Source organism: Frankia sp. EI5c (assembly GCF_001636565.1).
In the GTDB taxonomy this organism is placed as follows: Bacteria; Actinomycetota; Actinomycetes; order Frankiales; family Frankiaceae; genus Parafrankia.
The window spans coordinates 57,672-173,014 of record NZ_LRTK01000008.1 but is presented as its reverse complement, the minus strand read 5'-3'; the positions used below and the strand labels follow the sequence as shown (position 1 = coordinate 173,014).

Genomic DNA, 115,343 nt, shown 5'->3' with positions numbered 1-115,343 from the left:
TGGCACGGTGATCTGCAGCGCGTGGCTGTGTCCGCATCCTTTGCGATGGTTGCGTGTGCTGGCTGCGTCGAGCCTGGCGTCGAGGGTGTCGGCGCCAGGCTCGACCAGGCACACACGGTACGCATGATCGGGCCGGTAAGATCTCCCTTCGTCACGCTGTGGAACATCGCGGTCGCTTCGGCCGTTGTTTCCGGTGTTTGCCGGAGTAAGGGTGCGGGTCGGAATGCGGCTGCGGAGTCACGGTGGCGCTTCGGCCGCGAGGACCGGGATTGTGGGGGCATCGTGATCGTTGTCCAGGTGNGCTGGCCGCGCCGCTGCCGGGGTGCTGGCCTGGCGTGTCCGGCCAGCTGATTCCCGGCCAGCCGGGGGAACGGCCCGGGGGCGTTCTGGGTGGGGTTCGGGCCTACCGACTCGTCTCCGCGCCCCGGCCGGCCGACGACCCGCGGGTCCGCGATCCGGCCCCCGCGCAGCTTTTCGCGGCCGTGACCTCCATGCACGCCACGTTCCAGAGTCTGACCAGGCCGGGGGCGGACATCCTCGACGGCCTCGCCGGTGTCGACGAGGTCACCGGTGTCGACGACGTCACCGGCCTTGACGGCCTTGACGGCCTTGACGACCTCGGTGCCCTCGCCGGCACGCCCGGGGCGCGCAGCCCGTTGTTCTTCGCCGCCTGGTTACGCCTGCCTGCCCAGACCGCGGGCGCGCGGACGGGCGCGCCCGCCGGGCTCCGCCAGGAGCGGTTCGTCTTCCTGCTGGGAGGTCGGCCGTTCTTCCCGGGGGCGGCGCCCGGCCCGGCCCGGGCGGACGGCACCCGCGGGCTGCTCTTCCCGCCGGGGGCCAGCGGCGTCGAGGCCACCGGCGGCGAGGTCGACCGGCTGCTCGCCGAGTTCCGGGTGTGGCAGCTCTGCCTGGGGGCACCCGACGCCCTCTGGTCGCTGCCGAACGAGGAGGTCTGGCAGCAACGCCGCGGCTCGTTCGACGACCACGCCGCGCATCTCGCGCACCCGTTCGCCTGGATGGTGCTCGCCCAGCCGCGCCCCGCGCACCTGGTGCAGGCCGACAAGGACCGGCTCGAGATCGGCATCCCCATGCTGCGGGAGGCGGCGCGGGGCTCCCGGTGGGCCGAGCTGGAACGCGCCGAGGCCCGTTACCGCGAGCTCGCCCGCTACGGCGGTGCGGGCATGTGGGACGTCCGAGTGCTGGTCGGGTCGGTCACGCCCGCGGGCGCGGGTGCCGCCGCGTCGCTGTTGTGCGGGGCGGCGGAGCTCGGCGGTCTGCCGTACACCCTGGTGCCGTCGGACCGTCTCGGCAGCCTGGCCGACCTCGCCGCCGATCTCGCCGCCGGGCCGTCGCCCACCGACACGCAGGGCGGCTGGCAGGGCGGCTGGCAGGGCGGCCCGCCGGATCCGTTCGAGCTCGCGGACATCTTCGTGCCCACCGCACCGTTCGCCGGTTCCAGCGAACTGCTGGCCGCGCTCGCCCGGCCGCCGGCCCGTGAGCTGCCCGGCGTGCGCCTGCTCACGCCACACCGGTTCGATGTCACCCGCGACCGCATCGACGACGACGGTTTCCCGATCGGCACGGTGCTCGACCCGGCCTACACCGATGCCGGCGCGTTCGTGGTGACCCGTCCGACGCTGAACCGGCACGCGTTCCTCTGCGGCGCGACGGGCTCGGGCAAGTCCCAGACCGCCCGCACCCTGCTGACCGAGCTGTCCGCTCCGGCGCACCCCGATGACCGGGTGCCGTGGCTGGTCATCGAGCCGGCGAAGGCGGAGTACGCGCGCATGGCCGGCCGGATCCGCCCCGACGACCGGGTGACCGTCCTGCGCCCCGGGGTGCCGGACGACCCGCCCGGCTGCCTGAACCCGCTCGAACCCGAGCCCGGCTACCCGTTGCAGAGCCACGCCGACCTGGTTCGCGAGCTGTTCCTGGCCGCGTTCAACGCCGACAATCCGGTGCCGCAGATCCTCTCGATCGCCCTCGCCGAGGTGTACGCGAACGCCGGCTGGGACATGGTCACCGGCGAGCCGCGCCNGGTGCGGCGCCCGAAACTGTTCGTCGACGAGGAGCCCCGCGACGTCCGCAGCAGCTACCCGACGCTCGGTGAGCTGCGCATCGTCGCGCAGCGGGTCGTCGACGACATCGGCTACGGCCGGGAGGTGCGCGACAACGTCCGCGGCCTGGTCGACGTGCGCCTGCGCGGACTACGCGAAGGCACCCCGGGACGGTTCTTCGAGGGCGGGCATCCGCTGGACGTCGGCGCGCTGCTGCGCGGCAACGTCGTGCTGGAGCTGGACCGGGTCACCAGCGACCAGGACAAGGCGTTCCTCATGGGCGTCGTCCTGATCCGGATCGTCGAGCATCTGCGGACGAACCCGCCCGCGCCCGGCGACGACCGGCTACGGCACGTGCTGGTGATCGAGGAGGCCCACCGGCTGCTGCGCCGGGACGCCGACGGCCCGGCCGGCAACGCCGTCGAGCTCTTCGCCGGCCTGCTCGCCGAGATCCGCGCCTACGGCGAGGGCGTCGTCGTCGTCGAACAGATCCCATCGAAGATCATTCCGGACGTCCTGAAGAACACGGCGCTGAAGGTGATGCACCGGCTGCCCGCGGCCGACGACCGGGCCAGCGTCGGGGCGACCATGAACCTGGGTGTCGAACAGTCCGAGCACGTGGTCGCGCTGCCGCCGGGGCAGGCGGCGGTCGCGCTGGACGGTATGGACCGGCCGTTGCTGATCCAGATGCGCCACGGGGAGCGGCACGAGTCCACCGAACGAGCGGGCCACCTGCCACCACTGCGGGCCGCGCGCAGCGAGCTGTGCCCGCCGGACTGCCGCCCCGCCCCCTGCACACTGCGCGCGATGAACGAGGCCCGGCACGATTCGACGTCCCCGCTGCTCGTGCTGTGGGTGGAGGCGGTCGTCGCCGCGACGGTCGCGGGCGTGCACCCCGTCGACCCGGCCCCGGCGCTGTCCGACTGGCTGCTCCGGCTGCCGCCGCGCCAGCGTGCCTGCGCGTTGGCCCATGCGGTCGAGCGGGCGGTCGACGCCCGCCGCCCGCTGCTGCGCCGCTGGCTCGACCCGGCTGACCTCGCCGACCACATCCTCGCCGAGCTCACCGCCCGACTCGGGCTGCGGCCGCCGCCCACCGGCGACCAGCTGCGCTTCCAGGCCGGCCTCTACCGGTGGCACGACGTGCGCGCCGAGCTGACCGCCGCCATCGCCCGGCGCGGTCCCGGCGCCGCGCGGCGGCCGCATCCACACACCGAGCAGTGGGCCCGGCGCGGGCTGATTCTCGAGGGCGCGGATGTCGTGGATCAGATGCGCGCCTTCAGGGAGCATCCGGCGAACGCCTCCGGCAGCCACCGGGTGGCGATCGGCGATCCCGACGCGAGCGGGCTCACGGCGGCGCAGGTCGAGGTGACCGGCGGTGCCGGCGGGCTGCATCTGCGCCGAGCCTTCGCCCGCGCCTGCGCCGGCCGGCTCGACACGATCGTCCGGCTCTTCGAGCAGCCGCCGGTTGGACATCGGCCAGCGAATCCGCGGGCGGAGGCGGAAACATGATCGGTGACGGCCTCGGTGAGCTGGCTGATCTCGGTGGCTCGGCGGATCTCGCCGCGGACGGGTGGGCAGGCCCGGAGAATGATCTCGGCGTCGCCGAGAGTTCCGTCGGGCCGGAGGAGAGCGATTCGCAGGCGCTCGCCGACCTGCTCGCCGGGGAGTCCCGTGCGCTGGGTCCGCCACCGGAGGACATCGAATCCCCAGCCGCCGAAGCCGAGACGAGTGCCCCCGAGGCACGGCCCGGATCCGCGGAGGCACCGCCCGCCGAGAGCCAGGACGACGGCTCCGCCGTCATGAGTGACTCGGAAGCGCTGGCCGAGTCGATTGCCGGCGAGTCTCGCGCGCTCCGCGAACGCCCGGACGATTCGGCGGCCGACGGCCCGGTCGCGGACGGGCCGGTCGCGGACGGGCCGGTCGCGGCTGGGCCGCCGGTCGAGGACTCCGCCAACGGTGACGGTGACATCGGGGATGGGTCGACGTCCGAGGATGATGTGGTTGGCATCCCGGTGCCCGAGGCGACTCCGATCGAAGGACCCCTCGAAACACCCCCCGGCGAGTCCGTCGACAGTCAGGATGACGGCTCCGCCGGGATGAGCGACTCCGAGGCGCTGGCCGAGTCGATTGCCGGCGAGGCCCGCGCGTTCGTCGACAACCCGAACGATTCGTCGGCAGACGGCCTTCCGGTCGAGGACTCCGGCACCGACGACGGTGGTATGGGGGAGGGCCCGGCACCTGAGTATGAAGGCAGGGTCGACCCGCTGCGCGAGGCGACCCCGACCGATGGGCCAGCCGCAATACCAGCCGAAGTGCCGGCTGAAATGACACCCGAAACCCCGACCCCGCCTATATCAGATGAGGCACCGCCGGAGGTCGTGCCCGACGATGGGGGGTACGACGGCGGGTCGGTGCCGCAGCCCTCCGCCTTAGCTGAGGCGGACGAACCCTCCATGGTGCCGGAGACTTCCGACCCGCGTGTCGCCGAGGAGGCAAATCCCGCCACGGGGGAAGGGGAGATATCCGATTCGCCCACCGCTGATGTGGTGTCGGACGTCGCCCTGTCGGAGGTTCGGGAGGAGCCCGTTGCGCAAATTGTACCTGAAACGGCGACTGTCGCCGAGTCGGTGGAACCACCCGCAAACACCGAGAAGACGTCGGCACAGCTCGAACCCGCCACCGAGTCGGCCGGTGAATCGGATGCGACTGAGCTGGGATCAATAGGGCAGGCGGAGCAGGAGGAAAACACTCTCGCTCGCGAAGGTCCGGAAATGAAAGCGGCGGAAATCGATGCCGCTGCCTCGAGGGCGGAACGGGCCGACCTTCCCCCTGCTGAGTCGCCGCCCGTCCAGGCCGACAGTGTCGTGGGGGATGACATGCAGACCCCAGGCGAACAGCGTGAATCGAACGACGGGCCTATTGATCATGACGCTGTGTCGGTCAAGCCGGACGGTTCGCCGTGGCCCGAGTCTCCACTCTGCGCCACAGAGCCACTTCCCAGGCTGGACGAGGCTGCCATACAGCGAAGTGAGGAGGGGCTTATCGAATCGGTTGACGGGAAGTCTGTCCGTGACTACGTCAGTGGGCTCGCCACCGAACGTACCCANGGATATCTTGATGCGCGCCAGGATGGGACTGTAGCGAAGTCCGAAGTGGCGCCGGTCACCTCCGTACTCCTCGACACCCGCACCGGTCGCGTGTACGAGGCTGTCAACCAGGAGAGAGTGATTCCGACCGACCTTCATCCGATACTACAGGAACGTCTCGACAGTCTGGTGGCCGAGGCGGCGGAGAATCCGGAGGCATACCAGTATAGAAACGGTGACAAGGGGGGCTTCCCTCATTTTGATATCCCGGGTCGCCATGCTGAGGTTCTGAACACCAGTCGGGCCCTGTATGACCGGGAGGCGATGGGATACCAGGTGACCCCTGAATCGCTCAGCGAGATGATCGTGGACAACCGTTTCCCCTATCGACCGCCGGAGAAGACTGCTCCATGCTGCCCGAACTGCACTGCTATCCTAGAAGGCATTGATTCCATCCCCGGGATGATTCCGGCCGACGAGTGGAAAAGGGGCAATGAATGACCGAATCGGACTCTGTTCCGTCCGTTCATATTGACGATATAGATTACACGGACGATCTCTTCGTCACCTACCAGGGGGAATTCTTTACCGGGAGGGTGACTGATTACTACCGTGACGGACGGCCCCGCAAGGTCGAAACCTATGAAAACGGCCGACTGCGAGGGTTGGAGCGCACGTTCTACCCGGATGGTTCGGTCATGTCCGAGTACTGGAACGTCGACGACGGACGGCACGGGGTCGGTCGTTCCTGGTTTTCGAACGGTCAGCTGGAATCCGAGACACAGTATGATCGCGGAAAAGTTCTCCGCAGGAAGCGGTGGGCCGAGGACGGAACCGAACTGAGCTGACCCGCGGTGCGGCCCGGGGTGCGTCGGCTGGATTTCAACAAGTGAGGTGCGGCGGTGGGAGAGGTCGAGGGCGCCGAGGCGCTGCAGGATGAGCTGCGGCGGCTGGTGCGGCCTGATGTTCCCGGTCCGGAGCTGGTCACGACGGTGGCTGGTTTCGACGTCGCGTACGACGCAGACACGGATCTGGTCGCGGGAGCGGTGGTGGTTCTCGCCGCGCCGCGCTGGGACGTGATCGCGTCGGCCACGGCGGTGAGCCGGGTGTCGTTCCCCTACATTCCGGGGCTGCTGTCGTTTCGGGAGCTGCCGCCGCTGCTCGAGGCGTGGGAAGCCGTCCTGTCGCGGCTGGCCGCGCCGCCGGATCTGCTGGTGTGTGACGGGCATGGCGTTGCGCACCCGCGGCGGTTCGGCCTGGCCTGCCATCTCGGTGTCACCGTGGACCTGCCGACGATCGGCGTGGCGAAGACCCCGTTCGTGGGCGAGCACTCCACACCCGGGCCGCGGCGGGGTGAGCGGGCGCCGATCATCCTCGACGGCGAGGCGGTGGGCGCCGCGCTGCGGACGCGGGACGGTGTGCGGGAGGTGTACCTCTCGGTCGGCCACCGGACCAACCTCGACTCCGCCTGCCGGTGGGTGCTGGAGCTGTGCCCCCGTTACCGGCTGCCGGAGACGACCCGGTCGGCTGACCGGCTCAGCCGGTCGGCACTCGCCGAAGCCCGCCTCACGTCCTGATCGGCCCGCTCGCCCGGGTGTATGTAATTGGTGCCGCCGAGGAGGCCGCCGGTACGAGGACGAGGCCCTGGCCGGTGACACCTCTTTCCGGGGCGGGTGGTCACGCTCCTCCGTGGCAAGGGAAAGAAGATTGCTTGCCGTCAGTATTCGGTACGGGCGGGGAAGCACCCCACGGATTGATGGGGTGTGGCTGTGTCGAAGATAGTTCCCGGGATTTTTTCCCTTGCGCCCTCCAGATGGAAATGGTACGTACGATGCGGGCTGGAATTATTTCTGTCATCGGAGGTGGCACGTGACGGCGCTGGTTCCTGGCCAGGCCGGCGAACTCGCGGAGATGCGGCGGCGTGAGCTGGCGGGGCGGCTGCTGGCGCAGGGGGTGGACAGGTTCCAGTGGGGTTGGCAGTTCGTACCCGCGGAACGGCCGGTGCCGGACCTGCTCGGCCGGCCGGTGCTGCCGCCCGAGCAGTTCGGGGGCGCGGCCAGTGCGGCGGCCCTGGGCGCGACGGCCAAGGCCTGCACGATCGGCGGCGTCGTCCTGGGTGGCGCACTGGGCGCCCTCGGCGCGGCGACCGGGGCGTCGCTGGCCGTCCCGGCGCTGGCCACGGCCGGTGTGGCCGTCGCCGGGGGTGGGCTGACGTCGATGTACGCGCGCTGGCGCGAAGCTGTCGGGCGCGAGCGGGAAGGCGCGTGGATGGACGCGCACGACCAGCAGCGGCAGGGCAGCTCCGCCGCCGCTGAGTCCCAGGACGAGTGGCGCCCGGTACAGGGTCCTCCGGACGTGACCCGGGTGGATGTCGTCTGCGGCACGTGGGACGGCTGGGCGGCGATGATCGCGACCACCGCCGGTTCGTTGATGCGCTCCGACCGCAGCGTGGTCGTGCTCGATCTCACCAGCCACGAGGTCGCCGAGGATCTGATCCAGTTGGTGAGCAGCACGGGGCGGCCGGTGCCGTGCGGCCGGTTCCCTACGGATCTCAGCCTGGTCGACCTGTTCCACGACCTGAGCCCGGAGGCCGTGGGTCGGGTGATCGCCGATGCGTTCGCCGTGCTGCCGGGGCGCAGTGGCGCGGCGGAGATCCGTCGGCGAGACGAGGCGATCGTGCGGACCGTCGCCCGCCTCATCGACCCGCCCTGGACGTTCCGCCGGCTCGCCGCGGGCGTGCGGCTGCTGCAGCGGCTCAGCGAGACGAGCGCCGGAAGCGGCCAGGCCGGCGGTGTCCTGAGCCTGCGGGAGCAGCGGGCGCTCATGCAGGTGAGCCACGAGTTCGGCCGCACGCCACAGGAGAGCGCCGAGCTGACCTACCTCGTCGACTCCTTCGAGCGGCTGGCGGGCAACGACGATCGGCGGCATGCGGACCGCGCCGCACCTGACTACGTGTCACCTGACCATGCGCCGCCCGACTACGCGGCACCCGAGGACGCGGCACCCGAGGACGCGGCACCCGAGGACGCGGTGCCTGCGGGAGGCGCGCCGGGCGGCGCCGGCGAGCCGGTGGCGCGGCCGGGCAGCGGGCTGTGGAGGCCCGGCCTGACGGTGCTCGCCGCGCCCGTCTACAACAAGGATCACGGTGAGTCGGCGCGCATCCTGCTGTACCGCTTCATGGAGGATCTGCGCCACGGCGCGCCACACCGCAGCGATGACCTGATCGTCGTCGCCGGCGTCGACCGGCTGGGGCGGGACGTGCTGGACGAGTTCAGCCAGCATGCCCGCAACGCCCGGGTGCGGACGATGTTCCTGCACCAGCATGTGCCGGCCCGTGATGACGCGCAGCGGATGCTGAACACGGCGGGCAGCGTCACGCTGCTGATGCGTACCCACAACGCCCTCGAGGCGCAGGCCGCGGTGGAGCTGGTCGGTTCCGAGTACCGCTTCGTGCTCAGCCAGGAGACCCAGAGCACGAGCGAGTCCCTCGGCTGGAGCCGCGACGAGACGAAGGGCACCGGGACCAGCACCTCGGAGGACAGCCAGCGCGGTTGGAGCATCCAGGTCGGGATGCGGCGAGGTGAACGTCTGCCGGTCTTCAACCGCAGCAGGAGCGGGTCGCGGGGCACCGCGCGGACGGTCCAGTGGTCACGCTCGCGTGGCCGGTCGGGGTCGTCGGAGAAGGGCACGTCCGCGGCGATGAGCCGGGTGTTCGAGCCGGCGGTGGAACCGGTCGAGGTCGAGACCCTGCCGGAGACCGCGTTCATCGTCCTCAACAAGGTCCACTTCCGGCAGCCGGTGCTGGGTGACTGCGATCCGGGGCTCTGCCAGCATCCGCTGGCCACCGTCGCCCTGGGCAAGCCCCCCGGACAGGCACGGACCCCTGCTGGGCGGACCCCTGCTGGGCGGACCCCTGCGGGGCGGATCCTCAACGAAGGATGACGAGGCCCACCAGGCCGCAGGGGGCCGCGATCAGGAGGAGGACCGCCAGGACGTAGAGCCCCAGCAGCACACGGCGCTGCCGGCGCACATGCGGCGGCGTCGGGGGCTCGCCCGGCGGGCGGGAGGCGTGCGGGCGGGAGGCATGTGCCGCGCGGCGGGACGTCCTCATCGTTCGAGGCCGGATCGTTCGAGGGCGGCGTAGTGCGCCCGGTACGTCGTGGCGTGGGGCGCGCGGTGCCGGCTGGCCTCCCGCGCCTTCTGCTGCCGGGCGATCAGGCGCCGGAAGCCGCGTCCGCTCGCACCCAGCATCCACAGCACCGGTTCGGCGGCGGCGACACGTTCGGCCGGGTCCACGATCTCGCCTCGGCCGCGTATGCAGTCCGCGGCGCTCAGCGCCCAGTAGCGCGTGTCGGTGAACTCCGTCGACGGCTGCTGGCCGAGCTCCGGCAGCCGTGCGGGCCGGGTGAGCCAGTAGCGCACGAGGCCGTCCTGTTGCTCCGGGGTCAGGTCGGGCAGGCGAAGCACGGGTGGGAGCCCGCGCAGCCAGTCGGTCTTGCTGACCACCACGGCGAGCCGCAGGGCGAGGCGGCCGCCCCGCCGAGGCAGCGCTCCGTCCGCGTGCAGAACCCGGATCAGCCGCCGCATCGTGTCGTAGGTCGGCTCGGCGGCCGGGTGGGCCGCCTCGTAGGCCGCCTCCCGCTGGGTGGGGGTGAGCCGGCTGAGCAGTGCCGGCTGTGCCGACGGGTCGACGACGAGCAGGGCGTTGTGGGTCCGCTCCAGGTAGCGGTGGGTGGTGCGCAGCGTCTCCTGGTCGGTGTAGAGGTCCCCGTCCGGGTCGAAGAAGAACAGGATGCGCCGGGGGCCGCGGGGGATGCCGACCGTGACGACGAACGCCCGGGGGTTCGGGGTCACCGTCGACTCCAGCCACCCACCGTCCGCGACCACCTGCAGGCTGCGTCGGTACCACTCCTCGTCCGGCCGGAACGCGAAGGACACCGTGAGATCACGCTGGTAGGCGAGTTCCTTCAGGCCGGCCAGGACGGCGACCAGCAGGGTCGTCTTACCGGATGCCGGCGGGCCGATCAGTGCGATGTGCACGATAGGCAGGTGCCCGATCCCGTCGGGCAGCCGGCCGGAACAGGAGCCGCAGTAGCTGGCGAGCCGGCCGCGCCGGCCGGGCGCCCAGGTTCGCAGCCGGGTTCCGCACGCGCACACTCGGTACAGCAGACCGCCGCGGCCTGGCCGCAGGTCGTTGTGCCGGTGGTCGCAGTCCTCGTTGGGGCACTCGTAGAACGGCCGGCCCAGGGGGCGGGCACAGTCCGGATAAGGACAGTCGACCGCGAGCTCGCCGAGTCGGCGGAACGTCGCCAGGGTCGGCCTCGCCGGGCGTGCCTCGCGCAGCAGCCAACGCGCCGCCTCCGTCGCCCGCAGCACCGCGCCCGCGCACCGCGCCACCGCGATCGTGGTGACGACGAGTGCTGTGAACACGGCGAACGCCGCCCGGGCGAGCCCGCCGGCCACGGTGGCGCCGGTCGCCGTCCCCGCCCGCCACATCGTCCAGCAACGCCGTGCCGAGGAGGTGGACCCGAGAAACGCGCCGGGCCACCGGGTCGGGCCGGCCGCGGTGAGGGCCGGCCTGGCGGTGCGGAGTGCGTCGGCCAGGGCGTCCCCGATGGCGCCGAGGTCGACGAGCGCCTGGCCGGCCGGCGTGAAGTACCCGGGGTAGGCGGCCTCGCCGTCCGCCGGGCGCAGCACCGGCGGCCCCGCGGCCAGCGTGCGTGCCGGCAGCGCGAGCAGTCGTGCGCCGAGCCGACCGAAAGCGATCACCGCGCCGGCGCCGAACAGCGAAAGGCCGCGGGCATATCCGCCGATCGCCGATCCCGCGGGCCGGACACCGGATGACCACGCCGCCAGAACACCCGCTGGTAAGCGTTTCGACGTGCGGGGCCGCGCGGCCCTCGCCGCGTTCCCTCCCCATGGGCCGGCGCCCGCCGGCGGTGGTACCCGGACCGGGCCCGCTACCTCGGGCGGTGCGCTGCCGGGAGCCGGCGGGCCGGCCGGCTGATCCGGCGGCACGCCCGCGTCGGCGGCCGCGGCGGCGAGGCGTTCCGCGGCGTCGGGGTGGGTGAACGACGCGCTGGCCGCCGCCAGCACATCGACTCTCCCGGCTGCCCACACCCGCGCGGCCACCTCGCCCCAGGCCAGGTCCGCCGGCTGCCCGGCCGCCCGGCCGCCGTCGCTCGGAGCGGGATGACCGGTGCCCCCGGGCGCAGCGCCGACGCCGGCCGCGTCTCCGGCTCCGTCTCCGGCGCCGGTTCCGGAAACAGGCCCGCCATGCAGATGATGGGTAACAAACCGGACGCCGAACGGTACGGCGGCGGGATCGAGGTCGGCGCCCACCGGTACCCCCACCAGAACGTGGCGGGACTGCTCCGGGTGCCCCACGGGCACGCTGAAGGTCATCGCCAGCGCCAGCTCCCGCGGCAGGGAGCCGGTGACCAGCCGGATCGTCCGCATCGTGGTTGCCGTGCCCTGCTCCACCAGCACTATCCGCACGGCCCCGCCGCTGCGGGCCGCCCCGCGCGCACTCGCCAGCAGGGCAGCCAGCCGACCCTCGCCGTGCAGCTCCCACGCCCGGCCGACCGCCTCCCGCCAGGGCAGCGAGGAGTCGACCACGAGGCGCTCGACGGCGGGCAGCGTGCCGTCGGATGGCTGGTCGGCCCAGCCCGGCCACCACCGCAGGTCGGCGGGAAGCAGCCCGTGGAGATCACGCTCCGGCTCGGTGAGCAGCAGCGCGTGCTGGAAGACGTTGCCCGGGCGGCCGGCGAAATCGACGCCCGTGCCGACTGTCCGGCAGATCAGCGCGGCGCCGCTTTCCAAGAGCGAGTAGCTCAGGCTCAGACCGGCCGCCGGCCGCCGGGGGGACCTCCGGGAAACCGGCGCTGACCCCGACCCCGACCCGGAGCCCGGCCCGTACTCGGAGCCCTCGGCGTCGTGCCGCTGTGGCCCGGTGCGGCGCGCGTCGACGGCGAGTTCGGCCGCGAGGAGACCGACGATCTGCTGGCGCACCGCGTCGCCGAGCCCCGGCGTGTACGCCGTGACACGCCAGCCAGGCCGACCCGACGCCGACGCCGACGTGCGATGAAGCTGGTGGATGGTCATCGGACGTCCGCCTCCGCACCTCGTGGCTCCTTGCTCAGGATGGCAGAGCCCGATCCCCCTGGGGCGCGGCAGTTTCCGCGGAGTACATCGCGGACGAACCACCCGCTCCGACCGGCTCCCGGCATTCATGCAGGTGAGAAGGTGACCCGATCGGGTGAGCGCGGACGTGACCGGGAACGAGGCGGTGGATCTGTCGCGGAGGCGACACAGTGGGCCGACAGGCGCGCCGCGTGCTGACCACCGCGAGCCGCTCCACNTGCTGGCCGAGGGATCGGGATGGGGGCGTAGGCCGCCGGCGCGGGGTCACGTTTACGGCTCCGGCTTCTGAACAGACCTCGGTCAGATCCTGCGGAGCAGGGCTGGCCGGGTGACTCCTCGGCGGGCCGCGGTCATCACTCGGACGAGGAGCGCCGGCGCGTGACGGTCAGCTTGTCTGGTCCCGATGCCTGTCGAGAAGGATGAGTGGGGAATGCGCACAAAGCCGTTGGACGAGCAGGTCGTGGTGGTCGTCGGTGCGTCCAGCGGCATCGGTCGGGCGGCCGCGCTGGCCTTCGCCCGCCGCGGCGCGCGGGTGGTGTGTGCGGCCCGCGGCGCCACCGCGCTGCACGCCCTGACCGGCGAGATCGCCGCCGAGGTCGGTCCCGGGCGTGCGCTCGCCGTGCCGACGGACATCGCGGACCCGCAGGCCGCCCATGCGCTCGCCGCTAGCGCCGAGCGGGCCTTCGACCGCATCGACACCTGGGTGAACGCCGCCGCCGTCAGCGTCTGGGGCCGGGTCGAGGACATCACCGACGCCGAGTTCGAGCAGGTCCTGCGGATCAACGTGCTGGGGCAGATCTATGGGGCGAAGGCGGCGCTGCCCGCGCTGCGGCGGGCCGGCGGCGGCGTGCTGATCGGCATCTCCTCGGTCGAGGGCATCCGCGCGATGCCGCTGCACAGCGGCTACGCGGCCAGCAAGTGGGCGGTGCGCGGCTTCCATGACAGCCTGCGGGTGGAACTCGCCCAGGAAGGCGTCCCGATCGCGGTCACGACGGTGCTGCCCCCGTCCGTCGACACGCCCTTCTTCGCCCACGCCCGCAGCCGGATCGGTGGGCGTCCCAGCCCGCCGCCGCCGGTGTACGCGCCGGAGGTCGTCGCCGACGCGATCGTGCGGGCGGCCGTGCGGCCCAGGCGGGAGGTGCTCGTCGGCGGCGTGGCACTGGCCGCCTCACTCTGCGCCCGGCTGTCGCCGGCGCTCAGCGACGCCCTGCTCTCGGTGCGCCGCACCGGCGTCGAAACCCTGCGTGAAGAGCACCCGGCCGAGCCGTCCGACATCGTCGACGAACCCGAGCCCGGCGCAGGCCGGATCGACGGCGGCTACCCGGGCCGGGTACTGCGCCGCAGCCCGCTCACCTCGCTGTTCGGCGTGCCCCGCCGCCCCGTCGAGCTGCTGACGGCCGCCGTCGGCAGCCTTCACCGCAGATCGGCGTAGGCCGATCTACGTAGCGGGACTCCTTCTTGACGATATGCGAGCATCGCCCGCATACTCAGGCATCCTGAGAAGCGACCGCTGGTCGCATAATGGGTGGGGTTGTGGCCGCGGTCGGCGGGCCACCCGTCTGGGTGCCGGCTACCACCGCGCGGCCGGCACCCGACCGCCATGAAGGACGGAACACGATGAAAGAGCAGCGCCGGGGCCGCCGGATCGCCATGAGCCCGGCCGAGATCGATGCCTTCCTCGCCGAGGAGCGCACCTGCCGCGTGGCGACGTCCAGTCCGGACGGGCCGCACCTGACGCCGCTGTGGTTCGTCTGGGACGGCGCCGCGCTGTGGCTCAACTCGGTCGTGAAAAGCCAGCGCTGGGCGGACATCGCCCGCGATCCGCGGGTGGCCGTGCTCGTCGACGGTGGCCAGGCCTTCAACGAGCTGCACGGGGTCGAGCTCCGCGGGCGGCTCGAAAGCGTCGGCGAGGCTCCCCGCACCAGCACTCCGCACCCCGATCTCGACAACCCCGAGCGGCTTTTCGCCCAGAAGTACACCGGCCGCGACGAGATGCACCACGACGGCCGGCACGCCTGGCTGCGCCTCACCCCGGAGAAGATCACAACCTGGGATTTCCGGAAGATGTGAGAGCGCCCGCGGCGACCGATGCTCTCCCGCCACACAGCTCACCTGGGGGAACCCTTGCGGTACAGCAGGTTCGGGACGACCGGTGTCGAGGTCAGCACCCAGTGCCTGGGCACGATGAACTTCGGCCGGCTGGGTAATGTCGATCCCGACGAGAGCGTGCGGGTCGTCAACCGCGCGTTGGACGGCGGGATCAACTTCATCGACACCGCCGACGTCTACTCCGGCGGCCAGGCCGAGGAGATCGTCGGGCGGGCGGTGGGAGCGCGCCGGGACGAGGTGGTCCTCGCGACCAAGTGCTTCTTCCCCATGGGCGGCCGCCTCCAGCGGGGATCCTCCCGGCGATGGATCATGCAGGCCGTCGAGGGCAGCCTGCGTCGGCTCGGCACCGACCGCATCGACCTGTACCAGATCCACAAGCTCGACTGGACGACCGAACTGGAGGAGACCCTCGGCGCCCTCACCGACCTCGTCCGCCAGGGCAAGGTCCTCTACCTGGGTTCGTCGTCGTACCCGGCGGACTGGATCGTCGAGGCGCAGTGGGCCGCCGCCCGCCGGCACGGCGAGCGGTTCGTCTGCGAGCAGCCGCAGTACTCGATCTTCGCCCGGTCGGTCGAACGGGACGTCCTGCCCGCCTGCCGGCGCCNCCGGATGGCGGTCATCCCGTGGAGCCCGCTCGCCGGTGGCTGGCTTACCGGCAAGTACCAGCGCGGCCAGCAGCCGCCGGTCGGCTCGCGCTACGACCCGGACAGCCCGTTCATGCAGGGAACCGTCAGCTCGGCCGAGGAGCGCTCCTCGCCCGCCCGGTTCGACGCCGTGGACGCCCTGCGCGGCGTCGCCGACCAGGCGGGTATCACCCTGACCGAGCTGGCCATGGCGTTCGTCGCCAGCCATCCCGCCGTCACCTCGACGATCATCGGGCCGCGCACGATGAAACACCTCGAGGACGCGCTGGCGGCCGCCGACGTCGAGCTCGGAACCGACGCGCTCGACGCCATCGACAAGATCGTGCCCCCCNGCACCGACCTGCCCGGGGTCGACCACTTCACCCAGCACCCGTCCCTGCTGGCCGCCGCCCGCCGCCGCCCCTGAAGGCCACCCCTGAACGCCGCGCCCAGCCGAGTCAGCGGGATCGGGACGAGCGAGCCGCTCGGCCGCCGCTTCGTGAGGCCGACGTCGGCGACTCCACGGGAAGCGTCCAGACCAGATCGATCGACTCGTCCGGGGCCAGCACCTGCCAGGCCGCCCGCAGGACGTCCAGCCGCGCGGCCGCTCGTCCCGGCAGGTCCGCCGGGAAGGACGGGGCATCCGCCCGGAACAGCTGCCAGGCCGACGCGAGGTCGGCCGCACTCGGCGGCCGGCCGTGCTCGACCGCGCCGTGCACGGCACCGGCGACGATCTCCGCGAGTCTGATCTCGCGCTGGTTGGTCCGCATCAGGTCGTGGGAACGCTGGCGACTGTCGTGGCGGAGCCGGCCGGCCACCACGGTCATGCTGCCGAACATCGCCCCGGCGGCGATGCTGCCCCAGACCCCCCGGCTCAGCCGGAACTCGGACTCGGCCACGAAGTGCGCGAGATCGTGGGGCACGCTGAAGGTCCGGTCGTAGGAGCGCATCCGCAGCGACACGCCGTCCGGACGTTCGATGGTGGCGACGGACCCGCCGTCGCCACCCTTCGGGCCGTCGAGCCGGCGGAAACACACGCGCATACCGGCAGCCTGACCCGTCGCCGGCCAACTGGCGAACGGTTTTCCGCAATCTGCCGGGGCCGGGGCATGCCGGGGCCGGGGCATGCCGGGGCCGGGGCCGGTCCAAGCGCGGTGGCGCCGGGGCGGGGGCGGGGTGACCGGTGGCCGCCCTGATGATCTCCATCGGGCCAGCGACGTCACACTCGACTTCGTCGAGGAGCTCGCGGACTCCTTCGGTCACGCGCCCGTGCTCGCGGTCGTGGCCGCCAGGTCGGAACTCCTGCAACGGCGACCAGCCTGGCGCGGTGGCAAGCCGAACGCGACGACGCTGACACTCGACTGACGGCTCCTCCCACTCAGCCGGGGGTGACGGCGTTGCGTACCGCGTCGACGGCCTTCTCCGCCGCCTGGCCGATCTTCCGCACCGTCGGGTGTTTCGCCTGGGCGACAGTCATTTTCGTGAGCATGCCGGTGGCCCAGTCGGCGTGTTCCAGCGCCGTCCGCGAGAGGGTGTCCGCCGCGCTGGTCATGGCCTGCCTGGCGGCGCCGTCGTCGGCCTCCTCGGCGAGGGCGGCCAGCAGCGCGGCGTTGGCGGCGCACTGGTTCGCTCCGGTGAGGAAGGTCTGGAGACCGGCCTGTTCGAAGGTCATCGGGTCGGCGGAGCCGGACAGGAGCAGGGCCTCGACCAGCTTGTTGTCGAGACTTTCGGTGGCTCGGCCCGCGGGGCTCGCGTACTGCGGGTTGCCGCCGAGCTCACGGATCAGCTGTTCCCAGGTGGCGACGGCCTGCAAAGTCTCGCCTTCGAGCTTGGCGTAGCGGGAGCGCAGGGCCGGATTGTCGGTCCGGGCGTGCAGGGTGCGCAGCAGATTCAGGCTCATGCGCTCGTGGGCGATGAAGCCGGAGAGCTGGTCGGCCAGGAACGAGCCACCCAGCCCGCTGCCGGCGGCGACGTCGTCGAAATGCTGCTCCTCGACCAGGTGGTCGGGGGCGACTGTGACCATCGGACCTGCTTTTATCTCCGCTCCGGTTTCGGGGCGCACCGCGGTGGTCACCATGCCATCTCTCTTCCGGGTTGTGGGGTGGGGTGGGGTGGGGTGGGGTGCGGGCGTCAGCGCCGGCCGGCGAGGGCCTCTTCACGGAGGCGCTCGACGGGGTGCGGGCCGTCGGTCTCGAGCCGGTACTCGGCCCCGAAACGTTCCCGGTGGGTGTCGATGACCTGCTCGCTGGGGTTACCGCCGGCGTTGACCTTCTTGAGGTTGTCCTGGAACCGGTTGTGGGCGTCCATGACGTATCCGGTGCCGAGGCTCGTCAGGTCGAGCTGGGTGGCCAGTACCTCGCGTACGTACTGCTTGTTCGGTTCCAGCAGGACCGGTTCCGGCAGCGCCGCCGGCAGCACTTCGGCTGCTTCCCGGCCGTCGTAGCGCTTCATCAGGTCGGCGGCGATCCGCAGCTGCTCGATCTCCATGGCGAGGTGCAGCTCCCAGATCCGGGCGATCCGGGGGTCGGTCTCCTGGCCGGCGAACGAGTGGTACATGTAGCACTCGTTGTACTCGTGCAGCACGAGTTGTTCGAACCAGGTCTCCCCGGGATCGAGCATGGATTCGTACTGGGTGACGTGTTCCTCCTCCACCATCGCGATCTCGGCGTAGAGGGAGCGGGCGATCGGTTCCAGATATCGGTTTCCGATTGTCATGTAGAAGTTCATCGTCTGCTGCTCGGCCGCGGTGATCGTGAGGGCGTGCAGCCGGCTGAGCGGATCGACCGTGTGCTTGTCGTAGTGCCGGCGAATGTTGTCGGCGGGGTGGCGGTGCTCCACCTGGGTGGGCCTTCCGGGCATCACCTCGGTGAGTCGGTGGACGATCTGCTCCGCCTTTTTCCCCTCCAGCAGCTCGTAGAGATTCGCATATCGGTAGAGGTGGTCGAAGTCCTCCAGCAGGCCGAAGTCGTAGGTCTGCTTCAGATAGGGATCAGGCTCGCTGCGGGCCAGCCAGGCAGTGAGGTCGACGGCTTCCTGNTCGTAGCCGAGGGTCACCTCCAGCGTCGATTCCGCACCGGGGATCAGCCAGTTCACGACTTTCTGCTGCTGCTGCTCGATCCGGCGGATCTCCGCCAGGGCCGCTTTCACCTCGGGCACGTCGATGTGCCGGGCGAACTGGTGGCTGAACAGCACCGCCTCCACCTCGAGGCCGTTCATGGCGATCACCCGGCACCGGGTGTAGGGATCAACCAGACTCTTGTCGTAGGGCTCGACGTTGAGCTCGGACCAGTTGCGCACCTGATCGTCGAGAGGGATGCCCTTCTCGGTCAACGGATCAAAACTCACGGTACCTCCGGAGAACAGGACGGACTGGTGTCGGTCAGCCCTTACCCGGTGCTCGTGGGGTAAACCCGGGAGGCGTCGTGGAAACCCCGGAGGTGCCGTCGCCTCGATCAGGAAATCCGAGTGTTCGTGCCCGCCAGCCCGGCCTGAATGTCGACCATGAAGCGTGGATCAGGCAACGCCGTCATCCTCGACCGAATGTCAAGATAATCATCAATCCCAAAACGGCGGGCATATCCCGGTGGGTGGCGGGGCCCGCGCTTCCCCTCGGCCTTCCCCGCGACCGGGGTGCCTACGCCTCCGCCCGCGCCGACGGGGGTGCGAAGACGGTGGCGAGAGCAGCCAGTGCTTCGGGTACGGCGCGGTAGTAGGCCCAGACACCGCGTTTGTCGCGGGTGATCAGGCCGGCGTCGACGAGGACCTTGAGATGGTGGCTGATGGTCGGCTGGGTGAGGCCGAGAGGCTCGGTGAGCTCGCAGACACAGGCCTCGCCGCCGTCCCGCGCGTAGATCATCGACAGCAGGCGTAGCCGGGTGGGGACGGCGATGGCCTTGAGGACGGCGACGAGCCTGTCGGCCTCCTCCGCGGACAGTGGCGCGCGGGCCAGCGGGGTGCAGCAGACGGCGATCGGGCCTGCGGGGCCGGGCGGGCAGTCGCCCGAGGTGCTGGTGACACCCGTCATCTCGGTGACGGGGAGGGCCGCCGGTGGGGAGGTGGTCGCCATGCGTCCAGCATGCCTCAGCCATTGACAGTCGTCTATGTCTACGTTCATCCTCGGGCTGGCAGGGACATAGACGGGCATCGATGTGAAGGTGGCTGGGATGGCCAGGGTGCAGTTGGCGTTGAACGTGTCCGACGTGGACGCGGCAGTGGAGTTCTACTCGAAGCTGTTCGGAGTCGAGCCGGCGAAGCGTCGGCCGGGGTACGCGAACTTCGCCGTGGACGTGCCGCCGTTGAAACTGGTGCTGATCGAGAACCCGGACGCCCGCGGTGCCGGGGTGGCGGGGGCGCTGAACCACCTCGGCGTGGAGATCGACACCTCCGCGGAGGTGTCCGCCGCCGCGACCCGGCTACAGGACTCCGGGTTGGTGACGGCGGTGGAGGAGAACACCGCCTGCTGCTATGCGCTGCAGGACAAGGTGTGGGTCGACGACCCGGACGGGGCTCCGTGGGAGATCTACACGGTGCTCGCCGACCTCCCCGATGCCGCGGCGGACACCGGACGCCGGCCGCGAAGCGGCGAGCCGGCTGCCGCTCCCGGGTCGGCCTGTGACTGCGGTCCGGTGTGCGCACCCACGATGACGATCGATCCGGCGGCTGCCGGCGCGGCACACTGACCGCGGTGTCGGTGTCGGTGTCGGTGTCGGTGTCGGTGTCGGCGGTGGCGGTGGCGGGCGACGGGGGGAGGGGGTGCCAGCCGCCGCTGGCGCGACGGCTGGTCGCCGAGGCGGTCGGCAGCGGGCTGTTGGCCGCACTGGTCATCGGGTCGGGGATCGCGGCGCAGCAGCTCAGCCCGGACCAGACCGGGTTGCAGCTGGCCGAGAACGCCGCGGCGACCGCCGCCGGCCCCTACCCGGAAACAGCCCGGCCTGCCGCTCGGCCCCGGCCCGCTCCGCTCCGGCCCGGCCCGGCCATCGTGGCCCACGGCTGTGACCAGAGCTTGCCGGGACTCGTGATCCGCACGCGGGGCCGGGTTACGGTCGGTGCTCCCGTAGCTGGCTCCTTGCCTGTGTCACCGCGAGTTCGAGGTCTTCGGGCAGCAGGAACCGGTCGGCGACCAGGGCCCGGGCGGCTGCTCGTAGTGCCGCGTCGTCGGGCGGGCCCGCTTGTGTCCAGGCGGGCAGGCGGCTACCGATCAGCTCGTACAGGACGTCGGGCAGCCCGTCGACGTGGACGCGGGGATTCCAGCCGGTGTACGCGGCGACCGCCGTGGCCACGGCGGGCAGGCGGATGCCGGCCACCTCGTTGCCGCTCGCGTCGACCGCCGAGACCAGCGCCACCAGCGGTTGGCCGAGGTCGAGCGGCCAGGTGGTGCTGCCCGGGTCGATCTCCGGGGTCCACGGCAGGTGCTCGACGTCGGGCAGGGCCGCCCCGCGGGTGGAAGCGTCGCGGAAGGCGGCGAGGACCTTCTCGCGGGTCGTGGCAGTGCCGTCCGCCTGGCGTGGGATGCGGCTGGGTTCGGGGTCGATTCCCGCGCACACCCACTGTTCGAGCTGGACGAACAGCGCCCGCCGGACGGGTGCGGAATCCAGCGAGTGCACCGGGTTGGCCACCGGCGACAGTTCCTTCAACCCCGGGATCGCGCCNAGGTGGTCGGTGCCGGCCAGCAGATGGACGCGGGCGTCGGGATCCTCGGGGAGGTCCTCGCCGGTGTGGGCGTCCTGGTGGAGGAGTGCGCCGTCCCCACGCCAGTACTCCCACGAGCTGTTCGTGAACATGATTTTGGGCGTCCCGCCGAGCGCCCGCTGGCGGGCGAGCAGCGAGGAGGTGTCGTGCGGGGGGCCGTAGGCGGGTGTCAGCGGATGGAGCAGGCCGGGGCGCCCGTAGCGCTGGTTGAACTCGCCGCGCCGGGCACTGGCGATCTCCGCGAACACGCCGTCGAACACCTGCCGGCCGCTCTCGTCGACGTTGAGACCCTCGAAGAGGAAATGGCGGAGCAGGCGGCCGCACTGCGACGAGCCGGTGGCGAGGACCTGGTCGTGCCGCGCCTTCAGATGGGAGCCGAGGTCCCGCAGTGCCAACAGCCCGGCGCCGACCACGGGCGCGGTCGCCGAGCGGTACACCAGCTCGTAGTAGTGGAACGGCTGGAAACCGCCGTCGACCGTGAACCGGGTCGGGCTGGTGAAGCGCCAGCGGGCCCGGGGGACGTCCTGCCTCGGGCCCAGCGGCGAGGTGCGCACGGTGAGGGTGGCGTCTGGGTCGGCGACATCCACGGTGGGGTAGTCGTGGCACTCCACCATGAGCGTGGCATCGCTCAGCGCGTGGTCGGCTTCGAGNACGTCCGGTCGGAACTCCACCCGCATCCACCCGGGTTCGACGTCGGCGACGGGCGCGGTGAGGCCGAACCACCCCCGTTCGCGGGGAATGTCCCACTGCCAGCCGCACCAGGCGATCGTCCAGCCGCGGTCGAGCAGGAAGCCGTCGCCGCCGGGCGGGGCCTTCCGGGTGCCCGTCGGCATGGTCATCGACTCGCTCAGCGGGACACCGAGGACCATCCCCCGGTTGGGCACGGCGAGCAGGGCGCGCCCGTTTCCCCCGGCGGTGGGCCGCAGCAGGCAGACATCAGCCGTGAACCGGACGTTGCCGTCAGAGTCGCGCGGAGCCAGGTCCAGATCGACGATGCGGTCGTTGCCGGGGGCACCCGGATCGACGGCGAACGTGGCGACCGCGATCACCCATTCGTAGTCGCGGCTTTCGTAGGGGTGGGTGGACAGGACATCGAGGGATTCCAGCACTCCTGCACCTTCCCGCGTTCACCGTCCACGCCCCACAACACAACACAACACCACATCCAGCCAGTGGCAGCCGGGTTGTTCAGTGGGCTCGGTCGTTCAGCGGGTCAGTAGTGGATGGGGGGTCAGTAGTGGATGGGGCCGGGAGTGCCACCGCCGGCGGCGATGGACTCACCGGTCACCGCCACCGCGAGCGGGGACGCGAGAAAGGTGACGACCGCGGCCAGCTCGTCGGCGGTGACCACCTGGCGGATGGCCGTGCGCTCGGCCGCCGTCGCGAGGATCTCCGGCGCGAGGGTGAAACGGCCGTCGTAGCCATCCGTGCTGGTCAGGCCGGGATGGACGACGTTGACGGTGACACCGTGCGGACCGAGCTCGTCGGCGAGGGTCTTCGTGAGAGCGGCGACACCGATGTTGCGGATGGACGCGGAGACGCCGCCGACCTGGCGGGCGGAGAGCCCGCCGATGTTGACGATCCGGCCCCATCTCTGGGCGATGAAATGCGGCGCCACGGCCTGGGACGTACGCAGATACCCGAGAACCTTGACGTTGAAGTCCTCGGCGACCGCGGCCGTGGGGAGGCCGGCGGTACCGTCCGGGCTGGTGGCACCGCCGGGCCGGGCCGCGTTGTTGACGAGAATGTCGACCCCGCCCAGCTCGTCGACGGCGCGGGCGACGAGCGCCCGCACGGATTCGTCGCTGCCGGTGTCGGTGACCACGGGAATGACGGTCCCGTTGGTGCGTGCTGTCAGATCCGCCGCCGCGGACTTCAGTACCTCGGCGTCCCGGGCCGCGATGACGACGTGCACTCCTTCGGCGAGGAGCGCGTGGGCGATCGCGCGCCCGATACCCCTGCTGCCACCGGTGACGATGGCCCGCCGTCCCGCAAGCCGTAGATCCATCAGTACCTACTCTCCCATTTGTTCATCGATTAAGTAGATAATACGCGAGTCCGAGGACGCGGCCGCCGGCCCCGACACAACCGAGAGGACGGACTGACGATGCCGCATGCGCAATCCCGCGGAACGGTCGCCGAGGTGGGCATCGTCGGGGCGGGGGTGCACGGTGCGAGCGCCGCGTTCCACCTCGCCCGCCGTGGGCTTGACGTGGCCGTGTTCGAGCGGGGCCGGCCGGCGGGCGGGCCGACCGGCCGTTCCAGTGGCATCTGCCGGGCCTACTACACCCAGCCGTTCCTGGCCCGGGTCGCGCGGGACAGCATCGCGTTCCTGGCCGAGTTCGCCGAGCACACGGGCGGCGGGGACGCCGGCTTCGTCCGCACCGGCGGCCTGTACCTGCACGGCCCGGACGAGGTCGCCGCCGCGCGGCGCACCGCGGCCGCCCTGGTCGACGCGGGCGTGTCCGTCGAGACCCTCGACGGCGACGAGATAGTCCGCCGCTTCCCGGGGATCGACCTCGGTGGCGGAAGCGTCGCGATCGCCGTCCGGGAGGAGCAGGCCGGCTACGCCGATCCCCACCGGACGACCTGGGGCTTCATCACCGCGGCCCGGGAGCGTGGCGCGGTGGTCCACGCGAACACCCGCGTCGCCCGGATCACCGAGGCGCCGGGGGAGGTGGAGCTCACCACCGCGGACGGTCTCACCCACCGGGTCCGGCGGCTGCTGCTCGCCGCCGGGCCGTGGACGGCGCCCCTCGCCGCCCAGCTCGGAGTCGCGCTGCCGCTGCATGCCGAACGGCATGTGGTGGCCCTCCTCGGCCCCGCGACCGCCCCGGGTGCCACCGCAGCCACCAGTCCCGCGGCTGGCGCAGGTGGCGACGCCGGGGTGCTCATCGATGTGGCGGGCGGCTACTACGCGGCGCCGCAGCCCGACGGCGGCTGGATGCTCGGCGGCCTCGACCCGACCCCACCGGTCGATCCGGAGATCGCGCCCGCTCCGGTGGGCGACGCTGAGTTCGCCCGGCTCGCCGAGGCCGCCCTGCGCCGCCGTCCGGGGCCGCCGGCCCGCCCCGGCGAGCCGCGGAGCCGGGCCGGCTCCGGCGCCGATGCCGGTGCCCGGGCCCGCGCCGGCGGCTGGTCCTCGTTCTACGACGTCAGCCCGGACTGGCAGCCCGTGATCGGGCGGATCACGCAGCGGGTGTGGGTCGACGCCGGCACCAGCGGACACGGATTCAAACTCGCCCCGGTCCTCGGCGACCACGTCGCCGGCCTGCTCGTCGGGGAGGAGCCCGACCCCGGCCTGGCCGAGTTCGGCCCCGGCCGGTTCACCGCCGGCGAGCTGCTGGCGGCCGGCTTCGGCACCGCCCGCATCCTCGGCTGAGCCGCTCGCACCCGCGGCGCAACGGCTCTCGTCCGCCGCTGAGCCGCCCGCGGGACGTCGCGGAGCGCTGTCAGGCGTCGGCCCCGTAGGCGGAGGGGGCGGGGGCGCCCTGCAGGGTCCAACCGGGGCCGGAGCGCAGCCAGCCGGCGGACGCGGCGGTGCCGCCGTCGACGCTGAGGGTGGTGCCGGTGATGTAGGCGGCTCGGTCGGAGCACAGGAAGACCGCGGCATCGGCGATCTCGGCCGCGACGCCCTCGCGGCCGAGCGGGACGTAACGCTCGATCCCGGGGAGGCGCTCGGCCGGGGGAGCGGGCAGCGTGTCCGGGTCGACCGGGCCGCGCATGATGCCGCGGATGCCGGCGGTGGCGGTCATGTCCGGGGCGATCGCGTTGATCCGGATGCCGGACTCGGCGAGTTCCAGCGCCATCGTCCGGGTGAAGTTGATCATTCCTGCCTTGCAGGCGGCGTAGACGGCGTACATCGGGGCGGCCCGCATCCCCTCGATGCTGGTGATGTTGACGATCGAGCCGCGGCTTCGCCGCGAGCCCCCGACGGGCCCCGCAGCCTCGCCCGCGTCGGTGCCCGCGCCCGCGTCAGCGGCCTCAGCGGTGTCGGCGGCGACGGTCTGGGCGATCAGCGGGCCCGCGGCCGACGTGGCGGCCAGCATGCTGACGAGGTTGATGTCGATGTGCCGCCGCCAGCTGCGCTCACTCTGGTCGAGGAACCGGCTCGCCTTCACCCCGCCGGCGTTGTTGACGAGGATGTCCAGCCGGCCGAACTCGGCATGCGTGGCGGTGATGGCGTCGGTGAGCGCCGCGGTGTCCATGACATCCGCGGGCAGGGCGACGGCCTGCCCACCCTCCTTCTCGATCAGCTCGACGGTGGCGGCCGCCCGGGTCGGGTCGATCTCGACCAGCCCGACCCGCACTCCGGCGGCGGCCAGGCCGCGTGCGATCGCCTGCCCGAGCCCGGCGCCCGCGCCGGTCACCACCGCGGCCTTGCCGGCCAGCCCGAGATCGAACGTCCCAGTCAACGCATCCGCTCCTGTCCGGTCGCCCTCGCGGCTCACCTGCCTGCCGAGGGCCCATACCGTCCTGGCTGATCTGCCAGGATCGGTTGCCATCCTGGCCCGCGCCCCGTCCCGGCCGCGGGCCGGTCGTCCTGCCGCCTACCTTCCGGTGGTGCGGAGGTACTCCCGCTGCACGCTCGCGCCGGCCACGGCCTCCGCGGGCACGGCGGCCTCGATCCGTTCGAGGTCCGCCACGGAGAGTTCGACGTACACGGCCGCCGCGTTCTCCTCCAGCCGCGGGACCCGCTTGGTGCCCGGAATCGGCACGACGTCGGGCCCCTGATGCTGCAGCCAGGCCAGGGCCAGCTGCCCCACCGTCACCCCCCGCTCCGCGGCCAGTGCCTGCAACGTGGCCACCATCCGCAGGTTGTGCGGCAGGTTCTCGGCGGTGAACCACGGCGACCGCCGCCGTGAGTCGGTTGCGTCGAGCTCCGCCAGATCGGTGATGCTGCCGGTGAGGATTCCCTTGCCGAGCGGGGAGTANGGCACGATGCCGATACCCAGCTCCCGGCAGGTCGGCACGATCTCGTCCTCGATCCGGCGCGTCCACAGCGACCACTCGCTCTGCAACGCGCTGACGGGGTGAACGGCGTGCGCGCGGCGGATCGTCGCCGCGGAGGCCTCGCTGATGCCGAGGTGGCGGACCTTGCCTTCGGCGACCAGGTCGGACATCGCGCCCCAGGTCTCCTCCACGGGCACGTCGGGGTCGACCCGGTGCTGGTAGTACAGGTCGATGTGATCGACCCCGACCGGCGCAGCGATCGTTCGCAGCTCTTCTTCACGTAGGCCGCGTCGCCGCGGGCTCCCATCCCCTGGGCCGCGTCGAGGACGATGCCGAACTTGGTGGCGACCACGGCCTGCTCGCGACGGCCGGCGATGGCCTGCCCGACCAGCGTCTCGCTCTCGCCGTAGATGTCGGCCGTGTCCAGGAGGGTGACGCCGAGCTCAAGCGCCCGGTGGACGGTCGGGAACAGCTCCCGCGGGCTGCCCAGCGCCCCGTAGGCGGGGCTCAACGACATGCAGCCAAGCCCCTGCGCTCCGACCCGCAGGCCGCCGAGCAGCCTGGTGGGGAGGACATCAACCATGTGTCAAAGACTCCCGTCATCGNTCATCGGTCATCGGTGATCGTTCATCGGTTATCGGTCATCCGTCAGCGGTCATCGGTCGGCGCCCGCCGGTCGGTGGACGTAGCGGACGGCCTGCTCGGACACACACACCGGCCGGGGTCCCAGGGAGCTGAAGGTGTGCCGCAGCCGGACCCGGACCGCGCCGTCCAGCTCCTCGGCGGCGAGGATCTCGACCCGCAGGCCCAACGGGTCTCCGACGAACATCGGCGCCGGGAAACGCACCCGGTCGAAGCCATGGAACACCGCGTCGGACGCCCGGACGGCCAGCGCCCGCTTCTCGAGCTCGGCGCCCAGGGCGAGGGTGAGCAGACCCTGCACCGTCGCCCGGCCGAGCGGGCTCGCGCGGGCCCGTTCCTGGTCGACGTGCATCCAGTGGTCGGCCCCGGTCATCGTGGCGAACCGGCCGACCAGTTCCGGGGTGACCAGCAGCGGCGGTTCGGCGAGAAAGGCCGCTCCCACGTGGCGGGCCAGCTCACGGCTGTCGACGGACGCCGGAGCGCCGGCCGCTCCCGCCGCAGCCGCCGTGACCGCAGCCGCCGTGACCGGAGCCGCCGTGACCGGAGCCGCGTCGGGCGTCGTCGCGTCAGGCGTCATCGACGGGGCGCCGGGTCGCGCGTCGACCGGTGGAGCCCTCGGTGAAGCCGACGAACTGACGGGTCCGGCCGCGCGGGTCCGAGGTGCCGGTCATCCGCGGGCCCCAGGCGACCATCCCGCCGTCGGCCAGCACGGCCGTTCCGGTCAGGAAGACGCTGTCCGCGCCGGCGAGGAAGGCCACGACGCCGGCGATGTCCTCCGGCCGGCCCAGATCAGGCCACGGTTGGAACGTCGCCAGCTGGGCCTCGATCGCGGCGGCGTCCCGGCCCATCACCAGCGGGGTGTTCACCAGGCCCGGGCAGACCGCGTTGATCCGGATCCGGTGGGTGGCGAGCTCGACGGCGGCGTTGGCGGTGAAGTTGATGACCGCGGCCTTGGCCGCCGAATACGCGGTCAGGCCGCCGCCCCCGCCCATCCCCGCGACGGAGGCGTTGTTCACGATCACCCCGCCGTCACCCTGGGCGATCATCGCCCGGGCGGCGTGCTTCGTCCCGAGGAAGACCCCGCGGCCGATCACGGCGAAGGTCCGGTCCCAGTCGGCCGCGTCCGTCTCGACCAGCGGGCCGAACGCCCCACCGATACCGGCGTTGTTGAACATGATGTCGATCCGGCCGAACACGTCCACCGCGGTGGCGACGAGCGCGGCCACCGCGGCCTCGTCGGTGACGTCGGTGGGCACGAACCGGAGGCGGCCGGGGTCCGCGACCTCGGCCAGCAGCCGCTCGGCGTTCGCCTCGTTCAGGTCGCCGAAGACCACCCGGTCGCCGTCGGCGAGGAAGCGCAGCACGGTCGCCCGGCCGATTCCGCTGGCCCCGCCGGTCACGACGGCCACCCGGGCGCCAAGCGGGTCAGACATGGCAGCAACCGTACAGAAGCGAGTGAGCGGTCACTCGGGTCCTCCCTCAGCGGCCACGGTGGTCCACCTTTCCGGGTTCCTTCGGGTGCGGCATGCTGTGGATCGGCGGCGCCGCCCGCTGCTCGACCGCGGTCGCCAACCGCCGCGCCGCCGCGCGGTACTCGGCGAGCAGGGCGTCCTCCGTCGGGTAGTCGAACCGGTCGGTGAACGACGGGCTGGCGGACGGGTCGAAGTCGGGGCGGTCGGCGTACCAGGCGACGAGGTCCGCGAGGGCGTCGAGCGGGTCGACCGCCGGGGTGTAGCCCAGCTCCCGGCGGGCCTTCTCGGTGCTGACGACCACATGGGGCGCGGTGGTGCCGGCGAGCGGCAGCAGCGTGCTGGTCGCCTCGACGGCGATCTCGCGCGGCAGCCCGACCAGCTCCAGGTCGGCTCCCATGAGCCGGGCGATCGCCGAGGCCCAGTCGTGCAGCGACCAGCTCGTCGCCTCGCCCGCGTTGTACACCTGGCCGGCGGCCACCGCGGGGGCGGCCACGGCGGCCAGGACGAACGCGGCCGCGTTGGCGGCGGCGCAACGGGTGTGGATCTGGCCGCCGCCGTCGGGCAGGATCATGAAGGGGCGGCCGTCGCGTACCCGCCGCACCACCGACCATTCGGCCGGCCGGGCGTTGTTCGGCCCGAACAGCGTCGGGAAGCGCAGGATCGTCGCGCCCGCGTGGTGGGCGAAGACGCTCGCCTCGGCCTCGGCGAGCCGGCCGGAGAAGGCCAGCGCCGCCGCGGCGGAGCCGTCCCGGACCACCGGGTGATCCTCGGTGACCGGGACGGGCAGCCCACGCTGGCTGGGGTGTGGGAAGAAGCCCTGGTAGACGGGCACTCCGCCGATGGCGACGAACTGGCCGCACCTGCCGGCCAGCGCGGGCGCCAGGTGCCTGAGCCGCCCGTACATGGCCACCACGGTGTCGAAGGTCCGGTTGCCGAGGGCCTCGTCGATCGAGGCGCGGAAATGTGGGTCGCCGTGGAGGTGCTCGACCGCGGCCAGCTCGGGCGGTTCGTGGGCGCCCCGGTGGAAGATGGTGACCTCGTGGCCGCGGCTGAGCAGGCCGTGCACCACATGCGGCCCCGTGGGCCCGGTTCCGCCCACCACCAACACCCGCACCGCCGGTCCGTCCTCTCCATCGGCTCCACGCGAGCGCCGGGCGGGGGTCCGATCCGGACTGGCCGGGCCGGGCCCCCGCGCCCGCGCCCGCGGGTCAACGCTTGTTGAGCTGCCCCGCGTCGACCGGGATGACCGTTCCGGTCACGTAGCGGGCCTCGTCCGACACCAGCCAGACGATGGCGTTCGAGATGTCGACCGGGTCCACCGCCCAGACCGGCAGGGCGTTCTCCAGGGCGCGCGCGAGCTCGGGCGACCCGGCCGTGACGGCCTCGCGGTCTCCGTAGGCGGCCATGGGCGTCTTCACCGTCGTCGGGGCGACACTCGTCACCCGGATGTTGTGGGGGGCGAGGTAGTTGGCCCACGACCGCATCAGACCGATGACGCCGTGCTTGGCCGCGGTGTAGCCCAGGAAGCCCCCGTGGTGAATCCCGACGCCGACGAGGCCGCCGGTGGAGCTTGTCAGCACGATGGACCCGCCCTGGCCGCGTTCGACCATCGACGGAATCGCCACCCGCCCGGTGTTCCACACCCCGGTCAGGTTGACGCCGACCACGTCGTCCCACTGCTGCTGTTCCGACGCCGCCGCCCCGCCCGGCCCGATGCCGGCGTTCGCCAGCACGATGTCGACCGGCCCCAGCTCGGCGGTGCCTTCCTCGAAGGCATTCCGCAGTGATTCCACCTCCCGCACGTCGGCCTGCCGGGCGACGATCCGGCGGCCCGCGCCTTCCACCGCCTTCACCGTCTCGGCGAGGTCGTCCGGGGTGCCCATGCGGTAGGGCACCGATTTCATCTGGGCGCAGATGTCCACCGCGATGATGTCGGCGCCCTCCTCGGCTAAGCGGATCGCGTGGCTGCGGCCCTGCCCCTGGGCCGCGCCGGTGATGAAGGCGACCTTGCCGTCGAGCTTTCCCATCTGCTTCTCCTCGAACTCAGAACGTGACGGTGGTGGGATCCCGGTGGAACGTGACCGGCGTCACGCCAGAATGCCACGCACCTTGAGGTCCAGGACGGCCTCGACATCGAAGCCGAGGTCGGCCAGAATCGCGTCGCCGTGCTCGTTGAACTCCGGGGCGCGGCGAGGTGCGGCGGGCTGCTCGTCGAACTGCACCGGCGAGGCGACCATCGAGAACGGGAAACCGGCCGCCGTCTCGCACGGCTGCAGGTAGCCGTTGGCGACGGACTGCGGGTCGTTCGCGGCCTCAAGAGTGTCCTGCACGACGGCCCACTGCCCGATGAAGTCCCGCAGCACCGCCCGCCACTCGCCGACGGTGCGCTGGGCGAACAGCTCCCGCAGGGCGGCGGTGGCCTCCCCGCTGTGGGCCATCAGGGATTCCAGGTCGGCGAAACGGGGGTCGGTGGCGAGATCCTCCCGGCCGACACTCTCGCAGAACGGCAGCCAGTAACGGCCGGCCTGCAGACAGTTCAGCGCCAGCCACCGGTCGTCCTTCGTCCGGTAGTAGCCGACCAGCGGGTTGCGTCGGGTCGCCCCGATCGGCGGCGGCGCCCAGCCGCGGTCGAGTGTGACCGACAGCCCGATCGCCTGGCCCATCGCCCACATCGCGGACGACATCAGCGAGACGTCCACCACCGTCGCCTCGCCGGTGCGTTCGCGGTGGAACAACGCCATCGCCGTGCCGCCGGCGATGGTCATCGCGCCGATCGAGTCACCGAAGCCCGGCCCCGGGGGATACGGCACGTGGCCGTACTCGGGTTGCATGATGCCCAGCGCCACGCCGGCCCGGGCCCAGAACGCGAGGCCGTCGTAGGAGCCCTTGTCGGCATCCGGGCCGCGTTCTCCCTGGCCGGTGCCGCGCACATAGATGATGTTCGGGTTGTGGGCGCGGATGTCCTCCAGGTCGATCCTGAGCTTCTTCCGCACCCGGGGCAGCTTGTTGGTGATGAAGACATCCGCCGTCGCCGCGAGCTTGTAGAGGATCTCGACGCCCTCGGGTGAGGCGATGTCGAGCCCGAGGCTGCGCTTCCCGCGGTTGGAGTGTTCGAGCAGGATGTGTACGTCATCCGGGACCATCGCCGTCCCGGTCGTCGCCAGCCCGCGCATGGCGTCGCCGCGTTCGACGTGCTCGACCTTGATGACCTCGGCGCCGAGGTCGGAGAGCAACGCCGAGGCCGCCGGCACGAAGGTCTGCTCGGCGACCTCCAGGACGCGGACGCCTTTCATCACAGCCGTCATTCATCTCCTCCTGGAGAACAGAACCCCCGACGCCGGCACTCGGCCCGGAACACTCGGCCCGGAAACACGGACCGGCGGTCACCCCGGGGAGGTCAGGACACGTAGGTCTCGCCGAACCCCTCGATGAAGTCGAGCGTGGCGGCGGGCTCCCGGGTGAAGCAGGTGATCATGAGCCGGGTGACGCCGATGCTCTCCAGCTCAGCGATGGCCTCGCGGTGGCGCTCCGCGTCGATGGCCGGGTCCTTCACCTGGTGGTAGGAGTACAGGAAGTGCAGCGGCTCGGCGCGGCCCTTCGCCGCCGCCGCCGTGCGCACCTCGCTGATCATCTCGGCCAGCTGTGCCACCGAGGTGATCGCGACGGTGCGGGCGGTCGTGGACAGCTGTGGTGGGCCGGACATCGGCATCCAGCCCTGTGCCCGTTCGGCCACCCGCCGCCGGCTCAGCTTCGAGTTCCCGCCGATCCAGATCGGGATCGGGTTCTGCACCGGCCGGGGGAGCGCGATGACGTTACGGGCCTCGAAATGCCGCCCGGAGTAGCTGAACGCCTCTCCGCTCCAGTGCAGCGGAAGCGCGTCCAGTGCCTCGTCGAACAGAGCGTTGCGTTCCTCCATGTCGACGCCGAGGGCGAAGAACTCCGACTTCTGGTAGCCCGCCCCGAGCCCGAGGATGAACCGCCCGCCGGAGAGTTTGTCGACGGTCGCCGCCGCCTTGGCGAGAACGAACGGGTTGCGGTAGGGCGCAACCGTGAGATGGGTGAGCAGCCGCAGCCGTTCGGTGGCCGCCGCGGCGAAGGCGAGGCCGACGAACGGGTCGATGCTCTGATGGCCACCGGAGGACAGCCACCGGGCACCCGGGACGGGGTGGTCGGTCAGGGCTAATCCCTCGAAGCCCGCTCGCTCGGCCTGGGCCGCGATCTCGTCCAGCGGGCCCGGGTCGAACATGTCGCCNTCGAGTCCGCTGGTCTCCGGGTAGTGGAAGAAGTACTTCATCGTCCCCTCATCGGGCGTCGCGACGATCAGCTGTGGGCCCGTCCGGTCAGCTGGCGCGGGCCTCCTTCAGTCGGCTCGGCCGCGGGCCCGCGGCCCGCGGCCCGCTGCGTGCGGCCGTGCTGCCCGCGGCACCTGAGCGTAGGCTCACTTACCAGCCGACGGCAATCTCCAATCGCCAATTTTGTATCTACGATTGCCTCGGGGCGGCGTGTCGACCACGATGGGCGGCGTGGTGGCTGAAGTCGCGTTGCGGCGTACCAGGACGAGCGCCGCGGTCGTGGAGTACCTGCAGAAGGCGATCTTTGCCGGCACCCTGCGTTACGGCGACCGCGTCGATGTCGAGCGGATCGGCGCGACCCTCGGGGTGAGCCCGACCCCGGTCCGTGAAGCCCTCGTGCTCCTCGAGCGCGACGGTCTGATCGCGACCCGGGTGCACCGGGTGGCTTTCGTGCAGCACTTCGACGCCCGCACCCTGCGGGCGGACTTCCACGTCCTGGGCCTGCTGGGTGGGGTGACGGCGGCGCGGGTCGCGAAGGACCGCGACCCCGAGGTCCTCGCCCGGCTCCAGGGCCTCCTGCGCGCACTGGCCGAAAGCGGGGCCACCGGCACCCGGCTGCTGGACCTCGCCGCCGAGATCGTCCTGGTCCAGCATCGAGCGGGCGCCACGCCGCGCCTGCTGGCCGAGCTGCGCGGGGCGGGCGGCTTCCTGGCGTGGGCGGTGCACCAGAGTGACCGGCGCGCGCCTGAGGAGATCATCGAGGCGCAGCGCCGGGTCATCGACGCCATCGCCGCCGGTGACTCGCAGGGGGCCGCGCAGGCCCGCCTGCTGGACACCCGGGCCGCGGCCGAAGAGGTGATCCGCGAACTGGTCCGGCGTGGCGTGCTGCGCGAGGACGGCACCAACGCCGCCGCCGGCTGACCCGGCCCGGCGCCTGGAAGCCCGGAGCCCCGGGGCCGGTGGCTTCGCAAGCAAGTGTTCACTACATTGAGGGCCAGGTGCCCGGGCGCACGCCCGGCGAAGGCGGAGGAGTGCTGTCCAGGTCTCGATCGAGCCGGGCCCACCAGCGCGCCTGATTCCTTCAGGCCNGGCATCCGTGGTGCCTGTCGGTGAACCGGGTCGTCCGAGGACCCTCCGTTGAACGAGACTGCCTCAACACTGTGCGGAAGGAGGGCGCGCTACGGGGCTGCGGGAGCATCGGCGGATCAAACCGGTGATGTCGTCCGGCATGCAGCGAGGCTGTGCCGTGAGACTGTCTCGGTCAGCCGTCCCCGTACGAGCGCGAGCTGTGATGGAGACGACTACCGCGAGCACAGGCCCGATCGACGACGAGTGGGTCGAGAAGCATTTCGACCACCTGTCACCCGAACTCGGCCGCGATTTACACGCGACGTTGGCGCGAGCCCGCTCCCGGTGCCCGGTAGCGCACAGTGACCAGCACGGAGGATTCTGGGTCGTCACCCGTAAGGATGACGTCCTCCGTGTTGCCCAGGATTGGAAGACGTTCAGCTCCGAAGACGGCATCACCGTACCTTCGCGCGGCCCGCAGATGAAGATTCTGCCGGTGACGGTCGACCCGCCGCTGCAGCGTGAGTTCCGGCAGCTGACGAATCCGTACTTCCGGCCGGCGGTCGTGAGTGAGTGGGAGGGCCCGACCCGCGATCTGGTGAACCGCCTGATCGACGAGTTCATCGAGGACGGCGCCTGCGACTTCATGGAGGCGTTCGCGCGGCCGCTGCCTGGTCTGGCCTTCTTCGACCTGGCGCTGCACGCCCCCGCCGAGGACCTCGAGGAGGTCAACGGATACGCCGTCATGGGGTCGCAGATGCATCGCCCGGGAGCGATGGACTCCCTGATGAAGCTGGCCGGCTGGATCGGCCGCTTCATCGAGAAGCGGCGGGAGGAAGGGCCGCGGGGGGACGTCGTCGACGCGGTGATGAGCGCCCAGATCGAAGGGCGGCCGATCACCCCCGAGGAGGTCGTCGGGACCGTCCAGCTGCTGGTTCTGGGTGGCCTGGAGACGACGGCCGGCGTGCTGGGAATGGCGATGCAGCGGCTCTGCGCGCATCCCGAGATCCTGCGGTCGCTGCGGGAGCGGCCGGAGCTGATCCCGAAGGCGGTCGAGGAGTTCCTGCGGCTCGACGGGTCCTTCGTGTGCATCGCCCGCACCGCGCGGCAGGACGCCGAAGTAGGCGGCCAGCTGATCAAAAAGGGTGAACAGGTCCTCATGTACTGGGTGTCCGCCAACCGCGACGAGGACGAGTTCGACAACCCCGACCTCTTCGACCTCGAGCGGACCAAGAACTCGCACATCGCCTTCGGGGCCGGGCCGCACCGCTGCGCCGGCTCCAACCTCGCCCGGATGAACCTGCGCATCGCCCTCGAGGAGATCGTCCGGCGGATGCACGACATCCGCCTGCAGCCGGGTGCGGAGATTGACTTTCTCTCGACCTTCAACCGGGCACCGCTTTCCGTCCCGATCCTCTTCACTCCCGGCAAGCGGGTGTTCGAGCCGGCTCCGGCCTGACCGCGTGGCCGGTCACTCCGCCGCCCGGGCGGCGGAGTGACCGCTCGCGCACCAGTTCCGAAGATCCTCTCCGTCTCGACCATCGTGACGGAGATGTTCTCCACAGCGGATATGCCGGTGCGCACGCGGACAGTTGGAACGGGTTGATCAGCGGATGGCCGTCGAACTGGCGCTGACTCCGGACAGCCGATGGGACATCGAGACGGGCGGACTGGTGCGGGCCGCGCGTGACGCGGGATTCACGGCCCTCGGGATCCCCGCCGGCCGGGTGGATTCCCACGCCGCGTCCACCTACGGATCGGCGGGGCTGAGCTGCCATGAGCTGATGGCGCTGGTCGTCAGTGACGATGAGGCGGCGACGGTGGCGTCGGCGCGGGAGTTGGCCGCCGCCGCCGCGGTGATGGGTGCGCGCTGGGTCACCACCGTCTTCCAGACCGGGCTCCACGACGGGTCCGCCAGGGTGATCGAGCGGTGTGCGGCGATCTTCGCCGAGGCGGGCACGGGAATGGCGGTGGAGTTCAGCCCGCTGGGCCGGTGAGTGTCGAGGTGCTCAACCGGGACCTGCGCGCCCTGCCGGTCCCCGAGTTCGCCCGCCGAGCCTACGAATCGTCAGCTCGCTACTGGTGCTGAGGGGTGCTCGGGGTCCGAGCGGACTCGGGGTTCGAGTGCTGCCGGCGTTCGCACCCGGGGCGCGGCCCGGCGTTCGTGCCCGGGCCGGTCAGGACCCGGATGCCACCGAGCGCTGGACGACCTCGAACTCCAGCAGGGACGAGCCGGAGGCCACGGGACGCGCGCGTTCCCCGGAGTGCGCCTCCATGGCCGGCCCGGTGAGCCAGGCCTGGAACGACTCCTCGCTGTCCCAGTGCGTGACCACGAAGTACCGGTCCTCGCCCTTCACCGGGCGCAGCAGCTCGAAGGACTGGAACCCGGGCTGACCGTCCACCGCGTGCAGCCGGTTGGCGAACCGCTTCTCCAGCTCGGGGCCAGCGTCGGCGGGGACCTCGATTGCGTTGATCTTCACGACAGTCACGCGTTCCAGCGTATGCGCGGCGCGGTCGCGGTGTCCGCCGGCGGCTCCCGTACCGTCGAGCTCCTACGGCGGCCCGCTCCGGCCGCCGGCCTGTGCGGCGCCCGCCTGTGCAGCGCCGGTCGGGGGAGCTGCGGGCGGCCGGCCGCGGACCGCGTCGATCAGCAACCCGATCGCCCAGGTCACGGTGGTGGTGGCCTGGTCGACGTCGAGCCCCCAGCCGGCGATCAGCCGTTCGAAGGTCGGGAGGTTCCAGAGCACGTCGATGGCGGCGGCCGCCTGCCGACGCTCCTCGTCGGACCAGGGGGCCGGCGCGACTTCGGTGACCGCCCGAAGCAGCGCCGCCCGCCGCCGTTCATCCTCGGTCGCGAACGGCGGCCGCGGGTGCTCCGTGACGCCCCGCCAGACCTCGAACGACGACAGTGACGCCAGGACGCGGCGGGTGAGGTCCGGCAGGTCCGCCAGGCGCAGCTGGTCGTACGAGAGGCCGGCCTCCTCCTCCAGCCGCCGCATCACCGCGTCGTGCAGCTGCCGTTCGGTCGCGAAATGCCGGTAGACGGTCCGCTCACTGACGCCGGCGCGGTCCGCGACGGCGCGGAAGGTCAGGCCGCTCCAGTCCCAGGTCGGAAACCCGTGGACGAGCGCCGACCCGGCGGTGACGATCCGCTCGCGGGTCTCGGCGGCCCGCCCACGCCGCACCGGGCTGTCGTAGCGGCGCCGGCCCGAGGCCGATTCGTCGCGGGGTGCCGGGCCGAGGGCGACGCCGTCGCTGCTGTTGCCGTCACGGTTGCTGTCGCCGTCAGGAGTCGCGTCGGATTCCATCGGGATGGCCATATGGCGACAGTCTACTGACGTGGGTGCTGGTCGCCCACGACTCCGGGAGCCTTGATGCGAGTCCTGGCGGGCGACGGTGCGGAGGCGGGCCTGGTTGACGCGCCCAAATTGGCGTCAGTACTGTGACATATGTCCTGCCGCCCGTCAGCGGTGCCGCTGCCGCGCACCGGTGGCGGGCGGCGGGTGGGTAGGTGACGCCCGTGAGCGCCCCGACTTCCGGGGTGGGCCCATCTGGGGCGGGCGCCGGGCGAGACCGGGTGAGACCGGGAGAGAGAGGTCCGAGCGGTGACGGACGTGTACTGGGACCCGTTCGACAAGGTCATTGACGTCGATCCATATCCGGTCTGGCGCCGCCTGCGTGACGAGCAGCCGCTGTACCGCAACGACAAGTACGACTTCTTCGCCGTCTCGCGGTATGCGGACGTCGACGCCGTGCACCTGGACCCGAAGACGTACAGCTCGGCCTACGGCACCATCCTGGAGATCATGGGTCCGGAGCCGATCCCGCCCGGTTTCATGATCTTCTCGGACCCGCCGGTGCACCAGACCTTACGGACGCTGGTGTCCCGCGCCTTCACGCCCCGGCGGGTGTCCGAGCTGGAGGGGCAGGTGCGCGCGCTGTGCGCGCAGCTGCTGGACCCGCAGGTCGGCGCCGGTGGCTTCGACTACGTCCAGGACTTCGCCGCGCAGCTCCCGTCCATGGTGATCTCCGCGTTCATCGGTGTGGACCCGGCCGACCGGGAGGAGGTCCGCCGGACGATCGACGAGACCTTCCACATCGAGGAGGGCCTCGGAATGCACAACGAGGTCGCCCAGGCCGCCGCCCGGCGGCTGCGCGCGTACTTCGTCGAGCAGATCGAGGATCGGCGCGCCTCGCCCCGCGACGACATGATCACCGCGCTCGTCCAGGCCGAGGTGCGGGACGGCGAGAGCACCCGCCGCCTTACCACCGCCGAGGCGGCGACCGTCACGAACGAGATGGTCAGCGCCGGCACGGAGACCGTCGCCCGGCTGCTCGGCTGGGCGTGCATTCTGCTGGCCGCGCATCCGGAGCAGCGGGCCGACCTGGCCGCCGACAGCTCGCTGATACCGAACGCCGTCGAGGAGACGCTGCGCTTCGAGGCACCCTCACCGGTGCAGGCCCGCACCGTCATGCGGGACGTCGAGCTGTACGGCACGACCGTTCCGGCCGGCTCCCGGATTCTCATGCTGACCGCCTCGGCCGCCCGGGACGAGCGCAGGTACACCGAGCCGGACCGCTACGACGTCCGCCGGCGCGTTGACAGTCATCTCTCGTTCGGCCACGGCGTCCACTTCTGCCTGGGGGCCGCGCTGGCCCGGCTGGAGGGGCGGGTCGCGATCGAGGAGACGCTGCGCCGCTTCCCGGCGTGGGAGGTCGACCACGCGGCCGCGGTCCGGCTGCACACCAGCACCGTGCGCGGGTACGAGAAGCTCCCGATCCTGGTCTGACCTTCGATCCTGGTCTGACCTTCGATCGCAGTCTGAGCCGATCATGATCTGAGCAGTCCCGGCGCTTCCCCTCCGGACCGACAGGGCGTAACCTACGCGGTAGTATGTACCTGTCGGTCATCCGGAGGAGCGCGATCGTGGAGAAGGACGACGAGGTCGCCGCGGGTGGGGGTACGGCGCTGGTCGGCATCGGGGCCACCGAGTACTTCCGCCGTGGCGGTGCGGCCCCGCGCACGGCCCTCGATCTCGCCGCCGAGGCGGTGCGCCGCGCGCTCGACGACGCCGGGCTGCGGGTCGCCGACCTCGACGGCTTCGCCGGATACGCGGGCGGCCTGGACATCGCGATGCTGGCCCACCTGCTGGGCGTGCCCGAGGTGCGGTTCACGGCGGCCCTCGGGGGCGGCGGCGGGGGGTCGGCCGGGTCGGTCGGGCTCGCGTCGATGGCCGTCGAGACCGGCCAGGCGGCGGTCGTGGTCAGCGTGATGGCGGTGCAGCAGTCGGCCTACCGGCTGGGCCGCGCCGCGTCCGCGACGGCTGGGCCGTATGCCGCGAAGACGGACGCCGCCACCGACTTCACCGCGCCCTACCGGCTGATCGGCCCGGGGCAGAAGTTCGCCATGGTGGCCCGGCGGCACATGCACCTGTTCGGGACGAAGCGTGAACACTTCGCCGAGGTTGCGCTGTCCACGCGGGCGAACGCGCTGTCCCGGCCGTCGGCGTTGATGCGCCGGCCGTTGACGGTCGACGACTACTTCGCGGGCCGGATGATCTCGGACCCGATGTGCCTCTACGACTTCTGCCTGGAGTCCGACGGCGCGGTCGCCGTGATCACCACGAGCCTGGAGCGGGCCCGGAACCTGCGGCACCGGCCCGTCCGCATCGTCGCGTCGGCGAGCGGTGGGCAGGGTCGTTACGGCCACTCCGTCTCGTGGATGAACGCCCCCGACGACTACTTCGCCTCGTCGTTCCACCGGAGTGTGGCGCAGCGGCTTTTCGCCAGGGCGCAGCTGAGCCCGGCTGACATCTCGGTCGCCCAGATCTACGACCACTTCACGCCGCTCGTGCTGATGCAGCTGGAGGACTACGGCTTCTGCCCGCGCGGCGAGGCGGGGCGGTTCGTGGCCGAGGGGAACATCCGCTGGCCCGGGGGTTCGACTCCCGTGAACACCCACGGCGGCAACCTCTCGGAGGCTTACATCATGGGAATGACCCACATCAAGGAGGCGGTCGAGCAGCTGCGCGGTACGGCGGTCAACCAGGTCGAAGGCGCGCGGACGGCGCTGGTCACCGGTGGTCCCGCCGCGGTTCCGGTCAGCGGGCTGATCCTCGCCGGCTGACGTGGTTCCCACCGGGTCGCCGGTGCCCACCAGCCCGGCGGCGGGTGTGCGGCGGCGGTGACTGTCAGCCGGTGGGCGCGGCGGCACCGGCGGTGGCGTAGCGGGCCGCGACGCGGTTGCAGATGGCGGCGATCTCGGCCGCCCGGCTGATCATCGCGAGGTGGCCGGCGTCGACATCCACGATGTCGGTGACACCGGCCCGGGCGGCCATCTCGGTCTGCCGCTGTGGGGTGAACACGTTGTCGCGCAGCAACCGCACCCACGTCGCCGGCACTCCGGCGTCCCAGCCGGTGAGGGTGGTCGGGCTGCGCAGTACCCTGCCGGGCTCCGCCACGCTGATGGAGAAGGTGTAGGCGAGCTCCTCCGGGCTCATTTCGCCGGCCATGCGGGCCACCAGCTCCGGGGTCTGCGCGACTGGTTCGCCCAGCAGGGCCGCGTCGGCGTCGACGTCGGGCGCGGGCTGCCCGTGGATCGCGCTCAGGACGCTCTCGCCCTCCGGGAGGACGGCGCAGGACAGCAGGATCACGTGCCGGACCCGTTCGGGCGCCGCCGCGATTCCGGCGGTCACGCTCAGGCCGGCCAGGGAGTGGGCGACCAGGATCAGGTCTCCGGCGGTGCTCCGCACCGCCTCGGCGACCGTCTCGCGGTAGTCGGGCAGCGCGACGCTCCTGATCTCCTCCGGGCGGTTGTTCCCGCGGCCGGGCTGCACGACTGCGGTCGACGGGAACGCCAGCTGTGCTCGCATCCGATCCCAGCAGCGGTCGTCGAACGTCCCGCCGTGGATCAGCAGAAACCGCATGATTCGCACTCCCCGGGTCATGTCCGACAAACATACGACTGCGTAGGTTCGCAGGGCAAGTCCGATGTCGGCCGCTTGACCGGCTCGCCGCAGATCCACATACTCAGTAGGATGTAGGGATTGGTCGCCGGGAGGGCCGTCAGGTAAACGGCCGCGACGGCGCGGATGAGGGAGCTTGTCGATGGAACGGCGATGCCCCGAGGGAGACGGCGGGCCGGCGGTCGGATCAGCCACCGCCGACGGCGTCGTGACTATCACGATCAACCGCCCGCGGCGCCGCAACGCGCTCGACGATGCCACGTGGGTGGCGCTGGAGCGCGCGCTCACCGCGGTCGGGCACGACCCGGCGGCGCGCGTCCTCGTCCTCACCGGAGCGGGCGGGCACTTCTGCGCGGGCGCCGACATCAGCACCGCCCCCGCGGAGCGGCACCCACTGCGCCGGATGTGGTCGCACAACGAGGTCGCGCTGCGACTACGGGAGATCACCATCCCGACCATCGCGAAGGTCAGCGGTGCCGCCGTCGGCGCGGGCTGGAACCTAGCGCTGGGCTGCGACCTGGTGATCGCCGACACCACCGCCCGGTTCTCCCAGATCTTCACCAGTCGCGGTCTCTCACCCGACCTGGGTGGCACCTGGTTCCTGCCCCGGCTCGTCGGGATGCAGCAGGCGAAGCGGCTCGCGCTGCTGGCCGAGGTGATCGACACCGCCGAGGCCGAGCGGTTGGGCCTGGTCACCCAGGTGGTCGAGGCCGGGGAGCTCGACGGGGTGGTCGCGGGCCTCGCGCGCAGGCTCGCCGCGGCCCCGCCGGTCGCGCTCGCGCTCACCAAGCGGCTGCTCGACGAGAACGTGGACCGTCCGCTGCGCGAGGCCCTGGAGAGCGAGGCCTGGGCGCAGGCCGTCAACTTCGCGGGCGTGGATCCGGCGGAGGGCTACGCCTCGTTCCGGGAACGCCGGGTGCCGCGCTTCACCGGTGAGTGGGCACTGTGAACGGGGGCTCTGCCAGCGGCGCCGTGAGTGAACTCCCGGTCACCGGCCTGGAAACGGCGTTGGCCCGGCTGGTGCGGCCGGGAATGCGGGTCGCGCTGGCCGACGGCTGCGGCACACCGGAACTCCTGCACGGCCCGTTGAGCCGGGTGGCGGCGGGCCGGGCCGTGCGCCTGGTCCTCGGCTGGATGCCCGCCGCGGCGCCGGATCTGGACGCGTCCGCCTTCGCGGACGTGCGGGTGCTGATGGGCGGGCCCGGTACCCGCGCGATGGTCGAAACCGGCCTGGCCCACGTGGTCCCCTGCAGGCTGTCGGCGGTGCCCGCGCTGCTCGGCGGGCCGCTGCGGCCCGACCTGCTGCTCGCGACGGTGGTACGCGGCCGGGACGGGTTCCGCTTCGGCGCCGAGGTCGGCTACCTGCGCGGTCTGGTCGCGGCCGGGGTGCCGGTCGCGGCCGTCGTGGCGACCGGCGCGCCCTGTGCCGACGCAGGACCGCCGCTGCCGTCCGACCAGGTCACCGTCCTGGCCGAGACTGACCGCGGTCCCGCGGAGCTCGGCACCCCGCCGCCCACGGCCGCCGACGAGGAGATCGCCCGGCGGGTGGCGCGGCTCGTGCCGGCGGGGGCGCGCGTCCAGGTGGGCCCGGGACGCCTCGCGCAGGCGATCGTGTCGAACCTGGACGTGCCGGTGCGGATCGACTCGGGGCTGTTACCCGATCCCGTCGTCGACCTCGACCGCCGGGGCCTGCTGGTGGGCGATCCGGTCGCCACCTATCTCAGCGGCACCCGGCGGCTCTACGACTGGGCGGACGGCCGGCGGATCCTGCGCCCGATCGAGACGACGCACGACATCGGCCGGCTCTCCGACCCCGGGCTGCCGCCCCTGATCGCCCTGAACGCCGCGCTGGAGATCGACTGGGACGGCCAGGTGAACGTCGAGGGGGTGCACCGTTCGGCGGCGGGCATGATCGGTGGGCATCCCGACTACGCCGCGGCCGGCGCGCGGGGCCACGGGCTTTCGGTGATCGCGGTGGCCACCGCGCACCGCGGCCGGCCGACTCTGGTCAGGCGGCTGTCGCGGCCGGTGACGACGGGTTCGCACGATGTGGACATCGTCGTGACGGACCGGGGGGTCGCGGACCTGCGCGGGCTGAACCGGGCCGAGCGGCGCCGGGCGCTGCGCGCGGCCTGGGGTGATGAGCTGGCTGGGGGAGAGGACGGTGGGCAGGATGACGCGTGACCCACGACCGGCGATCACGGGGACGGGCCGCTCCGCGGTCGGGCGCCGGCTCGACCGGGACCCGCTCGGCCTCGCCGTGGACGGCTGCCTGGCGGCGATCGAGGACGCCGGCCTGACCCGCGACGACATCGACGGCGTCGCCGCCTTCGTGCCCGACGACGGCAGCGTCGGCGTGCACGAGCTTCAGGAGGCACTCGGTCTGGAGCTCGACTGGTATGTGGGCACGATCGGCGGGCCGTCGCAGCTCTCGGCGGTCTGGGAGGCATGTCTGGCCGTGGCCTCCGGGGCGGCCACCCATGTGCTGGCGTTCCACGCCTCCTGCGAGGGCAGCGTGCGGGCCAGCCGTGGCCGCGGCGGGTCGCTGCCGGGAACGGCGCGGGGCATGCCGGCCCGCGCGAGCGGCGCGCAGGCGTGGTGGCTGCCCTTCGGTGCCCCGTCCGCAGTGAACATCATCTCGATGTACGCGCAGCGGCACTTCCACGAGTTCGGCACGACCCGCGAGCAGCTCGGTCAGCTCGCGGTCGTGCAGCGGGAGAACGCCGGGCGCAACCCGGACGCGATCTACCGCGACCCGCTCACGATCGAGGACTACCTGGCCGCGCGGATGGTCAGCGAGCCGCTGTGCCTGTACGACTGCGACGTGCCGACGGACTTCTGCAGCGCCGTGATCGTCTCCCGGGGGGACGCGGTCGGCGGCCTGCGGCGCCGGCCTGTCCGGATCGACGCCGTGAGCACCTCCCGGCGGCATCCGCCGACCTGGGAGCAGGCCGACGACCTGACCACGATGCTCGCGCTGCGCGACGCCGGGTCTCGGCTGTGGGAGCGGACCTCCGTGCGGCCGGGTGACATCGACGTCGCCGGGATCTACGACGGCTTCAGCTTCATCACCCTGGCCTGGCTGGAGGCGCTGGGCTTCTGCGGACGAGGCGAGGGCGGCGCTTTCCTGGAGGGCGGTGACCGGATTCGCCGCGACGGCGAGCTGCCGATCAACACCGAGGGCGGACAGCTCTCCGCCGGCCGCATGCACGGCTGGGGCTTCCTGCCGGAGGTCTGCCGGCAGCTGTGGGGCGAGGCGGGGGAGCGGCAGGTTCCCGGCGGCCCGGAGGTCGGCCTGGTCGCGGCCGGCGGCGGAATCATCGGCGCCGCCGCCGTACTGCTCCTCGACTGAGCCCTACTGCTCCTCCTGCTCCTCGTCCGCAACCGGATGGCGTCGTCACCGCACGGCGGTCTCCACCTGGTTGCGGCCACCGCGTTTCGCCCGGTACAAGGCGGTGTCCGCGGCCTTGCCGAAGGCGACCAGCCCGTCGCCCGCCGCCGCGCCGTCGGCGGTGGGAACGGTCGCGGTGATGCCGATGCTCACGGTGATGACGCGCTCGGCCGTCAGCGGGTGCGGTTCGGCCAGGTCCTCGACGGCCCGGCACAGCCGGCGGGCGATTTGGGTACCGGCACACAGGTCGGTGTCGGGCATCACGATGCTGAACTCCTCGCCCCCGTAGCGGGCGGCGAGCAGCGTGTCGCCGATGTTCCCGGCGAGGCAGGCGGCGACCCGCTGCAGGCACCGGTCCCCGGCCGCGTGCCCGAAGTGGTCGTTGTAGAGCTTGAAGTGGTCGATGTCGACCATCGCGAGCGCGATCGGCCCGGCGTGCTGCCGGGCCCGTTCCCATTCGACGGCGAGCACCTCCGACAGCCGCCGCCGGTTGGCCAGCCCGGTCAGCGGGTCGGTGACGGAGAGCTGTTCCAACTGGTGGTTCGCCGCGGCGAGCTGCCGGTTCGATGCGGCCAGCTGCCGGGTGCGCTCGGCGACCTTGCCCTCCAGCGACGAGTAGATCAGCGCGTTGTCGAGCGAGACCGCCAGTTGCCCCGCAATGATCATGATGCCTTCGAGGCGTTCGGTGGAGAACGCGCCGCGCAGCATCCGGTTCTCCAGCAGGAGCATCGCCCGCAGGCTTCCCCGGGTCACGACGGGGATGGCGAGCAGCGAGCAGCGGCTGAGGCCGGCGAAGTAGGGGTCGCGGTGGAAGCGGTCGTCACGGGTGGCGTCGGCGATGGCGACGGGGTCGTGGGTGCGGCCGACATAACGAATGACCGACAGCGGCAGCAGACGCCGCCGGCCGGCCTCACGGAGCGAGATGGCGCGCCCGGCTCCGGTGGATACCAGCCAGCGGTCCTGCTCCTTCTCACGCAGCAGCAGGTGGACGCTGGTGGCGCCGGTCATCTCGGAGAGTATCCCCACCACTTTCGCCTGCAGGCCGTCGACGCTGGTCTCGGAGCTGAGCGCCTGGGCGGCGGCGACCACCGCGAGCAGGTCGACCGTGCCGGTCGCCACCTTCGAACGGCGCCCGGGCTGGTCCGCCGGCAGGAGGATGACCGGCCACACGGGCGAGCTGACGGGGGCGGTCCCCACTGCGGGGTAGGCCCAGTCGAGCTGGCTGACCTTCGCCGTCGCACCCCATTCCAGGTACCGCTCCCGGGCGGCCCGCAGGAACGCGAGGCCGGCGGTTTCCAGACCGTGCGAGAGGTAGAAACGCGCGGCGCGTTCGAGTGTGAACGCCCGGTGCCAGGGGCGCACCCGGGCTGACACCTCGCGCAACGCCACGTCGAACAGGTACGCGGCCTCGCGGAAGTCCCCGACGGCCCACGCCCGCTCGGCCTCCACCAGGCGCAGCAGATGCCGGAAGTTGCTCGGCGCGTCCGTCGCGCGCGCGGCCAGCCACCCGATCAGTTCGTCCAGCTCACCGAGCACGGAGTCACGCTGATCCGCTGCCATACCCCGCGCCCGGGCCGCCAGCGCCATCGCCAGCAGCACCCGCGCCACCGCCATCGGATAGTTCGTCTCGATCGCGGCCCCGTAGGGCATCACAGCCGCGGCGTGGCGCGCGGCATCGGCCGGCTGGTCGAGGACCGCCGCGGCGAGCGCCCGGGCCACATGCTCGTTGGCGAGGGAGAACGGGTCGCCGGCCAGCAGGCCCACCTCGGCCGCCTCGCCGCCGGCCGCCTCGACGGGGTCCCGCAGCGCGCGCACCATCCGCAGGTATGAGCGGAAGATCCCCTCGGCGTACCCGTTCCCGGTGCGCAGGGCGAAGGCGAGCGCCTCCTCGACCGTCGCGGCGAGGACGTCCAACGTCGGCGCGCTGTCCAACAGGTCGCACACCAGCGCGTAGTGGGCCCAGCACGCGTTCTGCAGGTCACCGCCCTGCAGCAGGCCCTCCAGCGCACGGCGTCCGTCGGGGAGGTTTTCCTCCAGTGGCGCGAACCAGTGGCCGCAGGTGATCACGTTGATGAAGAGCGCCTGCCACAGGTCGGGCTCATAGCCGCGAGCCCGCGCCACCGCGAGAATCCGTCGCAGGACGCGTGGCCCGGTGTGGTAGTCACCGCGGCGGACGATGGTCACTATCGGAATGTGGCTCGCCGGGCCCACCAGCGCGCGATCCGGGCCATAGCGTTCCCACATCTGCAGTGCCCGGATCGCCAGCCAGGCCATCACCGCGTGGTCGTGGAAGAACGCCGCGACCATCACCCGGTTGACGAGGCTGTTCACGCTGAGGCGGGCCTCGTCGGTGATCTCGGGCTTGCGGAGGTCGTCCGGCTCGTCGGTGGTGTCGATCCACCGGCGAAGCCCGTCGAGCCCGCGGTCGGTCTCCGCTTCCAGCTCGCTTCCTTCCGGAACCGAGATGCCGAGACGCCGTAGGTGGGCGAGGCCGAGCCGCATCGCCTCACCGGCGCGGCCCCGGTTGGTGAGACTGTTGACCTGGACCATCGTGGCGGACGTGAGCTGGGCCGGTTCGGTGCACAACCGCTCGACGGTGCGGTAGGCGTCGTCCGCGTCGTCCAGCCGGCCGAGGCAGTACAGCGCGGCCTGCCGGTCGGTGTGGACGGCGATCAACAGATCGGTGTCGGCCGGGTCGACGATCCCGACCGCCGCGCTCAGCAACCGCTCCACCAGCGGATAGGTGCTCAGCACTCGTGCCTGCTCGGCGGCGCGGCGGAAGAGCGCGACCACCCCGCGCCGCTCGTCGGCGCCGCGCACCAGCTCCACGACGTGCAGATACTGCTCCGCGGCCACCGCGAAGAACTCCGGCCGGTCAGCCAGCCGCCGCGCCAGCCGCAGCCGCCGCGCGCGCTGCTCGTCCGGTGGGCTGCCGGCCAGCACGGTCTCGCGTGTCCGGTCGTGGTTGAACCGGACACCGGGGCGTCCGTCGCACTCCAGCACCAGCAGGCCCTCACCGAAGGCGGGTGCGAGCTGCCGCTCGACCTCGCCCGGCGACAGGCCGGTCGCGGCGGCGAGAAGATCGAGGTCCACCTGGCCCGCCAGGCTCGCCATCACCGTCAGCAGCTCGGCACTCTCGGCTGGCAGCGCCGCCACCCGGGCGGCCAGCAGCGCGGTCACCTCCACCCGGTCGAGCCGATGGCGCAGCTCCCGCCCGTCCCACCGCCAGCCGGCCGCGCCCGGTCTCAGGATGCCCTCGCGCCGCAACGAGTTGAGCAGTTCCAGAGCGTCATACGGGTTGCCGCCGGTGGACGGCGCGATCGCCCGCGCCAGCCGCGCGGCGGGTTCCGCTGCCAGTTGCAGCAGATCGGCGACCATGGTCGCCTGCCCCGCGGCGGACAGCCCGGCCAGGTGTAGCTGGTAGGGGCCGGTCGTCTGGTCGGACCACCGGGCCAGCATCGAGGCCAGCGGATGCGCGGCGTCGACGTCGTTCTCGCGGTAGGCGGCGGCCAGGAACAGCCCGGCGATCCGTTCCTGGCCGGTGAAGACCAGATCGACGAAGCCCAGGGGCGTGCGCCCCGCCCACTGCAGATCGTCGACGAAGAACACCACCGGCCGCTCCGGTGAGACCACAGCACGCAATGTCTCGACGGCCGTACGTGCCAGCCGCGCCTGGGTGGTCATCGGGTCGCCCGGGTGCGGCGGAACCCGCAGCAGCGCCGCCATTTCCGGCACGGTGGCCGTCAGCAGGCCGGCGTTCGGGCCCAGGCCCCGCAGCATCCGCTCCCGCACCTCGGCGAGGTGGTCCTCGGGCTCGGCCAGTAACAGTCGACCCAACGCCCGCAGCCCGTTGCGGACTCCGTCCGACTCCTGGTCGCGGCGGTACTGGTCGAACTTCCCCGCCACGAACCAGCCGTCGGCGCCGGCCACGATCGGCCGCAGGGCGTTGACCAGGGATGTCTTGCCCACACCCGGTGCACCCGCGACGAGGACCCCGCGGGACTTCCCGGTGGCGGCCTCGCCGAACGCCGCGCCGAGCCGCTCGACCTCCCTTTCCCGCCCGCACAGCCGGGAGGGTGTCAGCGGCCGGGTCGGGAGATCACGCTCGCCGGGGCGCAGTGTGACCTCGCCGCGGCGCACCAGCGCCAGATCATGCTCCAGTCCTTCGGCGGTCTGGTAGCGGTCGTCCGGCTCCTTCTCCAGCAGATGCATGATGATCTCGGACAGTGCTTCGGGCATGGACGGCTCGACCGCCACCGGCGGCTCCGGGGCCCGAGCGAGATGATCGTGGATGATCCTGATCGGGTCGTCCGTGCCGAACGGCGGCGCGCCCGTCGCCAGCTCGTACAGGCTCGCTCCCAGCGCGTACAGGTCGGCCCGCTGGTCGACCGGGCGGCCGGTCCGGCCGGTCTGCTCCGGCGCCAGGTACGGCACGGTCCCGACCGCGGCCCCGTGATGAGCGAACTCCGGCTGGACCACCGAGAAGGTCGTCGCGAGCGCGAAGTCGATCAGATACGGCGTCCCGCTGTCCGCGCTCACGACGATGTTGGCCGGGCAGAGATCCNGGTGCACCACGCCCCGGCGGTGCATCCCACCGACGGCGTGCGCCAGCGACCTGGCCAGGTCGATCAGCTCGACCGGCTTCAACGGGGTCTCCCACCCCGACAGCGCCGTGCCGCCGACATCGACCAGCAGGATCGAACCCGCGTACCGCGCCGCCCCGGTGGCCAGTTGCACCACACCCTCGACCCCCGTCAGCCGCTCGAGGATCTCGATCTCGTGACGGGCCCGGCGCTGTGCGTCCGGGCCCAGCGGCTCCTTCCGGATCACGCGACCGCTCGGCAGAACGAGCCGGGTGATCCGGGTCTGATCCGTGGCGTGCAGGACCACCGGCGCTGCCGCGGGCCGCGGATGATCCCGGCCCGGGATCATTTCTCCGGCCACCATGCGAGCGTCTCCGTGCCGCGCCACGAACAGGTCACTTCTCTAGCGTGCCCGCAATCATGGGCGAAGCAACGGGTCCGCCGACCGGCCGCCGGCCGGCCATCGGCCGGCCATCGGCCGAGTGCCGGCTCGACAACAGCCGTTCAGTTCGGTTGCGGCCCCTCGGTTCGGCGCAGCTCCTCAGCTCGGGCCCGCGACCTGGGCCGCCGCGGGCCGGTGGCGCGGCCCGGGCCGCCTCAGGATGTGAGCATCGGCCAGAGGCCGGCCCCGCCGGTGTGGAAGGCGGCCTGCGCGAGCACGTCGGCCCACTCGGCCTCACCGCCCCACTCCGCGCTCCAGGCCCATAGCCGGGTCGTCTGTAGCCGTAGGCCGTGTTCGAACGTCGTGCCGATCGCCCCGTGCAGCTGGTGCGCGCGCGCCGCGATCTGCTCGGCGCCGCGGCAGGCCTGGACCTTGGCCGCGGCCACGGCGACCAACGACGCGTCCGGGGCCGCGGTGCCACTTCCGACCGAGGCGGGGTTCTCGACCGGGACGGTGCGCCCGCCCGCGATCGCGCCGCTCGGAATCCCGCTGTCCACGACCTCGACGGCGGCGTCGACCGCGGCCCGGCAGGCAGCCGCCTCACCGGCCATGCGGGCGACCTCGTGCTGCACGGTCTGGAAACGTGCGATAGGCCGGCCGAACTGCTCCCGTTCGGTGACGTGGCGAACGGTGCGATCGACCGCGCCCTGCGCCGCGCCCGCGACCAGCGCCGCGCGCAGGAGCGCACCGGTGCGCCGGAGATCCGTGGCCGTTCCGGGGGGTGCCGGCGCGGCGGCGTCACCGGCGAGGACGAGTTCGACCGTGACGGTTGAGCGCGGTTCACCGGCCAGGTTGCGGCCCGGTCCCGCCACGCAGCGCTCGGCCGGGAGGAGAACGACGTGCTCGGTGCCGTCGAGTCCGGTGGCTACCGCGGCGATCGTCGCCGCGGTGCCGGGCACGAGCGCCACTCGGCGCAGCGTCCCGTGGACCCGCAGATGCCCGGCCCCGGCCCCGTTCCCGTGCTCGTGCTCGTGCTCGGCCGTCAGATCACCCGCGGCGGCCACGACCAGCCCCGTGGGCAGGTTGAGCGACACCCGGCGTAGCAGCAGGCAGGCCAGCAGCGCGTCGGCGATCGGTACCGGCGCGCTGTGCGCGCCGCAGGCGTGCAGCACCGCGGCCACATCGCCCAGGTCACCCCCGCTGCCGCCGCGCTCCTCCGGCAGGCCGATGGCGGTGAGGCCCGAGGAGGCCAGCACCTCCCAGAGCGTGCGGTCGAGGTGGCCCTCGGTCGCGGCGACCCGCTCGTCGGCACAGTGGTCGGTGAGGATCTCCTCGACCGCCGCGGCGAGTGCCGCGCGGTCCGGGTCGCCGGCCGCTGTTTCGAGGGAGGTGTCGGTGTCGGGTCGGCGGGTCATCGCAGCCCCAGCCCTCGGGCGATCATCGAACGCAGCACTTCGTTCGTCCCTCCACGGAGTGTGAAGCCGGGGGCGTGCAGCACGGCCTGGGCGAGCATGCGGGCGAGCGGGTCGCCGCCCGGGTCGGGTTCGACGTCGAGCACCAGCCGGGCCGCGTGGACGACTTCGTTCTCGAACTGGGTGCCCAGGTCCTTGACCAGCGCGGCGGGCACGTCCTGCGCGACGCCGGTGGTGAGTGCGGCGGCGATGGACAGCGACATCCGGCGCAGTGTCCACAGCCGGGCGAGCAGCCGGCCGAGCTCGACGCGGCCGGGCCGGTCCGCCCGCGTCCGGGCGGCGTCCACCAGAGCGGTGAGCAGCGGATAGGTGGAGAGGAAACGTTCCGGGCCGCTGCGTTCGAACGCCAGCTCCGAGGTCACCTGGTGCCAGCCGGCGCCGATCCGGCCGAGCACCATGTCGTCGNGGACGAACACGCCGTCCAGATGGACCTCGTTGAAGTGGTGTTCGCCGGTGAGCAGCAGGATCGGCCGGATGGTCACACCGGGGGAGTCCAGCGGCACGATGAACTGGGACAACCCGTCGTGCCTGCTGCCGCCCTCGATGACGGGGGCGCTGCGCGCGAGGACGAAGAAGGCGTGGGCGTGGTGCGCGCCGCTCGTCCAGACCTTCGTCCCGTCGATGATCCAGCCGCCGTCGGCGCGGGTCGCCCTGGTCCGTACGGCCGCGAGGTCGGATCCGGCGTCCGGCTCGCTCATGCCGATGGCGAAGTAGCACTCGCCGCGGGCGATGCCGGGCAGGAAGCGCTCCCGCTGAGCCTCGGTTCCGAACCGCAGCAGGGTGGGGCCGATCTGGCGGTCGGCGATCCAGTGCGCGGCGACGGGGGCGCCGGCGGCGAGCAGCTCCTCCGTCACCACATAGCGCTCCAACGCGGAGCGGCCGTGGCCGCCGTACCGGGTTGGCAGCGTGAGACCCAGCCAGCCGCGGTCGGCGAGCGCGCGGCTGAACTTCTCGTCCCAGCCGGCGAGCCAGGCGTCGCACCGGCTGGTGAACGTGCCCGCGGCCTGGTGCTCGGCGGCGAAGGCACGTACTTCGGCCCGCAGGCCCGCGGCGACGCGGCCGCTCGCCGCCGGGGGCATCAGTGCCCGCCGGTCCGGTCTGGTCAGGGTGGTCACACGACCTCCTTCGCTGGGGCGAGCCTCTCGCCGCCGGGACGAAACTACCGACGTACTACTCCGTAGGTTATCTTGTCGGCGGAGGTGTGGTCGATGGTGAATGCAGTGATCGTGGATGCCGTGCGGTCCCCGGTGGCGCGGGGAAAAGAAGGGGGCGCGCTCTCGGGCGTGCACCCGATCGAGCTGCTCGGGCAGGTCTTCCAGGGCCTGCTGGGACGGCACAATCTCGATCCGGCCCTGGTGGACGACGTGCTCGTGGGGTGTGTCAACCAGGTCTACGAGCAGGCCGGCTGCATCGGCCGGTTCTCCTGGCTCGCCGCGGGTTTCCCGGAGAGCGTCCCGTCGGCGACGATCGACCGGCGCTGCGGCTCCAGTCAGCAGGCCGTGCACTTCGCCGCCCAGGGCGTGATCGCCGGGGCGTACGACGTGGTCGTGGCGGGCGGTGTCGAGTCGATGAGCCGGGTCCCACTCGGTTCCGCCAGCGTGGGGCGCGACATCCAGGGCCCCTCCGTTCGCGGGCGGTACGCGCCGGGGCTCATCCCGCAGGGCATCTCCGCGGAGCTCATCGCCGCGCGGTGGGGCCTGGAGCGGGCCGAGCTGGACGAGTTCTCGGCCCGGTCACACGCGCGGGCCGCGGCCGCCGCCGCGCGGGGCGCGTTCGACGCCGAGATCGTGCCGGTCCGGACGGGGGATCCGGCGGGGGGCGGCGGCGAACTGGTCACCGCGGACGAGACGGTGCGTCCCGGCACCACCGCGGAACGGCTGGGGAGCCTGCCGTCCTCGTTCCGCTCCGCGGAGATGGGGCAGCGCTTTCCCGAGATCGACTGGCGGATCACCGCGGGCAACTCCTCCCAGCTCTCGGACGGCGCCAGCGCCGCTCTGATCATGAGTGAGGAGAAGGCGGCGAGCCTCGGGCTGCGCCCGCTGGCCCGCTTCCACTCGTTCGCCGTCGTCGGTGACGACCCGATGCTGATGCTGACCGGACCGATTCCCGCGACCCGCCGGATCGTCGAGCGCAGCGGGATCGGGCTGGACGAGATCGCCCACTTCGAGGTCAACGAGGCGTTCGCGTCGATTCCGCTCGCGTGGCAGCGGGAGACCAAGGTCGACGACGCCCGGCTCAACCCGCTGGGCGGCGCCATCGCCCTCGGGCACCCGCTCGGCGCGAGCGGCACCCGGCTGCTCGCCACGATGACGCACGCGCTGGTCGGCGGCGGCGGGCGGTACGGCCTGCAGGTGATGTGCGAAGGCGGCGGTATGGCCAACGCGACCCTCATCGAGAACCTGCGCCGCTGAGACCGGGCCGCCGCTCGGTCCGTTCCCGCTCCGCCGCCGGCGGAGCCCAGCCCATGGAAGGTCACCCCGTGGACTACGCACACCTGGCCCCGACGCTGCTCGTGGAGGCGGACGGCCCGATCCGGATCATCACGATGAACCGGCCCGACGAGCTGAACTCCTTCGACGACGCCCTGCACACCAACATGCGGCGGGTCTGGGACCTGCTCATCGACGACCACGAGGCCCGCGCCGTCGTGCTGACCGGCGCGGGTCGCGCGTTCAGCGCGGGCGGCTACCTGCCGAACTTCATCCGCAACAACCGGGACGCCGCGGCCCGGCGGGCCGACGTCCGCGAGGCCGAGCGCCTCGCCCGGGCGATGATCTCCTGTGAGCTGCCGGTCGTGGCGGCGCTGAACGGCCCGGCAGTGGGCCTCGGGTGCAGCCTCGCGGTCATGACCGACTTCGTCGTGATGGCCGAGGACACGTTCATCAGCGACCCGCACGTCAGCATCGGGCTGGTCGCCGGCGACGGCGGCGCCGTCACCTGGCCGCTGATGATGAGTCTGCTCAAGGCCAAGGAGTACATCCTGCTCGGCGACCGGATCCCGGCCGCCGCCGCCGAGCGGCTCGGTCTGTGCAACCGGGTCGTGCCGCGGGCAGATGTGCTGACGACGGCCCTGGAGGTGGCCCACCGCTTCGCCGCGCTGCCGGTCCAGGCCCTGCGGGACACCAAGCGGGCGCTGAACATGCCGCTGCTCGACGCGGCGAACTCGGTGCTCGGCTTCGCGCTGGCGGCGGAGTGTGAGTCGTTCGGCACTGACGACATCAAGGCGAAGGTCGAGGAGTTCCTCGCCCGGTCCGAGTCCCGGGCCAGCGGGGTATAACGGAACAGATGCCGAGGTCAGGCGGGTTGTAACCCTTGTGTAGTAATTCACCTACGCGGTAGTATGTAGCTGTGTCCGTCACCCCCGCCGCCTGTGGGCCGGCCCGAGAGCCCGTCGCGATCACGACCGATGGCGACGGGGTCCGGGTGGTCACCTTCGACCTCGCCGAGCGGCGCAACACGTGGGGGCCGGATCTTGAGGACGCCTACTACGCCGCGCTCGACGACGCCGAACGTGACCCGGCGGTGCGGGCGGTGGTCGTCACCGGCGCCGGTCCGACCTTCTGTCCCGGTATGGACCCGGCCGTTCTCGGCCACACGTCGGGCGGCGGTGCCTACCACCGGGACCGGCGGCCACAGACCTGGACGACCAGGCTGCGAAAACCGGTGATCGCCGCGGTGAACGGGGCCTGCGCGGGCGTGGGACTCGTCCAGGCGCTGTACTGCGACCGGCGCGTCACCTGCCCGGAGGCGAAGTTCAGCACCGCGTTCGCCAGGCTGGGGCTCCCCGCGGAGGACGGAGTTGCCTGGGTGCTCACCCGGCTGGTCGGGCCGTCGGTCGCGTTCGACCTGCTGGCCACGGCGCGGGTCGTGTCCGGTGCCGAGGCCGTGCGCCTGGGGCTGGCCGACCAGCTGAGCGAGCCGGGTCAGGTGGTCGCGGACGCCGTCGCCTACGCCCGGGTGCTCGCCACCACCGTCTCGCCGGCCGCGCTGGCGATGATCAAGGCTCAGGTGTGGCAGGACGCGGGAGTCGAGCTCGAACAGGCGCGGCTGCGGGCTCGGCACTATCTGGCGGTCGCGAAGAACCACCCCGACTTCGCGGAGGGGGTGGCCGCGTTCCGAGAGCGGCGTGCCGCCCGGTTCGCCCCGTTCGAGGGAATCCATCTCTGAGGATCGGAGCGCCCCATGTTAGGTAAGCCCGGCGGTCGCCACCGCGGCCGGAGGGACTCGACGCGAGGCTTCGTCCGGCGGCCCGCGCCCACCACGGCGGCCGGCGCGGCGGCCCGAGTGGGCGGTGCCCGGTGACGCCGGGCGCGGGCAGCTCCGACCCGGCCGGGACGTCGGCGGGCGGCGCGGGGTGGCGGTTCGAGGACCGGGACGTGCGGGTCGGCCCGCTGCGCCTGCACCTCGCGGACGCGCGCCGGGATCCGGCTTCCGACACCGGGCCGGGAGGGGCCGGGCAGGGTGGAGCCGGGCAGGGTGGAGCCGGGCAAAGTGGAGCCGGGCAGGGTGGGGTCGGACCTGGCCGGAGTGGGCCGGGCCGGACAGTGCTGATGCTGCACGGCCTGGGTGCCCACGGCGATGCGTGGCGGCCGGTGGTGACCGCGCTCGGCGCGGTCGACCGGGCACTGTGCCCCGACCACCGGGGTCACGGCCGCAGCGACTGGAGCCGGGACGGGTACTGGCTGCGCGACTACGCGGCCGACGCCCGCGGGCTCCTCGACGAGCTGGGTGTCGAGCGGGTGGATGTCGTCGGGCACTCGCTCGGGGCGCGGGTGGCCATGGTCCTCGCGCCACTGCTGGGGGAGCGGCTGGCCAGCCTCGTCCTGCTCGACACCGGTCCCGAGGTGAGCCGCGCGGCCGCCCTGCAGGCCCGCGCGCAGGGTTCCGCGAAGCAGGCCGCGGGCTTCGCCTCGGAGGAGAAACTGCTGGCCGCGCTACTGGCCGAGCACCCGGACTTCGCCGAGGAACAGCTGCGGATCAGGGCCCGGTCGCTGTATCGGCGCAACTGGGCTGGGCTGCTGGTTCCCCGGGGCGACCCGGAGGTGTACTGGCTGCTCGGCCGGGCCGGGCTCAGCGAGGTCGACGCCATGTGGGCGGGGCTGCGCGCGGTCACCGCCCCCGCGCTCGTGCTGCGGGCGACGAAGAGCTTCCTGCTTGACCCGGAACAGGGGCGGCAGATGGCCCGGTCACTCCCGAACGGGCATTACGAGGAGCTGGACCTGGGGCACTTCATGCACTACGAGGACCCGGGCTGGATCGCCCGCACCCTCGACAGATTTCTCGCCGGAGCCGGAGCCGGAGCCGGAAGCGGAAGCGGGGCCTGATGGGCGAGCAGGAGCCGGATCGGACCGGTCGCCCGGCGGGCGGACCGGCCAGCACGCTGCATCCGGACCGGTGGACGGAGCCGTTCTGGGCCGCGGCGCGGCGGCACGTGCTGGTCGTCGCGCTGTGTGTGGACTGCGGCACCCCGCGCCCGGTACCGCCCGGGCCGTACTGCTGGGAGTGCGATGCGCAGGACGTCGTCTGGAGCCCGCTACCCGGGACCGGGAAGGTGTTCACCTACACCGTCGTCCGCCAGGTGGAGCGGCCCTACGCGATCGCCGTCGTCGAACTCGACGGTGTCACCGGGGTACGGCTGATGTCAGATCTGGTCGGCGTCGACCCGGAGACCGTCGGTATCGGCATGCCGGTCGAGGTGTGGTGGGACGACGTGGACGCGACCACGACGATCCCGCGGTTTGCCGTGCCGGGCTGAGAAGCCAGGGGCCGGGAGGCGCCGGAAATTCCCCCTTGACTTCGCGTACTACTCCGTATGATTTTGTACATCCTACCTCGTAGGTTAGATCTTTGTGTCGCGGACGGAGTCCCGGTGGGCCGGAATCAGAGGCAGTTCTCAGAACAACCCGCGGCAGTCGGTGCCGGCGGGATCCAGAATTCCTCACCGTTGCGAAAGGAAATGCCGAAGATGAGAAGAGGGTTACGGTGGACGGGCGCCGCCATGGCTTTGACCATGGGTGCGTTCATGTTCACCGCGTGTGGGTCGGATGACTCGTCCGACTCGGCCGCCGCCGCGGGCCTCACGGGCACTCCGGTGAAGATCGGGATGGCTGTCCCACTGACCGGCGACACCGCCGACACGGCCAAGGCGTCCGTCGGCGTCGCGAAGGCGTGGGCGAGCTGGGTCAACGAGCAGGGCGGGCTCGGCGGTCACCCCGTCGAGATCCTCAGCGCGGACTCGAAGGCCAGCGGCCAGGTGATGCTCGCGGCGATGAAGCGCTTCGTCGAGGATGAGAACGTCTCCGCGGTCATGATCGCCGACACCTCGGCCGAGGGTGCCGTCGGCGAGTACCTCGCCGGCAAGAACGTGCCGGTCGTCGGCGCCCAGGGCTTCGACACCACCCTCTGGAGCAAGCTGCCCAACTTCTACAGCCTCACCACCACCTTCCCGACCACCCTCGCGGGGCAGGTCGCGGTGGCCGCGGAGCTGGGGGCGAAGAAGTTCGGCGTCATCGTCTGCGCCGAGGTCCCGGCCTGCCGGGAGGCGGAGAAGGTCTTCCAGCCACTCGTCGAGAAGCAGAGCCTGGAGTACACCGGGCTCGCGACTGTCGCCTCGGCGGACGCGAACTTCACCGCGGCGTGCCTGAGCCAGATTCAGCAGGGCGCCGACTTCATCTCCATCAACGTCAAGCCCGCTATTGCCGTCCGGGTGATGGCGGACTGCCGTCAGCAGGGATACAAGGGCTATTTCGGACGTAACTCCAGCGGTTTCTCGCAGGCCTCGGACGAGACCGTGGCCGACACCCGCTCCGGCGTGAACCTCAACGCCTTCCCGTGGTGGGCCGACGCCCCGGCGGCGAAGAACTTCCGGGACATCATGGCGAAGTACGACGACGACGTCGACTACCGCGACTCCGGCTCCACCGCCACCTGGACCGCGTTGGAGCTCTTCCGCAAGGCGCTCGGTGCGCCGGCCGGCGACGTGACCCGGCAGTCGGTCACCGACGCCTACTCGAAGATCAGTGACGAGACGCTGGACGGGCTGCTGCCGATGCCGATCACCTTCACCGCCGGCCAGGCCGCGGCGAAGGTGCCCTGCTTCTGGCTGGCGAGCTACTCCGCCGGTGCCGACAACCCGGAGCTGCTGCCGGTGAAGACCGCGGGCAACGGGGCGAGTGGTGACCTCGCCTCCACCTGCCTGACCGCCTGACGAAACCGGACGACTTCGGCCTGGCCCCGATGAGGAGCGTGCACCCGTGAACAGCCTGCTTCCGTTCATCGTGAGCGGTGTGACCGTCGGTGTGGTCTACGGCCTGGCCGGAGTCGGCCTGGTCCTGACCTACCAGACCTCTGGCATCTTCAATTTCGCGCACGGCGCGGTCGCCGCGGCGGCCGCCTACGTCTTCTACTACCTGCACATCGAGCACGGGCTGCCGTGGGCCGTCTCGCTGGTGGTGGCGGTCGGCGTCGTCGGCCCGCTGCTCGGTCTCGGACTGGAGCAGCTGGCCCGGCGCCTCGCGAGCCGGCCGACCAGCCTGAAGATCGTGGCGACCATCGGTCTGATCCTGCTGGTGCAGGGGCTGGCGACCGTGAAGTTCGGTCACAACACGCTGCGGGTACCGCAGTACCTTCCCGGCGGCGACGACCTCGTCACCATCGGCGGCGTCAACATCACGCACTACCAGCTCATCATCGTCGCGGTGGCGCTGGTCGCGGTCGCGGCGCTGTACTGGCTGCTGCGCCGTACCCGCAGCGGGGTGGCGATGCGGGCCGTGGTCGACGATCCCGACCTGGTGCGGCTGCACGGCACCAGCCCGGCGCGGGTGCGCCGGGTGGCCTGGGTGGTCGGTGCGACCCTGGCCGCGTTCTCCGGGGTGGCGGTGGCGCCGCTGACCGGTATCGAGGCGGTCGCGATGACCTTCCTCGTCGTGCAGGCATTCGGCGCCGCCGCGTTCGGCGCGTTCTCCAACGTCGCGCTGACCTTCGTGGGCGGGATCGCGGTCGGCGTCCTGTCCAACGTCACCACCCACTACGTGGTGTCGACCCCGTCGCTGTCCGGGCTGCCGAACGCGTTGCCGTTCATAGTGCTGATCATCGTGCTGCTGGTGCTGCCGCGGCGGCGGCTGGCACCGCCGGCGGCCCCGGTGCCCGATCGGCCCCGCACCTGGACAGCCCCCGCCCNGGTCCGCGTCGCCGCCGGCACCGTGGTGGTGGCCGTGCTGGCGGTGCTCCCGGCCGTGGTGGGGACGGGGCTGGGGTCGTTCACCGTCGGGCTCACCCAGGCGATCGTGCTGCTGTCACTGGGCATCCTGGTCCGGACGGCGAACATGGTGTCGCTGTGCCATGCCGCCTTCGGTGCCATCGGCGCGGTGGCCTTCTCCCAGTTCGCGACCGAGCTGAACCTGCCCTGGCTGCTCGCGCTCCTGCTCGGCGGGCTCGTCGTGGTGCCGGTGGCGGCGCTGCTGGCGCTGCCCGCGATCCGGCTGTCGGGCGTGTTCCTGGCGCTGGCCACCTTCGGGTTCGGTCTCGCGCTGGAGCGCCTGTTCTACTCGTCGGAAATAATGTTCACGGCGCAGGGGACCGGACGGGTGATGCCGCGGCCCGGGTTCGCCGAGTCCGACGAGGCCTACTACTACGTGGTGCTCGCCGTCCTGGTGGCCGTCGCCCTGCTGATGGTCGGCCTGCACCGGGCCAGGCTGGGCAGGCTGCTGCGCGGTCTGGCGGAGGCACCGACCGCGGTCGCGACACTGGGCCTGAACACCAACGTCACCCGGCTCATCGTGTTCTGCCTGTCCGGGTTCATCGCGGGCGTCGGCGGGATCCTGTACGGGTCTACGGTGAGCGTCGCGGTCGGCGGCGACCCGAACTACCTGTCGTTCTACTCGCTGGTCCTGGTGGCGGTGCTGGCGCTGGCACCCGGCCGCGAGCCGTGGTACGCGCTGATCGCGATTCCGGCGGCCATCATCCCGTTCTACTGGACGGCCTCGTCCGCCAGCGCGTGGATGAACGTCGCCTTCGGGGTCTTCGCCCTCGACGTGGCGCTGCGCGGCGGGACGCCCCAGCTCCCGGCCCGCCTGCGGGACGCGATCGACCGACTCGGCCGGGCCCGGACGTCCGTACCGTCCCCGGCCCCGCTCCGCACAGACCAACTCACCGACCAGCTCACGAACCAGTTGCCCGCGGCGGGCGCGGCCCGCCCGGAGCCGGCCGGCGGCAGCCGCACCGGCAGCCGCACCGGCCTGGCGGTGAGCGAGTTGGTCGTGCGGTTCGGCGGTCATGTCGCGGTCGACGGCGCCGCCATCAACGCGCCGCCGGGGCGGATCACCGGGCTGATCGGCCCCAACGGCGCGGGCAAGACCACCACCTTCAACGCCTGCAGCGGCCTGCTGCGGCCCAGCTCCGGACGCGTCCTGCTGCACGGCTCCGACGTCAGCGGGGCGTCGGCGAACCGGCGCGGCCGGTTGGGGCTCGGCCGCACGTTCCAGACCGCGCAGCTGTGCGAGGCCCTCACCGTCTGGGAGAATGTGGCGCTCGGCCGGGAGTCCGCGCAGGCCGGTGCCCGGCCGCTCGGGCAGCTGCTGGCCCCGCCCGCGCAGCTGCGGGAGGCCCGGCAGCGCGCCGACGAGGCAATCCGGCAGTGCGGCATCGAGCATCTGGCGCAGCTCCAGGCCGGCACGCTGTCCATCGGGCAGCGCAGGCTCGTGGAGCTCGCGCGCTGCCTCGCCGGCGAGTTCGACGTGCTGCTCCTCGACGAGCCGTCGTCCGGGCTCGACGTCCACGAGACCCGCGAGTTCGCGCGGACACTCACCCGGGTGGTGGCCGAGCGCGACCTCGCGGTGCTGCTCGTCGAACACGACATGGCGCTGGTGATGGGCATCTGCGACCACGTCTACGTCCTCGACTTCGGGGTGCCGCTGTTCGACGGCACACCCGAGCAGGTTCGCCGGGAGCCGTCGGTCCGCGCGGCCTATCTCGGGTCCGAGGTGCCGACCGCGGAACCGGAGGTCGTGCGGTGACTCCCTCGACAAGGATGACTTCGAAGGCGGCAGCCTCGGCGGGGAGCCCCGACGGGCCCGCGCTGCAGCTGACCGGCGTCAGCGCCGGCTACGGAACGACGCCGGTGCTGCGGGACGTGTCTCTCACCGTGCCGCCGGGCGGGGTGACGGCGGTCGTCGGACCCAACGGGGCCGGCAAGTCGACGCTGCTCAAGGTGATCAGCGGGCTGCTGCCGGTCATGGCGGGCAGCGTCGAGATCGCCGGCGCGGAGGTCACGCGCGAGCCGGCGGAACGGCGGGTCGACCGGGGCGTGTGCCTGGTGCCCGAGGGCCGCGGGGTCTACCGGGGGCTCACGGTGCGGGAGAACCTGGTGATGCAGGCCCGCCGGGGGCAGGAGGACGCGGCGGTCGGCCGGGCCGTCGAGATGTTCCCCGTTCTCGGCACCCGGCTGTCGCAGCAGGCCGGCACGATGAGCGGCGGCGAGCAGCAGATGCTCGCGCTGTCCGCGGCGGTGGCCCGGGAGCCCCGCCTGATCCTCGTCGACGAGCCGTCGCTGGGGCTCGCCCCCGTGGTGGTCGACGTCGTCTTCGAGTTCCTGGCCGGGATGCGTGGCGACGACGTCGCGCTGCTGGTCGTCGACCAGTACGTGCACCGGGTCCTGGCCCTGGCGGACCAGGCGCACGTGCTGCTGCGCGGCGCGCTGGCCTTCTCCGGCCCCGCCGCGGAACTGGCCGAGGCGGATGCCTTCGAGCGATACCTGGGAGAGGAGGTCGTCGCGTGACGGCAGGAACGGAACGAGACACCGCACGGCGGGTCGCGGTGATCGGGGCTGGCGCGGGCGGGGTCTGCGCCGCCAAGCACATGATCGCCGCGGGATTCGACGTCACGGTCTACGAGGCGGGCTCGAACATCGGCGGGCTGTGGGTCTACGACAACGACAACGGGCGGTCGCAGGCCTATCGCAACCTCAGCATCATCTCCTCACGCCGGTTCACCCGCTTCTCCGACTTCGACTTCGACGACCGCACGCCGCGCTTCCCGACGCACCGGGACATGGCCCGTTACCTGGACTCTTATGCCCGGCACTTCGGGGTCGCGGAGCGCATCCGCTTCCGGACACCGGTCGCGCAGGTCAAGCCGGCGTTCGACCCGGCGAGTGAGCCGCCGCGCTGGGTGGTGACCACCAGGGACGGCGAGCAGGCCGAGTTCGACGCCGTGCTGGTGGCCACGGGGCACCTCAACGAGCCCAACCACGTCCCGCAGCTGCAGGCGTTCGGCGGGGAGTACCGGCACTCGTCGTCCTACCGCTTCGCCGACGACCTGGTCGGCAAGCGGGTCTGCGTGGTCGGGGTCGGCAACAGCGGGGTCGACATCGCCAGCGACGTCTGCTCCGTCGCGGCGCGGACCGTGCTCGTCGCGCGTTCCGGTGTGGTGATCCAGCCCAAGGTGCTGTTCGGGATCGCCTTCTCCGACATCGCGATCTCGCTGCGCCGGCGGTGGATCCCGGCCTGGCTGCGCAACCGGATGATCAAGGCGGTCGTCTACACCGCGCACGGTGATCTGAACCGGCTGGGCATCCGCCCGCCGAAGGGGCGCACGCACCCCACGCTGTCGGAGTCGATCGTCGCCGACATCGAGTACAACAGGGTGGCGGTCAAACCGGGCATCACCTCGATCGACGGCCGGAAGGTCACCTTCGCCGACGGCAGCAGCGAGGAGTTCGACGTCCTGTTCGGCGCCACCGGGTATGTCGTGTCGCTGCCGTTCATTCCGCCGGATGTCGTCCCCGTCCAGGGCAACCACGTCGACCTCTACAAGCGGATCTTCAGCCCGGACTGGCCGGGGCTGTGCTTCGTCGGGATGCTCAACCCGCTGTCGACCCTCAACCGCATCTTCGAGGAGCAGAGCAGGCTGATCGCCCTGCACCTCGCGGGTGATGTGTCACTGCCGTCCCGGGAGGTGATGCGGGCCGACATCGACGCCAAGAACCAGCGCAGCGCGGCCATCTACACCGAGTCGCCGCGGCACGAGATGGAGGAGCCCGACTTCGGTTACATGGAGGAGCTGCACGCTCTCGCGAGCGGGAGGCCGCGCGGAACGCGGCGGCGGCTCGGCGCCCCGCCGATGCGGGAGGCCTACGAGGCACTGACCCGCCGGTCCGGGCCGCCGGCGGGAGCCAGCTGATGCGGGCGCTGGCCGGCCTGCGGGTCGTCGACCTCTCCGACGGGCTCGCCGGAGCGCACTGCGGGCAGACCCTCGCCGACTTCGGTGCCGAGGTGGCGCTGGTCGAGCCGCCGGGCGGGCATCCGCTGCGGGCGTCGGCGGCGTTCCCGTTCCTCGCCCGCGGGCGGCGCAGCATCGCGCTCGACCTCGACGCCGCCGCCGATCTCGCGACGGCCCGGCGGATGATCGCCGCGGCCGACATCCTGGTGGAGTCGTTCGGGCCGGTCCGGGCGGCGGCCCTCGGGCTCGACCCGGAGGAGACGGCGAGGCTCAACCCCCGCCTCGTGCACGTGTCCATCACCGGCTTCGGCCGGACGGGGCCGTACGCCGGGCTGCCCGCCGACGACGCGGTCGTCATGGCGGCCATCGGCGCCAGCCACATGCTGTCGCCGATGGCGCCGCGGGAGGGACCCGCCTTCGCGTCCGTCCCGTTCGCCTCGTTCAGCGCCGCGCAGACCGCGTTGCAGGGCGTGTTCGCCGCACTGCTGGAGCGGGAGGTCAGCGGCCGCGGCCAGCATGTCGAGACCAGCCTGCTGCGGGGCATCGCCGGGCACGACATCTGGAACTGGTTCCTGCACCTGCTGACCACGCGGTACGCGGACGCGTTCACGCCGGCACCGCATGTGCAGGACGGAGTCCCGCTCAGCGCGCTCATCTACCGGCTGCTGATCGCGCTGTCGGCGGACGGCCGTTGGCTGCAGTTCTCGCAGACCTCCCGGCACCTCTACGTCGCCTTCATGGACGCCCTGGGCCTGGGCTGGATGTTCGACGACCCGGACTGGGGCGAACAGCTCCCGCTGGTGGACGACCCGGGGCGGCGGGTCGAGCTGTGGGATCGGATGATCGCGCAGGTCCGCACGCGCACGGCGGCCGAGTGGAACGCCGTGTTCGACGAGCGGCCCGACGTCTGGGCGGAGCCCTTCCGCCGGGGGATCGAGCTGCTGGACCACCCGCAGCTGCGCCATGACGGGAACGTCGTGCGGGTCGAGGACCCGGACCTCGGCCTGGTCGAGCAGCCCGGCCCGATCGCGCGGATGTCGGCCACCCCGGCCGAGGTCGGACGTCCCGCCCCGCGGCTGGACGCGGACGCCGCGTACCTGCGCGCGTGGGAGCCCCGGCCGGCGGACGGGCCGCCGACGGCAGACCCGCCGGCGGCAGACCCGTCGGCGGGCGACCCGTCGGCAGGCGGGGCGGGCTCGGCTCCGCTTGCCGGGCTGACGGTGCTGGAGCTCGGCATGTACTTCGCCGCCCCCTACGGCGGGAGCCTCCTCGCCGACCTGGGTGCTCGGGTGATCAAGGTGGAGCCGCCGGCGGGCGACCCGCTGCGTTCGCTCGCGAGTTTCCCCGAGATCGGCGCCATCAAGGTGATGCAGGGCAAGGAGTGCGTCGCGCTCGACCTGGCTGCCCCGGAGGGGCGCCGCATCGTGCACGAGCTGGCCCGCCAGGCCGACGTCGTCATCCAGTCCTTCCGGGCGGGGGTCGCCGAGCGGCTCGGTGTGGACGGCGCCACCCTGCTGGCGATCAACCCGGACCTGGTGTACGTCAACGCCCCCGGATACGGCGTCGACGGGCCGTGCGGGCACCGTCCCGCCTATGCGCCGACGATCGCCGCCGGCGCCGGGATCGCGTGGCGGATGGCCGGCGCGACGATACCGCCGACCGTGCCGGAGCTGTCGATCGTGCGCACCAAGGAGGCGGCGCTGCGCCTCGTGGCGGCGACGAACGCCTCGTTCGCGCAGTGCGACGGCCTGTCGGCGCTGTCCGTCGCCGCGGTGACGCTGCTGGGGCTGGTGGCCCGAGCCCGCGGCGCCGGCGGGCAGGAGGTGTCCACCAGCATGCTCAACTTCGCCGCCCACCTGAACTGCGAGGACGTCGTGCGCTACCCGGGCCGGGCCGACACCCCCGCGCCCGACCCGCGGCTGTACGGCCTGTCGGCCCGCTACCGGCTTTACCCGACCGCCCGGGGATGGGTCTTCCTGTCCGTCACCAGCCCCGCCGCCTGGGCGGCGCTGCGCGCGTTCCCGGACTTCGCCGCGCTGCCGGCGGATCCCGGCGATGACGATCGCGGCAGCGGCAGCGGCAGCGGCAGCGGCGGCGGCTGGGGCGGCGCCGACGGTCGTGACAGTGGCCCCGCGGGCGGTCACGGCGACGAGGTGCTGGGGTCTGCCCTGGGCGCGGTCCTGGCCCGGCGCGCTGCCGCGGACTGGGAGCGGATGCTCGCCGGGACCGCGGCCGTCTGCGTCGCGGTGGCCGAAGGAACCGTCGAGGGCACGTTGATGAGCGAGCGGTTCGGCCGAGGCGCCGAGCTCGTCACCGACGTGTACCACCCGATGCTCGGCGACCACCCGCGGCTGACAGCCCTGGTGCGGTTCTCCCGCTCCACCACGGTCGCGGGCGCGGGCGCCCTCGTGGGCCAGCACACCGACCAGGTGCTCGCCGGTCTGGGGTACCCCGCCGACCAGCGCTCCGCGCTGCGTGAGCGCGGCATCGTCGTCGCCCGGTAGCCCTGCCGGAAGCAGGCCGGGCCAGCTCGGCCGCAGCCCGCCAGCCGCAGCCCGTCAGCCCCAGCCCGCCGGCCGCCAGGCCGCCAGGCCGCCTGAGGAGGTACTCGTGACCGTTCCGACCGATCCGACTGCTCCGACCGTGCCACCCATGATCTGGGCGAACTCCGGTGACTCGCACCTGCTGGAGCCCGCGGACCTGTTCTTCGAGCGCATGCCCCGCGCGCTCGCGGAGCGGATGCCGCGCAGCGTGAAGGACCCCGACGGTGCGTGGGAAACCCTGCACATCGACGGCAACTCCTTCCGGCGCCGGCTGCCGACCCGGCCGCTGACCGACGAGTCGGGGCTGAGCCAGCAGGACAAGGCCCCGGGGGCGTTCGACCCCGTGCAGCGGCTCAAGGACCTCGACAGGGAGGGCATCTGGGCGGAGCTGATCTATCCGTCGATCAGCATGTGGACATCCTCGCTGACCGATCCCGACCTGCTCCGCGAGGGTGTCCGGGTCATCAACGACTGGGCGATGGAGTTCCAGGCCGTCTCGCCCCGCTTCGTCTGCACCGCCCACCTGCCGCTGCTGTCGATCCCCGACGCCGTCGCCGAGGTGCGCCGCACCCACGAGATGGGGTTCAGGGCCGCGTTCTTCCCGGTGGAGCCGCCGCCGTCGCAGCCGCGGTTCAACCAGGACGAGTGGGAGCCGCTGTGGGCGGCCCTGGAGGAGACCGGCCTGGTGATGGCGGTGCACATCGGCACCGAGGCGCACGACGCGGGCGTGATCAACGGCCAGTACCACCGCGGGCCCGGCGGGGCGGTGCTGAACTACTTCGAGACGAGCTTCGGGGGCCAGCGGATCGCCGCCCAGATGATCACCTCGGGCGCGCTGGACCGGCACCCGGGCCTGCGGGTGATGATCTCCGAAGGCGGCGCCACCTGGGGCCCGTTCCTCGCCGACCGGATGGACGAGGGCTACCGCCAGCACTCCTCCGCGGTGCGGCCGCGGCTGTCCAGGCTGCCGAGCGAGTTCCTGTTCAGCCAGGTCTACGCCTCGTTCCAGCACGACAGCAGCGCCGTCGCCGCCATGAGCGCGATGGGCTGGAACAACGTGTGCTGGGGGAGCGACTACCCGCACATCGAGGGGACGTTCGGCCACACCCAGAAGACGCTGGCCGGCCTCTTCGACGGGGCGGACATCGCCGTGCGGGACCGGATCACGGTGGGCACCTTCGAGGAGCTGTTCCCGCATGTTCCGCCGGTGCCGGGGGAGCGGCTCCCGTGAGCGGACGGACCCAGCCCGGGCAGCCCGGGCAGCCCGGGCAGCCCGGCCAGGACGACGACAACTCCCTGCACGAGACACCCGCCGAGTTCATGAACGCGGTCGCGACACTGACCGGCCGGTGTGACGGGCAGTCGGTGGTCCGCGGGCCGGGGGCGTACGCGGTGGGGTGCACCTGCGGGTGGACGGCCTCCGCGCCGACGAGCGCGGAGGGCCTGCGGCTCGCCCGCGCGCACACCGGCGACGACTGACCGCCTGCCACCGGGTCGGCATGCGGCTGCACCTGCCGCCTGCCATCGAGCGGTAGGCGGCAGCGGCGGGCGGCGGGCGGGTGTCAGGCGTCGGCGACGGCCGCGTCCAGGTAGGCGGCGAACTTCTCGCGCGCGGCCGCCGCGCGGGTCGGCACGTGCTCGGTCGGCACCTCCCGCGGTGTGTAGCCGCGCAGGATCCGCCGCGCGACGGTCACCTTGTGGACCTCGTCCGGCCCGTCCAGCATCCGCGCGCCGCGCGCCGCGCGGTACATGTACTCCAGTGGCAGGTCGGCCGAGAACCCCAACGACCCATGGACCTGGATGGCCCGGTCGATGACGTCGTGCAGGACCCGGGCCCCCCAGTACTTGATCATCCCGATCTCGACGCGGGCGCGGGAGGCCCCGACCTGGTCCATCGTCCAGGCGGCGTGCAGCGTGAGCAGCCGGGCCGCCCGCATCTCCGCCGCGGACATCGCGACCCACTCCTGCACCATCTGCTTGTCGGCCAGCGCCGAGCCGTGGGTGTGCCGCGAGACGGCCCGCTCGCAGAGCATGTCGAAGGCGCGCCGGGACTGCCCGAGCCAGCGCATCGCGTGGTGGATGCGGCCGGGGCCCAGCCGCTGCTGCGCGAGCCGGAAGCCGTCACCCGGCTCACCGATGAGGTTCTCGGCCGGCACGCGGACGTCCCGGTAGCGGATCTCGGCGTGCCCGCTGTCCAGGTCCGCCCCGAGCGGGGCGTGGTCGAGAGTGGGGATGTCCCGCAGGATCTCGACGCCGGCCGTGCCGGTCGGCACGATCAGCATCGACGCCCGGCGCGCGGGCGGCGCTTCCGGGTCGGTGACGGCCATGACGATCAGGAAGTCCGCGTGTGAGCCGTTGGTGGAGAACCACTTGTGCCCGTTCAGGACGTATTCGTCGCCATCTCGGACGGCCGTTGTGGCGAGCAGGGTGGGGTCGGAGCCAGCTCCCGGCTCGGTCATGGAGAAACAGGACCGCAGCTCGCCGCGCAGCAGTGGGTGCATCCAGCGTTCCTGCTGTTCCGGTGATCCGCCGATCGCCAGAAGTTCGGCGTTGCCCGCGTCGGGCGCCTGGTTGCCGAAAATGCCGGGAGCGAACCGGCACTGCCCGAGGATCTCGTGCATGAGCCCCAGCCTGACCTGGCCGAAACCGCTGCCGCCCAGCTCCGGCGGCAGATGGGCGGCCCACAGCCCCTGTTCACGGACCTGCTCCTTGAGCGGTGCGGTGATGCGGGCGAAGGTGGCGCGGTCGAGATCGAGGGTTTCCAGCGGAATGATCTCGTCGCGGACGAACTCGCGCATCCAGGTCAGCTTTGTCTCGAACTCGGGTTCGGTGGAGAAATCCCAGGCCACGGCGTCCTCGCTTTCTCGGGGACTACATACTACTCCGTAGGTTAGATTATGAAAGGGCTTGTCGAGCCCGAAACATACGCAGTAGTTTGTTGATGTGCGGGGTACCTGAACGAGGTGAGGGATGTGCGGATGAACGAGTTCGAGGGCCGGGTCGCGCTGGTGACCGGTGGTGCCAACGGCATGGGCCGGGCCTGCGTGCGGCAACTGGCGGCGGGCGGGGCGTCGGTGGTGGTGGTCGACGTGGTCGAGGCCGCCGCGGTCGCCGCGGTCGCGGAGGTGGCCGCCGCGGGCGGGCGGGCCGAGTTCGTGCTCGGCGACGTGGGTGAGCCCGAGGTGATCGCCGAGGCCGTCCGGGTGGCCGAAGCGAAGCTCGGCGGTCTCGATGTGGTCGTCGCGGCGGCCGGCATCCCCGAAGCCGGCTACCGCAGCGGGAGCGGCCGGCCGCGCCACGCCAAGGCGGGCCTGGTCGAAGGCTTCACCGAAATGAAGCCGGACGAGTGGGCCGAGGTCCTCGGCGTCAACCTCCGTGGCGCGATGCTGGCGGTCCAGAAGGGGGTCGCCAGCATGCTGGGCCGCGAGGTCCCCGGCTCGATCGTCGTGATCACCTCGGTCGCCGCGGCGAACTCCACCGCCTCCAACAACGTCGCCTACACCGCGTCGAAGGCGGGCGCGCAGGCTCTGGTGAAGCATGTGGCCAGGCTGGTCGCGGCCCGCGGGATACGGGTGAACGCAGTGGGCCCCGGCCTGATCGACACCAACATGTCCCGGAGCTTTCTCGCGAGCTCCGCCAACTCCGCGGTACTCGCGCAGATCCCGGCCGGCCGCGCCGGCACGCCGGACGAGGTGGCCGAGGCGGTGCTCTACCTCGCCGGCGACCGCTCCAGTTTCATCACCGGCGAGGTGCTCTACGTCGACGGCGGCCAGTTCACCGGCTGACGATCCGGTTCGGCGATCCGGTTCGGCGATCCCGTTCGGTGGCCGTCGGGGCGGGCGGGCCCCGGCGGCCACCGAACCGTTCATCCACCCAGGGCGGCGACGGCGGCCCCGGCCTGCGCCCGCACCGAGTGCAGCCGCACCCGCATGATCTCCGCCGCCTCGGCGGGCGGCGCGCTCATGTGCCCGGAGGCGTAGCGGGTGTAGACACCCGCGCCGATGCAGGCCGAGCGCCAGAGCGCGAAGGCCACGAAGTACTCCAGCAGGGCGGTCCGTTCGTTGTCGCCGATGAGCTCGGCGTACCGCGTGACCACCTCACCCGCCTCGGGCCAGCCCGGCGACGCGGTGGGCCCGGAGGTGATCACCACCTCGGCGCCACCCGGCCGCTCCCAGGACGCGACCAGCCAGCCGAGGTCCGCGAGCGGGTCGCCGAGGCTCGCCAGCTCCCAGTCGAAGACGGCCCCGACCTGGCCGTCCCGGCCGAACGCGAGGTTCCCCGGCCGGAAGTCACCGTGCACGATCGCCGGGGTGGGGTCGGCGGGCATGGCCGCCACCAGCAGCTTGTGGGCGGCGTCGACGAGGCGCAGGTCCGGCAGCGCGGACGCGTGCACCTGGCGGTGCCAGCGCCGCAGCTGCCGTTCCAGGTAGCCGCCGGGTCGGCGCAGGTCGCCGAGCCCGACCTCCAGCGGGTCGACCGCGTGCAGCGCCGCCAGCGTCTCCGCGCAGGCCAGGCCGGCGGCCCGGCGGGCGCCCACGGGGATCGCCTCGCCGGCAGCGCGGTCGCCCGCCACGACGCCGTCGACGAAGCCCATGACGTAGAACGGGGCGCCGATCACCTCGGCGTCCGGGCAGAACGCGACCGCCCGCGGCACCGGGACCGGGGTCGGGTCGAGCGCCGCGATGAAGCGCCACTCCCGGCCCATGTCATGCGCGGTCGCCAGCACCCCGCCCAGGGGCGGCCGGCGCAGTGCCCACGAGCGGCCGTCGGTGTCCACGATCCGGAAGGTGAGGTTGGAACGACCCCCGGACAGATGGTGGACCTCGACGGGACCCGGCCCGACGGCGACCTCGGGCGCGTGGCGGCTCAACCACGCCGTCAGCGGCCCCGCCGGGACGGCCTGCGCGGCCAGGTCGCTCGTGCCCGCCGCGCGGGCTGGGTCGGCCTCGGTGTTCGGCGGGCCCCCGATCGGACCGGCAATCCGCGTCATCGCGACGGCACCCCTTCCAGGCTGGGCGGTGTCGACGTCCGACCACAGGTGGTGGACGTCAGACCGGGTGGTGTGGACGGCACGGTCATCCCCGCCCTACCGGAGCAGCCGGTGCGCGGGCGGCGTAGTCCTCCCGTCGGCTCCGTGCGGAGCCGCTCATGCCGGCCGCTCCGGCTCGAAGAGCGGAAGCCAGACGTCCTCCAGCGGCTCGAAGACGACCCGGACCGGCATGCCGATGCGGACGTCCGTGACCGGGCAGCCGACGATGTTGGTGATCAGGCGCAGCGCCGGCTGCTCCACCAGCTCCACCATCGCGACCACATACGGCTCGACCTGGCCGGCGGGGTTCCACTGCTGGTGGTTGACCGTGAACGACGCGACGGTGCCGCGTCCGCTGGCCTGCTCGGTGACCACGTCGCGGGACAGGCAGACCCGGCACACCTGCGGGGCGGGGTGCAGCCAGCTGCGGCACGCCTGGCAGCGTGCCAGCAGCAGCGCCCGCCGCTCCCCGCCCGTCCAGAACGCCCGGGTGAGCGGGGTGACCCGAGGCGGAACGCGCAGCGGACCGACGGCGCGCGTGCCGGCGGCGGGCCTGTCGGGCCTGTCGGGCCTGGCGGACGTGTCGGGCATCGTGGCCGTCACACCCGCGGTTCGCGCGGCAGGGCAAGCAGCCGCTCGGCGAGGATGTTGCGCTGGATCTGTGCCGAGCCGCCGTAGATGCTGCCCGCGCGGCCGTAGAGGTAGCGGTCGAACCACTCGCGCCGGCCGGGCTCGGCCGCGTCGGTCAGCAGATCGAGGCTGGTCGCCATCAGCAACTGCTCCACCCTGGTCATGAGGAGCTTGTCGATGGATGTCTCCGGTCCGGGCGCCGCGCCGGAGGCACGTTCGCTCAGGCTGCGCAGACAGTGCATCCGCAGCACTTCGAGGCCCGCCGCGGTCTCCCCGAGCGCCCGGACCACCGCCCGGTCGGGAGTGGGTGTGGAACGTCGGACGACGTCCGCGAGCTCGGCGAAGTAGCGCTCGAACTTCGACAGGTACCCGATGTCGACGGCACCCCGCTCATAGCTGATGACGTCCATCGCGATTCGCCAGCCGTCGGTCGGCGCCCCGATCATGTTGCGGTCGGGCACCCGCACCTCGTCGAGGTAGATCTCGGCGAACTCCTCGTCGCCGTTGGCCAGGACGATCGGCCGCACCGTGACACCGGGGGACCGCAGCGGGACGACGAACGCGGAGATGCCGCGGTGCCGGCGCGCCTCGGGATCGGTCCGGGCGAGCAGCAGGCAGAAATCGGCGAACACGCCGTAGCTCGTCCACACCTTCTGCCCGGAGATGACCCAGTCGCCGCCGTCGCGCACGGCGCGGGTGCGCAGGGCGGCGAGGTCCGAGCCCGCCTGCGGCTCGGAGAACCCCTGGCACCAGATCTCGTCGGAGGCGAGCAGCGGTGGCAGGTACCGGCGGCGCTGCTCCTCGCTGCCGTGGCTGAGCAGGGGACGGCCCAGATGGCCGAGGGGGAGCATCGTCGGTGCGTTCACCCGGCCGAGCTCCTGGCTGAGGATCGCCTCCTCCATCAGGCCCAGCCCCTGGCCGCCCACCTCCCGCGGGTACGACAGCGCGACCCAGCCGCCGCGGTACATCCGCTGCTGGAACTCGCGCATGTGGGGCCAGCGCTCCGCGAGGGCGGCCGGCTCCGGCTCGGTGGGGACGTTCTCGGAGAGCCAGGTCCGCAGGCGGGTCCGGAACCGGGCTTCGTCGGGGGAGTCGCGCAGGTCCATGGGTGTCGTGTCCTCAGGCGTTGTCGAGGGCCCGGCTCGCCAGCAGGGCCAGCGGGGCGTCGGTGCCGCCGAACGCGGCGTTGTGGAGATGGGCGCTGCGCAGCCGCAGGTGCGCGTCGTGCTCCTGGGTCACGCCGATGCCGCCGAGCACCTGGATGCCGGTTTCGCAGACCCGCACGGCGGCGGTGCCCGCGTACGACTTCGCCGCCGCGGCGGCCCGTTCCGCGTCGTCGATGGGGGCGTGCTCGACCGTCCAGGAGGCGCCGTAGGTGATCGAGCGGGAGGTCTCGGCGTCCACCAGCATGTCGGCGCACAGGTGCTGCACCGCCTGGAAGGAGCCGATCGGGCGGCCGTACTGCTCACGCTGGCAGGCGTAGTGGACGGCCTGCCGCAGCGCGCCCTCGGCGAGGCCGGTCAGAAAGGCGGCCGCCCNGATCCAGGCGATCGCGCGGGCCCGGCGGGCGCCTTCGGTGGCGTCGCTGGCGGTGGTCGCCGGCACCGGGCGGACCCGGCGCAGGGGGTGCAGTGGGTCGATGTCGTCGACGGGCGCGTCGTCGGTGAGCGTGTGCACCGCGGCGGTGCCGTCAGGGCCCAGGGCGACCCCGACGGCACCGCGGGTCCAGTCGAAGGCGATCGACGCCTCGCCGGCGGGCTCACCGAGCCGGGTGTCCAGCAGGACGGAGCAGGGAGCACCCGCGCCCAGGCCGGCGAGGATCTCCCCCGGCCCGTCGGCGAACCGGAGCAACGCGGCCGCCGCGATCGCCGTCCCGACGTAGGGGACCGGGGCGATGTGCCGGCCGAGCACCTCGGCGACCACACAGGCGTCCGTGACGGAGCCGCCGGCGCCGCCGTGCTCCTCGGGCACCAGCAGGCCCACGAGATCGAGTTCGACGAGCTTCTTCCAGGCGTCCGCACGCAGTGTGCCGTCGGCGCCGCAGTCCCGGATCGCCGAGTCGGTGAACAGCTGCGTGCTCACGTCGTCGGTGATCCGCTGAAGGAACGTCTGCTCCTCGGATAGGGCGAAACGCACCGGGGCCTCCTCGGTAGGTCCGGAACGAGCATACGACTGAGTAGGTGGTTATAAAAGCCCTGGCAGGCGCCTTGTGAGGCCGCCGTTGACGGGGGGCTCGCGGTCGGAGACCTTTTCGTCAGGCTCGCGGTGGACTAACATACTACTGGGTAGGTTCTTCGAGCGAGGGTGATGCGATGAAGGCGACGTCCGCACAGAGCTCCGGACCCGCGCCCGGCTCCCGGCCGGCGGGGGCCGGCGGGCAGGTAGGGACCGTCAGGTCGGCACAGTCGGTCGGGTCGGCACAGTCGGTCGGGCGGCCACGGCCGGCCGCGGCCGCGCGGACCGCGGATGAGCGGTATCGCTCCGTCCCGGGCCTGGTGCTCGCCTCGGCCCGGCGTTTCGGGGAGGCCGCCGCGGTCCTCGACGGGGAGGTCACCCTCTCCTTCATCGACCTCGCCCGGGACATGGAACGCCTGGCGGCCGGGCTGGTCGCCCGCGGGTTACGCCCCGGGGACCGGGTCGCGCTGTGGGCGCCGAACTCGGCGTCCTGGATCGTCGCCGCGCTGGGCGTCCAGGCCGCGGGTGGGTGGCTCGTCCCGCTTAACACCCGGTTCCGCGGCGGGGAGGCGGCCTACATCATCGATCGGGCCGAGGCGTCGATGCTGCTGGCGGTCGAGGACTTCCTGGGCGTCGACCACGTGGCGATGCTGGCCGAGGCGGCGCCCGAGACCGCGGCCCGTACCCCGGTCGTGCGCATCCCGGGGCCCGGCCAGGGCGACGGCGCGCAGTGGCGTGAGCTGCTCGCGCTGGGCGGCCCCGCCGAGTTCGCCGAGGTGCGGCGCCGGGTCGAGGGCCTCGGGCCGGACGACCTCAGTGACATCATCTTCACCTCGGGTACCACCGGGTCACCCAAGGGCGTGATGTTGCGCCACGGCGCCAGCCTGCGGGCCTACGAGGCCTACAACCTTGGCTTCGGCCTCGGGCCCGGCGACCGGCACCTCGTCGCCACCCCGTTCTTCCACTGCTTCGGCTACAAGGCCGGCTGGATGCTCAGTCTGCTGGCCGGCGCGGCGACCGTGCCCACGGCGGTCTTCGACGCCGGGCGGGCGCTCGCCGACATCGAGCGGCTCCGGATCTCGCACATGCCGGGGTCACCCGCCATCTTCACCGGGCTGCTCGATCATCCCGACCGCCCGGACCGTGACCTGTCCTCGCTGCGGGTCGCCGCGGTGGCCGCGGCCTCGTTCCCCGACCGCCTCGTCGAGCGGATGCGGGACGGGCTCGGGCTCCAGGTCGTGATGACCGGCTACGGGCTGACGGAGAACCACGCGATCGGCACGTTCACCGTCCCCACCGACCCGGACGAGGTGGTGAACGGGACGGTGGGCCGCCCGGCGCCCGGGGTGGAGACCCGCATCGTCGGCCCGGACGGCTGCGACGTCCCGGACGGGGAGCCCGGTGAGCTGTTGCTGGGCGGCTTCGCACACATGAGCGGCTACTACGACGACCCGGCGGCGACGGCCGCGGCCTTCGCCGACGGCTGGCTGCGCACCGGGGACCTCGCCGTCCGCGACAGCCAGGGGTACCTGCGGATCACCGACCGGCTGAAGGACATCTACATCATGGGTGGTTTCAACGTCGCGCCCGCCGAGGTCGAGAAGACACTGTCCGCCATGCCGCCGGTCGAGCGGGTCGCGGTGGTGGGCATGCCGGACCCGCGCTTCGGCGAGGTCGGGGCGGCGTTCGTCGTTCCCCGGACCGGGATGACGGTCACGCCGGCCGAGGTGATCGCCTACGCGCGCGCGTCGATGGCCAACTACAAGGTCCCGCGCCGAGTGGAGATCGTGGAGCAGCTGCCGGTCAACGCCAGCGGCAAGGTGCTGAAGCAGAGCCTCCGCGAGCGGCTCGCGTGAGCGGGCCCACTCGGCGGACGGGGCCCGTTCGCGGCTCAGGCCAGGACGCCGCGCATGGCGTACTCGGCCAGTTCCTCGGCGATCCGTTCCCGCTCGGCCGGGGTGTCCGTCGGCCCGCCGGCCCGGAACCAGACGCTCATCCAGTTCGTGGTGCCCAGCACCGCCTTCACCAGTACGTTCGGGTCGGCGTCCCGGAACTGGCCCGCCGCGATTCCGGCGGTCATCACATCGGTGAAGTACGCCTCGAACTGGCGCCGCAGCTCGAAGATCTGCTGTACCGCCTCGCGCTTGTCCCGGCCCTCGCTGGCCAGGTTCATCTCCGCGTGGTGCTGCGCCGGGCGCATGTAGTCGGCCTTCTCCATCAGATGCATGGCGTGCCGGCGCACCATCTCCCGCAACCGCTGCGCGGCCTCCAGATCCGCCTGCTCCGCAACCGGAGCGACCGCTTCCAACGCCCACTCGACCGACTGTCGGTGAATCCCGATGAACAGGTCACCCTTGGTTCGGAAGTAATGGTAGATCCGCCCCTTGGTGCAGCCGAGCACGTCGGCGACGTCGTCGATCGAGGTGGCCGCGTACCCCCGCTGAGAGAAGGCCTTCGCGGCCGCGTCCAAGATTTCGCTTGCGCTGGCACGCTGCTTCTCGTCCAGCACCCGGCCCCGCGCACCACTCAGCGTCATGCGCACATACTACGCAGCCGAACGTTGGGATCCGGACGTACCGTCCGGATGTGGGGCGGCGCCNCCATCGACCCCTTGGAAAGCATCAAGATACTGGGTAGGATGTCGTTGTGACGGATCAGTCGACAACCTCCCCGGCCAGCCTGTTCGAGGGAGTTCGTGTCCTTGAGCTGGCCGAATGGACCCTCGTACCGTCGGCGGCAGCCGTGCTGGCCTCGTTCGGCGCGGATGTGATCAAGATCGAACGGCCGGTCGGTGGGGACATTCAGCGTGGTCTTTCGGTGGCGGGGGTGAACCCCGTGATCGGCGGAGTGGCCCTGCAGATGGAGCAGACCAACTTCGGTGGCAAGCGCAGTATCGGCATCGACGTGCGCAGCCCGGAGGGGCAGGAGCTCATCCGCCGGCTGGCTGCCGACTCCGACGTGTTCCTGACCAGCCTGCTGCCCAGGACGCTGGAGCGCTTCGGCCTGGACTACGAGTCGGTCCGCGCGGTCAGCCCGCGCATCGTCTACGCGGCCGGGCTCGGCTACGGCTCGCTGGGAGACGACGCGGACCAGGGCGGCTACGACATGACCGCCTACTGGTGCCGCAGCGGAATCGGATACGCCCTCACCGAGGCCGCCGCCCCGGCACCGGCCAGAATGCGGCCGGCCATGGGCGACAAGCTCGGTTCGATGAACCTCGTCGCCGGCGTGGCCTCCGCACTGTTCCGCCGTGAGCGCACCGGAGCCGGCGCCCGGGTCGAGGTCTCGCTCATGGGAACGGCCATGTGGCAGATCTCCAGCGACATCGTCTATTCCAAGGCGCTGGAGCGGGAGAACAGCCGCGAGTCCCGCGGCCGCAACCCGCTCGTCGACTACTATCAGACCGCCGACGACCGGTGGATCGTCATCGCGCTGCTCGAGTCCGACCGGTGGTGGCCGCGGTTCACCGAGCTCACCGGGCTCGACCACCTGCGCGAGGATCCGCGCTTCCACGACCACCACGCCCGCACCGAGCACCATGAGGAATGCGTCGCCCTCATCAGGGCGGCGTTTCNGGCCCGCCCCTATACCGAGTGGGTGGAACGGCTGACCGGCTTCGGCGGGCCGTGGGCGCCGCTGCAGTCCCCGCGGGAGGTCGCCGACGACCCGCAGGCGATCGCCAACGGTTACCTGTCCGATTTGACCGCGGCCAACGGCACCACCATCCGGATGGTGCCCGCCCCGATGACGATCGACGGGGGCCACGGCCGGCTCGCACCATGCCCGGAGGCGGGCGCCAGCACCGAGGAGATCCTCCTCGAGCTCGGCACCTCCTGGGAGGAGATCATCCGCCTGAAGGACGCGGGTGTCGTCACCTGACCCACCGCGACCCACCGCGACCCACCGCGGACAGCCGCGACCCACCGCCGCACCGCCCTGCCCCGCCACGACGACCCTGAGCGGCGAGGCGTCCTGAGGAGGCCCGTGCATGGACCTGAACGACCTGATCCTCGTGAGCGTTGACGACCACGTCATCGAGCCGGGGGACATGTTCGACCGACATTTCCCCGAGCGGCTGCGCGACCAGGCGCCCAGGATCGGGCTGACCGCCGACGGCCGGGAGCGCTGGATCTTCCAGGGCGCCGAGCTCGGCGCCGCCGGGCTGAACGCGGTGGCGTCCTGGCCGAAGGAGGAGTGGAGCAACGACCCGGTCGGCTTCGCCGAGATGCGGCCGGGCTGCTACGACATCGACGCCCGGATCCGGGACATGGATGCCAACGGCCAGCTCGCCGGGATGACGTTCCCGACCTGGGTGGGGTTCGCGGGTACGCATCTGATGAGCGCCCCCGACCGGACCCTGAGCAACCTGGTCGTCTCCGCCTACAACGACTGGCACCTGGACGAGTGGGCGGCCCCGTACCCCGGGCGCATCCTGGCGCTGCCGATCCTGCCGGTCTGGGACGTCGACGCGTCGGTCGCCGAGATCCGCCGGCTCGCGGCGAAGGGTGCCCGGGCGGTCACCTTCCCGGAGACGCCCTACGCCCTCGACCTCCCGAGTTTCTCGACCGACCACTGGGATCCGGTGCTGCGGGCGCTGGTCGACGCGAACATGGTCATGTGCCTGCACATCGGGGGTGCCTTCAAGCTGCTGCGGCGGCCGAAGGAGTACTCGATCGACCAGCACATCATCATGTCGCCGCAGCTCTCCGCGGTCGCCTGTACCGACCTCATGGTCGGCGGGGTCTTCACGAGGTTCCCCGAGCTGCGGGTGGCGATGTCCGAGGGCGGCATCGGCTGGATCCCGTTCCTGCTCGACCGGGTGGACCTGCACCTGCGCAACCAGACCTGGGCCGGGCTGGACCTCGGCGGGCTGAGCGGCACCGACCTGTTCCGGCGGAACTTCCTCGGCTGCTTCATCACGAACCCGTCGTCGCTGCAACTGCGGCACCGCATCGGCATCGAGTCGATCGCCTGGGAGTGCGACTACCCGCACTCNGACTCCACCTGGCCACGCTCGCCGGAGCTCCTGCAGGCCGAGCTCGACGCCGCGGGCGTCTCGGACGAGGAACGCCATCTCATCGGCTGGCGGAACGCCTGCCGGTTCTTCGACTTCGACCCGTTCGTCTCGGTGCCCCGCGAGGAGGCGACGGTGGGGGCGCTGCGGGCGCGCGCCACCGATGTCGACGTCAGTGAGACCTCCCGCGCGGAGTACCGCCGGCGCTACGAGTCCGCGGCGGTGACGGCGTGACGGCCGGGGCCGCCGGGGCCGCGGGGGCGGCAGGTGCGGCAGGTGCGGCCGGGGCGGCAGCTCTGGTGACGGCGGTCGCGGCGCCGGTCGAGGTGACCCGGGACGGCCAGGTCGCGGTCATCGAGATGCGCAGGCCACCGGCGAACTTCTTCGACGAGGACCTGATCGGCGGGATCGTGGACGCCGCGGCGGCGTTCGACGACGATCCCGACTGCCGCGCGATCGTCCTGTGCTCGCAGGGCAGGCACTTCTGCGCGGGCGCCGACTTCAGCGGTGCCGGTGACTTCGGTACGGACAAGTCGGCCGCGGCCGGGCGGGTCTACCGGCGGGCCGCGCAGCTGTTCGACGTACGCACACCGCTGATAGCCGCTGTGCAGGGCGCGGCGGTCGGCGGCGGCCTGGGTCTGGCCTGCGCTGCCGACTTCCGGGTCGCCGACCCGAGCACGCGGTTCGTGGCGAGCTTCTCGCGGCTGGGTACCCACCAGGGCTTCGGGCTCAGCGTGACCCTGCCCGCGATCGTCGGCCCGCAGGTCGCGGCCGACCTGCTCTACCGCGGAGCGACGGTGCGGGGTACGGAGGCGGTACAGCTCGGCCTGGCCGACCGGCTCGCGGAACCGGGCGAGCAACGGGCCGCCGCCATCGCCTGGGGGCACGAGATCGCCGCGGCGGCCCCGCTCGCGGTGGCGTCGATCCGACAGACGCTGCGGGCGGGCCTCGCCGACCGGGTCCGTTCGGCACTGGAGCGGGAGCTCGCCGAGCAGACCCGGCTGTGGGCGACAGCCGACAGTGACGAGGGCATCCAGGCCAGCCTGGACCGCAGGACACCCTCCTTCACCGGACGCTGAGGTCCCGGGGAGCTGTGCCCTGGCCCGGGCGCCACCGGTCCTGATCGTCCTCGCCTGTTGTCCACCCCGCACCGGTGGCGGCGTGCCTCGCCCTCGCCGCCCCCGCGAGCCCCCGCCGTCCCGTCGGCGCCAGCCGCGGGCTCAGCCAGTCCTCCACCGCGTCCATGAGCGTCGTCATCGCCAGGAGCGCGAGCGGAAACAACAGAACGATAAAGATCACGTTGCGGACACCTCGCAGTACGGACGAAGTCCTTGGGTTCGGCCTGGGATAGCCCAGATGTGCTACCCCGTCTGGGCAGCCCCATTCCCGCAGCGGCAGGTTACGAACGCTGACCGATCGACGGGACAACCTGACATAGGCACAGCTGTCAGGCCCACCGAGGGCGCCGGGGGCGGCACACCGACCCGCGGCAGCAGGCAGGGCTGCTCACCGACGACGGGCACGATCGACGGTGTTTCCAGGTTCCGCCGCCCGACCGGCGCCCGAGGCCGGCGGCTGGGACGTGATCGTCCTCAGGCCGGCACGGCGGCGTTGCTGCCGTCGGCGCGCAGCACACCCCGCCGGATCAGCTCGCCGATCACCTCTTCGGCCGCGGCGCGGGCGTCGGCGAGCCGGGCCCGGGACGCCTGCCGTGGTTCCCCGGCGGCGATCGCGTCGATGACCGCCGCGTGGGCGGCGACGATCTCCTCGTGGGTCCGGCGGTCGCTGCGCAGCAGTGCCCACTCCAGGAAGCCGCCCGAACCGCGCAGCTCGGCGAGCAGGCGCGGCGTCGTACCGGCCTGGTGCTGGACCCGGACGATCTCGCTGGTCAGGTCGTTGCGCCGGGCGTGGTCCGCCGCGCCCGCACCGGTGTCCATGCCGGTGTCCCCGCCGGCCGCCCGCAGCTGTGACAGGAGTTCCTGGAGCCGGGCGACGACCTGCGGTTCGCCTTCGTGCGCGACCCGGGCGGCGGCGACCCCGCCCAGCAGGCCCATGACATGGAAGTCCGCCCGCAGAGTGCGGGCATCGAAGTGCTCCACGAAGGTCGCGCGATGAACCCGGGCCGTGACGACGCCCTCCCGCTCAAGCAGCAGCAGTGCCTCGCGGACAGGGGTGGGGCTCACGTCGAGGGCCGCCCCGATGCGTTCGACGTCGATGCGGTCGGCGCAGCGGAGACGTCCCTCGAAGATCTCCTGGTGGACGTAGGCGACGACCGCCGCGCTCGTCCTCGTCCGCTTCTCTCGCCGCAGCGCGGTCTCGACCACCACGCCCCGATCGTGGCTGGCGTACACGAGCCGCGTCAATCAACGATAAAAAATTGAAAATTGCCAGTGCACCGGAGTGAGCATACACTCAGCTTCGCATCAGGACGGGCGGCTGCCCGGGAGACGCTAAGGAGGCCCCAAATGGCCAAGCTTGCCGACGGTCTACGGGTAGTCGACGCTGACGCGCACATGACAGAGCGCCATGATCTGTTCACTGAACGAGCCCCGAAGGGCTACGAGGACCGGGTTCCCCACGTCGAGCGGATCGACGGCGTCGACATGTGGGTCATCGAGGGCAAGACGTTCGGCAAGGCCGGCTCGGGCGGCACCGTCGACCACGATGGCAAGAAGCACGCCTTCCGGGACTCCCAGGGCGGCTCATGGGGCATCAAGGACGTGCACCCGGCCGCGTGGGACCCCAAGGAGCGCATCCGGCTGATGGACGAGCTGGGTATCCAGGCGCAGGTCCTGTACCCGAACGCGATCGGCATCGGTGGCCAGAACCTGCGCAACTCGGTGAAGGACCCGATCGTCCTGCGCCTGTGCGTGGAGCTCTACAACGACGCGATGGCGGAGGTGCAGGAGGAGTCGGGGAACCGGCTGCTGCCCATGCCGATCATGCCGGCGTGGGACATCGACGCCTGTGTCGCGGAGGCGAAGCGGTGCGCCGAGCTGGGCTACCGCGGGGTGAACATGACCGCCGACCCGCAGGACTCCGGCTCGCCCGACCTCGGCCACACCGCCTGGGACCCGTTCTGGGAGGTCTGCGCCGGCCTCAACCTGCCGGTGCATTTCCACATCGGCGCCAGCCAGACCTCGCTGTCCTACTTCGGTACGACGTACTGGCCCAGCCAGGACGACTACGTGAAGCCGGCGATCGGCGGCGCGTCGCTGTTCCAGAACAACTCCCGCCTGCTGCTCAACAGCGCCTACTCCGGAATGTTCGACCGGCACCCCACCCTGCAGATGGTCTCCGTCGAAAGCGGGATCGGCTGGGTGCCGTTCATGCTGGAGGCGATGGACTACGAGCTCGCGGAGAACGCGCCCAAGCACGCCGACAAGCTGCAGAAACTGCCGTCGGAGTACTTCCGCGACAACTGGTACGCGACGTTCTGGTTCGAGACCGGGCGCGGCGACCTCCAGCACCTCATCGACCAGGTCGGCGAGGACAGGGTCATGTTCGAGACGGACTTCCCGCACCCCACCTGCCTGCACCCGGACCCGATCGAGCAGGTCACCGAGAAGATCTCAACCCTGCGCCCCGAGACGCAGCGCAAGGTGATGGGCGAGAACGCAGTCAAGCTCTACCGCATCTAGCTCTACCGCATCTAGCTCTACCGCATTTAGCTTCACCGCATCCGGCTGCTGGCCCGCGGGCACGAGCGCGCGGCCAGCGCTCGCGAACCGGGTCGCCGGCAGCCTCGCGCGAGCGGGGCTGCCGGCGACGAGCCGGGTACGGATCCCGGCGGCCGCGATGCGGCCGTGCTGGGGGAGGGGGACCCGACCGTCCGCGGCGATGGTGAGCCGCTCCTTCGGCCTGGGGGTCGGGCGTGCGGGGCCGAGGTTTTCCGGCTGGGGCGTGGTTGGTGATCTGACGCTAGTGGCTGCTTCTTGTGCTGGGTCGAGGTGTTCCGTTCGCGGCGGTAAAGACCTCCCCGTGGCCTTTTCTCGATGATCTCTTGCCGCTTCATGGGGACGGGTTGTGCAAGCGTCTGGAAGTGGCGGACCACGAAGAGGTCTTTAGTTGTCGCCGCCGCTGTGCGAGGCCCGTGGCGGGGGNGGGGGNGAACTCCCTCCCGAGATCGCGGGAATTGGGCTGGCTGTTCCGCACCGGTGAGCACGGTCCCGGCTGGTCCGTCCTGCGGCAGCCGGTCAGCTTTCCGACACCTCTGTCACCTTGCCCGGCCCGGAGGTCGGAGCCGGCTGGTAAACCGGGCCCACGATCCTGGCGCGTCGGGCCGATCCGGGCGGGACATCGCCGCAGCGCATCGCGGCAGCGCACCGCGCCGGCGCCTGACTGCTGTCGGAGCCCGTCGTCCAGGCGCCGCTGCGGCGGCTATCACGCCAGCCCGGCGGTTGCCAACCGGGAAGGGTTCACCTACCGGCCGTAGTATCGGCGGTCGTTGATTCGGTTCTTCGTCGCGATCTCGCTCTTCGTCTCGATCCTCGAACTCTGTCATTCTGCCGTTCGAGAGGAGTTTCTCGGGCAGCGGCTCGCTGGGTTTTGTTGGAGTGGTAGGCGATCGGCACCCGGGTCCCCGGCGGGAACTCGCCGGGTATGACGCCCTCGTACTCCACGCCGGCGGCGTCCGAGAACTTCACGCTCGGGTCGGCCGGTGAGGACGTAGCTGGGCGCGGCGGTGGCCGCGACGATTATTGACACTTGATAGTTTTTTGACAGGTGTCTACATTCCCACTGTGCAGCTGAACCCGTCTCCGCCGCCCCGCGCCCAGGGCCGGCGGGTGACCCGGTCGCGGGCCGCCCTGCTCGCCGCCGCCGTGCGGCTGGTGTCCGAACGCGGAACCACGGCGATCGCGGTCACGGACCTCGCCGACACGGCGAACGTCAGCCGGCAGCTCGTCTACCTGCAGTTCGGTGACAGGGAGTCGCTGTTCGTCGAGGCGGCCGTCGACCTGGTCCGGCGGGAGCTCCTCCCGGAGCTGGCGGCCAACGTCGGCGACCAGCTCGGCGTCGCTGACCAGGTGGACATCGCTGACCGGCGGCAGCCGATCCTGGTGACCGCCCGGCACTTCGCCCGGCACCGCTCCTTCTACCGCGCGATGCTGACCGGCTCGTGCGCGTTCGCGATGACCCGGGCGCTCGACGAGCTGTTCAGCGGGTTCCAGCGGCCCGCCATCCGGCTGCTGTTCGGCGACGTCGACGGCAGGTCGGTGGACGACCTGACGGCGTTCCTCGCGAGTGGCACCGGCGGACTCATCAACAACTGGCTGATCGACGGCGAGGACCCCCTCGACCCGGAGGCACTGGCCGACCGCCTGCTCGGCATCCTCTCCTTCCTCTTCGCGCATCCGCGGCACGCGCACCAGCTGACACACCCGCAGGCTGCCCACCCCCACCCCCGAGCAGACGGAGCCCACCCATGACGAAACCTCTCGCCGGCGCGCGTTCTCGAAGAAGCCGTGGACGTCCTTCAGGGCGAGCCAAGTCCGCGGGTGCGGTCGGCGCCCTGCTCGCGGTGACGATGGTCATGGCCGCATGCTCCTCGGACGGCGGCGGCGAACCCTCGGTGCCACCGAGCAGCCCCCCCTTACCGCCGACGACGACGGGGCCGTTGTCTGCCGAGACCACGGCCTGGTGGGACTACAGCCGACCCGCGACGTCCGAGTCGATCCGGACCTCGGTGAAGGTTCCCGTGCAGGACGGCACCGAGCTCGACTGCTCGCTGGTGCGCCCGGCCGAGAACGGTGCCCCGCTGACCGGGAAGTTCCCCGGGCTCGTCCTGGAGTTCACGCCCTACGCCATTCTCCGCTCGACCTACGAGAACGAGGCCGCCTACTTCGCCACCCGCGGCTACAACGGCTTGGTCTGCAACGTGCGCGGCACCGGGGCGTCGGGCGGGACGTGGCAGCACGCCATGTCGGCCCAGGACGGCCGGGACGCCCGTGACCTCGTGGAATGGCTGGCGACCCAGCCGTTCTCCGACGGCCGCATCGGCATGTTCGGTGAGAGCTACGGCGGCCAGACCACCTACGGCGCGGCCGTCGAACAGGCACCGCACCTGCTGGCCGTCGCCCCCCTGCAGGCCCCCGGGAGCCTGTACGACGACGTCATCTACCCGGGCGGTGTGAAGACCACCGAAGCCGGGAAGATCGACAACTGGCCCGGAACCGCGGAGATCATCAGCCAGGGCACGGTCGACGCCGCGGCCGAGTACGCCGTCAACCGCGAACACCCGACCTTCGACGACTACTGGCGGGAACGCTCGTTCGCGGGCCGCTACGACGCGATCAAGGTGCCGGTCCTCGGCCTCGGTGGCNGGGACGACCAGTACTTCCGCTCCGGCATGCTCGACAACGTGGAAGGCGCCCTGCAACGCACCTGGGCCGTCTACGGTCCCTGGCCCCATCTTTCCCCGATCGCCTTCCCGGACTGCCCCGGGCTGTGCAACCCCGAGGGCCTGTCACCGGGGCTGCTGCTCGCCTGGTTCGACCACTGGGTCAAGCAGCTGCCGGATGTGCCGGTTCCGGCGAAGCCGACCTTCGTCAGCTTCGAGGGGCCCGAGGGCACCGGCGCCGGCTGGCAGCAGGTCGCGAACTACAGTGCGGCGACCGGGAGCCGGGCACGCGCCTACCCGCTCGGCCAGGGCGGGACGCTGGACGACACAGCCGGCGCGGCGGGGTCGGTGTCCTTCAACCAGCCGGCCGACCCGGCCAGTGCCGACGGATCGGTCACCTTCCAGACGTCGCCGCTGGCCGAGCCGCTCTCGATCCTCGGCCATTCGGCGCTGTCGTTGCGGGCGACGGTCACCGGTACCGACGCCAACCTCTACGCCGAGCTGCTGGACATCGCCCCGGACGGCACCTCGAAGGTGGTCAACGACGGGTTCCTGCGCGCCAGCCACCGGGCCTCGCACACCGACCCGACGCCGCTGACGGCGGGGGAGCGGGTCACTCTCGACGTCGCGATCCGGGCGGCCCACCATCAGTTCGCGGCCGGCCACCGGGTGGCGGTGCGCCTTTCCGGCGGGGCGGCGGACGCCCTGACCCCGAACCCGACGCCGGTCGAGGTCACCGTCGCGACCGGCGCCGAGGGCTCGGTGCTGACACTGCCCGTCATCAACGGCCGGGAATCCGCGCCGGCGACCACCGGGTCGTGACGAGCTGACGACCTGACGAGTTCCGCCGCTTCCGGGATGGTGCGCCTCCCGGGAGCGGCGGCGGCTCGGGAGCGGCGGCGGCTCCGGCTATTTGCCCGAGGGTTCGGCAGCGGGCTGGGAACCATGACTGCGGTCGTAGGCCAGCCGGGCGGCCGCGATGTCGTCGCGGTGCCGCTCGGCCCAGGACGTGAGGGTCCGCAGCGTCGCGTACAGCTCCCGGGCCAGCTCGGTGGCCTGGTACTCGACCTTCGGTGGCACCGTGGGGTAGACGACCCGGACCAGCAGCCCGTCGCGCTCCAGGTTGCGCAGAGTCAGGGTGAGCATCCGCCGGCTGATGCCGTTGATAGAGCGCTGCAGCTCGGTGAACCGGACGGGCCCGTCACTGATGCGCAGCAGGATACCGACGGCCCACTTGCCGCTGATCCGGTTCAGCACCTCCAGGACGGTGCATGCCTCGGCATCGTGGTCGGGAGGGTCGATCACATCGATGTTCCCCTGGAACATGAAAGTGCCTCCTTCCGCCGGCTCCCACAGTCACACAAGATGGCGTCGGTAACAAGAAGTGCCCCACACGGGCCGCCGACACCCGCGAGGCCCGGCAGGCGCAGTCACCGGCGCGCCGCCGTGGCGCGCCCCGGCCCCCACCCCGACGCCAAGGATGACTGGTGGACGACTCGACCTTCCCTGCTGCGGCCCCGGCCCCGGCCCCGGCCCCAACCCCGGCCCCAACCCCGGCCGCGGTGCCGGCTCCGGAACCACCTCCGGTGTTCCGGTCCCGCTGGTCTGCCCTCGCGGTGCTCTGCGCGAGCAACCTGATGGTCATTCTGGACGGCTCGATCGTCACGGTGGCGCTGCCCGCCATCCGGCAGGACCTCGGTTTCTCCCCGGCGGACCTGGCCTNGGTGATGAACGGATACCTGATCGCCTTCGCCGGGTTGCTGCTGCTCGCCGGGCGGCTGGGTGACCTGCTCGGTGCCCGGTCCGTCTTCATCGCGGGGCTCGGCCTGTTCACCGTGGCGTCGCTGGCCTGCGGTCTGGCCCGGACCGGTGGCCTGCTGGTCGCGTTCCGCTTCGTGCAGGGCGCCGGGGGTGCGCTGGCGTCCGCGGTGGCCCTCGGCCTGATCGTCACGATCTTCCCCGACGGCCGGGAGCGGGCCCGGGCGCTGGCCTGCTACGCCTTCGTGGCCGCGGCGGGTTCGTCGATCGGGCTCATCCTCGGTGGCGTGCTGACCAGAAGCCTCAGCTGGCCATGGGTCTTCTACGTCAACGTGCCGCTGGGCGCCGCCGCGATGGTGCTCGCGCTGCGGGTGCTGCCGCCGATCGCCGGCCTCGGGCTGCGCGAGGGCGCGGATGCGCTCGGTGCCGGGCTGGTCACCGCCGGGCTGATGCTCGGCGTCTACGCCATCGTCCGCGGCGGGGCGGAAGGCTGGGGTGCCGGCGGGACGCTGTGGCCACTGGCCGCCTCGCTGCTGCTGCTCACCGCCTTCGTGGGGCGCCAGGCCACCGCCGCCAGACCGCTGCTGCCGCTGCGCGTCCTGCGCTCCCGCACGGTCGGCGGCGCGAACGTCATCCTGCTGCTGATGGTGGCCGGGCTGTTCGGCTACCAGCTCTGCAGCGCGCTCTACCTACAGGACGTGTTCGGCTATGACGCACTGCGCACCGGCCTGGCGTTCCTGCCGGCGCCGCTGACCATCGCCGTCGTCTCGCTGGGCGTGGCGGCCCGGCTCAGTGGCCGGTTCGGTGCCCGGCCGGTGATCGTCGCCGGGTTGGCGCTGGTCGCCGTGGCGCTGCTGCTGCTGGCCCGGGTCCCCGCCGACGGCAGCTATGCCCGCGACGTCGCGCCGGCGTTCGTGCTGATGGGCCTCGGTTTCGGTGCGGTCATGCCCGCGCTGATCGGCCAGGCGATGGCCGTCGCCGACCCGGCGGAGGCCGGTATCGCCTCCGGGACGGCGAACACCACCCAGCAGATCGGCGCCGCGCTCGGTGCCGCGATCCTGACCACCCTCGCGGCCGCCCGCACCGAGTCGCTGCTCGGCCACGGCCGGAGCGCCACCGCCGCCCTCACCGGCGGATTTCACCTCGCCTACGCGGTGAGCGCGGCCCTGGTCGCCGCGGCCCTCGTCGTCGCGCTCCTCGTCCTCCGCCCGCCGGGCGGAGAAGGGAGATCACCACGGCAGCCCGGGACGTCGCCGGCAAACCCGTGAAGCAGGAAAGGACGTGAAGCAGGAAAGGAAAGGTGTCCTCCTGAACTCCGGACTGACCGGCTCGTCAGTCAGCGGATGTCTGCGTGGATCGGATCGCGGCGGGCACGGCGGCCCACAGCGTTCCGAGCAGCAGCAGCGTGCTGACCCCGGCGACAACACCCACGGTGGGTCCCTTGGTCACGTCGAAGATCAGGACCGCGACGCCGGCGACCGCGACGGCGAACACCGCCAGGCCGACCTGCGCGAGCCGGTTCGCGACGAGCACCAGGGTTTCCTTCTCCCGCCGCCGGAACATCGCGCGGTGCAGGCTCACCGGGGTCACCAACAGGCCGGTGGCGACGATGGAAAGGCTCACCACCGCCAGGTAGAGCCATTCCTGCGATGCGGTCAGGATCCCGAACCGGTTCTGGAACGGGAGCGCGAGCAGGAACGCGGTGAGCAGCTGTATGCCGGTCTGCGCGACGCGCAGCTCCTGGAGGATCTCCGCCCAGTTGCGGTTACGCCGCTCCTCCGGCGATTCGCTCCGCACGCGGTCGAGGCCGTCCCCGCAGCCTCCTCGGCCGCCGTTCCGACTGTCGCGATCGCCTTCGCCGCCGTGTCCGCCGCCATTCCCGCCGCCGTGCCCACTGTCATTCGCACTGTCATTCCCACTGTCATTCCCGCCGTCGCCGCCGCTGGCGATCCCACCGGCGCCGCCACATTGCGTCTCGTCGAGCCAGGCCATGATCAGGCCCATACCCGACTCCGGCGGAATATCCCCCGCGTCCGGGACCCGGCGACGCCCGAGCAGCTGGTAGACGGGCTCGGTGCGCCCGAGACCTGGACTTCCCGCCCGACGGGCGGGGGGCCTGGGCCGGTCCGGTGGCTAACGTGTCGTCGCGCGGCCGGGCGGGCCGGGCTTCCCGGTCATGTTGCCCTTGACCGGGACGACTCGGTACTCGGTGATCGTCCCCGCGGGCAGCGGGTCCGTCGTCCACGTGTTCGTTCCGGGCCTCGCGGTCAGCTTGCCGGGCAGGCGCTCGAACGTCTGCTCGCCGCTGGACTGCACCCGCCGCTCGACGAGGTACTCGCTGGCGCCGNGGGTCGCCTCCCAGCTCAGCTCGTCGTGTCCCGGCAGCCCGGTGGCGGTGACCGGCTGGCCGGTGGCCGGCCACGGCACCTCGCCGTACAGCGGCCCGTAGTCCGCGCCGATCCCGAGCTGGGCCAGGGCGTTCGCCACAGCCCGGGTGATCACGAACTCGCCGGTCGGGTTCGGGTGCGAGCCGTCCCAGGTGTGGAGGTAGGGGTTCCAGTCGGCGTAGTCGCGGGCGACGACCACCCGCGAGTCCGCCGTCTGCCAGTTGCCCACCCGCTCGTCGAGCAGCGTGTTGTAGGCGGTCGCCTGCGGCGCCAGATGCCGTCCACCGACGTAGTCGGAGCGGTCGAGGACCTCGGCGACCACGACGTCGATGTCGGGGTTGACCCGCCGGGCGTTCTTGATGAGCGCCAGCATGTCGTCGGCGGCCATCTCCGGCGTCGACCAGTAGGTGAGGTCGTTCGCCCCCAGCGCGACGATCAGCACATCCGCCGGGGTGGCCTGCAGCAGGTCCTGGACCGCGTCCCGCTCGACGCGGGTGGAATCCCCCCAGACCGCGTGGTGGTCCCGGTCGAACCAGGCGTCGACGTAGTCGTTCGAGCCGGGTTTGTTCGCCGTGTTGTCCCAGACGTCGATGCGGTCGCCGACGAAGTCGACGGGCTTCTCCGCGGTGAGGTTCAGGTGCTGGGCGAGCCGGTAGCGCCACGTGTAGTCGCCGGCGGTCTGCAGGGCGACCGAGTCACCGAGGATCAACACCCTGGTCGTCGGAGTGGACTGGCTCGAGCCGGCGAGGACGACGACCAGGCCGACCCCACCGGCCAGCACGATCATCGCGGCCAGCGCCGCCGCGAGACGGGCCTGCCTGCCCACCCGCGCGCCGGGGCCCGGGTGGAGGAGACGGCGGAACCTGCCCATGGTCGCCCAGCCACCTTCCCGGTCACGCCGGTGTCGCGCCCGACTGGCCCGAATATTGGCACTCTAGGCAGTTTTGGCGCGATCTTCACGATGGCCGGGCGCGGTTGGGGTGACGATGGCCTGGTTGCGCGGGTGGTGGCCGTCCGCGACCTGGCGGGTGGTGCGGCGGACCTGCCGCGTTCAGGCGTTCCGCCGGTCCCCGCGGGCGCTGGTGCCGGTGCGGGCGCGGCGCCGGCCGGGGCGGCGCGGGCGATGGGGCCAGCCGCGGGTGTCACGGGGTTCCGCGTACGGCTCCTCCTCGGCGGGCAGGCCGCCGGTGACCGCTCGTTCCCGGGCGAGCTCGGCGTCGAACTCCAGGCCGAGCAGGATCGCCAGGTTCGACAGCCACAGCCAGATCAGGAAGACGATGACGCCGGCCAGCGTCCCGTAGGTCCGGTTGTACGACCCGAAGTTCGCGACATACAGGGCGAACCCGGCCGAGGCCGCCAGCCAGATGACCACGGCGAGCGCACTGCCCGGGGTGAGCCAGCGGAAGCCGCGTACCCGGACGTTGGGTGCGGACCAGTACAACATCGCGATGATCATGATGACGAGCAGGACCAGCACCGGCCACTTCGCGTAGGACCAGGCGGTCAACGCCGCCGAGCCGAGCCCGAGGGCCCTGCCGGTCTGTTCCGCGAGGCCGCCGGAGAACACCACGATGACCGCGCTGGCCGCGAGCAGCACCATGAGCATGACGGTCACGGCGAGGCGCAGCGGCACGATCTTCCACGCCGGCCGTCCTTCGGGCATGTCGTAGACGGCGTTCGCGGCGCGGATGAACGCCGCGACGTAGCCGGAGGCGGACCACAGCGCGCCGGCCAGGCCGGCGACGGCCAGGATCCCGCCGGTGCCGGCGCTGTCGCGGATGCCGTTCACCGCGTCGCGCAGGATGTCCTGGGCGGAGCCGGGGGTGAGCTGCTCCAGGTTGGTCAGGATGCTGTCAGTCGCGGACCGGCCGACGACGCCGAGCAGCGAGACCAGGACCAGCAGCGCGGGGAAGATCGCCAGCACGCCGTAGTAGGTGAGCGCGGCCGCCCGGTCCGGCAGCTCGTCGTTCTTGAACTCCCGGACGGTGCGGCGCAGCACGGCCAGCCAGGAACGGGTTCGCAGCTCGGTGAGCCGGTCGGGCTCCGCCTCCCGGACCGCCTCGTCCGGGCCGGTGCCCGGTATCGGCTCCGCATCCCGCCGACGCCCTCGCCAGATCGCCACCATGCCGGGAGGCATAGCCACCCTGAGGCCCGCAAATCCTCTCGTCGCGCCCTCTTTCGACCTCGCTGGCCTGACCGGCACCCGCCCGCGCTGCGGTGCTTCGGGCAACGACCCGGGCGGGCGGGCCGGGACGCGGGACTCAGGCTCCGACGTGAACGTATGCGGCCCACAGGGTGGGATGCCCGCGGCGCCGGGAACGTCGACGCTTCATCGCCTCGTGCAGCGCGCCGGCCGCGTCGAGGGAGGTCGGTAGCCGCGCGTAGAAGTCGCGCATGATGACCAGTGATGAACGGTCTGGGACCTCCCACAGGGTGCCGACGACCTGTGGGTAGCCGGCCAGCAGGAACGCGGAGGCGATGTGGATCGCCTCGTCGGCCAGTGGTCCCGCGGAGGTCGCCGTCGTGCACGCGGAAAGTACCGCCAGAACGGCGTCGGTCGGCCGTACCCGCGAAATCCGCTCGACGGTGAGCGGTTCGGTCTCGTGGTCGTACACCCACAGCAGGCTGTCCGACGGGCTCGTGCCGTCCGCGGTCCCGTGACACGCGAAATGCGCCAGACTGGCGGATGCGAGCCGGTCGAGCACCGCCGCACCCGTCGCGCCCGCTCCGATCAGCTGTTCAGCCCCGGTCGCCGCGGTGACGGCCTCCGCCTCCTCGCGGACACGTGGGAGGTCCGACAGCCCCGGGGTCGTCGGCATCGCGACGACCAGAGCGCGCGGCGGGGCCGCGGGACGCTCCACCCGCTGCCGGCGCGCTTCCAACAGGGCGCGGACGGTGGGGGTGTAGGAGGAGACCACCCGGTCGACGACCGCTCGCGCGGGCTGTTGCGCGCCCCCGGCGACAGCACCACGCCGGTCGGGCGGGAGTGGCCCGCTCCGCTCGTCGTACCCGCCGGCGTGGACGTGGTACCCGGCGGCGTGGAGCGGAAGAAACGCCAGCGGGCCCGCCGGCGACCACCACAACCGTCCTCTTCGTTCCGCTGGTTCTCGGCCATCAGATCCGGTGCCGTCGGGACCGGGGAACGTGCCGTGGGTGTCGAGGAGGTCGAGAACGGGTGCCGCCACCGCGTCCCACAGCCATTCGAGCGCGCGGAGCTTCTCCTGCTCGGACGCCGGCGGGCGGTCCTGGTGCGCGTTGTCGGCTCCCAGCACCTCCGCGCACGAGCGGGCCCGGTCGAGGGTGAGCCTGGGAAGCCGCAGGACGAGGAGCTCCCCGCCGACAAGGATGAGCGCATCCGACCGGCAGGTGCTGACGTTGAGCAGGACGACGGGTCCCTCCGCGGATGCGGGTAGCAGCTCCGCCGCCCGCGGCGGCTCAAGAAAGTCCGCGAACTCGCCGCCCAGCGCTCTGATGCGGGCGAGCACCGCGTCCAGGCGTTCCGCCGCGCGGCGTTGGAGGCCGCCCTGCCAGCCGCCGGCGGCGCCGGGGACACCGCGCTCACTGGTGGCACCGGCCGCGCCGACGGCACCCGGTGCCTGGACGAGGCGTCGGGTCATTCCGCCGCCGGTGGTGGTGGCCGGGCCGTCGAGCTCGTCACGAAGCCGGAGGAACTCCCGCGCCAGGTCGGGATCGCGCTCGGCCAACCGGGCGAGCTTGCCCCGCACGTTCAGCACACCGGCGGACAGCACCCCTCTGCCCTGCTCCAACAGGCGGAGCGCGCCCTCGGGATCGCCGCGCATCAGCGCGTAGGCGGCGGCATCGGAGGTGATGCCGGCGAAGCGGGCGAGCTGTTGTTCGCGGTCGCGCCGGGCGATCCGGCCTGGCGCCACTCTGGGGAGCAGGCCCACCGCCAGGGCGGCGGCGGAGGCAGCCCGATCCCAGTCCGCGGCCTCCGCGGCCAGCCGCGCCGCCGCCGTGTAGGAGGTGACCCGAAGCGTGGGCGGTGCGCCGGGATGGGACCCCGCTGCCTCGTACGCAGCCCGCGCCCGCGCCCCTGCCCGTGCCCGCCGTTCCTCGCCGTCGCCGCTGCCATCGTCGTCGCCGCGGTGCTGTGCTTCGCGTACGGCGCCCAGGTTGAACTGGTAGTCCGCCATCTCCGGCCAGTCGGGAGACGTCTCGGAGATCGCGGTCTCAAGGAGCGTGACCGCCTCGGAAAGCGGCCCGTCGCCGCGTCCGGCACCCTGCCCGGCCTGCTCATACCGGCTGAGCAGCGCGATCCCCAGATTCGCCAGCGCCGCCGGGCGATTGCGATGCCCGGGCGACATGGCCCCGGTCGCCGCCCGCATCAGGCCGATCGCCTCGTCGAGATCGTCCACGGCCCCGTGGTCCTCGTACGAGGCGTGGAGTGCGTTGGCCAGGTTGGCCAGGCACAGCGGCCGCAGCGGATGGTGGCGGGGAACGTCCGTCACGGGTTCCCGCGCGTACCGGATGGCCTCGTCCAGCAGCGCCCGGTCGCCAGTCCGTTCGTAGCTTTCGTGCAGCGCCAGCGACAGGTTCAACGTCTCGTGGATCCGCGCGGCCGGCCTGCCCGCGGCGACCGCGAACCCCCGCCGGCCGGCGTCGACGGCCGCGTCCAGGGCCAGCCGGTCCCCGGTGGCGTGGTAGCGGATCCGCAGCGCGTCACAGAGGTTGGCCAACACGTCGGCCTGACTCGGATGCGACTCGGGCAGCAGCCCGATCGCGCGCTGGATCAGATCATCAGCCTCGTCCAGGCAGGTCAGGCTGCCGGCGTTCTCGTATTTCCGGAGCAGAATGCTGGACAGGCTGGTCAGGCAGGCCGCGTGGACGACCGCGCCACCCGCGCCCCCTTCTTCCTCGACCGCGCGGACCGCACCGCGCATCGTCGTCTCGGCTTCGTCCAGATCCGCGACGCGTCCCGTCGCGTCATGGCGGAGGCGGAGCGCGTCAGCCAGGGCCCGGGCGTGTTCGATCCGCCCGGCGGTCGACGGGTCGGCGGTCGCCTCTCGCAGCAGGGCGACGGCCTCGTCGAGGGATGCGGGCGACCCGTTGCTCTCATGCTCCGTGATGAGCAGCTGGATCAGGTTCCCGACGACGACGGGGGCCGCCGCGGCCGCGGAACCGGCACGAGCGACCGCCTCCCTGGTGAGGGCGAGCGCCCCGCGCAGGTCGGCCTCGTCCCCCAGGTGCTCGTGTCTGACCGACAACGCCAGACCGAGGTTCGACATGGCCGCCGCGTGGTGGTGGCTGGACGCCGGTGTCGAGTCGAGAGCGGCCCGAAACCCGTGGACCGCCTGGTCGACTGCCTCGTCGACCGCCGAGCGGTCGCTGCCGGCCTCGACGACGCTCAGCGACAGATTGCCCAGGCAGGTCGCAGCCAGCGCCCGGTCGGACTGTTCACGAGCACTGGCACCCGCGCGGCGGGCGATGGCGAACGCCTCCGTCAGGTCCTCGGCGCTCCCGCCATGCCCGAATCTCGCGTCGAGCGTGTTGGCGAGGCCGGTGAGGTGCCCGACCAGGTCGGGGTCGTCCTGTCCGGCTGCCGCCACCGCCGTGCGGGCGGCTTCGACCGCCTCGTCGAGGCTGGCCAGGTCGCCCCGGCGCTCATAGCGGACCAGCAGGGCGTTCGACAGGTTCGACCAGAACCGGGCGCGGCCGGGACCTTCCGCGGGAGCAACGGCGAGCGCTCGGCGGGCGGCCCGTTCGGCGGCGTCGAGATCGGCCTCCTCGCCGAGAACCTGATAGCGGAGGTGATGCGCGGCGGAGAGCGTCGTGAGGTGCTCGGCGAGTTCGGGATCGTCTGGAGGGCACAGTGCGGCACCCTCCGCGGCCAACCTGACCATCGATTCCAGATCGGCGATCCCGCCGAGCAGGTCGAAGCGCATCGCCCTGAGTTCGGCGAGCACCCCCAGCAAGCCGGCCTGGTCCGCGTGCCCCGCGGAGAACTCGACGACGACCTCGATCGTCCGAATCGCCCGGTCGAGCAGGTCCGCCGATTCCGTGCGGACGGCCCGCGCCTGCATCGCCAGGCCGAGATTGCGCACATACAGCAGGATGAAGTTGTCATCCTCGGTAAGCCTGACCGCGGCGGTGAACATCGCCTCGGCGACCCGGAGCGGAAGGCTCCAGCCTGACCGGTCGCTCAGCGCGCGCAGGTCGACCGCCACATCGTTCGCCAGGCCGGCGACGAGTTCGCGCAGGGCGCGGTACACCCACCGGAGACCGGCGCGGATACGGACGCGTGGCAACAGCGGTCAGCTCACCGCCGATCCCGGTCCGGATCGGCGGAATGTGCGGAGGGTTCGACCCCATGCAGGTGCGCCAGCCCGCGGAAGGTGCGGTTGTACGGATAGAGCGCCAACGCGGCCGCGAGCAGGCGTCGATAAGGCGTTCGGATGGCACCATGCTCGCATTCGGCCAGGATCTCCTCCCACGCCCAGGCCGGGGGCACATTGCCGAGGTTCGGCCGCCGGCTCCGCTCCAGCCCGACGGCGGACAGCACGGCCTGGGCGGCCGCGTCGGTGGGAAAGGCCCGCGCGAGCTCCCGAACCAGTCCCGTGCGCTCCATGGGCGTCAGCGCGAGGTCGACGGTCACCGGCCCGGGAGCGGTTGTCCGTGTGGGTGTGGTTGTCGGAGCGGGATTCGGAGTCGTGGCCAGGTCCAGCGTCGCCCGCGCCCGTTCGAGCGCGGCGGTCACGTAGAAATGGTCATCGTCGAGCTGGTTGCCGAACCACTTCGCCAGCGCGAGATCGTCGGTGAACACACCCCCGGGCCTCGGCCACGGTTGGCCGCTCCCGGAGACGCCTGGCTGCCCGGCGGGCGCGCGGACGGCGCGAGCGATCCCCGGGTCGGCGTACGCGGCCATGTTGCTCGTCGCCAGGTCGACGGACCGGCGGATCTCCTTCAGCTGCGTGGCGGTGGTGGCCAGCAGACCGGTTTCCCGCCGCAACGCGGCCGCGCAGGCGGTGATCTTCGCGGGGAGCGCTGTCACACCCGCCGCATCCGCCGGGCCGCCGGCTCCGGTGGCGCCGCCGGCTGCCAACAGTGCGGTGAGCTCGGCGAGAACCTGGTCCGTGTCTCGGCGCAGGGCGCGTACCGGCTCGCCACCCGACCAGACCCGCAGGTGATACCGCAGTTTGGCGGCGTGCATGAGGTAGCGCGTGAACGGGGCCGGCCCCATCCCGTGGCGACCGCCGCGGGTCCACACCCAGGCACTGAACTCGGGGTCGCGCTGGTGCGGCGCGACCAGCACGATCCGCCGTGCCACCCGTGCGATGTCGTCGGGGTCGGCCTCCCACATCGCGTAACCGGACGGCGTGGTGGTTCCCGAGGCATCGAAGTCACGATGGGGAATCGGCGCCGGCATCAGCTCGCGGCAGACGCCGCCCAGCTCCGCGGTGGATTCGACCCGTTCCGGGCCTGGGTCCGCGAGCCGGCTCAGATACAGCTCGGCCCAGCCGAGCAGCCCGTCCGGGACGGGCTCACTCAGCTGGGCCCACAGAGCCTGAAGCTCCCGCCAGGAGACGCCGGCCTCGGGCGGGGGAGCGAGCATCACCGACAGGCACAGCACATCGTGCTCGCGGCGGAGCAGGCACTGGAACACCCCGTCGCCGATCCGGCGCTGGGCCGCTATCGGCTCCTGGATTCGAGTGGTTTCCGGCTGATGCCGCCGCGGCGGCGTGGCGGGGACGCCGAGCACGTCGATCGGGAAGTGCATTCCGAGTCGGTCGGCGCAGCGCGCCCAGACATCCTGGAGATGGTCGTAGAGCCGGCCGGCCTGCTCCCCGCCGGTCGGCACGAAGACGTGCACCGCGAGTTCCGGAGCGACCAGCGAACGCGAACATCCTTCGAGCACACCATCCCCCCGATGGACGCGCCGGCACCGTTATGGTGCGGATGGAGATCCTCTCCTGTGAGCATGACGACCGCGGAGGCTCGGCGCCAGTGGCTGTTGACGAGGAGACCAGGCGTGAGGCGTGCGATGTGCTGCGCGACGCGCTCGACTGGACGACCACCGCGCAACGCTGGGCACAGATCGACGAGGTTGTGGTCAGAATTCGGGCGGCCTTCACCGCCGGGCACGACGGCGACCTGCTGACGGCGACCGCCGACCTCGAAATCCTGGACCCACGCAGGGCGAACGATGCGTCGAAGGAATCCGGAACACCGCCCCCGGAGCGTATCCACGACCGACTCAACGACACCATTCACACCCTCGGGAAGAAGAAGTAACTGGCGGCTCAGACCGGCGGGCTGTGGCCCACAGCCACCAGGCCCGCCCACTGCGCGGGCCTCGCGTTCGGGCGGCGTCGCAGGTAGGCGAGCTGGGCTTGGCGCAGACTCCGCGCGGGCGGTGAGCCGGACGCGACCTGCTGGTAGAAGCCGCCCAGGATTGTCACGGTCGTGGCGCCAGAAACATCGACGATTCCGGCGATCACGCACCGGGCTCCGGCGAGCAGGGCCGTCGTGGGCAGCCCGAGGGGCTCCTGCCCGGCCTGCACGCGTAGGCGTCCCGACCAGCAGGAGCCCATCACGACCAGCTCAGGAAGGCTGGAATCGAGCAGGTCCGCCGCGGTTAGCCGGCCTCCGTCGTCGAGGTGCAGCGCGTGGGCCAGACCGGTCTCGCCGTCTCCGTGGGCGCCGAGAACCACGGCCCGATACCGACCGGCCACGCCCAGGGCGGCGAGCAGCTCACCGGCCCGCGGCCGCTCCGGTGGTCCGAACGCGGCTTCCAGCTCGCGTAGCTCGCGGGCGGATCCGGGCACATGATCGTGATAGGCCAGGACGCCGGAGCCGGTACTGGCCGGCCGCCGGGCGAGCGCATGCCAGGTCGTCAGGGACGGATTCCAGGTCAGCTCGGCGAGTTCGACGAGTCGCCGCCCGTCCACCTCCAGCGCGGCGAAGGGAAACACGGCGAGCGCGGAACCGGTGACGACGACCAGCGGTGGCGGCGAGGACGCACGGCGCAGTGCCTCGGCGAGGCCCCGCGGAACGAGCTGCTCACCCAGCTGGCGAAGCAGCGCGGGGTGCTCCGCCCAGATGATGTCGTCGTCTCGGCGTTCGAATGCCTGCAGCAGGCGGACCTCGGCGTCGCTGAGGAGTACGTCCTCGACCACCGGCCGGCCCGAGGCCGGAAGCCAGATCTTCCAGCAGATCCGCGGGTCGTCGTCGGACTGGTCGAGCAGCAGCGCGTGCCCGGTGCCCGGCAGCGCGCGCTGAATCTCGACCGGATCGGCAGGACTGTGTTCCAGGACCGCCCGTAGCGTGGCCGAGGTCCGGCGTTCGAGCCGCTTGAACGCATCCGCCAGATCCTGGACCATTCCGCTGGATGCCGTCGCCGTCGCGGCCTGCAGCAGGCGGATCTGGCTGATCTGTTCTCGCAGCTGCGGGGACAGCTGCCACTGCCCGCGCCGCAGCGCGGAGGCGAGCGCATCGGCGCGTCCGGCGAGGCCGACCCGCAGCGCCGCCCAGCCGTCCCGGCTGAGTGAGGCCAGATGCATGGCCAGCAGGTAGCTGTATCGATTCCGGTGGAGGAGCCCGAACCGGGCCGTCGGATCGGCCAGCGGATAGCCGAGCCGCTCCCAGATCTCGACGTCACGAAGCGCGTGTACCAGAGCTTCCCGCGGCCGTCCCAGCGCCAACAGCTCACGCGCGAGCTCGTAGCGAGTCAGCGCCTCGGCCTGGAGGTTCTGGACGGGCGTGAGCGCGGTCAGCGCCAGCTCGAAGAGATCCCGGGCCTCCTCGTGACGGCCGGACTCCTGGGCGAGGCGACCGCGTCCGAACGCCACCTCGGCGAGCCCGGCGAGATGCGCGGTGTCCGTGTAAAGCCGCTCCGCCACCGCCAGCTCGCGGGCCGCCTCCTCCGGACGTCCGGCAAGCCGCGCGACATGTGCCAGCAGAATGGCAGTGGACGCCAGTGAGCCCGGATCACCGTCACAGACGTCACGCGCCCGGCGCAGCAGGTCGCCGGCGTCGTCCAACTGGCCCGCCTCCAGCTCGACATTGCCCAGCCGGCGCAGCGCGGATGCCATTCCGAGCGGGCGTTCGGCGAGTTCACAGGCCGTGTATGCCGCCCGGTACCGACGGCGGGCCTCGTCCAGGTCACCGACAGCCTCGGCCAGCGAGCCGAACTCACGCTGCACGTTGGCCATGCCGATCAGCTTGTCGGCACGCTGGTACCGAACGGCGGCCTCGTCGAGACAGCGGCGCGCCTCGTCGTAGTCGCCGGCGATCCGAGCGGACGCGCCGCGCTCCCGGTAGATGTCGGCCAGGACCCCGTCCGACCGCACCGTGTCGGGCGTGTCGGGGGTGCCCGCGGTGTCGGCGGCTTCCGCCATGCCGCCGATCCGCGCTGCTGCCGAGGCAGCCAGGTCAAGCGCGGCGTCAAGCAACCGGCGGCCACCGGGATAGTCCGCCCGCAGATGGCAGACCGTCGCGCCGAGGAACAGCGCCCGGGCGCGGCCGATCGGGTCGTCCAGCTCCCTGGCGATCGCGGCGGCCCGGTCGAACAGTTCCCGTGCCTCGTCCAGTCTTCTCGCGTAGCGGGCGACCAGGCCGGCTTCCAGCAGCGCGTCCCGAAGCACGTCTCGCGCCCGGCACCGCTCGGCCACCCTCGCGGCCTGGGCCAACCGAAGGCCCGCCTCCTCCAGCCGCATGAGACCACCCAGCGTCCAGCCCCAGTCCAGCAGGACGCGGGCGTGCAGTCGCTCTGCCGGCCCGTCGAGGACGGTGCGTTCCTCGAGGGCGCGGAAAGCGGCCTCAGCCTGGGTGAGCGCGCCGGACTCCGCGATCGCGCGCGCCGCGGCCAGGGCAGCTTCGAGCTCCGCCGTCACAGGTCACAGTGTGGCCCGACTGACCCGCCCGGCGGCAGCCGGGCGCCCGCCGGGCGCAGGGTCGCCGCGGGCGGAGGGCGGCCGCGGGAGGAGGGTCAGGTGGCCAGCGGGTCGCGGGGGAGACCGAGGATGCGTTCGGCGATCTGGTTGCGGGTGATCTCCGAGGTGCCGCCGGCGATCGTCATCGCGCGGGCGACCAGCAGGCGCCATCCGACGTCGCCGAGGCTGTCGGCGAAGGCTGTCGCCTCACCGGCGAGGTCACCGGCCAGGGCCGCGGTGCGCTGCGCGTGCTCGGCCATGACCAGCTTGGTGATGTTGCCTTCCGGCCCCGGTGCCGCCCCGGCTACGGCCCGCTCGGCGCGGCGCAGGTTGATCTGGCGCAGGGCGAGGTTCTCCGCCAGCTGGGCGCCGAGTCGTGCCTCGGCGCCGGGCACCCGGTCGCCGTGCTCCCGGTACATCCCGAGCAGGTCGACGGTGCCCATCATGTCGACGCTTCCGCCGATGCTCACCCGCTCGTTGCCGAGGGTCGCGCGGGCGACCGTCCAGCCGGCGCCGGGTGCGCCGACGACGTCCGCGTCCGGGACGAAGACGTCGGTGAGGAAGACCTCGTTGAACATGCTGTCCCCGGTGCTCTGGCGCAGCGGGCGGACCTCGACGCCGGGCGCCGACATGTCGATCACCATGGTGGTGATGCCGGCATGCTTGCCGGCTGCCGGGTCGGTGCGGACGGTGGCCAGGCCCCGGCGGGAGAGGTGCGCGTCGGAGGTCCAGACCTTCTGGCCGTTGACCACCCAGCCGCCGTCGGTCCGGATCGCGGCGGTGCGCACGGCGGCGGCGTCGGAGCCGGCCGACGGTTCGCTGAACAGCTGGCACCAGATCTCCTCGCCGGCCAGCGCGGGCCGCACCCAGCGTTCCACCTGCTCCGGGGTGCCGTGCTGGATCAGGGTGAGAATCACCCAGCCGGTGATCGACAGGTTCACCCGCTGCACCCCGGCGGTGCGGAACTCCTCCTCGATCACGAGCTGAAGCCCGGCGTTCGCCTCGATGCCCCACGGCTTCGGCCAGTGCGGCTGCACGTAACCGGTTTCGATGAGGCGCCGGCGCTGCTCGGTCGCGGGCAGCGCGGCCAGTTCGGTGGCCAGCCCCCGGACGGCGGGGCGGGCGGCCTCGGCGTCGGGCGGCAGGTCGATGGCGGTGGTGCGGGTGACACCGGCGAGGCTGAGGCGGGTGACGTCGGCCGCCGCCGGGAACGGGGACGACAGGGCTTTCAGGGCCAGCGACCGCCGTTGCAGCAGATGCGCGTCGTGCTCCCAGGTGAACCCGATCCCGCCGTGCAGCTGGATGTTGAGCTCGGAGTTCTGGACGAACGCCGGGACGGCCAGGGTCGCCGCGACCGCGGCCGCCAGGGTGAACTCGTCCTCGGGGCCGCCCGCGGCACGCGCCGCGTCCCAGGTCGCGGCGGTGGCGAGCTCGGCGGCGACCAGCATGTTCGCCAGGTGGTGTTTGACCGCCTGGAAGGTGCCGATCGTGCGGCCGAACTGTTCCCGGACCTTCGCGTACTCGGTCGCCGCCGCCACGCATTCGTGGGCTCCGCCCACCGCCTCGGCGGCGACCAGCGTGCGCAGGACGGCCTCGGCATAGGGGCGGGCTCCGGCGAGGACGGCGTCGGCGGGGATCACTACACCGTCCAGGCGCACCCGCGCCGACGGGCGGGAACGGTCCAGGTTCGTCGCGGGCACCTCGACGGCGACTCCCGGCGCGGCGCTCGTCACCACCACCAGGTCCGCGCCGACGGCGAGCACGAGGAGCTCGGCGCCGGCCCCGCCGAGCACGGCTCCGCCGTCCCCGGACAGGATCTCGCCGGCGCGGGTCAGCGCGCCGCCGAGCCCGAGCGCGGCCACCGTCGCGCCGCCGGCCAGGCCGGGCAGCAGCCGCGCGCGCAGCTGGGGACTTCCGTGGGCCGCGACGACGGCTGACGCGGCCATCGTGGGCAGAAAGGGACCGGGGGCGACGGCCCGGCCGAGCTCCTCGACCACGGTGACCAGCTCCGCAAGCCCGGCCCCACCGCCCTCGAACTCCTCCGGCAGGTGCAGACCGAGCAGCCCCAGCTCGGCGAACTCCTTCCAGAAGTCCGGCACCGCCGGCACCACCGGCACCGGCGCCCCGGCCGAGTCCGCCGCCCCCGCCGAGGTCGCCGACACCGTCGCCGCCGGTGACTCCAGCAGCTCCCGGCTCGCGGCACGGGCCCCGTGGCCGTCCAGGAACGCCCGGGTGGTGCGGGCCACCTCCTGATGATCCGCGCTGATGGCGATCGCCATGACGCCTCCCGTTCGGAGTGTTGATCGTGATACGGGCGAGACCGGACGGTGGCTCCCGCTCCGGACAGCGGGCAGGCTCTGTGCTCGCCCGCCCAGCTCCTGAGCCGGCGTTCAGCCTAGGATAAATCTATAGATGTTTCTAGCGGCCGAGCGGCCGAGCGGCGGGGCCGGGCGGGGCCGGCTGGGTCGGGGCTTGGCCCGGGTGGGGCTCAAGCACCCTGACCGCCCACGGCGCCGGCCGCGACCAGCGCCTCGATCTCCTCGGCCGACAGACCGAGCTCGGTCAGTACCTCGACGCTGTGCTGCCCGACTGCCGGGCAGGCCCGGTCGAGCCGCAGGTCCAGATCACCGAAATCCCAGTAGGCGCCGAACTGGCGCATCTCGCCCCAGTCGGGTTGTGGGTAGGAGACGACGGTCCTGGTCCGCAGGTTCTCCTCGTCCGCGAAGACGGTGAAGTAGCGGAACTCGCGGACGATCTCGGCGTCGACGCCGGCCGCGCCGAGCGCCTCGACGAGTTCCGCGCCCGCTCGCGTCGCGAGCCGATCCGCCAGGTCGGCCAGGTCGGCCAGGTCCGCCGTGTCTGCCGTGTCTGCCGTGTCCGCGGGGGCCGCGGGGGCCGCGACGTCCGCGGGGGCCGCTGCGCCCGCGCGGTCCGTGAGTGGCCTGGCCCCGGCGACGCGGCGCAGCGCGTCGAGCTGGTCCCGGCCGAGAGCGGCGACGGCGACCCACCCGTCCGCTGTCCGGTAGATCCGGTAGCCGGGGCCGAGGCCCGTCTGCCCCTGGTCCAGGGCCGGCGCGGGGCTGAGCTCGTCGCGATCGAGGCGCAGCAGCACCTCGCTCGCGGTGAAGGCCGCGGTGTTGAGCAGCGCCGCCTCGCAGCTGGTCGTCTCGCCCGTGCGCTCACGGTGGTAGAGCGCGAGGACGGTCGCCGCCGCCGAGGACAGCCCGGTCAGCGCGTCCAGGTTGCCGAAGTGCACGAACAGCGGCGGGTTGCCCGCACCGGCGTTCGCCACCTGCCAGCCGGCGATCGACTGGAACACCGAGTCGAAGCCGGGCGCGTCGGCCATCGGGCCGTTCAGGCCGTAGGCGGACACATGACCGTAGACGGCCGACGGGTTCAGCGCGTGGATCGCGGGGCCGTCGAGCCGCAGACGGGCGGCGCTGCGCGCGCGGATGTTGTGGTGCACGACGTCGGCCCAGCCCACGAGACGGTCGACGACGGGCCGGGCCACGGCGGCGGTGATGTCGAGCGCGATGCCGCGCTTGCCGCGGTTGCACGCGACGAAGAATCCGTCCCGCCAGCCGCGCACCGGGTCCCCGCGGACGGGCTCGACCTTGATCACGTCGGCGCCGAGGTCGGCGAACATCATCGGGGCGAGCGGCCCGGCCAGGAAGGCGCCGAAGTCGACCNCCCGCACACCCGCCAGCGGATGACCGCCGTCGCTCGTGGCCGCCGGTTCGCCGGTGGCAGCGGGGGAGGCGGGCGCCGAGGCCGAGGCGGAGGAGCAGGGGAGGTCGTCGAGCAGGTCGTCATGCTCGCCCAGCCGGGGCGCCGGGCGCTGGATCCGCCAGCCCCGGTCGCCGCGGAACGGGGGAGATGCCTGCAACGTCGCCCCGAACACCGGATCGTCCACCCGGGTCGAGAACCCGTTCGCCACGACGTCCGGGTAGCGCAGTACTTCGCCGAGCGGCGCCACCAGCTCCACGGCGACGTCCACCGCGCGGATCTGCCTGATCCACTCGGCACTGTCCCGATGCGTCATGACCTCGCCGAGGAGGTCGGCGCTCAGCGCCTCGCCCTCGCGCCCGAGCTCCGCGAGGACCTCCTTCACGACGGGCAGCACCGACAGGTCGATCCGGTCGCCCGGGTTGAGGATCTGGATCCACGCGCCGTCCCGGCACTCGTAGAGCGCGGCCTGCCGGGCGACGAGGGTGCCGGGCTGGCCTTCGGTCAGGCTCGGCGACGGTTTCTCGGAGTGGCTCCACAGCATGTTGAGGATCAGGTGCGCCCCCTGCGCGAGGCTGGTGTGGGCGGCGCCGCCCCGCCCGCCGCGACCGTCGGCGCTGCGGTTGTCCCCGCGGGCGCGGTGGAACAGACGGGCGGCGATGCCGGTGGCGGCGAGGAAGGCCGCGCCCCAGCTGGGCAGGAAGAACCGCCAGGCGAACGGGCCGTCCTTCCAGCCGAGCTGGACGTCCATGAGCCCCTCGCGGGCCTGCACGAGCAGGTCGTGGCCCGGCCGCTCGGCGTCCGCGTGGCCGCGGGGGTAGCCGGTGATGCCGCAGACGACCAGGCGGGGGAAGCGGCCCGCCAGCGTCGCCTCGTCGAGGCCGTGCCGGCGGGCGTCACCGGGTCGCAGCGAGTGGACGAGCACGTCGGCGGTGGCGAGCAGGCCGAGTAGCCGCGGGTCGTCGAGGTGCAGCACGACGGAGCGCTTGCCCCGGTTCCAGGAGGCGAACGCCCCCGGGTAGAGGTCGCGGACGGGGTCACCCGACGGCGGCTCGACCTTGATCACATCAGCGCCGGCGTCGGCCAGGATCTGGGTCGCGACCGGGCCCGGCAGCCCCCAGGAAAGGTCGACCACGCGGATGCCGTCGAGGACCAGGGCCTCGGTGCCCGTGTCGGTGTCGGTGCCGGTGCCGGTGCCGGTGTCGGTGCCCGTGTCGGTGTCGGCGGCGGCCTGGGCGCGGGTGTTCGGTAAGCCGGTGGGCGTTCCCGTCATGTCGTTCCTCCTGCGCGTCCGGCGCTCGGGGTGGGCGGGTCGTCGTCGGTGAGGGGCGGCCAGGTTCGTGCCCCCAGCGCGCCCAGTGCCCCGCGCCGCAGGTGCTCGTCGCGCTGGACCCGCCGCCACAGGTAGCGCAGGTAGTCGCCGTCGCCGACCTTGCCGACCGCGGTGGCGTCCGCGGCGAGGGCCCGGGCGTCCGTCAGCGAGACCACCTCCTCGCCGGGGAGCAGCGCGGCGAGGTCGGCGAGTTCGGCGGCCTCGGCCACGCGGCCGGCGGCGTCGAGTTCACGCAGACTGCGCAGCAGCCGCGCGACGCCCTTGGTCCACTGCCGGGCGAGCGGATCGTCGACTCGGGCGGCGACGACCCGCAGCATGCTGAGCGCCTGCGCGTAGAGCGGGTCCCACGGCGGCGGGGAACCGGCGGGGACCGGCTCGTCGCGGGTGAGCCCCAGGCCCATCGCGTCGCTCAGCGCCTGCAGCCACAGCCGGCGGTGCAGCTGCTGGTAGATGTGGAGATTGCCGTAGTCGCGCGGGGGTGGCTCGCCGCCGTCGGACGGCGTCTCGTCCGCGTCGGCGCCGAGGGTGGCCATCGTCGTCTCCGCGAAGACCCGGTAGTAGTGGATGCGGCCGACGTCCAGCCGGTGGCCGGAGAGCGCGGCGTACTCGGCGAGCCGGTCGGGGACGTGGGTGAAGGTGTCCTGGACGGAGCGCAGGGTGAGCCAGGCGATGTCGTCCATCGGGTCGCCCCAGTGGGCGAGCTCCCAGTCGAGCACCGCGGTGACCCGTCCATGCTGGTAGAGGAAGTTGCCCGGCCCGGTGTCGCCCTGGACGAGCACGACCGGGCCGTCGTAGTCGGGGACGTTCGCCGCCAGCCAGTCGGCCGAGAACCGGATGAGGGGGTCCATCGACCCGTCGGGCCGGGTGGCGCGCCGGCGCAGGTCGGCGATCCGTTCGAGGGCGTGCTCGCGGGCTGAGCGCACCGGCCCGAGCGCCCGGATGCCGAGGTGGCGCGGATCGAGCCGGTGGATGCCGGCCAGGACGCGGATGAAGTCTTGGGCCACCCGTACCTGTTCCCGCGGGTCGGTGATGCGGGAGAACCAGGTCTCGCCCGTGACCCGCTGCATCAGAACTGCCTCGTGCTGGGGGTGGACGGCGTGGACGGCGGGCACAGCCGCACCCGCCCGGCGCAGCGCCGCGACGATCTCGGCCTCGGTGGCCAGGCTGTGGAACGCGCTGCCCGCCGTCGGCGGCGTGGCGTTGCGCCGCAGGAACAGCTTCCGTGGCCGGCCGTCCCCGTCCGTGCTATCGCCGGTGCTCCCGTCCGGGTCCCCGTCCTCGCCCCCGTTCTCGTCCCCGTCTGTGCTCCCCTTCGCGTCGCCGCTCTGGTTCGTGCCCGGGGCCGTGCCGTTGACGGTCACGTCGACGAACCAGCCCTCGTTGACCCCGCCGCCGGCGATCCTGGTCGCGCGGGTGACGGTGCCGCCCACGGACCAGCCGATCCAGCTGAGCAGTTCCGCCGGCAGCGTGAGCGCGCCCTCATCCGCGCCCGCACCCGAAACGGTTCCCGCGTCTGTGCCCTCGGCGGTGCCGGTGCCGGTGCCCGTGCTGGCGGGGGGGTTCTGGGCCCTGGTGGTCGCCATGGCTCTACGCCCGGGCCCGCAGGGCGCGCAGCAGCTTCGCCCAGTGGGCGGGTGACCAGGTGTCCTGATCCTCACCCCAGCCGGTCTGCCCGTCGTACTCCCAGCGCATCAGCGCGTTCGAGCCCGTCTGGTGCTCGCACATGTGACTGACCGCGAAGCCCTCCGCCTCCATGGTGCGGCCGGTGAGGTCCGTCAGGAAGACGTCCATGTGGGCGGACCAGCCGGTGTGCGGGTCGCGGTAGTTGCGCATCCAGCTCTTCGTCCGGTCGAGGCGTTCGAACCGGCCGTCCTGCAGCAGCCAGCCCACGTTCAGCGGGGAGCGGCCGCGGGCGTCGCCGTCCTGCGGGCGCACGAAGCTGAGGAAGCCCGTCCGCGCCTCGGTGTGGCCGAAGATGTACTGGATCCGGCCGCGGCCGCGTTCCCGTTCCACCTCCCGCCAGCGCGGGCCGCCCGGCTCCCGCACCGGATGATCGCCGCGCAGGTGCTGGCGCTTCTGGCTGGCCGAGTGCGGACCACCGCGCGGTCCCCAGGTGCGGTCGCGGATCGAATGGCAGTCGATCGGTATCCGCTCTCCGCGCAGTGTCAGTTCGCCGGTGATGTGACTGAGCTGGTCCAGATGCGGGCTGAACATGGCCGGCGGCTCACCCGGGGCGAAGCGGCGCGGTGGGTGGACGCCGCGGAAGTCGAGATCGAGGGCGAAGCCGGCGTCGGGGTCCGCGTAACCGACGTGGTAGTCCATCAGCGGCGTCAGCATCCGGACGGAGAAGCCTCCGCCGGGGAAGGTGAGGTCACGCAGGTCCGCACCGGCGGGCATCGGCACGTCCGGCGCGTACCGGTAGTACGCGAGGCGCCCCGGGTCGGCCCCGCTCGGATCCCACACGAACACCCGCCAGGTGACCGTGTTCAGGTTGGCGTTGTAGCCGGCGTGCAGCCAGCCGCCGACGCACCGTTCGGGGACGTTGAACGACCACCAGTTGGTCTCCACCCAGTAGGCGTCGGAACCGGCGGGCGGCGGGTGGTAGGTGTCGTCCTCGGGGACGAAGGGCGTGTCCGCGGTGATGGCAGGGGCGTCCCGCGTCGTGTCGATGCTCATACAGTCCTGCCTCTGGTGGGAGGATGGCCCGTCCGCATACGTTCCGTCGGGCCGTCGCGGTCCGTGCCGGCGCACGGCGACGGCGGGCGGCACCGGGCCGAGTCGGGCCGGGCCGGGCCGCGAACCGGAAGCCCACCTGGGCTGGCCGGTCCACGGCCCCGCGACGGCGGCCTAGAGGGTGAACAGGTCGGAGGTGTGGACGAGGGTGGGCTTCTGCAGCCGGCCCTCGTCGTCGAGCAGCCCGACCTGGACGTCGCTGCTGCAGATGTTGGGCAGGATCGAGACCTGCTTGCCGTCGCAGGTGAAGGTGGCGCCGCCGCTGAGGAAGAGGGGCACGTCCTTGGCGGCCTTGAACGCCGCGAGGATCGCCGCCGGCGTCGGGTCGCCGGTGAGGCCGTCGAGAGCCCGCGCGACCGACAGCAGGGTGGTGACCCCGCCCGACTGCCCGGAGCTCACGTTCGGGTCCGGGTCGACGTCCTTGCCGTAGGTCTGCGCGATCGCGGCGTAGAGCCTGGCGTCGGCGCTCTCCAGATCGGTCGTGAGTGTCGAGGCCAGGACGGCGCCGTCGATGACCGACGCGTAGGCCTTGACGTTGCTCGGGTCGATGCAGGTGGTGAGCAGGTATCTCGCCTGGGTGAGCCCGAGGGTCTGGTAGGCCTGCATCCAGGAGGCGCAGAAGGTCAGGTCGCCGACGATGCCGATGGCGTCGGCGCCACCGCTCACGGCCGCCTGCAGCTGTGAGGTCATGTCCGGGGTGCCGAGAGGCACCGGGACGACCTCGTAGCCGACCCCGGCGTTCTTGAAGACGATGCCGCCGATGCCCTGGGCCGCCTGGAGCGCCGCGGGCACGTCGGTGGCGAGGAGCGCGAACTTCCTGACCCCGTGGTCCTTGGCGTGCTGGGCGTANCCCGCGAGCGTCGAGGGGAACCCGCCGGTCAGGATGAAGACACCGGGGGCTGTCAGCTCCTCGGTCGAGGCGCCCGTCATGCCCACGTAGGGGATGCCGGCCTTGGTGAGGATCGGCGTCACCACCGAGCCCTGGCCGGTGAAGGAGGTGATGACGGCCGCCACGTTCTTGTTGACCATCTGGTTCGCGCAGTCCTGGGAGCCGGCCGGCGTCTCGCCGCCCTGGCAGATGAACAGCTCGACCGGGTGGCCGGCGATCCCGCCCTGGTAGTCGTTGAGGTACCCGCGGGCGGCCTGCAGCCCGGCCTCGACCCGCTGGAACTGCGCGGACAGGGCGTTGTCCGAGGCCGAGGCGCTGATGTAGCCAAGCGTGATCGGCGTGCCGGCGGCCGGCTTCTTCGCCCCCAGGGCCGCCGCGGCCGCGGCCGTGCTCGCAGGTGTGGGGGAGTCGTCCGAGCCGCCGCAGGCGGCGGAGGTGACGGTGATGGACAGTGCCACGGCGCCGGCGAGCAACCATCTGCCCCGCCGGCGCTGACGTAACCCGCTCATGTCTTCTTCCTCTGTGGCTGGTCTGGCTCTGTGGCTGGTGTGGATGGCGCCGGAGTCCGTCAACCTAGTCAGTTCATTTAACTATATGGCGTGATCGCTTCCTGTGTACCCCTTCCGGGAAGGGCTGCGGGGGCCTGTCGGTACGTCGGCGGGCTGGCGGCGGGCGAGCGGCGCCATCCCTTGCTGTGGATGGCTGATCGGGCTAGGGTAACAACTAAATGAGCTAACTGATAGCTCCGATTGACTGGGTACCTACCAGCGAACGGAAGACCTATGGATGTGAGCGGCAGGGCCGTCCTCGTCACCGGTGGCCGGCACGGCGCGATCCGGGTGGCGCCCTGATGACCGCCGCCACGGGCGGGCAGAGCGAGCGGGGTGGGGCGGGCGGGCAGCGCGGGGTGCGGGGCCTGGAGCCCGGCTGTCGGGCCGCGGTCGTCATCCACGAATGGCAGCGCGGGACGGTCGACCCGGCTGTCGCCTCGATCCCGTCACTCGCCGCGCACGCCGGCGACCGCGCGGCGACGAAGAACATCAACGCCCTCACCGCCGCCGCCCGCGCGGCCGGGGTGCCGGTGTTCTGGTCGGTGATCGAGCCCCGCGCCGACCGGGTCGGGACGACACCGAGCTGCCTGCTCCTCGCCCACCTGCGCAGGGGTGCGCTCGCCGCCGGCAGCGAGGCGGCCGGCCTCCACCCGGAGGTGGTCACGGCCGAGTCGGACATCTGGATCCGCCGGGTGCACGGGCTCACGCCGTTCCACCAGACCGAGCTGGAGGCCTACCTGCGTGACCTCGGGGTGCGGACCGTGGTGATCGGCGGCGTGTCGACCGATGTGGGTGTGCCCGGAGCCGCCCTGGAGGCGGTCAACCGAGGCTTCACCGTCGTCGTGCCCGAGGACTGCACCGCCGGCAGCTCGCCGGCGACGCACGACTTCGTCGTCCGCACCCAGCTTCGGCTGCTGGCCACCGTCAGCGACAGCGCCAGCGTGATCGAGGCACTGCGGGCCGCGTCCGCGCCGGCCATCGGACGACAGCCGTGAGATTCACCGTCGACTACCCGGTGGGTGGGCCGGGCCACGACTCGGCCCTGCTGACCAGGGCCGGTGTGAGCGCCGTCGCCCGCGCCGCGGAGCGGACCGGTTTCGACGCCATCGCGTTCACCGAGCATCCGGCGCCGTCGCTGAAGTGGCTCCGGCATGGCGGGCACGAGACGCTCGACCTCACCTCGGCGCTGGCGTTCTGCGCGGCGGTGACGGAGCGGATCCGGCTGATGAGCCATCTGCTCGTCCTGCCGTACCACAATCCCTTCGCCGCGGCGAAGGCGCTGACCACCGTCGACCTGCTCTCGGACGGGCGGCTGACGGTCGTGGCGGGCACCGGCTACCTGCGCAGCGAGTTCCGCGCCCTCGGGGTGGACTTCGAGACCCGCAACGAGCGGTTCGACGAGTCGCTGGCGCTGATGCGCGCATTGTGGGCCTCTGGCGGCGTCGCGGTCGAGCACGCGGGAGCGCACTTCACCGGGCTCGGGGTCGCGCACCTCCCCGGCCCCGTCCAGGCCGGTGGGCCGCCGGTGCTCGTCGGCGGCAACTCGGCGCTCGCGCGCCGCCGGGCCGCGCGGCAGCAGGGCTGGAGCCCGCTGATCGTCCCCGAGATCGCCGCCCGCACGTCCCGGACGGCCGCGCTCACATTGGAGATGCTGCCGGCGCTGGTCGGGCAGGTCCGCGCCGCGGCGGTGGAGCACCAGGGCGCGGGCGCCGCCTTCACCGTGCAGGTGCAGGGGCCACACCAGGACGTCATGCGGGGCGGCGTGTCGCGGACCGAGTACGCCGAGGTGCTGGCGTGCCTGGCGGAGGCCGGTGTGGACGCGGTCGTGCTGCAGCCGCGGTGCACATCGGTCAGGGACGCGGTCGCCGGGCTGGAGGAGTTCGCGGCGGAGTACTTCTGATCCGTCGCGTCAGCTGATCCGCCCCGTCAGCCGAAGATGTCCACCAGGGGAGTGTTGACCGGGTCGTGCAGGAAGATGTACTGCGCGGCGACCTCCATGTGCCGGCGCCAGTGCTTCTCGGCCCCGGCACTGTTCTGGGTCTCCACCAGTTGGATCAGCTTCTTGTACGAGCGCAGGGTCTTCTGGAACCGCTCCGGGACGCTTGCGGAGCCGCGGAGCCCTCTTGCCAGCGCTCCCTGCAGGTGGGTGTCGACGATCTCGGCGAGCACGGCGCCCTGGATGGCGAGGGTCCGGTTGCCGCACCGCTGCATGATCAGCTCGTGGAAGCGGTAGGTGGAGCGTGACCAGGTCGCCAGGTCCGGGACCTGCTCGAACCCGGCCTCGACCAGCGTGCGCAGCCGCTCCACCACATCCCGCAGGTCGGTGAGGTCCTGCTCGGTGCGGACCTTGGCCAACAGGCCGGCGCAGGCCGGCTCGGTCACCATCCGGGCCTCGTACACGTCCTGGATGGTGGTGCCCTGCATCTGCAGGAGCAGGCCGATGTGGCGGGCGGCGACCGCCGGGTCGGGCTCCAGCACCTGGGCGCCGCCGCGGGAGCCTCGGCGGACGCCGATCAGCGACTCCGCCTCGAGGATGCGGAACGCCTCGCGCAGGGTCGGTCGCGAGACCTTGAACTGCTCCATCAGGTGGATCTCGGACGGCAGTGTCTCGCCGGCCCGCAGCTCCCCCCGCACGATCCGGCGGCGCAGGTGCGAGGCGATCAGCTCGGCAGTCTTNGGCGCCCGCATGACCGTGCCCACCTGCGGGATCTCCGCGACCGGTTGGCTCATATGACTCATCCTATCCAACGCGTTGATCGCGCAAGGTCGGGCATGGTAGGGGACGCGGCTCGACCAGTTGCAGCCGTCTTCTCTGTATCAGTAATATAATTAAACCAATATCTGTCAAGGATCCGGGAGGCGGCCGCGGTCGTCGCCCGCCGCGGCAGCTGTCGCAGCCTCTCGTGGATCATCGAGCTCGTGGATCATCGAGCCGGATGATGATCGCGTTGATCGTGGTCTGATCCCGTCCATGGCCTGCGCGAGCCGGGTCGGGTTGTTGACCTGGGTTGTAGGTCGGTACCGCCGGCGGTGGGCTGCTCCTTCCACTCTTTGTGTCGACCGTTTTTCTGTTCTCTTGGCGACTCGGTGACGGGCTGAGGGGCTCGGCTGGCAGCCGTGGGTGGGTTCGGGTGCGGGCCGGTGCCGCGCCGGCCGGTGGGTGATCTGACGGTGGTGGTCAGCGTCTCGGGTCGGGCGGGGGAGCGGCGACGCGGCGACTGAAGAGCTCTGGGTGTCTCTTGGGGTGGGGAGTTGACAACCCCGGGCGGTTGAGGGGCGCAACCCCGGGGGGAGCGGAGACACGACAAGCCCTTCAGTCGCTGTCGGCGAACATTCGCGGACGGGCGGCGCGGGGGGTGGGTGAGGGGTGTTTCGGGGCCTGTGTGCGCTCTGAATGCCCTGGTGGCGGCGTTGCGGCGGGTTCCGCCGGATGCGGTGGCCCGGCGGTCGTGCGTCGGCCGGGTGGCCACGGGCCGAGGTGCCCGCGGGCCGGGTGCCGGACGTCGGAGGGGTGGGGCGGTGGTGTCCCGGTACCGGCCCGGGGCCTGTCGCCCGTCGGGCCTCCCGGGCCGGCTCGACACCCGGGGTGTCCCGTCCGATCAGACGGCTCTGTCACCCCGACCCAGACCCGGCCGCCGTCACCCAGACCCGGCCGCCGTCACCCAGACCTGGGCTGCTGCCACCCCGGCCCAGCCACCGCCACCCAGAGCCCGCGGCTCGGGTTCTGCGTCTCTCGGGGTCAGCGCACCTCTGGAGCGGGGTCCAGCGGCGGTGGGTGCGGGTGTAAGTGCGGGTGTGGGTGCGCGGGCGGGTGTGGGCGGCGGCTGTCGTCGACCCTCCGTCGTGCAGCATTGAGCTGAAACAGTTCAATCATTTGCCCGTTGGTGTTACGGTGCCTCGAAGCATCGTGTGACGGGTGCCACTGGGACGCCCAGCTGACGACGCCNTAGCCGGTGGAGCAGGTATGCGCGAACATCTGAACTTCGTCCTCCTGGGGGTGGGGAACGGCGCTGTCTTCGCCGCCCTGGCGTTGGCTCTCGTCGTCACCTACCGAAGCTCCGGGGTCCTCAACTTCGGCACCGGCGCGCTCGCGCTGCACGCCGCCTACACCTACGCACTGTTGCGCGACGGTGAGCTCCTGATCCCCATCCCCGGGCTGCCGGAGACGATCGGCCTCTCCGGCGAAGTCGGTCTGTGGCCGGCGGTCATCCTCACGGTCCTGTACGAGGCGGTGCTGGGTGTCGTTCTCTACGGCCTGGTCTTCCGGCCGCTGCGGGCGCATCCGGTGGTGGCCAAGGCGGTCGCCTCGCTCGGCATCATGGTGGTGCTCACCGGGGTCATCACCATGCAGGTCGGCGGCGACCAGATCCTGGTCGCGCCGATCTTCCCGCGGCACACCTGGGAGGTCGGCGGCCTGCGGCTGCTGTCCGACCGGTTCTGGTTCGTCGCCGTCATCGTGCTGATCGCAGCCATGCTGGGCCTCGTCTACCGGTTCACCCGGTTCGGCACCGCCACCCGGGCCGCGGCCGAGACCGAGGTCGGCGCGATCGTCTCCGGCCTGTCGCCCGATCTGATCGCGTTGGTCAACTGGGCGGTGAGCGGCGCGGTCGCCGCGGTCGCCGGCATTCTGATCGCTCCGCTGGTGCCGCTGGTGCCGGGGACCTACACGCTGTTCATCGTCCCGGCGCTGGCCGCCGCGGTGCTTGGGCGGTTCTCCCTGCTCGCGCCCGCGGTCATCGGCGGCCTCGCCATCGGAGCGCTGCAGTCCGAGGCGGTCTACCTGCAGACCCGGGCGGACTGGCTGCCCAGCAGCGGGGTCGCCGAATTGATCCCCCTCATCGTGGTGCTGGCCGTGCTGGTCGTCCAGGGCCGGCCGCTGCCGACCCGGGGGATGCTGCTGGAACGGACCCTGGGCCGGGCACCGCGGCCGCGCTCGTCCTGGCGGCCGGCGGTCGGGCTGCTGCCGCCGGCCGTCATCGCGATCTACGCGGCGAGCGACAGCTACCGCTCCGCGCTGATGGAGTCGTTCATCGTCGGCATCCTCGCGCTGTCGCTGGTGGTGGTCACCGGCTACGTCGGCCAGATCTCGCTCGCCCAGCTGACGCTGGCCGGCGCCGCCGGGTTCCTGCTGTCGACCTTCAGCCACTCCTGGCACATCCCGTTCCCGATCTCGCCGGTCCTGGCGGCGCTCGGTGCCACCGTGATCGGCGTGGTCGTCGGCCTGCCGGCGCTGCGGATCCGGGGCATGCTGGTCGCGGTCGTCACGCTGACGCTCGCGGTCGCGCTGGAGGCCATCTGGTTCCGTAACAACGATCTCAACGGCGGTTCGGACGGCGCCCCGATCGCCAATCCGTCGATCTTCGGCCTGGATCTCGGGATCGGGACGGGTCGGGCGTTCCCGCGGCCCGAGTTCGGACTGCTGTGCCTGGCGGTGCTCACCGGGGTCGCGATCGGGGTGGCCCGGCTGCGGCGCAGCCGGCTCGGCTCCGCGATGCTGGCGGTGCGCGCCGACGAACGGTCGGCGGCGGCGGCCGGGATCAGTGTGGTCCGGGTGAAGCTGCTCGGCTTCGCGATCGCCTCGTTCATCGCCGGCCTCGGTGGTTGCCTGCTGGCCTACAAGCAGACCACCGTCACCTTCACCTCGTTCAGCGCGCTGCTCGGCCTCGGGCTGTTCACCACGGTCTTCCTGGCCGGGATCACCTCCGTCTCCGGCGGGATGCTCGCCGGGGTGCTCGGCGTCGGCGGCGTGTTCTACGTCGCGCTGTCCCACACGATCGACGTCGGTGAGTGGTACGGCATCGTCAGCGGTCTCGGCCTCGTCCTCACCGTCATCGCCAACCNGGACGGCCTCGTCGGCCCGGTGCACCTCGCGGCCGGGCGGCGCCGTCGGCGTTCCCTCGCCGCCACGCCACCCAACCCGGCCCGTTCCGCTCCGGAGCAGGCTCCGGCTCCGGCTGCGGCTGCGGCGGCCGGCCCGGTGACGGGCGGGGATGGAGCCGCCGTCGGTGCCAGGTTGTTCGTGACCGGGATCAGCGTCCGCTACGGCGGCGTCACCGCGCTGTCAGAGGTGACGATCGAGGCTCAGCCCGGAATGATCGTCGGTGTCATCGGTCCCAACGGCGCGGGCAAGACCACGCTGATGGATGCGACCTGCGGATTCGCCCCGGCGACCGGAGAGATCACGCTGGGCGGGTCGCGGCTGGCCGGTCTTCCGCCGCACCGCCGGGCCCGCGCCGGGCTCGGCCGCACGTTCCAGGGCCTCGACCTCTACGACGGCCTCACCGTCGAGGAGAACCTGATGGCCGGCCAGTACGCCGCCCGCCCCGGCGCTCTGCCACGGGATGAGCTGCTCGGCTGGCTCGGGCTGACCGAGCACCGCGACCGCGGTGTCGGTGAGCTCTCCCAGGGCCAACGCCAGCTCGTCTCGATCGCCCGCGCGCTCGCCAACGGCCCGGAGGTCCTGCTGCTCGACGAACCGGCCGCCGGCCTCGACCCGACGGAGAGCGGCTGGCTGGCCGAGAAGCTGCGAGCGGTCAGCGCCCGCGGCGTGACGATCGTGCTCGTCGACCACGACATGCACTTTGTCCTCGGCCTGTGCGACACCATCCACGTCCTCGACTTCGGCAGACAGATCGCCGGCGGTCCACCGGCGGAGATCCGTGCCGATCCGAAGGTCATGCAGGCATACCTCGGCACCGGCCAAACGGTGAAGGAGCTGGCGTCATGACCGCGGTACTGGGCTGCGAGGGGCTCTGTGTCGGGTACCGGCATGGCGCGGTCGCCNGCGACATCGCCATCTCGGTCGGCAGGGGCGAGATCCTCGCGGTGCTGGGACCGAACGGGGCGGGCAAGACCACCNTGTTGCTCACCCTCGCCGGCTTCCTGCGGCCGATCGGTGGTTCGATCGCCGTCGACGGCAGGGGCGTGACGGGCGCCTCGGCCCGCCGGATGAACCGCGCCGGCGTGGTGCTGGTGCCCGACAGCCGGGCGCTGTTCACCACCCTGAGCACGCTGGACAACATTTCGATCGCCGCCAGGAAGGGCGGCGCTACCGTCAGCGAGGTCCTGGACCTGTTCCCGCGGCTGCGCGTCCGCAGCAAGGTCAGCGCCGGGCTGCTGTCCGGCGGAGAGCAGCAGATGCTCGCGGTCGCCCGGGCGCTGGTGCAGGGGCCGCGGGCACTGCTCATCGACGAGCTGAGCATGG

At 72.2% G+C, this 115,343-nt stretch carries 84 protein-coding genes and 20 pseudogenes (1 of these 104 only partly in view); 54 read left to right on the top strand and 50 right to left on the bottom strand.

Annotated elements, in window-relative coordinates:
• Window positions 1-491: 491 nt before the first annotated feature.
• The 5 genes and pseudogenes from UG55_RS46810 to UG55_RS07075 form a co-directional block, all read left to right on the top strand.
• Window positions 492-2,037: pseudogene (locus UG55_RS46810) on the top strand (helicase HerA domain-containing protein); the annotation flags it as partial.
• Window positions 2,038-5,164: 3,127 nt separating this feature from the next.
• Window positions 5,165-5,644 (top strand): YwqJ-related putative deaminase (locus UG55_RS29860; RefSeq protein WP_206779350.1); only part of this gene is annotated, 480 nt, incomplete at its 5' end.
• Window positions 5,641-5,991: a toxin-antitoxin system YwqK family antitoxin gene (locus UG55_RS26965; RefSeq protein ID WP_083986503.1), complete on the top strand. Its 351-nt coding sequence runs from the start codon at window positions 5,641-5,643 to the stop codon at window positions 5,989-5,991. The genes UG55_RS29860 and UG55_RS26965, both read left to right, overlap by 4 nt.
• A 54-nt stretch (window positions 5,992-6,045) precedes the next feature.
• Complete coding sequence (locus UG55_RS07080) at window positions 6,046-6,720, top strand: endonuclease V (protein ID WP_066064517.1); 675 nt, start codon at window positions 6,046-6,048, stop codon at window positions 6,718-6,720.
• A gap of 292 nt (window positions 6,721-7,012) precedes the next feature.
• Complete coding sequence (locus UG55_RS07075; RefSeq protein WP_066064514.1) at window positions 7,013-9,085, top strand: hypothetical protein; 2,073 nt, start codon at window positions 7,013-7,015, stop codon at window positions 9,083-9,085.
• Here the strand turns inward: UG55_RS07075 and UG55_RS28265 are convergent.
• Window positions 9,072-9,254, bottom strand: a complete 183-nt coding sequence (locus UG55_RS28265; RefSeq protein ID WP_128422881.1) for a hypothetical protein — start codon at window positions 9,252-9,254, stop codon at window positions 9,072-9,074. The genes UG55_RS07075 and UG55_RS28265 overlap by 14 nt on opposite strands.
• Window positions 9,251-12,247 (bottom strand): hypothetical protein, encoded by a 2,997-nt coding sequence (locus UG55_RS28260; RefSeq protein ID WP_066064511.1) that lies wholly within the window; start codon window positions 12,245-12,247, stop codon window positions 9,251-9,253. Before UG55_RS28260 ends, UG55_RS28265 begins: the two co-directional genes overlap by 4 nt.
• A gap of 469 nt (window positions 12,248-12,716) precedes the next feature.
• Here UG55_RS28260 and UG55_RS07065 point away from each other — a divergent pair, with 469 nt between their 5' ends.
• The 4 genes and pseudogenes from UG55_RS07065 to UG55_RS33185 form a co-directional block, all read left to right on the top strand.
• Window positions 12,717-13,718 carry an SDR family oxidoreductase gene (locus tag UG55_RS07065; protein WP_066064508.1) on the top strand — a complete coding sequence of 334 codons (1,002 nt, stop codon included), beginning with the start codon at window positions 12,717-12,719 and terminating at the stop codon, window positions 13,716-13,718.
• Between the two features lie 185 nt (window positions 13,719-13,903).
• The gene (locus tag UG55_RS07060; RefSeq protein ID WP_066064505.1) at window positions 13,904-14,356 is read left to right on the top strand and encodes a pyridoxamine 5'-phosphate oxidase family protein; all 453 of its coding nucleotides are present in this window, start codon (window positions 13,904-13,906) and stop codon (window positions 14,354-14,356) included.
• Between the two features lie 54 nt (window positions 14,357-14,410).
• Window positions 14,411-14,999: pseudogene (locus UG55_RS33190) on the top strand (aldo/keto reductase); the annotation flags it as partial.
• Window position 15,000: 1 nt separating this feature from the next.
• Window positions 15,001-15,370: pseudogene (locus tag UG55_RS33185) on the top strand (aldo/keto reductase); the annotation flags it as partial.
• Window positions 15,371-15,476: 106 nt separating this feature from the next.
• On the opposite strand, the gene UG55_RS07050 reads toward UG55_RS33185, so the two are convergent.
• Window positions 15,477-16,061, bottom strand: coding sequence for a hypothetical protein (locus UG55_RS07050; protein ID WP_242423835.1), 585 nt, complete (start codon window positions 16,059-16,061; stop codon window positions 15,477-15,479).
• A gap of 133 nt (window positions 16,062-16,194) precedes the next feature.
• Between UG55_RS07050 and UG55_RS07045 the strand changes: the two genes are divergently transcribed.
• On the top strand, window positions 16,195-16,383 hold the full coding sequence (locus UG55_RS07045; RefSeq protein WP_066064497.1) for a hypothetical protein: 189 nt from the start codon (window positions 16,195-16,197) through the stop codon (window positions 16,381-16,383).
• Between the two features lie 13 nt (window positions 16,384-16,396).
• Here UG55_RS07045 and UG55_RS07040 read toward each other — a convergent pair whose 3' ends face one another.
• The 4 genes and pseudogenes from UG55_RS07040 to UG55_RS07030 all read right to left on the bottom strand — a co-directional run bounded on the left by UG55_RS07040 (window position 16,397) and on the right by UG55_RS07030 (window position 19,084).
• Complete coding sequence (locus UG55_RS07040; protein WP_242423834.1) at window positions 16,397-17,041, bottom strand: hypothetical protein; 645 nt, start codon at window positions 17,039-17,041, stop codon at window positions 16,397-16,399.
• Between the two features lie 107 nt (window positions 17,042-17,148).
• Window positions 17,149-18,054: pseudogene (locus tag UG55_RS46805) on the bottom strand (hypothetical protein); the annotation flags it as partial.
• Window position 18,055: 1 nt separating this feature from the next.
• Window positions 18,056-18,363 (bottom strand): hypothetical protein (locus tag UG55_RS46800; protein WP_396230823.1); only part of this gene is annotated, 308 nt, incomplete at its 3' end.
• A gap of 289 nt (window positions 18,364-18,652) precedes the next feature.
• Window positions 18,653-19,084 (bottom strand): metalloregulator ArsR/SmtB family transcription factor, encoded by a 432-nt coding sequence (locus tag UG55_RS07030; RefSeq protein WP_066064488.1) that lies wholly within the window; start codon window positions 19,082-19,084, stop codon window positions 18,653-18,655.
• A gap of 97 nt (window positions 19,085-19,181) precedes the next feature.
• On the opposite strand from UG55_RS07030, the gene UG55_RS07025 reads away from it, so the two are divergent.
• Complete coding sequence (locus tag UG55_RS07025) at window positions 19,182-19,697, top strand: ArsI/CadI family heavy metal resistance metalloenzyme (protein WP_066064486.1); 516 nt, start codon at window positions 19,182-19,184, stop codon at window positions 19,695-19,697.
• Between the two features lie 50 nt (window positions 19,698-19,747).
• Window positions 19,748-19,933: pseudogene (locus tag UG55_RS33180) on the top strand (aquaporin family protein); the annotation flags it as partial.
• A gap of 121 nt (window positions 19,934-20,054) precedes the next feature.
• On the opposite strand, the gene UG55_RS46795 reads toward UG55_RS33180, so the two are convergent.
• The 3 genes from UG55_RS46795 to UG55_RS07015 all read right to left on the bottom strand — a co-directional run bounded on the left by UG55_RS46795 (window position 20,055) and on the right by UG55_RS07015 (window position 22,714).
• Window positions 20,055-20,561, bottom strand: a complete 507-nt coding sequence (locus tag UG55_RS46795; protein ID WP_396230828.1) for an alpha/beta hydrolase domain-containing protein — start codon at window positions 20,559-20,561, stop codon at window positions 20,055-20,057.
• A 106-nt stretch (window positions 20,562-20,667) separates the two neighbouring features.
• The coding region (locus UG55_RS46790) for an alpha/beta hydrolase domain-containing protein (protein ID WP_396230827.1) at window positions 20,668-21,320 on the bottom strand (653 nt) is incomplete at its 3' end.
• Window positions 21,321-21,937: 617 nt separating this feature from the next.
• Complete coding sequence (locus tag UG55_RS07015; protein ID WP_066064479.1) at window positions 21,938-22,714, bottom strand: SDR family NAD(P)-dependent oxidoreductase; 777 nt, start codon at window positions 22,712-22,714, stop codon at window positions 21,938-21,940.
• Window positions 22,715-22,813: 99 nt separating this feature from the next.
• Between UG55_RS07015 and UG55_RS07010 the strand changes: the two genes are divergently transcribed.
• The gene (locus UG55_RS07010; RefSeq protein WP_066064477.1) at window positions 22,814-24,088 is read left to right on the top strand and encodes an FAD-binding oxidoreductase; all 1,275 of its coding nucleotides are present in this window, start codon (window positions 22,814-22,816) and stop codon (window positions 24,086-24,088) included.
• 70 nt (window positions 24,089-24,158) lie between these two features.
• Here the strand turns inward: UG55_RS07010 and UG55_RS07005 are convergent, their stop codons facing one another.
• The 9 genes and pseudogenes from UG55_RS07005 to UG55_RS06970 form a co-directional block, all read right to left on the bottom strand.
• Window positions 24,159-25,121: an SDR family NAD(P)-dependent oxidoreductase gene (locus UG55_RS07005; protein ID WP_066064474.1), complete on the bottom strand. Its 963-nt coding sequence runs from the start codon at window positions 25,119-25,121 to the stop codon at window positions 24,159-24,161.
• 135 nt (window positions 25,122-25,256) lie between these two features.
• Window positions 25,257-25,640 (bottom strand): annotated as a pseudogene (locus tag UG55_RS33175) (aldo/keto reductase); the annotation flags it as partial.
• A gap of 1 nt (window position 25,641) precedes the next feature.
• Window positions 25,642-26,242 (bottom strand): annotated as a pseudogene (locus UG55_RS33170) (aldo/keto reductase); the annotation flags it as partial.
• Between the two features lie 72 nt (window positions 26,243-26,314).
• Window positions 26,315-26,878, bottom strand: coding sequence for a MaoC/PaaZ C-terminal domain-containing protein (locus UG55_RS06995; RefSeq protein WP_066064472.1), 564 nt, complete (start codon window positions 26,876-26,878; stop codon window positions 26,315-26,317).
• Window positions 26,868-27,734, bottom strand: a complete 867-nt coding sequence (locus UG55_RS06990; RefSeq protein WP_066064469.1) for an SDR family NAD(P)-dependent oxidoreductase — start codon at window positions 27,732-27,734, stop codon at window positions 26,868-26,870. The genes UG55_RS06995 and UG55_RS06990 overlap by 11 nt, the downstream gene beginning before the upstream one ends.
• Before the next feature lie 46 nt (window positions 27,735-27,780).
• Window positions 27,781-28,887 (bottom strand): NAD-dependent epimerase/dehydratase family protein, encoded by a 1,107-nt coding sequence (locus UG55_RS06985; protein ID WP_066064466.1) that lies wholly within the window; start codon window positions 28,885-28,887, stop codon window positions 27,781-27,783.
• 94 nt (window positions 28,888-28,981) lie between these two features.
• Window positions 28,982-29,800, bottom strand: coding sequence for a mycofactocin-coupled SDR family oxidoreductase (locus tag UG55_RS06980; protein WP_066064464.1), 819 nt, complete (start codon window positions 29,798-29,800; stop codon window positions 28,982-28,984).
• 60 nt (window positions 29,801-29,860) lie between these two features.
• On the bottom strand, window positions 29,861-31,078 hold the full coding sequence (locus UG55_RS06975; protein WP_066064461.1) for a CaiB/BaiF CoA-transferase family protein: 1,218 nt from the start codon (window positions 31,076-31,078) through the stop codon (window positions 29,861-29,863).
• Between the two features lie 92 nt (window positions 31,079-31,170).
• Window positions 31,171-32,025, bottom strand: a pseudogene (locus UG55_RS06970) (LLM class F420-dependent oxidoreductase); the annotation flags it as partial.
• Window positions 32,026-32,296: 271 nt separating this feature from the next.
• On the opposite strand from UG55_RS06970, the gene UG55_RS06965 reads away from it, so the two are divergent.
• From UG55_RS06965 to UG55_RS06955, 3 genes are all read left to right on the top strand, one after another.
• Complete coding sequence (locus tag UG55_RS06965) at window positions 32,297-32,986, top strand: GntR family transcriptional regulator (RefSeq protein WP_083986528.1); 690 nt, start codon at window positions 32,297-32,299, stop codon at window positions 32,984-32,986.
• Between the two features lie 370 nt (window positions 32,987-33,356).
• The gene (locus tag UG55_RS06960; protein WP_066064452.1) at window positions 33,357-34,592 is read left to right on the top strand and encodes a cytochrome P450; all 1,236 of its coding nucleotides are present in this window, start codon (window positions 33,357-33,359) and stop codon (window positions 34,590-34,592) included.
• Window positions 34,593-34,746: 154 nt separating this feature from the next.
• Window positions 34,747-35,130, top strand: a complete 384-nt coding sequence (locus tag UG55_RS06955; RefSeq protein WP_066064450.1) for a hypothetical protein — start codon at window positions 34,747-34,749, stop codon at window positions 35,128-35,130.
• A gap of 180 nt (window positions 35,131-35,310) precedes the next feature.
• Here the strand turns inward: UG55_RS06955 and UG55_RS06950 are convergent, their stop codons facing one another.
• Both UG55_RS06950 and UG55_RS06945 read right to left on the bottom strand, forming a co-directional pair.
• A complete protein-coding gene (locus UG55_RS06950) occupies window positions 35,311-35,622 on the bottom strand; it encodes an antibiotic biosynthesis monooxygenase (protein ID WP_199865064.1) in 312 nt (103 codons plus the stop codon).
• A 63-nt stretch (window positions 35,623-35,685) separates the two neighbouring features.
• Window positions 35,686-36,453 (bottom strand): TetR/AcrR family transcriptional regulator, encoded by a 768-nt coding sequence (locus tag UG55_RS06945; protein WP_242423833.1) that lies wholly within the window; start codon window positions 36,451-36,453, stop codon window positions 35,686-35,688.
• A gap of 285 nt (window positions 36,454-36,738) precedes the next feature.
• Between UG55_RS06945 and UG55_RS06940 the strand changes: the two genes are divergently transcribed.
• Together UG55_RS06940 and UG55_RS06935 are read left to right on the top strand one after the other, a co-directional pair.
• Window positions 36,739-37,923, top strand: a complete 1,185-nt coding sequence (locus tag UG55_RS06940) for a cytochrome P450 (RefSeq protein WP_066064447.1) — start codon at window positions 36,739-36,741, stop codon at window positions 37,921-37,923.
• 137 nt (window positions 37,924-38,060) lie between these two features.
• Window positions 38,061-39,260 carry a thiolase C-terminal domain-containing protein gene (locus tag UG55_RS06935; RefSeq protein WP_066064753.1) on the top strand — a complete coding sequence of 400 codons (1,200 nt, stop codon included), beginning with the start codon at window positions 38,061-38,063 and terminating at the stop codon, window positions 39,258-39,260.
• A gap of 64 nt (window positions 39,261-39,324) precedes the next feature.
• On the opposite strand, the gene UG55_RS06930 is transcribed toward UG55_RS06935, so the two are convergent.
• The gene (locus tag UG55_RS06930) at window positions 39,325-40,059 is read right to left on the bottom strand and encodes an alpha/beta hydrolase (protein WP_157901500.1); all 735 of its coding nucleotides are present in this window, start codon (window positions 40,057-40,059) and stop codon (window positions 39,325-39,327) included.
• Window positions 40,060-40,240: 181 nt separating this feature from the next.
• Here UG55_RS06930 and UG55_RS06925 point away from each other — a divergent pair, with 181 nt between their 5' ends.
• Genes UG55_RS06925 through UG55_RS06915 form a run of 3 tightly spaced genes read left to right on the top strand, consistent with a single transcriptional unit; the run spans window position 40,241 to window position 43,450 of the window.
• A complete protein-coding gene (locus UG55_RS06925; protein WP_066064439.1) occupies window positions 40,241-41,047 on the top strand; it encodes an enoyl-CoA hydratase/isomerase family protein in 807 nt (268 codons plus the stop codon).
• A 23-nt stretch (window positions 41,048-41,070) separates the two neighbouring features.
• Window positions 41,071-42,282 (top strand): acetyl-CoA hydrolase/transferase C-terminal domain-containing protein, encoded by a 1,212-nt coding sequence (locus UG55_RS06920; protein ID WP_066064749.1) that lies wholly within the window; start codon window positions 41,071-41,073, stop codon window positions 42,280-42,282.
• Complete coding sequence (locus tag UG55_RS06915) at window positions 42,272-43,450, top strand: thiolase family protein (protein WP_066064436.1); 1,179 nt, start codon at window positions 42,272-42,274, stop codon at window positions 43,448-43,450. The genes UG55_RS06920 and UG55_RS06915 overlap by 11 nt, the downstream gene beginning before the upstream one ends.
• A gap of 45 nt (window positions 43,451-43,495) precedes the next feature.
• On the opposite strand, the pseudogene UG55_RS06910 reads toward UG55_RS06915, so the two are convergent.
• From UG55_RS06910 to UG55_RS33160, 4 genes and pseudogenes are all read right to left on the bottom strand, one after another.
• Window positions 43,496-48,053 (bottom strand): annotated as a pseudogene (locus UG55_RS06910) (diguanylate cyclase); the annotation flags it as partial.
• 1 nt (window position 48,054) lies between these two features.
• The coding region (locus UG55_RS33165; protein ID WP_396230822.1) for a hypothetical protein at window positions 48,055-48,436 on the bottom strand (382 nt) is incomplete at its 3' end.
• Window positions 48,437-48,669: 233 nt separating this feature from the next.
• Window positions 48,670-49,869, bottom strand: coding sequence for an acyl-CoA dehydrogenase (locus UG55_RS06905; protein ID WP_083986499.1), 1,200 nt, complete (start codon window positions 49,867-49,869; stop codon window positions 48,670-48,672).
• Window positions 49,870-50,332: 463 nt separating this feature from the next.
• The coding region (locus tag UG55_RS33160; protein ID WP_242423852.1) for an acyl-CoA dehydrogenase family protein at window positions 50,333-51,005 on the bottom strand (673 nt) is incomplete at its 3' end.
• 129 nt (window positions 51,006-51,134) lie between these two features.
• Between UG55_RS33160 and UG55_RS06895 the strand changes: the two genes are divergently transcribed.
• From UG55_RS06895 to UG55_RS06840, 13 genes and pseudogenes are all read left to right on the top strand, one after another.
• Window positions 51,135-52,337, top strand: a complete 1,203-nt coding sequence (locus UG55_RS06895; RefSeq protein WP_066064431.1) for a thiolase family protein — start codon at window positions 51,135-51,137, stop codon at window positions 52,335-52,337.
• Between the two features lie 68 nt (window positions 52,338-52,405).
• Window positions 52,406-53,203, top strand: a complete 798-nt coding sequence (locus UG55_RS06890; RefSeq protein ID WP_128422880.1) for an enoyl-CoA hydratase/isomerase family protein — start codon at window positions 52,406-52,408, stop codon at window positions 53,201-53,203.
• Window positions 53,204-53,274: 71 nt separating this feature from the next.
• Window positions 53,275-54,093 carry an enoyl-CoA hydratase-related protein gene (locus tag UG55_RS06885; RefSeq protein WP_128422879.1) on the top strand — a complete coding sequence of 273 codons (819 nt, stop codon included), beginning with the start codon at window positions 53,275-53,277 and terminating at the stop codon, window positions 54,091-54,093.
• A 131-nt stretch (window positions 54,094-54,224) separates the two neighbouring features.
• Window positions 54,225-55,250 carry an alpha/beta fold hydrolase gene (locus UG55_RS06880; protein WP_066064425.1) on the top strand — a complete coding sequence of 342 codons (1,026 nt, stop codon included), beginning with the start codon at window positions 54,225-54,227 and terminating at the stop codon, window positions 55,248-55,250.
• On the top strand, window positions 55,250-55,681 hold the full coding sequence (locus UG55_RS06875) for a Zn-ribbon domain-containing OB-fold protein (protein WP_083986498.1): 432 nt from the start codon (window positions 55,250-55,252) through the stop codon (window positions 55,679-55,681). The genes UG55_RS06880 and UG55_RS06875 overlap by 1 nt, the downstream gene beginning before the upstream one ends.
• 243 nt (window positions 55,682-55,924) lie before the next feature.
• Window positions 55,925-57,133, top strand: coding sequence for an ABC transporter substrate-binding protein (locus UG55_RS06870; RefSeq protein ID WP_157901499.1), 1,209 nt, complete (start codon window positions 55,925-55,927; stop codon window positions 57,131-57,133).
• Window positions 57,134-57,179: 46 nt separating this feature from the next.
• Window positions 57,180-58,104 (top strand): annotated as a pseudogene (locus UG55_RS33155) (branched-chain amino acid ABC transporter permease); the annotation flags it as partial.
• 23 nt (window positions 58,105-58,127) lie between these two features.
• On the top strand, window positions 58,128-59,939 hold the full coding sequence (locus UG55_RS33150; RefSeq protein ID WP_313954587.1) for a branched-chain amino acid ABC transporter ATP-binding protein/permease: 1,812 nt from the start codon (window positions 58,128-58,130) through the stop codon (window positions 59,937-59,939).
• Between the two features lie 14 nt (window positions 59,940-59,953).
• Complete coding sequence (locus UG55_RS06860) at window positions 59,954-60,700, top strand: ABC transporter ATP-binding protein (protein WP_066064416.1); 747 nt, start codon at window positions 59,954-59,956, stop codon at window positions 60,698-60,700.
• The gene (locus UG55_RS06855) at window positions 60,697-62,103 is read left to right on the top strand and encodes an NAD(P)/FAD-dependent oxidoreductase (protein ID WP_066064413.1); all 1,407 of its coding nucleotides are present in this window, start codon (window positions 60,697-60,699) and stop codon (window positions 62,101-62,103) included. The genes UG55_RS06860 and UG55_RS06855 overlap by 4 nt, the downstream gene beginning before the upstream one ends.
• Window positions 62,103-64,646 carry a CaiB/BaiF CoA-transferase family protein gene (locus UG55_RS06850; RefSeq protein WP_066064410.1) on the top strand — a complete coding sequence of 848 codons (2,544 nt, stop codon included), beginning with the start codon at window positions 62,103-62,105 and terminating at the stop codon, window positions 64,644-64,646. Before UG55_RS06855 ends, UG55_RS06850 begins: the two co-directional genes overlap by 1 nt.
• Window positions 64,647-64,794: 148 nt before the next feature.
• Entirely contained in the window at window positions 64,795-65,916 is a 1,122-nt protein-coding gene (locus UG55_RS06845; RefSeq protein WP_066064734.1) for an amidohydrolase family protein, read from the top strand.
• Window positions 65,913-66,164 carry a hypothetical protein gene (locus UG55_RS06840; protein ID WP_066064406.1) on the top strand — a complete coding sequence of 84 codons (252 nt, stop codon included), beginning with the start codon at window positions 65,913-65,915 and terminating at the stop codon, window positions 66,162-66,164. Before UG55_RS06845 ends, UG55_RS06840 begins: the two co-directional genes overlap by 4 nt.
• 83 nt (window positions 66,165-66,247) lie before the next feature.
• Here the strand turns inward: UG55_RS06840 and UG55_RS06835 are convergent, their stop codons facing one another.
• Window positions 66,248-67,534, bottom strand: coding sequence for an acyl-CoA dehydrogenase family protein (locus UG55_RS06835; RefSeq protein WP_066064403.1), 1,287 nt, complete (start codon window positions 67,532-67,534; stop codon window positions 66,248-66,250).
• Window positions 67,535-67,663: 129 nt separating this feature from the next.
• Between UG55_RS06835 and UG55_RS06830 the strand changes: the two genes are divergently transcribed.
• Window positions 67,664-68,470, top strand: a complete 807-nt coding sequence (locus UG55_RS06830) for an SDR family NAD(P)-dependent oxidoreductase (RefSeq protein WP_066064732.1) — start codon at window positions 67,664-67,666, stop codon at window positions 68,468-68,470.
• An 80-nt stretch (window positions 68,471-68,550) separates the two neighbouring features.
• Here UG55_RS06830 and UG55_RS06825 read toward each other — a convergent pair whose 3' ends face one another.
• The 5 genes and pseudogenes from UG55_RS06825 to UG55_RS29850 all read right to left on the bottom strand — a co-directional run.
• Window positions 68,551-69,675: a phosphotransferase family protein gene (locus UG55_RS06825; protein WP_083986495.1), complete on the bottom strand. Its 1,125-nt coding sequence runs from the start codon at window positions 69,673-69,675 to the stop codon at window positions 68,551-68,553.
• A gap of 156 nt (window positions 69,676-69,831) precedes the next feature.
• The gene (locus UG55_RS06820) at window positions 69,832-70,305 is read right to left on the bottom strand and encodes a Zn-ribbon domain-containing OB-fold protein (protein WP_083986524.1); all 474 of its coding nucleotides are present in this window, start codon (window positions 70,303-70,305) and stop codon (window positions 69,832-69,834) included.
• 8 nt (window positions 70,306-70,313) lie between these two features.
• Entirely contained in the window at window positions 70,314-71,450 is a 1,137-nt protein-coding gene (locus UG55_RS06815; protein WP_066064402.1) for an acyl-CoA dehydrogenase family protein, read from the bottom strand.
• A 13-nt stretch (window positions 71,451-71,463) separates the two neighbouring features.
• Window positions 71,464-71,882, bottom strand: a pseudogene (locus UG55_RS46785) (acyl-CoA dehydrogenase family protein); the annotation flags it as partial.
• 1 nt (window position 71,883) lies between these two features.
• Window positions 71,884-72,480: acyl-CoA dehydrogenase family protein (locus tag UG55_RS29850; RefSeq protein WP_206779349.1), on the bottom strand; the 597-nt coding region annotated here is incomplete at its 3' end.
• 176 nt (window positions 72,481-72,656) lie between these two features.
• Here UG55_RS29850 and UG55_RS06805 point away from each other — a divergent pair.
• Window positions 72,657-74,375, top strand: coding sequence for an AMP-binding protein (locus UG55_RS06805; protein ID WP_083986494.1), 1,719 nt, complete (start codon window positions 72,657-72,659; stop codon window positions 74,373-74,375).
• Window positions 74,376-74,410: 35 nt separating this feature from the next.
• Here UG55_RS06805 and UG55_RS06800 read toward each other — a convergent pair whose 3' ends face one another.
• Window positions 74,411-75,055, bottom strand: a complete 645-nt coding sequence (locus UG55_RS06800) for a TetR/AcrR family transcriptional regulator (protein ID WP_083986493.1) — start codon at window positions 75,053-75,055, stop codon at window positions 74,411-74,413.
• Between the two features lie 110 nt (window positions 75,056-75,165).
• Between UG55_RS06800 and UG55_RS46780 the strand changes: the two are divergent.
• The 5 genes and pseudogenes from UG55_RS46780 to UG55_RS06785 form a co-directional block, all read left to right on the top strand.
• Window positions 75,166-76,093: pseudogene (locus tag UG55_RS46780) on the top strand (CaiB/BaiF CoA transferase family protein); the annotation flags it as partial.
• A gap of 1 nt (window position 76,094) precedes the next feature.
• A partial coding sequence (locus tag UG55_RS46775; protein WP_396230821.1) for a CoA transferase occupies window positions 76,095-76,398 on the top strand: 304 nt, incomplete at its 5' end.
• 109 nt (window positions 76,399-76,507) lie between these two features.
• Window positions 76,508-77,514: pseudogene (locus tag UG55_RS06790) on the top strand (amidohydrolase family protein); the annotation flags it as partial.
• A gap of 1 nt (window position 77,515) precedes the next feature.
• Window positions 77,516-77,767 (top strand): annotated as a pseudogene (locus UG55_RS33145) (amidohydrolase); the annotation flags it as partial.
• Window positions 77,768-77,892: 125 nt separating this feature from the next.
• Window positions 77,893-78,612, top strand: a complete 720-nt coding sequence (locus UG55_RS06785; RefSeq protein WP_066064716.1) for an enoyl-CoA hydratase/isomerase family protein — start codon at window positions 77,893-77,895, stop codon at window positions 78,610-78,612.
• On the opposite strand, the gene UG55_RS06780 is transcribed toward UG55_RS06785, so the two are convergent.
• Both UG55_RS06780 and UG55_RS06775 read right to left on the bottom strand, forming a co-directional pair.
• Window positions 78,599-78,832: a hypothetical protein gene (locus tag UG55_RS06780; RefSeq protein ID WP_066064393.1), complete on the bottom strand. Its 234-nt coding sequence runs from the start codon at window positions 78,830-78,832 to the stop codon at window positions 78,599-78,601. The genes UG55_RS06785 and UG55_RS06780 overlap by 14 nt on opposite strands.
• Window positions 78,833-79,125: 293 nt before the next feature.
• Entirely contained in the window at window positions 79,126-79,860 is a 735-nt protein-coding gene (locus UG55_RS06775; protein ID WP_066064713.1) for a GntR family transcriptional regulator, read from the bottom strand.
• Between the two features lie 138 nt (window positions 79,861-79,998).
• On the opposite strand from UG55_RS06775, the gene UG55_RS06770 reads away from it, so the two are divergent.
• The 4 genes and pseudogenes from UG55_RS06770 to UG55_RS33135 form a co-directional block, all read left to right on the top strand.
• Window positions 79,999-81,174 carry an amidohydrolase family protein gene (locus tag UG55_RS06770; protein ID WP_066064390.1) on the top strand — a complete coding sequence of 392 codons (1,176 nt, stop codon included), beginning with the start codon at window positions 79,999-80,001 and terminating at the stop codon, window positions 81,172-81,174.
• A gap of 1,101 nt (window positions 81,175-82,275) precedes the next feature.
• Window positions 82,276-82,962 carry a TetR/AcrR family transcriptional regulator gene (locus UG55_RS06765; RefSeq protein WP_066064388.1) on the top strand — a complete coding sequence of 229 codons (687 nt, stop codon included), beginning with the start codon at window positions 82,276-82,278 and terminating at the stop codon, window positions 82,960-82,962.
• Window positions 82,959-83,855, top strand: a pseudogene (locus tag UG55_RS33140) (CocE/NonD family hydrolase); the annotation flags it as partial. The gene UG55_RS06765 and the pseudogene UG55_RS33140, both read left to right, overlap by 4 nt.
• Window position 83,856: 1 nt before the next feature.
• On the top strand, window positions 83,857-84,695 hold an 839-nt coding region (locus tag UG55_RS33135; protein ID WP_304440389.1), incomplete at its 5' end, for a CocE/NonD family hydrolase C-terminal non-catalytic domain-containing protein.
• A gap of 87 nt (window positions 84,696-84,782) precedes the next feature.
• Here UG55_RS33135 and UG55_RS06755 read toward each other — a convergent pair.
• Window positions 84,783-85,199, bottom strand: a complete 417-nt coding sequence (locus tag UG55_RS06755; RefSeq protein WP_066064385.1) for a helix-turn-helix domain-containing protein — start codon at window positions 85,197-85,199, stop codon at window positions 84,783-84,785.
• Between the two features lie 236 nt (window positions 85,200-85,435).
• Between UG55_RS06755 and UG55_RS46770 the strand changes: the two are divergent.
• Both UG55_RS46770 and UG55_RS06750 read left to right on the top strand, forming a co-directional pair.
• A pseudogene (locus UG55_RS46770) lies at window positions 85,436-85,595 on the top strand (MFS transporter); the annotation flags it as partial.
• 1 nt (window position 85,596) lies between these two features.
• Window positions 85,597-86,899 (top strand): MFS transporter (locus UG55_RS06750; protein WP_242423830.1); only part of this gene is annotated, 1,303 nt, incomplete at its 5' end.
• A 64-nt stretch (window positions 86,900-86,963) separates the two neighbouring features.
• Here the strand turns inward: UG55_RS06750 and UG55_RS06745 are convergent.
• The 5 genes from UG55_RS06745 to UG55_RS06725 form a co-directional block, all read right to left on the bottom strand.
• Window positions 86,964-87,428, bottom strand: a complete 465-nt coding sequence (locus tag UG55_RS06745; RefSeq protein ID WP_066064704.1) for a DUF6328 family protein — start codon at window positions 87,426-87,428, stop codon at window positions 86,964-86,966.
• A gap of 551 nt (window positions 87,429-87,979) precedes the next feature.
• The coding region (locus UG55_RS06740; RefSeq protein WP_242423850.1) for a GDSL-type esterase/lipase family protein at window positions 87,980-88,805 on the bottom strand (826 nt) is incomplete at its 3' end.
• A 264-nt stretch (window positions 88,806-89,069) separates the two neighbouring features.
• Window positions 89,070-90,143 (bottom strand): YihY/virulence factor BrkB family protein, encoded by a 1,074-nt coding sequence (locus UG55_RS06735; protein ID WP_066064380.1) that lies wholly within the window; start codon window positions 90,141-90,143, stop codon window positions 89,070-89,072.
• 136 nt (window positions 90,144-90,279) lie between these two features.
• A complete protein-coding gene (locus UG55_RS06730; RefSeq protein ID WP_128422876.1) occupies window positions 90,280-94,284 on the bottom strand; it encodes a CHAT domain-containing protein in 4,005 nt (1,334 codons plus the stop codon).
• A gap of 11 nt (window positions 94,285-94,295) precedes the next feature.
• Complete coding sequence (locus UG55_RS06725; protein ID WP_066064376.1) at window positions 94,296-95,891, bottom strand: CATRA conflict system CASPASE/TPR repeat-associated protein; 1,596 nt, start codon at window positions 95,889-95,891, stop codon at window positions 94,296-94,298.
• Window positions 95,892-95,980: 89 nt separating this feature from the next.
• Between UG55_RS06725 and UG55_RS06720 the strand changes: the two genes are divergently transcribed.
• A complete protein-coding gene (locus UG55_RS06720; RefSeq protein ID WP_128422875.1) occupies window positions 95,981-96,268 on the top strand; it encodes a CATRA system-associated protein in 288 nt (95 codons plus the stop codon).
• Window positions 96,269-96,276: 8 nt separating this feature from the next.
• Here UG55_RS06720 and UG55_RS06715 read toward each other — a convergent pair whose 3' ends face one another.
• The 8 genes and pseudogenes from UG55_RS06715 to UG55_RS46750 all read right to left on the bottom strand — a co-directional run.
• Complete coding sequence (locus UG55_RS06715; RefSeq protein ID WP_066064371.1) at window positions 96,277-98,868, bottom strand: CHAT domain-containing tetratricopeptide repeat protein; 2,592 nt, start codon at window positions 98,866-98,868, stop codon at window positions 96,277-96,279.
• Between the two features lie 95 nt (window positions 98,869-98,963).
• The gene (locus UG55_RS06710; RefSeq protein ID WP_066064368.1) at window positions 98,964-101,186 is read right to left on the bottom strand and encodes an acyl-CoA dehydrogenase; all 2,223 of its coding nucleotides are present in this window, start codon (window positions 101,184-101,186) and stop codon (window positions 98,964-98,966) included.
• Window positions 101,187-101,395: 209 nt separating this feature from the next.
• Window positions 101,396-102,596 (bottom strand): annotated as a pseudogene (locus UG55_RS46765) (CaiB/BaiF CoA transferase family protein); the annotation flags it as partial.
• 1 nt (window position 102,597) lies between these two features.
• The coding region (locus UG55_RS46760; RefSeq protein WP_396230820.1) for a CoA transferase at window positions 102,598-103,906 on the bottom strand (1,309 nt) is incomplete at its 3' end.
• Window positions 103,903-105,549 (bottom strand): phosphotransferase family protein, encoded by a 1,647-nt coding sequence (locus tag UG55_RS06700; protein WP_083986488.1) that lies wholly within the window; start codon window positions 105,547-105,549, stop codon window positions 103,903-103,905. The genes UG55_RS46760 and UG55_RS06700, both read right to left, overlap by 4 nt.
• A gap of 4 nt (window positions 105,550-105,553) precedes the next feature.
• Complete coding sequence (locus tag UG55_RS06695) at window positions 105,554-106,642, bottom strand: hypothetical protein (RefSeq protein WP_066064365.1); 1,089 nt, start codon at window positions 106,640-106,642, stop codon at window positions 105,554-105,556.
• Between the two features lie 171 nt (window positions 106,643-106,813).
• Window positions 106,814-107,548 (bottom strand): annotated as a pseudogene (locus tag UG55_RS46755) (ABC transporter substrate-binding protein); the annotation flags it as partial.
• Between the two features lies 1 nt (window position 107,549).
• Window positions 107,550-108,097, bottom strand: a 548-nt coding sequence (locus UG55_RS46750; protein WP_396230819.1) for an ABC transporter substrate-binding protein, incomplete at its 3' end; no start/stop codon positions are given.
• 341 nt (window positions 108,098-108,438) lie between these two features.
• Here UG55_RS46750 and UG55_RS06685 point away from each other — a divergent pair.
• Both UG55_RS06685 and UG55_RS06680 read left to right on the top strand, forming a co-directional pair.
• A complete protein-coding gene (locus tag UG55_RS06685) occupies window positions 108,439-109,134 on the top strand; it encodes a cysteine hydrolase family protein (protein ID WP_083986486.1) in 696 nt (231 codons plus the stop codon).
• Window positions 109,131-110,039 (top strand): TIGR03619 family F420-dependent LLM class oxidoreductase, encoded by a 909-nt coding sequence (locus tag UG55_RS06680; RefSeq protein ID WP_066064360.1) that lies wholly within the window; start codon window positions 109,131-109,133, stop codon window positions 110,037-110,039. Before UG55_RS06685 ends, UG55_RS06680 begins: the two co-directional genes overlap by 4 nt.
• A gap of 26 nt (window positions 110,040-110,065) precedes the next feature.
• Here UG55_RS06680 and UG55_RS06675 read toward each other — a convergent pair whose 3' ends face one another.
• Entirely contained in the window at window positions 110,066-110,800 is a 735-nt protein-coding gene (locus UG55_RS06675; RefSeq protein WP_255360438.1) for a FadR/GntR family transcriptional regulator, read from the bottom strand.
• 1,303 nt (window positions 110,801-112,103) lie between these two features.
• Between UG55_RS06675 and UG55_RS06670 the strand changes: the two are divergent.
• From UG55_RS06670 to UG55_RS06665, 4 genes and pseudogenes are all read left to right on the top strand, one after another.
• Window positions 112,104-113,979 (top strand): annotated as a pseudogene (locus UG55_RS06670) (ABC transporter permease); the annotation flags it as partial.
• Between the two features lie 20 nt (window positions 113,980-113,999).
• Window positions 114,000-114,866, top strand: a complete 867-nt coding sequence (locus UG55_RS33125; protein ID WP_313954586.1) for an ABC transporter ATP-binding protein — start codon at window positions 114,000-114,002, stop codon at window positions 114,864-114,866.
• 62 nt (window positions 114,867-114,928) lie between these two features.
• Window positions 114,929-114,997 (top strand): annotated as a pseudogene (locus UG55_RS33120) (ATP-binding cassette domain-containing protein); the annotation flags it as partial.
• A gap of 1 nt (window position 114,998) precedes the next feature.
• Window positions 114,999-115,343: part of an ABC transporter ATP-binding protein coding region (locus UG55_RS06665; RefSeq protein WP_242423829.1), annotated on the top strand (this coding region is incomplete at its 5' end). The annotated region continues 353 nt past the right edge of the window; the window shows 345 of its 698 annotated nt.

What these genes read in the sequence shown, in the direction of transcription:
- UG55_RS26965 (WP_083986503.1), top strand. Translation starts at nt 5,641, where the DNA reads ATGACCGAATCGGACTCTGTTCCGTCCGTTCATATTGACGATATAGAT.
- UG55_RS28265 (WP_128422881.1), bottom strand. Translation starts at nt 9,254, where the DNA reads ATGAGGACGTCCCGCCGCGCGGCACATGCCTCCCGCCCGCACGCCTCC.
- UG55_RS28260 (WP_066064511.1), bottom strand. Translation starts at nt 12,247, where the DNA reads ATGACCATCCACCAGCTTCATCGCACGTCGGCGTCGGCGTCGGGTCGG.
- UG55_RS07065 (WP_066064508.1), top strand. Translation starts at nt 12,717, where the DNA reads ATGCGCACAAAGCCGTTGGACGAGCAGGTCGTGGTGGTCGTCGGTGCG.
- UG55_RS07060 (WP_066064505.1), top strand. Translation starts at nt 13,904, where the DNA reads ATGAAAGAGCAGCGCCGGGGCCGCCGGATCGCCATGAGCCCGGCCGAG.
- UG55_RS07050 (WP_242423835.1), bottom strand. Translation starts at nt 16,061, where the DNA reads ATGCGCGTGTGTTTCCGCCGGCTCGACGGCCCGAAGGGTGGCGACGGC.
- UG55_RS07040 (WP_242423834.1), bottom strand. Translation starts at nt 17,041, where the DNA reads ATGGTCACAGTCGCCCCCGACCACCTGGTCGAGGAGCAGCATTTCGAC.
- UG55_RS07030 (WP_066064488.1), bottom strand. Translation starts at nt 19,084, where the DNA reads ATGGCGACCACCTCCCCACCGGCGGCCCTCCCCGTCACCGAGATGACG.
- UG55_RS07025 (WP_066064486.1), top strand. Translation starts at nt 19,182, where the DNA reads ATGGCCAGGGTGCAGTTGGCGTTGAACGTGTCCGACGTGGACGCGGCA.
- UG55_RS07015 (WP_066064479.1), bottom strand. Translation starts at nt 22,714, where the DNA reads ATGGATCTACGGCTTGCGGGACGGCGGGCCATCGTCACCGGTGGCAGC.
- UG55_RS07010 (WP_066064477.1), top strand. Translation starts at nt 22,814, where the DNA reads ATGCCGCATGCGCAATCCCGCGGAACGGTCGCCGAGGTGGGCATCGTC.
- UG55_RS06995 (WP_066064472.1), bottom strand. Translation starts at nt 26,878, where the DNA reads ATGACGCCTGACGCGACGACGCCCGACGCGGCTCCGGTCACGGCGGCT.
- UG55_RS06990 (WP_066064469.1), bottom strand. Translation starts at nt 27,734, where the DNA reads ATGTCTGACCCGCTTGGCGCCCGGGTGGCCGTCGTGACCGGCGGGGCC.
- UG55_RS06980 (WP_066064464.1), bottom strand. Translation starts at nt 29,800, where the DNA reads ATGGGAAAGCTCGACGGCAAGGTCGCCTTCATCACCGGCGCGGCCCAG.
- UG55_RS06975 (WP_066064461.1), bottom strand. Translation starts at nt 31,078, where the DNA reads ATGACGGCTGTGATGAAAGGCGTCCGCGTCCTGGAGGTCGCCGAGCAG.
- UG55_RS06960 (WP_066064452.1), top strand. Translation starts at nt 33,357, where the DNA reads ATGGAGACGACTACCGCGAGCACAGGCCCGATCGACGACGAGTGGGTC.
- UG55_RS06955 (WP_066064450.1), top strand. Translation starts at nt 34,747, where the DNA reads ATGGCCGTCGAACTGGCGCTGACTCCGGACAGCCGATGGGACATCGAG.
- UG55_RS06945 (WP_242423833.1), bottom strand. Translation starts at nt 36,453, where the DNA reads ATGGCCATCCCGATGGAATCCGACGCGACTCCTGACGGCGACAGCAAC.
- UG55_RS06930 (WP_157901500.1), bottom strand. Translation starts at nt 40,059, where the DNA reads ATGCGGTTTCTGCTGATCCACGGCGGGACGTTCGACGACCGCTGCTGG.
- UG55_RS06925 (WP_066064439.1), top strand. Translation starts at nt 40,241, where the DNA reads ATGGAACGGCGATGCCCCGAGGGAGACGGCGGGCCGGCGGTCGGATCA.
- UG55_RS06915 (WP_066064436.1), top strand. Translation starts at nt 42,272, where the DNA reads ATGACGCGTGACCCACGACCGGCGATCACGGGGACGGGCCGCTCCGCG.
- UG55_RS06905 (WP_083986499.1), bottom strand. Translation starts at nt 49,869, where the DNA reads ATGACCCGCCGACCCGACACCGACACCTCCCTCGAAACAGCGGCCGGC.
- UG55_RS06895 (WP_066064431.1), top strand. Translation starts at nt 51,135, where the DNA reads ATGGTGAATGCAGTGATCGTGGATGCCGTGCGGTCCCCGGTGGCGCGG.
- UG55_RS06875 (WP_083986498.1), top strand. Translation starts at nt 55,250, where the DNA reads ATGGGCGAGCAGGAGCCGGATCGGACCGGTCGCCCGGCGGGCGGACCG.
- UG55_RS06870 (WP_157901499.1), top strand. Translation starts at nt 55,925, where the DNA reads ATGGCTTTGACCATGGGTGCGTTCATGTTCACCGCGTGTGGGTCGGAT.
- UG55_RS06860 (WP_066064416.1), top strand. Translation starts at nt 59,954, where the DNA reads ATGACTTCGAAGGCGGCAGCCTCGGCGGGGAGCCCCGACGGGCCCGCG.
- UG55_RS06850 (WP_066064410.1), top strand. Translation starts at nt 62,103, where the DNA reads ATGCGGGCGCTGGCCGGCCTGCGGGTCGTCGACCTCTCCGACGGGCTC.
- UG55_RS06845 (WP_066064734.1), top strand. Translation starts at nt 64,795, where the DNA reads ATGATCTGGGCGAACTCCGGTGACTCGCACCTGCTGGAGCCCGCGGAC.
- UG55_RS06830 (WP_066064732.1), top strand. Translation starts at nt 67,664, where the DNA reads ATGAACGAGTTCGAGGGCCGGGTCGCGCTGGTGACCGGTGGTGCCAAC.
- UG55_RS06825 (WP_083986495.1), bottom strand. Translation starts at nt 69,675, where the DNA reads ATGACGCGGATTGCCGGTCCGATCGGGGGCCCGCCGAACACCGAGGCC.
- UG55_RS06820 (WP_083986524.1), bottom strand. Translation starts at nt 70,305, where the DNA reads ATGCCCGACACGTCCGCCAGGCCCGACAGGCCCGACAGGCCCGCCGCC.
- UG55_RS06815 (WP_066064402.1), bottom strand. Translation starts at nt 71,450, where the DNA reads ATGGACCTGCGCGACTCCCCCGACGAAGCCCGGTTCCGGACCCGCCTG.
- UG55_RS06805 (WP_083986494.1), top strand. Translation starts at nt 72,657, where the DNA reads ATGAAGGCGACGTCCGCACAGAGCTCCGGACCCGCGCCCGGCTCCCGG.
- UG55_RS06800 (WP_083986493.1), bottom strand. Translation starts at nt 75,055, where the DNA reads ATGACGCTGAGTGGTGCGCGGGGCCGGGTGCTGGACGAGAAGCAGCGT.
- UG55_RS06785 (WP_066064716.1), top strand. Translation starts at nt 77,893, where the DNA reads ATGCGCAGGCCACCGGCGAACTTCTTCGACGAGGACCTGATCGGCGGG.
- UG55_RS06770 (WP_066064390.1), top strand. Translation starts at nt 79,999, where the DNA reads ATGGCCAAGCTTGCCGACGGTCTACGGGTAGTCGACGCTGACGCGCAC.
- UG55_RS06755 (WP_066064385.1), bottom strand. Translation starts at nt 85,199, where the DNA reads ATGTTCCAGGGGAACATCGATGTGATCGACCCTCCCGACCACGATGCC.
- UG55_RS06735 (WP_066064380.1), bottom strand. Translation starts at nt 90,143, where the DNA reads ATGGTGGCGATCTGGCGAGGGCGTCGGCGGGATGCGGAGCCGATACCG.
- UG55_RS06710 (WP_066064368.1), bottom strand. Translation starts at nt 101,186, where the DNA reads ATGGCGATCGCCATCAGCGCGGATCATCAGGAGGTGGCCCGCACCACC.
- UG55_RS06700 (WP_083986488.1), bottom strand. Translation starts at nt 105,549, where the DNA reads ATGGCGACCACCAGGGCCCAGAACCCCCCCGCCAGCACGGGCACCGGC.
- UG55_RS06695 (WP_066064365.1), bottom strand. Translation starts at nt 106,642, where the DNA reads ATGAGCATCGACACGACGCGGGACGCCCCTGCCATCACCGCGGACACG.
- UG55_RS06685 (WP_083986486.1), top strand. Translation starts at nt 108,439, where the DNA reads ATGACCGCCGCCACGGGCGGGCAGAGCGAGCGGGGTGGGGCGGGCGGG.